106 protein-coding genes, 3 pseudogenes and 1 riboswitch (1 of these 110 only partly in view) are annotated in these 112,162 nt (G+C 67.5%); of the genes and pseudogenes, 51 read left to right on the top strand and 58 right to left on the bottom strand.

What is annotated here, in order from left to right:
• Positions 1–77 precede the first annotated feature (77 nt).
• The 5 genes from QE385_RS15285 to QE385_RS15265 all read right to left on the bottom strand — a co-directional run bounded on the left by QE385_RS15285 (position 78) and on the right by QE385_RS15265 (position 5,556).
• Positions 78–527 (bottom strand): MaoC family dehydratase, encoded by a 450-nt coding sequence (locus QE385_RS15285; RefSeq protein ID WP_307103266.1) that lies wholly within the window; start codon positions 525–527, stop codon positions 78–80.
• On the bottom strand, positions 524–2,374 hold the full coding sequence (locus QE385_RS15280; RefSeq protein ID WP_307103264.1) for an acetyl/propionyl/methylcrotonyl-CoA carboxylase subunit alpha: 1,851 nt from the start codon (positions 2,372–2,374) through the stop codon (positions 524–526). The genes QE385_RS15285 and QE385_RS15280 overlap by 4 nt, the downstream gene beginning before the upstream one ends.
• Positions 2,375–2,376: 2 nt before the next feature.
• Entirely contained in the window at positions 2,377–2,649 is a 273-nt protein-coding gene (locus QE385_RS15275) for a barstar family protein (protein ID WP_307103262.1), read from the bottom strand.
• A 5-nt stretch (positions 2,650–2,654) separates the two neighbouring features.
• A complete protein-coding gene (locus tag QE385_RS15270; protein WP_373424683.1) occupies positions 2,655–4,253 on the bottom strand; it encodes a carboxyl transferase domain-containing protein in 1,599 nt (532 codons plus the stop codon).
• A 136-nt stretch (positions 4,254–4,389) separates the two neighbouring features.
• Positions 4,390–5,556 carry an acyl-CoA dehydrogenase family protein gene (locus tag QE385_RS15265; protein WP_307103258.1) on the bottom strand — a complete coding sequence of 389 codons (1,167 nt, stop codon included), beginning with the start codon at positions 5,554–5,556 and terminating at the stop codon, positions 4,390–4,392.
• 180 nt (positions 5,557–5,736) lie between these two features.
• On the opposite strand from QE385_RS15265, the gene QE385_RS15260 reads away from it, so the two are divergent.
• Positions 5,737–7,890 carry a histidine kinase dimerization/phosphoacceptor domain -containing protein gene (locus QE385_RS15260; protein ID WP_307103257.1) on the top strand — a complete coding sequence of 718 codons (2,154 nt, stop codon included), beginning with the start codon at positions 5,737–5,739 and terminating at the stop codon, positions 7,888–7,890.
• Between the two features lie 174 nt (positions 7,891–8,064).
• Here the strand turns inward: QE385_RS15260 and QE385_RS15255 are convergent, their stop codons facing one another.
• From QE385_RS15255 to rpiA, 7 genes are all read right to left on the bottom strand, one after another.
• Positions 8,065–8,457, bottom strand: coding sequence for a biliverdin-producing heme oxygenase (locus tag QE385_RS15255; RefSeq protein WP_307103255.1), 393 nt, complete (start codon positions 8,455–8,457; stop codon positions 8,065–8,067).
• A 113-nt stretch (positions 8,458–8,570) separates the two neighbouring features.
• Positions 8,571–9,317 carry an HAD-IIB family hydrolase gene (locus QE385_RS15250; protein ID WP_307103253.1) on the bottom strand — a complete coding sequence of 249 codons (747 nt, stop codon included), beginning with the start codon at positions 9,315–9,317 and terminating at the stop codon, positions 8,571–8,573.
• Entirely contained in the window at positions 9,314–10,135 is an 822-nt protein-coding gene (locus QE385_RS15245) for a Cof-type HAD-IIB family hydrolase (protein WP_307103251.1), read from the bottom strand. The genes QE385_RS15250 and QE385_RS15245 overlap by 4 nt, the downstream gene beginning before the upstream one ends.
• A complete protein-coding gene (gene gnd / locus QE385_RS15240) occupies positions 10,132–11,115 on the bottom strand; it encodes a phosphogluconate dehydrogenase (NAD(+)-dependent, decarboxylating) (RefSeq protein WP_307103249.1) in 984 nt (327 codons plus the stop codon). Before gnd ends, QE385_RS15245 begins: the two co-directional genes overlap by 4 nt.
• Before the next feature lie 76 nt (positions 11,116–11,191).
• Positions 11,192–12,316 carry a transaldolase gene (gene tal, locus QE385_RS15235; RefSeq protein ID WP_307103247.1) on the bottom strand — a complete coding sequence of 375 codons (1,125 nt, stop codon included), beginning with the start codon at positions 12,314–12,316 and terminating at the stop codon, positions 11,192–11,194.
• Positions 12,316–14,403 (bottom strand): transketolase, encoded by a 2,088-nt coding sequence (tkt, locus tag QE385_RS15230; protein ID WP_307103246.1) that lies wholly within the window; start codon positions 14,401–14,403, stop codon positions 12,316–12,318. The genes tal and tkt overlap by 1 nt, the downstream gene beginning before the upstream one ends.
• 75 nt (positions 14,404–14,478) lie before the next feature.
• Complete coding sequence (gene rpiA, locus QE385_RS15225) at positions 14,479–15,150, bottom strand: ribose-5-phosphate isomerase RpiA (RefSeq protein WP_307103243.1); 672 nt, start codon at positions 15,148–15,150, stop codon at positions 14,479–14,481.
• Between the two features lie 251 nt (positions 15,151–15,401).
• On the opposite strand from rpiA, the gene QE385_RS15220 reads away from it, so the two are divergent.
• From QE385_RS15220 to QE385_RS15210, 3 genes are read left to right on the top strand one after another with little or no spacing between them, the layout of a single operon-like run.
• Entirely contained in the window at positions 15,402–16,604 is a 1,203-nt protein-coding gene (locus tag QE385_RS15220) for an efflux RND transporter periplasmic adaptor subunit (RefSeq protein ID WP_307103241.1), read from the top strand.
• 7 nt (positions 16,605–16,611) lie between these two features.
• The gene (locus tag QE385_RS15215; RefSeq protein WP_307103239.1) at positions 16,612–19,839 is read left to right on the top strand and encodes an efflux RND transporter permease subunit; all 3,228 of its coding nucleotides are present in this window, start codon (positions 16,612–16,614) and stop codon (positions 19,837–19,839) included.
• Complete coding sequence (locus QE385_RS15210; protein ID WP_307103238.1) at positions 19,839–21,410, top strand: efflux transporter outer membrane subunit; 1,572 nt, start codon at positions 19,839–19,841, stop codon at positions 21,408–21,410. Before QE385_RS15215 ends, QE385_RS15210 begins: the two co-directional genes overlap by 1 nt.
• 289 nt (positions 21,411–21,699) lie before the next feature.
• On the opposite strand, the gene QE385_RS15205 is transcribed toward QE385_RS15210, so the two are convergent.
• The 6 genes from QE385_RS15205 to QE385_RS15180 form a co-directional block, all read right to left on the bottom strand.
• A complete protein-coding gene (locus tag QE385_RS15205; RefSeq protein WP_307103235.1) occupies positions 21,700–22,059 on the bottom strand; it encodes a phasin family protein in 360 nt (119 codons plus the stop codon).
• A 77-nt stretch (positions 22,060–22,136) separates the two neighbouring features.
• Complete coding sequence (locus QE385_RS15200) at positions 22,137–22,595, bottom strand: hypothetical protein (protein ID WP_307103233.1); 459 nt, start codon at positions 22,593–22,595, stop codon at positions 22,137–22,139.
• A complete protein-coding gene (locus QE385_RS15195; RefSeq protein ID WP_307103231.1) occupies positions 22,585–23,055 on the bottom strand; it encodes a hypothetical protein in 471 nt (156 codons plus the stop codon). The genes QE385_RS15200 and QE385_RS15195 overlap by 11 nt, the downstream gene beginning before the upstream one ends.
• A 50-nt stretch (positions 23,056–23,105) precedes the next feature.
• Positions 23,106–23,453: a hypothetical protein gene (locus QE385_RS15190; protein WP_307103229.1), complete on the bottom strand. Its 348-nt coding sequence runs from the start codon at positions 23,451–23,453 to the stop codon at positions 23,106–23,108.
• 53 nt (positions 23,454–23,506) lie between these two features.
• Positions 23,507–24,052 (bottom strand): helix-turn-helix transcriptional regulator, encoded by a 546-nt coding sequence (locus QE385_RS15185; RefSeq protein ID WP_307103226.1) that lies wholly within the window; start codon positions 24,050–24,052, stop codon positions 23,507–23,509.
• Positions 24,053–24,204: 152 nt separating this feature from the next.
• On the bottom strand, positions 24,205–24,402 hold the full coding sequence (locus QE385_RS15180; protein ID WP_307103224.1) for a hypothetical protein: 198 nt from the start codon (positions 24,400–24,402) through the stop codon (positions 24,205–24,207).
• Positions 24,403–24,795: 393 nt separating this feature from the next.
• Between QE385_RS15180 and acnA the strand changes: the two genes are divergently transcribed.
• Positions 24,796–27,483, top strand: coding sequence for an aconitate hydratase AcnA (gene acnA / locus QE385_RS15175; protein ID WP_307103222.1), 2,688 nt, complete (start codon positions 24,796–24,798; stop codon positions 27,481–27,483).
• A 350-nt stretch (positions 27,484–27,833) separates the two neighbouring features.
• On the opposite strand, the gene QE385_RS15170 is transcribed toward acnA, so the two are convergent.
• The gene (locus QE385_RS15170) at positions 27,834–28,508 is read right to left on the bottom strand and encodes a hypothetical protein (protein WP_307103220.1); all 675 of its coding nucleotides are present in this window, start codon (positions 28,506–28,508) and stop codon (positions 27,834–27,836) included.
• Positions 28,505–29,719: a TIGR04063 family PEP-CTERM/XrtA system glycosyltransferase gene (locus QE385_RS15165; protein ID WP_307103218.1), complete on the bottom strand. Its 1,215-nt coding sequence runs from the start codon at positions 29,717–29,719 to the stop codon at positions 28,505–28,507. The genes QE385_RS15170 and QE385_RS15165 overlap by 4 nt, the downstream gene beginning before the upstream one ends.
• A gap of 95 nt (positions 29,720–29,814) precedes the next feature.
• Between QE385_RS15165 and QE385_RS15160 the strand changes: the two genes are divergently transcribed.
• Both QE385_RS15160 and QE385_RS15155 read left to right on the top strand, forming a co-directional pair.
• Entirely contained in the window at positions 29,815–29,967 is a 153-nt protein-coding gene (locus tag QE385_RS15160; protein WP_307103216.1) for a hypothetical protein, read from the top strand.
• Positions 29,960–31,318, top strand: a complete 1,359-nt coding sequence (locus QE385_RS15155; protein ID WP_307103214.1) for a putative O-glycosylation ligase, exosortase A system-associated — start codon at positions 29,960–29,962, stop codon at positions 31,316–31,318. The genes QE385_RS15160 and QE385_RS15155 overlap by 8 nt, the downstream gene beginning before the upstream one ends.
• Here QE385_RS15155 and QE385_RS15150 read toward each other — a convergent pair.
• Together QE385_RS15150 and QE385_RS15145 are read right to left on the bottom strand one after the other, a co-directional pair.
• Positions 31,293–32,219 (bottom strand): right-handed parallel beta-helix repeat-containing protein, encoded by a 927-nt coding sequence (locus QE385_RS15150; protein ID WP_307103212.1) that lies wholly within the window; start codon positions 32,217–32,219, stop codon positions 31,293–31,295. The two genes, QE385_RS15155 and QE385_RS15150, sit on opposite strands and share 26 nt — an antisense overlap.
• 227 nt (positions 32,220–32,446) lie before the next feature.
• Entirely contained in the window at positions 32,447–33,019 is a 573-nt protein-coding gene (locus tag QE385_RS15145) for a type 1 glutamine amidotransferase domain-containing protein (protein WP_294234857.1), read from the bottom strand.
• 121 nt (positions 33,020–33,140) lie between these two features.
• On the opposite strand from QE385_RS15145, the gene QE385_RS15140 reads away from it, so the two are divergent.
• Positions 33,141–34,142 carry a DNA topoisomerase IB gene (locus tag QE385_RS15140; protein ID WP_307103210.1) on the top strand — a complete coding sequence of 334 codons (1,002 nt, stop codon included), beginning with the start codon at positions 33,141–33,143 and terminating at the stop codon, positions 34,140–34,142.
• Positions 34,143–34,167: 25 nt separating this feature from the next.
• Positions 34,168–35,334 carry a mechanosensitive ion channel family protein gene (locus QE385_RS15135; protein WP_307103207.1) on the top strand — a complete coding sequence of 389 codons (1,167 nt, stop codon included), beginning with the start codon at positions 34,168–34,170 and terminating at the stop codon, positions 35,332–35,334.
• A 124-nt stretch (positions 35,335–35,458) separates the two neighbouring features.
• On the opposite strand, the gene QE385_RS15130 is transcribed toward QE385_RS15135, so the two are convergent.
• The gene (locus QE385_RS15130; protein ID WP_373424726.1) at positions 35,459–38,389 is read right to left on the bottom strand and encodes an L-glutamate gamma-semialdehyde dehydrogenase; all 2,931 of its coding nucleotides are present in this window, start codon (positions 38,387–38,389) and stop codon (positions 35,459–35,461) included.
• A 582-nt stretch (positions 38,390–38,971) separates the two neighbouring features.
• On the opposite strand from QE385_RS15130, the gene QE385_RS15125 reads away from it, so the two are divergent.
• The gene (locus tag QE385_RS15125; RefSeq protein ID WP_307103203.1) at positions 38,972–39,451 is read left to right on the top strand and encodes a pyridoxamine 5'-phosphate oxidase family protein; all 480 of its coding nucleotides are present in this window, start codon (positions 38,972–38,974) and stop codon (positions 39,449–39,451) included.
• Between the two features lie 198 nt (positions 39,452–39,649).
• On the opposite strand, the gene QE385_RS15120 is transcribed toward QE385_RS15125, so the two are convergent.
• The gene (locus QE385_RS15120) at positions 39,650–40,867 is read right to left on the bottom strand and encodes a polyhydroxyalkanoate depolymerase (protein ID WP_307103201.1); all 1,218 of its coding nucleotides are present in this window, start codon (positions 40,865–40,867) and stop codon (positions 39,650–39,652) included.
• A 228-nt stretch (positions 40,868–41,095) separates the two neighbouring features.
• On the opposite strand from QE385_RS15120, the gene QE385_RS15115 reads away from it, so the two are divergent.
• Positions 41,096–42,883: an ABC transporter transmembrane domain-containing protein gene (locus QE385_RS15115; RefSeq protein ID WP_307103199.1), complete on the top strand. Its 1,788-nt coding sequence runs from the start codon at positions 41,096–41,098 to the stop codon at positions 42,881–42,883.
• Between the two features lie 247 nt (positions 42,884–43,130).
• The gene (locus tag QE385_RS15110) at positions 43,131–45,080 is read left to right on the top strand and encodes a beta-N-acetylglucosaminidase domain-containing protein (RefSeq protein ID WP_307103197.1); all 1,950 of its coding nucleotides are present in this window, start codon (positions 43,131–43,133) and stop codon (positions 45,078–45,080) included.
• A gap of 19 nt (positions 45,081–45,099) precedes the next feature.
• Here the strand turns inward: QE385_RS15110 and QE385_RS15105 are convergent, their stop codons facing one another.
• From QE385_RS15105 to QE385_RS15095, 3 genes and pseudogenes are all read right to left on the bottom strand, one after another.
• Positions 45,100–45,504 (bottom strand): chitobiase/beta-hexosaminidase C-terminal domain-containing protein, encoded by a 405-nt coding sequence (locus QE385_RS15105; RefSeq protein ID WP_307104752.1) that lies wholly within the window; start codon positions 45,502–45,504, stop codon positions 45,100–45,102.
• 6 nt (positions 45,505–45,510) lie between these two features.
• Positions 45,511–45,591, bottom strand: a pseudogene (locus QE385_RS15100) (hypothetical protein); the annotation flags it as partial.
• Positions 45,592–45,760: 169 nt separating this feature from the next.
• Positions 45,761–47,518: pseudogene (locus tag QE385_RS15095) on the bottom strand (family 20 glycosylhydrolase); the annotation flags it as partial.
• Positions 47,519–47,741: 223 nt separating this feature from the next.
• Here QE385_RS15095 and rnr point away from each other — a divergent pair.
• Both rnr and QE385_RS15085 read left to right on the top strand, forming a co-directional pair.
• Positions 47,742–49,940 (top strand): ribonuclease R, encoded by a 2,199-nt coding sequence (rnr, locus tag QE385_RS15090; protein WP_307103195.1) that lies wholly within the window; start codon positions 47,742–47,744, stop codon positions 49,938–49,940.
• A gap of 73 nt (positions 49,941–50,013) precedes the next feature.
• On the top strand, positions 50,014–50,982 hold the full coding sequence (locus QE385_RS15085; protein ID WP_307103193.1) for a glutathione S-transferase family protein: 969 nt from the start codon (positions 50,014–50,016) through the stop codon (positions 50,980–50,982).
• Positions 50,983–51,106: 124 nt separating this feature from the next.
• On the opposite strand, the gene proS is transcribed toward QE385_RS15085, so the two are convergent.
• Both proS and QE385_RS15075 read right to left on the bottom strand, forming a co-directional pair.
• The gene (gene proS, locus QE385_RS15080) at positions 51,107–52,639 is read right to left on the bottom strand and encodes a proline--tRNA ligase (RefSeq protein WP_307103192.1); all 1,533 of its coding nucleotides are present in this window, start codon (positions 52,637–52,639) and stop codon (positions 51,107–51,109) included.
• 64 nt (positions 52,640–52,703) lie between these two features.
• Entirely contained in the window at positions 52,704–52,907 is a 204-nt protein-coding gene (locus QE385_RS15075) for a hypothetical protein (RefSeq protein ID WP_307103191.1), read from the bottom strand.
• Positions 52,908–52,954: 47 nt separating this feature from the next.
• On the opposite strand from QE385_RS15075, the gene QE385_RS15070 reads away from it, so the two are divergent.
• Entirely contained in the window at positions 52,955–54,148 is a 1,194-nt protein-coding gene (locus QE385_RS15070; protein WP_307103189.1) for a helix-turn-helix transcriptional regulator, read from the top strand.
• Positions 54,149–54,220: 72 nt separating this feature from the next.
• Positions 54,221–55,117 carry a DMT family transporter gene (locus QE385_RS15065; RefSeq protein ID WP_307103186.1) on the top strand — a complete coding sequence of 299 codons (897 nt, stop codon included), beginning with the start codon at positions 54,221–54,223 and terminating at the stop codon, positions 55,115–55,117.
• A gap of 127 nt (positions 55,118–55,244) precedes the next feature.
• Here QE385_RS15065 and bluB read toward each other — a convergent pair whose 3' ends face one another.
• The gene (gene bluB / locus QE385_RS15060; RefSeq protein WP_307103184.1) at positions 55,245–55,868 is read right to left on the bottom strand and encodes a 5,6-dimethylbenzimidazole synthase; all 624 of its coding nucleotides are present in this window, start codon (positions 55,866–55,868) and stop codon (positions 55,245–55,247) included.
• A 118-nt stretch (positions 55,869–55,986) separates the two neighbouring features.
• Between bluB and QE385_RS15055 the strand changes: the two genes are divergently transcribed.
• Complete coding sequence (locus tag QE385_RS15055) at positions 55,987–56,226, top strand: SemiSWEET family transporter (protein WP_042484722.1); 240 nt, start codon at positions 55,987–55,989, stop codon at positions 56,224–56,226.
• A 124-nt stretch (positions 56,227–56,350) separates the two neighbouring features.
• Here the strand turns inward: QE385_RS15055 and gcvPB are convergent, their stop codons facing one another.
• From gcvPB to QE385_RS15030, 5 genes are all read right to left on the bottom strand, one after another.
• Entirely contained in the window at positions 56,351–57,907 is a 1,557-nt protein-coding gene (gene gcvPB, locus QE385_RS15050; protein WP_307103182.1) for an aminomethyl-transferring glycine dehydrogenase subunit GcvPB, read from the bottom strand.
• On the bottom strand, positions 57,904–59,262 hold the full coding sequence (gene gcvPA, locus QE385_RS15045) for an aminomethyl-transferring glycine dehydrogenase subunit GcvPA (protein ID WP_307103180.1): 1,359 nt from the start codon (positions 59,260–59,262) through the stop codon (positions 57,904–57,906). Before gcvPA ends, gcvPB begins: the two co-directional genes overlap by 4 nt.
• 186 nt (positions 59,263–59,448) lie before the next feature.
• The gene (gene gcvH / locus QE385_RS15040; RefSeq protein WP_307103178.1) at positions 59,449–59,820 is read right to left on the bottom strand and encodes a glycine cleavage system protein GcvH; all 372 of its coding nucleotides are present in this window, start codon (positions 59,818–59,820) and stop codon (positions 59,449–59,451) included.
• 2 nt (positions 59,821–59,822) lie between these two features.
• Positions 59,823–60,998 carry a glycine cleavage system aminomethyltransferase GcvT gene (gene gcvT / locus QE385_RS15035; protein WP_307103176.1) on the bottom strand — a complete coding sequence of 392 codons (1,176 nt, stop codon included), beginning with the start codon at positions 60,996–60,998 and terminating at the stop codon, positions 59,823–59,825.
• Positions 60,999–61,159: 161 nt separating this feature from the next.
• Positions 61,160–61,267: riboswitch (glycine riboswitch) on the bottom strand.
• Between the two features lie 250 nt (positions 61,268–61,517).
• Complete coding sequence (locus QE385_RS15030; RefSeq protein WP_307103174.1) at positions 61,518–62,141, bottom strand: hypothetical protein; 624 nt, start codon at positions 62,139–62,141, stop codon at positions 61,518–61,520.
• Positions 62,142–62,269: 128 nt separating this feature from the next.
• Between QE385_RS15030 and ispH the strand changes: the two genes are divergently transcribed.
• The 3 genes from ispH to rnhA are packed head-to-tail and all read left to right on the top strand — an operon-like array spanning position 62,270 to position 64,617.
• Positions 62,270–63,226, top strand: coding sequence for a 4-hydroxy-3-methylbut-2-enyl diphosphate reductase (gene ispH, locus QE385_RS15025; RefSeq protein ID WP_307103172.1), 957 nt, complete (start codon positions 62,270–62,272; stop codon positions 63,224–63,226).
• A gap of 3 nt (positions 63,227–63,229) precedes the next feature.
• Positions 63,230–64,183, top strand: a complete 954-nt coding sequence (gene thrB / locus QE385_RS15020) for a homoserine kinase (protein ID WP_307103171.1) — start codon at positions 63,230–63,232, stop codon at positions 64,181–64,183.
• Entirely contained in the window at positions 64,180–64,617 is a 438-nt protein-coding gene (gene rnhA / locus QE385_RS15015) for a ribonuclease HI (protein ID WP_307103169.1), read from the top strand. Before thrB ends, rnhA begins: the two co-directional genes overlap by 4 nt.
• A gap of 21 nt (positions 64,618–64,638) precedes the next feature.
• Here rnhA and QE385_RS15010 read toward each other — a convergent pair whose 3' ends face one another.
• Both QE385_RS15010 and QE385_RS15005 read right to left on the bottom strand, forming a co-directional pair.
• Positions 64,639–65,718, bottom strand: a complete 1,080-nt coding sequence (locus QE385_RS15010; RefSeq protein WP_307103167.1) for an FAD-binding oxidoreductase — start codon at positions 65,716–65,718, stop codon at positions 64,639–64,641.
• Positions 65,715–66,650 (bottom strand): alpha/beta fold hydrolase, encoded by a 936-nt coding sequence (locus QE385_RS15005; protein ID WP_307103165.1) that lies wholly within the window; start codon positions 66,648–66,650, stop codon positions 65,715–65,717. The genes QE385_RS15010 and QE385_RS15005 overlap by 4 nt, the downstream gene beginning before the upstream one ends.
• 50 nt (positions 66,651–66,700) lie before the next feature.
• On the opposite strand from QE385_RS15005, the gene QE385_RS15000 reads away from it, so the two are divergent.
• The 8 genes from QE385_RS15000 to QE385_RS14965 all read left to right on the top strand — a co-directional run bounded on the left by QE385_RS15000 (position 66,701) and on the right by QE385_RS14965 (position 74,150).
• On the top strand, positions 66,701–67,153 hold the full coding sequence (locus QE385_RS15000; RefSeq protein ID WP_373424680.1) for a prepilin peptidase: 453 nt from the start codon (positions 66,701–66,703) through the stop codon (positions 67,151–67,153).
• 96 nt (positions 67,154–67,249) lie between these two features.
• Positions 67,250–68,251 carry a Flp pilus assembly protein CpaB gene (gene cpaB / locus QE385_RS14995; protein ID WP_307103162.1) on the top strand — a complete coding sequence of 334 codons (1,002 nt, stop codon included), beginning with the start codon at positions 67,250–67,252 and terminating at the stop codon, positions 68,249–68,251.
• Between the two features lie 2 nt (positions 68,252–68,253).
• A complete protein-coding gene (locus tag QE385_RS14990; RefSeq protein WP_307103159.1) occupies positions 68,254–69,783 on the top strand; it encodes a type II and III secretion system protein family protein in 1,530 nt (509 codons plus the stop codon).
• Between the two features lie 26 nt (positions 69,784–69,809).
• The gene (locus tag QE385_RS14985; protein ID WP_307103157.1) at positions 69,810–70,478 is read left to right on the top strand and encodes a CpaD family pilus assembly lipoprotein; all 669 of its coding nucleotides are present in this window, start codon (positions 69,810–69,812) and stop codon (positions 70,476–70,478) included.
• Positions 70,475–71,737: a pilus assembly protein CpaE gene (locus QE385_RS14980; protein WP_307103155.1), complete on the top strand. Its 1,263-nt coding sequence runs from the start codon at positions 70,475–70,477 to the stop codon at positions 71,735–71,737. Before QE385_RS14985 ends, QE385_RS14980 begins: the two co-directional genes overlap by 4 nt.
• A gap of 4 nt (positions 71,738–71,741) precedes the next feature.
• A complete protein-coding gene (locus tag QE385_RS14975; RefSeq protein ID WP_307103153.1) occupies positions 71,742–72,719 on the top strand; it encodes a type II secretion system F family protein in 978 nt (325 codons plus the stop codon).
• Positions 72,720–73,724, top strand: a complete 1,005-nt coding sequence (locus QE385_RS14970; RefSeq protein ID WP_307103151.1) for a type II secretion system F family protein — start codon at positions 72,720–72,722, stop codon at positions 73,722–73,724.
• 63 nt (positions 73,725–73,787) lie between these two features.
• Positions 73,788–74,150: a hypothetical protein gene (locus QE385_RS14965; protein WP_307103149.1), complete on the top strand. Its 363-nt coding sequence runs from the start codon at positions 73,788–73,790 to the stop codon at positions 74,148–74,150.
• A gap of 228 nt (positions 74,151–74,378) precedes the next feature.
• Here QE385_RS14965 and ppdK read toward each other — a convergent pair whose 3' ends face one another.
• The 3 genes from ppdK to QE385_RS14950 form a co-directional block, all read right to left on the bottom strand.
• A complete protein-coding gene (gene ppdK / locus QE385_RS14960) occupies positions 74,379–77,039 on the bottom strand; it encodes a pyruvate, phosphate dikinase (protein ID WP_307103147.1) in 2,661 nt (886 codons plus the stop codon).
• Positions 77,040–77,165: 126 nt separating this feature from the next.
• Positions 77,166–79,340 carry a glycine--tRNA ligase subunit beta gene (gene glyS / locus QE385_RS14955; protein ID WP_307103145.1) on the bottom strand — a complete coding sequence of 725 codons (2,175 nt, stop codon included), beginning with the start codon at positions 79,338–79,340 and terminating at the stop codon, positions 77,166–77,168.
• 160 nt (positions 79,341–79,500) lie between these two features.
• Positions 79,501–80,340, bottom strand: coding sequence for a glycine--tRNA ligase subunit alpha (locus QE385_RS14950; RefSeq protein WP_307103143.1), 840 nt, complete (start codon positions 80,338–80,340; stop codon positions 79,501–79,503).
• Positions 80,341–80,586: 246 nt separating this feature from the next.
• On the opposite strand from QE385_RS14950, the gene QE385_RS14945 reads away from it, so the two are divergent.
• From QE385_RS14945 to QE385_RS14925, 5 genes are all read left to right on the top strand, one after another.
• Positions 80,587–80,790, top strand: coding sequence for a helix-turn-helix transcriptional regulator (locus tag QE385_RS14945; protein WP_261269196.1), 204 nt, complete (start codon positions 80,587–80,589; stop codon positions 80,788–80,790).
• Between the two features lie 81 nt (positions 80,791–80,871).
• Complete coding sequence (locus QE385_RS14940; RefSeq protein ID WP_307103140.1) at positions 80,872–81,051, top strand: hypothetical protein; 180 nt, start codon at positions 80,872–80,874, stop codon at positions 81,049–81,051.
• Positions 81,048–81,482: a hypothetical protein gene (locus QE385_RS14935; RefSeq protein ID WP_307103138.1), complete on the top strand. Its 435-nt coding sequence runs from the start codon at positions 81,048–81,050 to the stop codon at positions 81,480–81,482. Before QE385_RS14940 ends, QE385_RS14935 begins: the two co-directional genes overlap by 4 nt.
• 41 nt (positions 81,483–81,523) lie before the next feature.
• Positions 81,524–82,411: a TraB/GumN family protein gene (locus QE385_RS14930; protein ID WP_373424677.1), complete on the top strand. Its 888-nt coding sequence runs from the start codon at positions 81,524–81,526 to the stop codon at positions 82,409–82,411.
• Positions 82,412–82,533: 122 nt separating this feature from the next.
• Positions 82,534–83,139, top strand: coding sequence for a 50S ribosomal protein L25/general stress protein Ctc (locus QE385_RS14925; protein ID WP_307103134.1), 606 nt, complete (start codon positions 82,534–82,536; stop codon positions 83,137–83,139).
• 299 nt (positions 83,140–83,438) lie between these two features.
• Here the strand turns inward: QE385_RS14925 and QE385_RS14920 are convergent, their stop codons facing one another.
• Complete coding sequence (locus QE385_RS14920; protein WP_307103132.1) at positions 83,439–83,897, bottom strand: EF-hand domain-containing protein; 459 nt, start codon at positions 83,895–83,897, stop codon at positions 83,439–83,441.
• Between the two features lie 215 nt (positions 83,898–84,112).
• Here QE385_RS14920 and purB point away from each other — a divergent pair, with 215 nt between their 5' ends.
• Positions 84,113–85,426: an adenylosuccinate lyase gene (gene purB / locus QE385_RS14915; RefSeq protein ID WP_307103129.1), complete on the top strand. Its 1,314-nt coding sequence runs from the start codon at positions 84,113–84,115 to the stop codon at positions 85,424–85,426.
• Between the two features lie 231 nt (positions 85,427–85,657).
• Here the strand turns inward: purB and QE385_RS14910 are convergent, their stop codons facing one another.
• From QE385_RS14910 to dnaK, 4 genes are all read right to left on the bottom strand, one after another.
• On the bottom strand, positions 85,658–86,170 hold the full coding sequence (locus tag QE385_RS14910) for a thioredoxin family protein (protein WP_307103127.1): 513 nt from the start codon (positions 86,168–86,170) through the stop codon (positions 85,658–85,660).
• 85 nt (positions 86,171–86,255) lie between these two features.
• A complete protein-coding gene (locus tag QE385_RS14905; RefSeq protein WP_307103125.1) occupies positions 86,256–87,038 on the bottom strand; it encodes a hypothetical protein in 783 nt (260 codons plus the stop codon).
• Positions 87,039–87,206: 168 nt separating this feature from the next.
• Positions 87,207–88,340 carry a molecular chaperone DnaJ gene (gene dnaJ, locus QE385_RS14900; RefSeq protein ID WP_307103123.1) on the bottom strand — a complete coding sequence of 378 codons (1,134 nt, stop codon included), beginning with the start codon at positions 88,338–88,340 and terminating at the stop codon, positions 87,207–87,209.
• Between the two features lie 165 nt (positions 88,341–88,505).
• Entirely contained in the window at positions 88,506–90,404 is a 1,899-nt protein-coding gene (gene dnaK / locus QE385_RS14895; protein ID WP_307103121.1) for a molecular chaperone DnaK, read from the bottom strand.
• 179 nt (positions 90,405–90,583) lie between these two features.
• Here dnaK and QE385_RS14890 point away from each other — a divergent pair, with 179 nt between their 5' ends.
• The 3 genes from QE385_RS14890 (at position 90,584) to QE385_RS14880 (ending at position 94,046) form a co-directional block, all read left to right on the top strand.
• Positions 90,584–91,015, top strand: a complete 432-nt coding sequence (locus QE385_RS14890; protein ID WP_307103119.1) for a copper chaperone PCu(A)C — start codon at positions 90,584–90,586, stop codon at positions 91,013–91,015.
• 420 nt (positions 91,016–91,435) lie between these two features.
• Positions 91,436–93,517 carry a LamG-like jellyroll fold domain-containing protein gene (locus QE385_RS14885; RefSeq protein WP_307103117.1) on the top strand — a complete coding sequence of 694 codons (2,082 nt, stop codon included), beginning with the start codon at positions 91,436–91,438 and terminating at the stop codon, positions 93,515–93,517.
• A 70-nt stretch (positions 93,518–93,587) separates the two neighbouring features.
• On the top strand, positions 93,588–94,046 hold the full coding sequence (locus tag QE385_RS14880; protein ID WP_307103116.1) for a vgr related protein: 459 nt from the start codon (positions 93,588–93,590) through the stop codon (positions 94,044–94,046).
• A gap of 222 nt (positions 94,047–94,268) precedes the next feature.
• Here QE385_RS14880 and grpE read toward each other — a convergent pair whose 3' ends face one another.
• Positions 94,269–94,814 carry a nucleotide exchange factor GrpE gene (gene grpE / locus QE385_RS14875; RefSeq protein WP_307103114.1) on the bottom strand — a complete coding sequence of 182 codons (546 nt, stop codon included), beginning with the start codon at positions 94,812–94,814 and terminating at the stop codon, positions 94,269–94,271.
• Between the two features lie 12 nt (positions 94,815–94,826).
• Positions 94,827–95,867 carry a heat-inducible transcriptional repressor HrcA gene (gene hrcA, locus QE385_RS14870; protein ID WP_307103112.1) on the bottom strand — a complete coding sequence of 347 codons (1,041 nt, stop codon included), beginning with the start codon at positions 95,865–95,867 and terminating at the stop codon, positions 94,827–94,829.
• Between the two features lie 289 nt (positions 95,868–96,156).
• Here hrcA and rph point away from each other — a divergent pair, with 289 nt between their 5' ends.
• Positions 96,157–96,873, top strand: coding sequence for a ribonuclease PH (gene rph / locus QE385_RS14865; RefSeq protein WP_307103110.1), 717 nt, complete (start codon positions 96,157–96,159; stop codon positions 96,871–96,873).
• On the top strand, positions 96,870–97,496 hold the full coding sequence (gene rdgB / locus QE385_RS14860) for an RdgB/HAM1 family non-canonical purine NTP pyrophosphatase (RefSeq protein ID WP_307103108.1): 627 nt from the start codon (positions 96,870–96,872) through the stop codon (positions 97,494–97,496). Before rph ends, rdgB begins: the two co-directional genes overlap by 4 nt.
• Before the next feature lie 132 nt (positions 97,497–97,628).
• Here the strand turns inward: rdgB and QE385_RS14855 are convergent, their stop codons facing one another.
• The gene (locus QE385_RS14855) at positions 97,629–98,015 is read right to left on the bottom strand and encodes a hypothetical protein (protein WP_307103107.1); all 387 of its coding nucleotides are present in this window, start codon (positions 98,013–98,015) and stop codon (positions 97,629–97,631) included.
• Positions 98,016–98,045: 30 nt separating this feature from the next.
• Positions 98,046–98,669, bottom strand: coding sequence for a CAP domain-containing protein (locus QE385_RS14850; protein ID WP_373424676.1), 624 nt, complete (start codon positions 98,667–98,669; stop codon positions 98,046–98,048).
• Here QE385_RS14850 and hemW point away from each other — a divergent pair.
• Positions 98,668–99,841, top strand: a pseudogene (gene hemW / locus QE385_RS14845) (radical SAM family heme chaperone HemW). The gene QE385_RS14850 and the pseudogene hemW overlap by 2 nt on opposite strands.
• Here the strand turns inward: hemW and cutA are convergent.
• Both cutA and QE385_RS14835 read right to left on the bottom strand, forming a co-directional pair.
• Positions 99,838–100,155, bottom strand: coding sequence for a divalent-cation tolerance protein CutA (gene cutA, locus QE385_RS14840; RefSeq protein ID WP_307103105.1), 318 nt, complete (start codon positions 100,153–100,155; stop codon positions 99,838–99,840). The pseudogene hemW and the gene cutA overlap by 4 nt on opposite strands.
• The gene (locus tag QE385_RS14835; protein ID WP_373424675.1) at positions 100,152–101,384 is read right to left on the bottom strand and encodes a penicillin-binding protein activator; all 1,233 of its coding nucleotides are present in this window, start codon (positions 101,382–101,384) and stop codon (positions 100,152–100,154) included. The genes cutA and QE385_RS14835 overlap by 4 nt, the downstream gene beginning before the upstream one ends.
• Here QE385_RS14835 and rsmI point away from each other — a divergent pair.
• The 7 genes from rsmI (at position 101,383) to gmk (ending at position 105,384) form a co-directional block, all read left to right on the top strand.
• On the top strand, positions 101,383–102,252 hold the full coding sequence (gene rsmI / locus QE385_RS14830; RefSeq protein ID WP_307103103.1) for a 16S rRNA (cytidine(1402)-2'-O)-methyltransferase: 870 nt from the start codon (positions 101,383–101,385) through the stop codon (positions 102,250–102,252). The two genes, QE385_RS14835 and rsmI, sit on opposite strands and share 2 nt — an antisense overlap.
• 63 nt (positions 102,253–102,315) lie before the next feature.
• Positions 102,316–102,684 (top strand): STAS/SEC14 domain-containing protein, encoded by a 369-nt coding sequence (locus QE385_RS14825; protein WP_307103101.1) that lies wholly within the window; start codon positions 102,316–102,318, stop codon positions 102,682–102,684.
• A 28-nt stretch (positions 102,685–102,712) separates the two neighbouring features.
• Positions 102,713–103,090, top strand: a complete 378-nt coding sequence (locus QE385_RS14820) for a YraN family protein (protein WP_307103098.1) — start codon at positions 102,713–102,715, stop codon at positions 103,088–103,090.
• An 87-nt stretch (positions 103,091–103,177) separates the two neighbouring features.
• Positions 103,178–104,140, top strand: a complete 963-nt coding sequence (gene gshB, locus QE385_RS14815) for a glutathione synthase (RefSeq protein ID WP_307103096.1) — start codon at positions 103,178–103,180, stop codon at positions 104,138–104,140.
• Between the two features lie 89 nt (positions 104,141–104,229).
• Positions 104,230–104,439, top strand: a complete 210-nt coding sequence (locus QE385_RS14810) for a hypothetical protein (RefSeq protein WP_307103094.1) — start codon at positions 104,230–104,232, stop codon at positions 104,437–104,439.
• Positions 104,436–104,645: a hypothetical protein gene (locus tag QE385_RS14805; protein WP_307103092.1), complete on the top strand. Its 210-nt coding sequence runs from the start codon at positions 104,436–104,438 to the stop codon at positions 104,643–104,645. Before QE385_RS14810 ends, QE385_RS14805 begins: the two co-directional genes overlap by 4 nt.
• Before the next feature lie 79 nt (positions 104,646–104,724).
• Entirely contained in the window at positions 104,725–105,384 is a 660-nt protein-coding gene (gene gmk, locus QE385_RS14800) for a guanylate kinase (RefSeq protein ID WP_307103088.1), read from the top strand.
• 521 nt (positions 105,385–105,905) lie between these two features.
• Here gmk and QE385_RS14795 read toward each other — a convergent pair.
• Genes QE385_RS14795 through QE385_RS14785 form a run of 3 tightly spaced genes read right to left on the bottom strand, consistent with a single transcriptional unit; the run spans position 105,906 to position 107,463 of the window.
• Positions 105,906–106,589 carry an ATP12 family chaperone protein gene (locus tag QE385_RS14795; RefSeq protein WP_307103087.1) on the bottom strand — a complete coding sequence of 228 codons (684 nt, stop codon included), beginning with the start codon at positions 106,587–106,589 and terminating at the stop codon, positions 105,906–105,908.
• Positions 106,586–106,801: a hypothetical protein gene (locus QE385_RS14790; RefSeq protein WP_307103085.1), complete on the bottom strand. Its 216-nt coding sequence runs from the start codon at positions 106,799–106,801 to the stop codon at positions 106,586–106,588. The genes QE385_RS14795 and QE385_RS14790 overlap by 4 nt, the downstream gene beginning before the upstream one ends.
• A complete protein-coding gene (locus tag QE385_RS14785) occupies positions 106,798–107,463 on the bottom strand; it encodes an HAD-IA family hydrolase (RefSeq protein WP_307103083.1) in 666 nt (221 codons plus the stop codon). The genes QE385_RS14790 and QE385_RS14785 overlap by 4 nt, the downstream gene beginning before the upstream one ends.
• Positions 107,464–107,627: 164 nt before the next feature.
• Between QE385_RS14785 and QE385_RS14780 the strand changes: the two genes are divergently transcribed.
• The 3 genes from QE385_RS14780 to QE385_RS14770 all read left to right on the top strand — a co-directional run bounded on the left by QE385_RS14780 (position 107,628) and on the right by QE385_RS14770 (position 109,057).
• On the top strand, positions 107,628–108,020 hold the full coding sequence (locus tag QE385_RS14780) for a glycine zipper 2TM domain-containing protein (protein ID WP_307103081.1): 393 nt from the start codon (positions 107,628–107,630) through the stop codon (positions 108,018–108,020).
• A 123-nt stretch (positions 108,021–108,143) separates the two neighbouring features.
• Positions 108,144–108,488, top strand: a complete 345-nt coding sequence (locus tag QE385_RS14775) for a PadR family transcriptional regulator (RefSeq protein ID WP_307103079.1) — start codon at positions 108,144–108,146, stop codon at positions 108,486–108,488.
• Complete coding sequence (locus tag QE385_RS14770) at positions 108,485–109,057, top strand: hypothetical protein (RefSeq protein WP_307103077.1); 573 nt, start codon at positions 108,485–108,487, stop codon at positions 109,055–109,057. The genes QE385_RS14775 and QE385_RS14770 overlap by 4 nt, the downstream gene beginning before the upstream one ends.
• 6 nt (positions 109,058–109,063) lie before the next feature.
• Here QE385_RS14770 and QE385_RS14765 read toward each other — a convergent pair whose 3' ends face one another.
• Genes QE385_RS14765 through QE385_RS14755 form a run of 3 tightly spaced genes read right to left on the bottom strand, consistent with a single transcriptional unit; the run spans position 109,064 to position 111,316 of the window.
• Positions 109,064–110,158 (bottom strand): RluA family pseudouridine synthase, encoded by a 1,095-nt coding sequence (locus QE385_RS14765; protein ID WP_307103075.1) that lies wholly within the window; start codon positions 110,156–110,158, stop codon positions 109,064–109,066.
• Entirely contained in the window at positions 110,155–110,529 is a 375-nt protein-coding gene (gene crcB / locus QE385_RS14760; RefSeq protein ID WP_307103073.1) for a fluoride efflux transporter CrcB, read from the bottom strand. The genes QE385_RS14765 and crcB overlap by 4 nt, the downstream gene beginning before the upstream one ends.
• A 49-nt stretch (positions 110,530–110,578) precedes the next feature.
• A complete protein-coding gene (locus QE385_RS14755; protein WP_307103071.1) occupies positions 110,579–111,316 on the bottom strand; it encodes a hypothetical protein in 738 nt (245 codons plus the stop codon).
• 96 nt (positions 111,317–111,412) lie between these two features.
• On the opposite strand from QE385_RS14755, the gene QE385_RS14750 reads away from it, so the two are divergent.
• Positions 111,413–111,658: a hypothetical protein gene (locus tag QE385_RS14750; protein ID WP_307103069.1), complete on the top strand. Its 246-nt coding sequence runs from the start codon at positions 111,413–111,415 to the stop codon at positions 111,656–111,658.
• 58 nt (positions 111,659–111,716) lie between these two features.
• Here the strand turns inward: QE385_RS14750 and QE385_RS14745 are convergent, their stop codons facing one another.
• Positions 111,717–112,162 carry the 3' portion of a glycine zipper 2TM domain-containing protein gene (locus tag QE385_RS14745; protein WP_307103067.1) on the bottom strand. The gene runs 118 nt beyond the window's last position, so the window shows 446 of its 564 coding nt (coding positions 119–564); its start codon lies off the right edge, out of view; the stop codon is at positions 111,717–111,719.

Below are 112,162 nucleotides of genomic sequence, written 5' to 3'. Positions count from 1 at the left end.
CTTCGACTTCGCTCAGGCTGAACGGAGGGTGGTACTGAACCCCGTTCGCCCTGAGCGAAGTCGAAGGGCCTTCGCCCCTATCCCCGCTTCCTCACCAGCGCCGTCCGCAGGCACCGGCATACCACCTCGCCCCGCTGGTTCAGCGCCTCGTGCCGGAACGTCACCAGCCCCGCCCCCGGCCGCGACTTGCTCTCGCGCAGGGCCGTCACCTCGCTCGTCGCGCGCAGCGTGTCGCCCAGAAAGACCGGCGCGGGCATGACCAGTTCGTCATAGCCGAGATTGGCGACCAGTGTGCCCAGCGTCGTCTCCCCCACCGACAGCCCGACCATCAGCGAGAATGTGAAAGTGCCGTTGACGAGGATCTGCCCGAACTCGCTGGCCCGCGCGGCTTCTGCATCGATGTGCAGCGGTTGCGGATTGTGCGTCATGGTCGAGAAGAGGAGATTGTCCGTCTCGGTCACCGTGCGGCGGATTGGATGGTCGATCCGGTCGCCGATGGTCCAGTCCTCGAAGAAGCGCCCGCTCATGCCGCATCCTCCGCGACGATGCGGACCAGCGCAATGCCCTCCGCCACCTGCCCGCCGGTCCGGGCCTTCAGGTCGGTGACGATGCCGTCGAAGGGCGCGGTCAGGACATGCTCCATCTTCATCGCCTCCAGCGTGACGAGCGGCTGGCCCACGCCGACCCTCTGTCCCTCGGTCACGGCGACCGCAATGATCCGGCCGGGCATGGGCGACAGGATCGCCCCATCCCCCGCCCCGCCCGCCGCCAGCCCATCGGCGCGCCAGCGGGTGAAGGACCAGCTTTGCCCGCCCTCCGAGATCAGCACCTGGTCGGTCGGTGCCGGGGGCACATCGCCCGCTTCGCTGAAATCGACGGTGATCGGCCGCCCGTCGAGCAGGAAGCGCGCGCTCCGCCTTGGCGCGGCATTGAGGCGGAAGCCGGTCAGTTCGTCCTGCCCGATCAGCGCGGCGGCGGCTTCGGCCAGCGCTTCCTCGGACGGCTCGGGCGGCGGCATCAGCGCCTCGCCCTCGCGCGCGATCAGGCCGGTATCGACCCGGCCACCCGCGAAATCGACATGGTCGAGCGTCTGGACCAGAAAGCCCGCATTGGTGCGCACCGGCCAGATCACCGCCTCGTCCAGCGCATCGGCCAGCGCCTCGCGCGCCTCCTCGCGGGTGTCCCCATGGGCGATAACCTTGGCGATCATCGGGTCGTACCACGGGGTGATCTCCGCGCCTTCCTCGACCCCGGTGTCGATGCGGATCGCGGGGTCGTCGCCCAGGTCGAACACCTCCAGCGTGCCGATCGCGGGCAGGAATCCCTTGGCCGGGTCCTCGGCATAGAGCCGGGCTTCGATGGCATGACCCTGGATCGACAGGTCGCCTTGCGTCATCGGCAAGGGCTCGCCCGCCGCGACGCGCAGCTGCCATTCGACCAGATCGACGCCGGTGATCGCCTCGGTCACGGGATGCTCGACCTGGAGCCGCGTGTTCATCTCCATGAACCATACGCGGTCGGCGCGCAGCCCTTCGGAGGCGTCGGCGATGAACTCGATCGTGCCCGCCCCCACATAGTCCACCGCCTGCGCGGCGCGGACGGCGGCGGCGCAGACCGCTTTCCGGGTGGCCTCGTCCATGCCGGGCGCGGGGGCTTCCTCGATCACCTTCTGGTGGCGGCGTTGCAGCGAACAGTCGCGCTCGAACAGATGGACGACCTGCCCGTGGCGGTCGCCAAAGACCTGCACCTCGATATGGCGCGGCGAGAGGATATATTTCTCGATCAGCACCCGGTCGTCGCCGAACGACGATGCCGCCTCGCGACGGCAGGAGGCCAGCGCCTCGGCAAAGGCAGCGGGGTCGTCGACCCGGCGCATCCCCTTGCCGCCGCCGCCCGCCACCGCCTTGATGAGCACCGGATAGCCGATCGCGTCCGCCTCGGCGGCGAGGCGGTCGGGGTTCTGGTCCTCCCCCAGATAGCCGGGGGTGACCGGCACCCCGGCGGCGATCATCCGCGCCTTGGCGGCGTCCTTCAGGCCCATGGCGCGGATGCTGTCGGGATCGGGGCCGACCCAGACCAGGCCGGCGGCAATCACCTTCTCGGCGAACTCGGCATTTTCGGACAGGAAGCCGTAACCCGGATGGATCGCCTCCGCCCCGCTCTCGCGCGCGGCGGCAAGGATGCGGTCGGCGTCCAGATAGCTTTCGCGCGCCGGGGCCGGGCCGATGGCGATGGCTTCATCGGCAAGCCGGACGTGCAGCGCCCGCGCATCCGCTTCCGAATAGACCGCGATGGTGCGCAGACCCATGTCGCGCGCCGTGCGGATGATGCGGCAAGCGATCTCGCCGCGATTGGCGATGAGGAGGCTGTTCATCGTCAGGATTCCAGCTTGAACATGATGGCACCCGGACGTTCGGCGATGGCGTCGAAGATCACGGTCAGGATGCGATCGAAACGCTCGCCGACCACCTTTCGCGCGGCGGCGGCGTTGGTGATAGACAAGCTGATCGGCGGATCGACGACCGCGACCAGCAGGTCGAACAGCGCGTCCAGGTTACCGCCATACCATGTGACGCCCGATGCCTCGCGGATGCGGGCATGAAAATCGGCCTCGTCCCCAAGGGTCGCGCCATCGATGGCCAGGTCCATCGGCATCACATCCGGAACACCCCGAAGCGGGGTGCCTCCGCGATCGGCGCGTTCAGGCACACCTCCAGCGCCAGTCCCAGCACATCGCGCGTCTGCGCCGGATCGATGATCCCGTCATCCCACAGCCGCGCGGTCGCGTACCAGGGATTGCCTTCGTCCTCGTAACGCTGGCGGATGGGGGCCTTGAACGCCTCCGCCTCGTCCGGCGTCCAGCTTTCGGCATCGCGGTGGACCGTCGCCAGCACGCTCGCCGCCTGTTCGCCGCCCATCACGCTGATCCGCGCGTTGGGCCAGGTGAACAGGAAGCGCGGGGAATAGGCACGCCCGCACATGCCGTAATTGCCCGCGCCGAAGCTGCCGCCGATCAGCACGGTGATCTTGGGCACCTGCGCGGTCGCCACCGCCGTCACCAGCTTGGCGCCATGCTTGGCGATTCCTTCCGCCTCGTAACGGCCGCCGACCATGAAGCCGGAGATATTCTGTAGAAACAGCAAGGGGATACGCCGCTGGCATGCCAGCTCGATGAAATGCGCGCCCTTCTGCGCACTCTCCGAGAACAGAACGCCGTTATTCGCCAGGATCGCAACCGGCTTGCCATGGATATGCGCGAAGCCGCAGACCAGGCTCGCGCCGTACAGCGCCTTGAATTCTTGGAAGCGCGATCCGTCGACCAGCCGGGCGATCACCTCATGCACGTCATAAGGTGCGCGAACGTCCTGTGGGATCAGGCCGTATAGCTCGTCCGCCGGATAGAGCGGCGCATCCGGCTCAGCCAGGTTGACCTCCGGCAGCATCGGCGGCGGCAGCGTCGCGACGATGTCGCGGACGATCGACAGGGCATGGTCGTCATCCTGCGCGACATGGTCGACCACGCCCGACTTGCGGCCATGGGTGTCCGCGCCGCCCAGTTCCTCGGCCGAGATGACCTCGCCCGTCGCCGCCTTCACCAGCGGGGGGCCCGCCAGGAAGATCGTCCCCTGCCCACGCACGATCACGGTCTCGTCCGACATGGCGGGGACATAGGCGCCGCCCGCCGTACAGCTGCCCATGACGCAGGCGATCTGAGGGATGCCCGCCGCCGACATCTGCGCCTGGTTGAAGAAGATGCGGCCGAAATGATCGCGGTCGGGAAACACCTCGGCCTGGTGCGGCAGGTTCGCGCCGCCGCTGTCGACCAGATAGATGCAGGGCAGCCGGTTCTCGAGCGCGATCTCCTGCGCGCGGAGGTGCTTCTTGACCGTCAGCGGATAATAGGTGCCGCCCTTCACCGTCGCGTCGTTGGCGACGATCATCACCTGGCGGCCATGGACCCGGCCGATGCCCGCGATCACGCCTGCGCCGGGCACCGCGTCGTCATACAGGCCGTTGGCGGCGAGCTGGCCGATTTCCAAGAAGGGCGCGCCCGCGTCGAGGAGTTGCTCCACCCGGTCGCGGGGCAGCAGCTTGCCGCGCGCGACATGGCGTTCGCGGGCGGTTTCACTTCCGCCAAGAGCAGCCTTGGCCACATCGGCGCGGAGACGCTCGGCCAGCGCGCGGTTATGGTCGGCATTGGCGCGGAACGCCGCATCGTCACGGGCGACGCGTGTCGAAAGAATAGCCCCCATCACATCCTCCCCATCTTCGATGGGGAGGGGGACCGCCGCGAAGCGGTGGTGGAGGGGCGAGGGGCTTGCCCCTCCACCACGCTCTGCGAGCGCGGTCCCCCTCCCCAAGCAAGCTTGGGGAGGAATGCGTCGGCCGTCATTGCGCCACCTTTTCGAGCTTGCCGATCAGTTCGCGGCCGATCAGCATCCGGCGGATTTCGTTGGTCCCCGCCCCGATGTCGAGCAGCTTGGCATCGCGCGCGAAGCGTTCGACCGGCCAGTCCTTGGTATAGCCTGCCCCGCCCAGCGCCTGGATCGCCTCCATCGCCACCTTCACCGCGTTTTCACTCGCCAGCAGGATCGCGCCCGCCGCGTCGAACCGCGTCGTCCGTCCGGCATCGCAACTCCGCGCCACCGCATAGACATAGGCCCGCGCCGAGTTGAGCGCGACATACATGTCGGCGACCTTGGCCTGGATCAGCTGGAACTCGCCGATCGCACGGCCGAACTGCCGCCGCTCGCGGACATAGGGGACGACCACATCGAGGCACGCCTGCATGATGCCCAGCTGAATCCCCGCCAGAACCGCGCGTTCATAGTCGAGCCCGCTCATCAGCACGCCGACGCCGCCATTCACCGGCCCCATCACCTGCGCGTCCGACACGAAACAGTCGCTGAAGACCAGTTCGGCGGTCGGGCTTCCGCGCATGCCCATCTTGTCGATCTTCTGCCCGATCGCGAAGCCGGGCATGGCCTTTTCGATCAGGAAGGCGGTGATCCCCCGGCTGCCCTCGCCCGTCTTGGCATAGACGACCAAGGTATCGGCATAGGGCGCGTTGGTGATCCAGAATTTGGTGCCGTTCAGCACCCAGCCGCCATCGGCCTTCACGGCCCGCAGCTTCATCGAGACGACGTCCGACCCGGCCGACACTTCCGACATGGCCAGGCTGCCGACATGCTCGCCAGAGATCAGGCCGGGCAGGTATTTCGCCTTCTGCTCGGGGCTGCCCCAGCGGCGGATCTGGTTGATGCACAGATTGGAATGCGCGCCATAGGACAGGCCGAGCGAGGCCGAGGCGCGCGACACTTCCTCGATCGCGACGACATGCTCCAGATAGCCCAGCCCCAGCCCGCCATCGGCTTCGTCGACGGTGATGCCGTGCAGACCCAGCGCACCCATTTCGGGCCAGACGTCGCGCGGGAACCAGTCCTCCGCGTCCATGCGCGCGGCCAGCGGGGCGATCCGGTCGGTGGCGAAGCGGCGCGTCGCCTCACGAATCATGTCCGCGCTCTCGCCGAGCGCGAAGTCGAAATCGTCGATCATGTCCTCTCCAGCGGATCTGATGTCCGTTGCGTGGCTTTAACCGGATATTACCCGACCGCGCAATGATTGTTCCAAAACGAGATTAGGTGTCGCGATAAGGGATCGATTGTCGTGTTCGACCATTTGCAAAGGGGTCAGTAACCCGGCATGTGGCAGGGAAGAGAGGAAAGCCCGACCCTGATGGCCACCCGTACCATCGCAACCGACCCTGGCCAGGATATCACGGCTTGCGATCGGGAACCCATTCACATTCCAGGCGCCATCCAACCCCACGGCCTGTTGCTGGTCGTGGCGGCCGACACGCTGTGCGTCGTCGCCGGAGCCGGTGCGATCGAGGAGCGGCTGGCGCCCGACTGGCTCGGCCAGCCGATCGCCGCGCTGGTCGGGGACGAAGTGGCGCAGATCGTCGGCGCGATGCCCTCCGTCATGGGATCGGTGTCGGCGGTGCGCCCGGTCCATGGCCTTTCCGAGATCTTCACCGCGGTCGTCCATCGCACGCCCGACCATCTGCTGCTGGTCGAACTGGAGCCGGGGATCGCCGACACCCCCTGGGGCGGCGGCAGTCCGCTGAACTGGCTGGACGCGGCGGCGACCAGTTTTGAGCGGGCGGGCGACCTGCCGATGCTTTACGAGCGGGCGGCGGCGCTTTTCCGCACGCTGACCGGGTTCGACCGGGTCATGCTCTATCGCTTCATGGACGAGGATTCGGGGCAGGTCGTGGCGGAGTCCCGCACGCCCGAGCTTCATTCCTTCCTGAACCACCACTTCCCCGCCTCGGACATCCCCAGGCAGGCGCGTGCGCTGTATATCCGCAACCGGACGCGCAGCATCCCCGATGTGGATTATGTCCCCGCCCCGCTGCGCCCCGCCGGGTTCGAGACGGTGGACCTCAGCGATGTCGGCCTGCGCAGCGTGTCGCCCATCCATGTCCGCTATCTGAGGAATATGGGGGTCGCGGCCTCCGCCTCGATCTCGATCGTCAAGGACGGGCTGTTATGGGGGATGATCGCCTGCCACCATCATAGCCCGCGTCGCCTGTCCTGCGAGCTGCGCGCCGCGGCCGCCGCGCTGGCGGGTGGACTGGCGCGCCAGATCCGCGCGCGGGAAGAGGCCGAGCTTTATCGTGAGCGGCTGCGCCTGCGCGCGGACGAAGATGCGATCCTGCCGCGCATCACCGGATTGGGCGAGATTTCGACCGCCGTCGCGCGGATGATGCCCGAACTGATGGCGATGCTGGGCGCGACCGGCTTTGCCATGGTCGAGGGCGGCAAGGTGCAGTGCCATGGCGTCTGCCCGCCGTCGCTGGCGACGATCGAGCTGGCGCTCTGGGCGACCGCGCGCACCGGCGGCGAGCTCTATGCGACGCATGAGCTGGGCAGCGTGTCGCCCGACGCCAAGGCGCTCGCCGCGACGGCCAGCGGGATGCTGGTGCTGCCGCTGGTCGATGGCGGCGTGACCCTGTTGTGGTTCCGTCCCGAACAGGTCGAGGAGATCGAATGGGCGGGCAATCCGCACAAGTCGGTCGGCCTGTCGCCCGACGAGACGCTGACCCCGCGCGCCTCCTTCGCCAGCTGGAGCGAGACGGTGTGCGGCCGCTCGCGCCGCTGGACGCTGGAGGAGATGGAGGCGGCGCATCGCCTGCGCCGGGCGCTGCACGATGCCTTTCAGAACAACCGGCTACGCGGGCTGAACGCCGCGCTCCAGCGGACGATGGACGACAAGGACGCGCTTCTGCTCCAGAAGGACGTGCTGATGAAGGAGGTGGACCACCGCGTCCAGAACAGCCTTCAGCTCGTCTCGTCCTTCCTGGCGCTCCAGGCGCGGTCGACCAACGACCCGCAGGTCCGCGAGCAGTTGACCGAGGCGCAGGCCCGGCTCTCGGCGGTCGCGCTGGTCCACCGCAGGCTCTACCGCGACGACCAGATCCAGACGGTCGATCTGGCGCGCTATCTGGAGGAGCTGGTCGGCGACATGAAACAGTCGCTGGGGGCGGAATGGGCCTCGATGATGCGTCTCGACCTGGCCCCCGCGCTGATGCCGACCGACCGGGCGGTCAATCTGGGGCTGGTGACGACCGAGCTGATCATCAACGCGACCAAATATGCCTATGGCGGCGCGGCGGGTCCGGTGACGATCACGCTGGAGCAATATGGCAACCGCCTGCGCCTGGTCGTCGCGGACGAAGGGCGCGGACGCAGCCAGGACGACGATGACGGGCGCGGCTTCGGCAGCCGGATGATGACGGCGATGATGCAGCGGCTGTCGGGCACGATCGAATATGCCAACAACCAGCCGGGCCTGCGCGCCATCGTGATCGCCCCGATCGCGGATTGAGGGGGGCAATAATGCCAGCCCCCACCCGTTCAGCCTGAGCGAAGTCGAAGGCTAAGGGAATCCACCCCGCCGAGCAGAGCGAGGCGATGGAAGGGCGTGGCCTTCGACTTCGCTCAGGCTGAACGGAGTTAGGGGATTCAACAGGAGCGAAGGGAACGGCGCGCCGCCAGCCCCCTAGGCCGCGCGTCGATACAGACCGAACACCTGCTCCGCCGCCGCCACGGCGCGGTCGATCCACGCGGGGTCCACCGCCGCATCGTCCAGCGCATGCCGAAAGGCCCGCCACTCGCCCGAACCGAACCCCGATTCGAGATAGGCGCGGGGCAAGTCCTCCCCCACCTGGCGGGCCAGCATCACGCCGCCCAGCCGTGAGCCCTCGGTGACATAGAGCGCGCCCCAGCGGGTCGCCTCGTCCTCGGACAGATCGAATGGCAGCGGCTCGGGCATCTCGTGCCCCAGCGCCGCAAGGTCGGCCGCCAGCGCCTCGCGCCGCGACCGCCAAGGGAACGCCACATCCTGCCCCTGCAACCACGCCTCGACCGCCGGCAAGGCGCGGGCATGGGCCATCAGAAAGGCCGCATAACTGTCCCGATCGTCCAGCCGATACGCGCCATAAGCCGTATCGACCGCATCATGCGCGGAGGCGGTGCGCGTGCGCAGCGCCTCCGACGCGGTCGTGCTTACTTCAGACAGGCGACGATCCCCGCGATCACCGCCAGCGTCTCTTCGGGATCGCGCACGCGGACGGTATCGAGGCCCAGTTCCTTGGCCGGATAGTCGTTGCCGCCAGGGAAGATCGCGTCGCCGATGAACATCATCGTATCGAGCGGAATCCCGCTGGCATCGCGCAGCTTCTTGAGGCCATAGGCCTTGTCGACACCCTCACGGGTGATGTCGATCGAGGTCGCCCCGCCCATGTTGATCGACAGGCCGGGCAGGCGCTGCTTCAGATCGGCCTGGATGACCTTGCGCTTCTCGAACTTGGGGTCCCAATGTTCCTTGGCGTCGATCGGCGCCTGCTGGCCGAGCGCCGAGAAGGTGATCTGGCTACCGCGATCCTCGATCCGCTCGCCCCAGGTCTGCTCGGGCACGAAGCCGGTCGCCTCCAGCGAGGCGTCGAACGCCTCCAGGATCTTCGCCTTGGTCGCATCGTCGAACAGTTCGGCATAGACCGGGGTCCAGCCGCCGTCCTGATAGGTATAGAGCTTGGTGCCCGTGGTCGGCATCAGCCACAGCTTGGTGCGGTCGGCGCGCTCGGGCAGTCGGCTCGCCACCTGCTTGTCGAATTGCGGCCAGTCCCCGCCCGAGATCACCGCGACATGCGCGACGTCGAGCAGGTCGGCCAGCGCCTCCCCCATCGGCTCGCCCAGGGGCTGTTTGCTTTCGGCCAGCGTACCGTCGAGGTCGAACGCAACCAGTTGCTTCATGAAGACACTCCGATTCTGGGCATGATGAAGGTATCGATGGCATAGGCCACGCCGTCGTCCGCGTTGGAACGGGTGTGTACCGATATCTGTTCCTTAACAGCGTCGGGCGCATTGGCCATCACGATCGGCAACCCGGCGCGTGTCAACATGGGAAGATCATTGGCCTGATCGCCCAATACTGCGACCTGTTCGAGGGGAACTCCAAAGGCCTTGGCGAGTGTCGCCACGCCGTCGCCCTTGTTCGCGGCCAGTGCCGTCACGTCGAGATAATAGGTCTGCGACTGGGCAATGGTCGCCTCGGCCCCATGCGCCGCATTCGCCTTTTCGTGGAGGCCGCGCAGCAGATCAGCGTCGTCGCTGACCAGCGTGATCTTGTCGACCTTGTCGACCAGCGCGGCAAAGTCCTGCGTGATCACCGGCTCCTGCGACGAAGCCTTTCGCTCATGTTCGACATGGGTGCCTTCATCGCTGCTGGCATACCAGCGATCATCGGCGAAGACCCAGATGGCGACGGGATTGTCCGCCGCCATCGCCAGCACGTCGTTCACGACCGCGACCGGCACCCGGAACTGCGCATCGACCGAGCCGTCGCGGCGGAACACCGTCCCGCCGTTGAACGCGCCGATCGGCGCGTCGATCGCCAGCTCGTCGGCCAGCCATCCCAGCCCCGAACGCGGCCGGGCGCTGATGATGGTGAAACCGACGCCCGCCGCCTCCAGCCGCTTGACGGCGGCGATGGTGGCGGCGCGCAGTTTCTTGTCGGGGTCGACGAGCGTGCCGTCGACATCCGACACGACAAGCCGGATGGCCCGGCTCATTGCGGGATTTCGGTATGGCCGCCAAAGCCGAAGCGCATCGCCGACAGCACCTTGTCGCCGTAAGTATGATCGACCCGGCTGCGATAGCGCGCGAAGAGCGAGGCGGTCAGGACGTTGGCCGGGACCTTCTCCTCCATCGCGGCGTCGATCGTCCACTGGCCCTCGCCCGAATCGGCGACATGGCCCGAGAACTGCTCGAGCATCTCGTCCTTGGCCAGCGCGATCGCGGTCAGGTCGAGCAGCCAGGACGAGATCACGCTGCCGCGACGCCACACTTCGGCGATGTCGGTCAGGTTCAGGTCGAACCGCTCGTCCTCGGGCAGCTTGTCGCTGTTCTTCGACTTCAGGATGTCGAAGCCCTCGGCATAGGCCTGCATCAGCCCATACTCGATGCCGTTGTGGATCATCTTGACGAAGTGACCGGCACCGGCGGGACCGGCATGGATATAGCCCTTCTCGGCGCGCTGATCGACCTTCTCGGCGATGCGGCCCGGCGTGCGGACGATATCGCCCAGCCCCGGCGCCAACGCGTCGAAGATCGGGTCGAGATGGTCGACCGTTTCCTTGTCGCCGCCGATCATCATGCAATAGCCGCGCTCCAGGCCCCAGACGCCGCCCGAGGTCCCGACATCGACATAATGGATGCCCTGTTCGGCCAGCGACTTGGCGCGGCGGATATCGTCCTTGTAGAAGCTGTTGCCGCCGTCGATCACGACGTCGCCGTCCTTGGCCAGCTTGGCGATTTCCGCGATCGTGTCCTCGGTCGGGCCGCCTGCGGGCAGCATCACCCACCAGATCGCCTTGTCGGCGAGCTTGGTGGCCATGTCCTCCAGCCCCGTGGCCGCCTCGGCGCCGTCCTTGGCGAGCGTCTGCACCGCCTCTTCGCTGCGATCCCAGGCCACCACCTGATGCCCAGCCTGCATCAGGCGGCGTGCGATATTGCCACCCATGCGGCCAAGGCCGACCAGACCGATCTTCATGCGGAACTCCATTATGTTCTTGATGTCGTAGAAAGTGAAAGGCCCCCTTCCCGCCCTGGGAAGGGGGCCTGTCGGATCAGGCCGTCGCGGGCTGCTTCTGCCCGATCGCGCCGAGCAGATCGTCGAACGCCTTGACGAAGGAGGCCACCCCCTCCGCGACCAGCGTGCCGGTCACGCCGTCCAGGTCCAGGCCCAGCCGCTCGGCCTCGGCGAGAACATGCTTGGCCTCGTCGACATCGGCGGTCAGCGTCTCGGCCACCGTGCCATGGTCGCGGAAGGCGTCCATCGTCTTGGGCGGCATGGTGTTGACCGTGTCCGGCCCGATCAGCGTGTCGATATAGAGCGTGTCGGGAAAGGACGGGTCCTTGGTCCCGGTCGAGGCCCAGAGCAGCCGCTGCGGCTGCGCGCCCTTGGCGGCCAGCGCCTGCCAGCGGTCGGACTTCAGGAAGTCGAGATACCACTGATACGCCAGCTTGGCATTGGCGATGGCAACCTTGCCGCGCACGGCCTTCAGCGCCTCGGCTTCCGCGTCACCGGCGGCGACGCGCTCGTCGATCTTCTTGTCGATCGCCGAGTCGATGCGGCTGATGAAGAAGCTGGCGACGCTGGCGATCCGGTCGATCGGCTGCCCGGCCTTGACCCGCTCTTCCAGCCCGGCCGCATAGGCCTCGGCCACCTTGATATAGGCGGCCTGCGAGAAGAGCAGCGTGACGTTGACGTTGATCCCCTTGGCGATGGTCGCCGAGATGGCGGGCGCGCCGGCGTCGGTGCCGGGGATCTTGATCATCAGGTTCGGGCGGTCGACCGCGTGCCACAGCTTCTCGGCCTCGGCGATGGTCGCATCGGTGTCGTCGGCGATATAGGGCGACACTTCCAGGCTGACATAGCCGTCCTTGGCGTCGAGACGGTCATAGACGGGCTTCAGCGTTTCCGCCGCCGCCTTGATGTCCTGAATCGCCAGATGCTCGTAACGGTCGATGGTCGCCGCGCCGGGGTTCTCCTTGTCGAACGCCGCCAGCGTGCCGTCATAGGCGTCGCCATGCCCCATCGCCTTCTCGAAGATCGACGGGTTGGAGGTGACGCCGGTCAGCCCGTCCTCGGCGACGAGCTTCTCCAAGCCCTTCGCCTCCAGGAACTTGCGATCGACGAAATCGAGCCAGGGGGCGCAGCCCTTGGCGCCCAGTTCCGACAGCTTGCTCATCACTTGGTCTCCAGCATTTCGCGGGCCACCTTCACGACATTGTCGTGGGTGAAGCCGTACTTGTCCTGCAACTTGGCGAGCGGTGCGGAAGCACCGAAGGTCGACATGGTGATCGTGCGGCCTTCGAACCCGACATAGCGGTCCCAGCCGATCGATCCGGCCTGCTCGACCGCCAGACGCTTGGTCACGCCCTTCGGCAAGACGCTTTCCTTGTACGCCGCATCTTGCAGCTCGAAACGATACCAGCTCGGCAGCGAGACGACGCGCGCCTTGATGCCATCAGCCTTCAGCGTCTCATAGGCGTCCGTCACCAGCGACAGTTCCGACCCCGTTGCGATAAGGATGATGTCGGGTGTGCCGTCGCAATCCGCAAGGACGTAACCGCCCTTCTTCACGCCCGAGGCAGGCGCGTACTTGCCGCGATCGAGCGTCGGCAGCGCCTGACGCGAGAAGATCAGCGCGGTCGGGTGGCTGGCCGACTCGACGGCGCAGCGCCACGCCTCGGCAACCTCGTTCGCATCGCCGGGGCGGATGGTGTCGAGGCCGGGGATCGCACGCAGTGTCGCCAGATGCTCGATCGGCTGGTGGGTCGGACCATCCTCGCCCACGCCGATCGAGTCGTGCGTGAAGACGAACACCGCACCGATCTCCATGATCGCGGCGAGCCGGATCGGCGCGCGCATATAGTCGGAGAAGACCAGGAAGGTCGCGCCATAGGAGCGCAGGTGCGACAGCGCCATGCCGTCGACGATCGCGCCCATCGAATGCTCGCGCACGCCGAAGTGGAAATTGCGCCCCTCATAGCTGCCCGGCTGGAACGAACCGCCGTCCTTGATCAGCGTCTTGGTCGACGGCGCGAGGTCGGCCGAGCCGCCGATCAGCCACGGCACCTTGGCGGCGATGGCGTTCTGCACCTTGCCGCCCGAGTCGCGGCTGGCAATGCCCTTGGCATCCGCCTCGAACACCGGGATATCGCTGTCCCAGCCCTCGGGGAGCTTGTCGGCGAGCATCGCGTCGAGTTCGGCGGCGAGTTCGGGATATGCGGCACGGTAGCGATCGGTCATCGCCACCCATTCGTCGCGCAGCGGCTTGCCACGCGCCTCGATCGCGCCCTGGAAGGCTTCGCGCACGCCGTCGGGGACCAGGAACTTGGCGTCCTCGGGCCAGCCATAGGCCTTCTTGGTGGCGCGGATCGCATCCTCGCCCAGCGGCTCGCCATGCGCCTTCTCGCTGCCCGCCTTGGGGCTGCCATAGCCGATCACCGACTTCACGACGATGAAGGTCGGCTTGTCGGTGGTCGCCTTGAAGGTGTCGAGCGCGGCGGTCAGCGCGGCGACGTCGTTCGCGTCGTCGACATGCAGCACGTTCCAGCCATAGGCCTCGAACCGCTTGCCCACATCCTCGTTGAACGCGATGTCGGTGCCGCCCTCGATCGAAATCTGGTTCGAATCGTAGATCCAGCACAGGTTGGACAGCTTGAGATGCCCGGCGGTCGAGGCCGCCTCGGACGCCACACCCTCCATCATGTCGCCGTCGCCGCACACGACATAGACGTCATGGTCGAAGACGGGGAAACCCTCGCGGTTGAAATGCGCGGCCAGCCAGCGCTCGGCGATCGCCATGCCGACCGAGTTGCCGCAGCCCGCGCCGAGCGGGCCGGTCGTGGTCTCGACGCCGGTGGTGTGGCGATATTCGGGATGGCCCGGCGTCCTGGAGTTGAGCTGGCGGAAGCCCTTCAGGTCCTCCAGGCTTAGCGCGGGCCTGCCCGACTTGTTGCCGTCCGCGTCGATCTCCTCGATCCCCGCGAGGTGGATCAGCGAGTAGAGCAACATCGAGGCATGGCCGACCGACAGCACGAAACGGTCGCGATTGGGCCAGTCGGCATGGGCGGGGTCATAGCGCAGGAATTTGGACCAGATGGTATGTCCGACCGGGGCCAGCGCCATCGGCGTGCCGGGGTGGCCCGAATTGGCCTGCTGCACCGCGTCCATCGACAGGGTACGGATCGTGTCGATGGTCAGGCGCTCGATCGACCCATCTTCGTGCAGATGGGTGTCGGCCACGGCGTTGGTGGTGGCATCGGTCATGGAATCTGGCCTCATCCTTCGTATATGTGACCGCACGCGGGCGCGAACGATCCTGGTTGCCATGCGTCACCGGCCTTAGCGCGGGTTCCGCCCCCGTTCCAGCCGGGTAACGATTCCGTCGTCGGCAATATAGGCGGCATCGATTTCGCTGAGGAACAGGCCATGCCCGACGACGCCGGGGATCGCCATCAGCGCGTCCGCCAACGCACGCGGGGCCGCATCGTCCCAGCCATGGCCGTCGATGACGATATTGCCATTGTCGGTCCGGTAATCCTGTCGCTCGACGCAGCGGACGAACAGTTGCGCCAGCCGCGACGCCGCAAAGGCCGCCGCGAAGGGCAGTATCTCGACCGGCAGCGCCGCGCCGCCCAGACGCGCCACGCGTTTTGACCCATCAGCGATCACGATCATCCGGCCGGCGGACGCCGCCACGACCTTCTCGCGCAGCATAGCGCCACCCGCGCCCTTGACCGCACGCAGCCGCGCATCGATCGCATCCGCCCCGTCGATCGCCAGGTCGACGCGCGAGACCGTGGCGAAATCGCGTACCCGGATTCCCAGCGACGTCGCCAGCGCGGCGCTTGCCTCGGACGTGGCGACGGCGTCGATCCTCAGCTTTCGGGCGGCCAGCGCGGCGATGGCATGGGCGGCCGTCGATCCCGTTCCCAGTCCGACGAGCATGTTGTCGCAAACCTCATCGACCGCTGCGGCAGCGGCCAGGCGCTTATCGGCATCGCGATCGGTCATATCGTTTGAAAATGCTTGAGAAACGCAAAGGCTCCCCACCCGGCGCGGTTTTGCCGCAGCGCGACAATTTGCGACAATTAAGGCAGGAGGATTAGGCCATCATCACTTGCCTTTTCGGACCCGCCGCGTGCAATTTGTTGGTGCTCAGCAACGTTTCGTCCCGGTCGCGCATTTTCGCGCATGCCGGGCGCGCGGCCGGACTTTTCAGGCAGGTGGACGAATTGAACTTTGCAGGTTTTCGCGGGCACGGCATGCTCGCCGGTACGGCCATGGCCGTCGCACTGCTGACGCTGTCGGGATGCGGCGGGAAGGAAGCGGGTGGCGCCGCCAAGGGACGCAATGGCACGCAGGCGACGCCGACCGTCGGCTTCGTGACCGTGCAGCCGACCGACGCCCCGATCGTGACCGAGCTGGCCGCGCGGACCAGCGCCTTTGAAAGCTCCGACGTCCGGCCGCAGGTGACCGGCATCATCCGCCGCCGCCTGTTCACCGAGGGCGCGCTCGTCAAGCGCGGCCAGCCGCTCTACGAGATCGATCCGCGCCTCTATCGCGCCGCCGCCAACCAGGCCGCCGCGAACCTGCAAAGCGCGCAGGCCAATGCCGAAGCGACGCGGATCCAGGCCGAACGCTATCGCCCGCTGGCGCAGATCGAGGCGATCTCGAAGCAGGACTATACCAACGCCCAGGCCAGCGCCCGCCAGGCCGCGGCCCAGGTCGCGCAGACCCGCGCCGCGCTGGAGACGGCGCGGGTGAACCTGCAATTCACCACCGTCCCCGCGCCGATCAGCGGGCGGATCGGCCGCTCGCTGTTCACCGTCGGCGCGCTGGTCAGCTCGAACCAGACCGATCCGCTGGCGCAGATCCAGCGGCTCGATCCGATCTTCGTCGATATCCAGCAATCGGCGAGCGACCTGTTGTCGCTGCGGCGCAGCCTGTCGGCGCGCGACGGCCTGATCCCCGCCAGCGCGCAGGTCCGGCTGCGGCTGGAGGACGGCACCGATTACGGGCAGGTCGGCACGGTCGAATTCGCCGAGGCGGTGGTCGATCCGCAGACCGGCACCGTGACGCTGCGCGCGCGCTTCCCCAATCCGCAGGGGCTGCTGCTGCCCGGCATGTTCGTTCGCGCGCGGTTCGCGCAGGCGATCGACACCAGCGCCTATCTGGTCCCCCAGCAGGCGGTATCGCGCGACGCGAAGGGCAATGCGACGCTGTTCGTCGTCGGGCCGAACGACAAGGTGCAGCAGAGGACGGTGAAGGCCGAACGCACGCAGGGCAGCTTCTGGGTGGTCACCGACGGGCTGAAGCCGGGCGATCGCATCATCACCCAGGGCCTGTCCAACCTGCGCGACGGCCAGAGCGTGCGCGCGGTGCCCGCCAACAGCCCGCAAAAGGTCCAGCCCCCCTCGCCCGAACAGATGAAGACGATGCAGGCCGCCAAGGGCAAGGCGGGCTGACCGGACCATGCTCAGCCGTGTCTTCATCGATCGTCCCATCTTCGCCTGGGTCCTTGCCATCATCGTCATGCTGGCGGGCGTCGGCGCGATCATGGGCCTGCCCATCGCGCAATATCCCGACGTCGCCCCGCCCCAGGTGTCGATCCGCGCCACCTTCCCCGGCGCCTCGGCGCAGACGCTGCAAAACTCGGTCACCCAGGTCATCGAACAGCAGCTGACCGGCATTGACGGGCTTCTCTATTTCCAGTCCTCCTCGTCCAGCCGCGGCTCGGTGTCGATCACCGCCACCTTCGCCAAGGGCACCGACCCCGACATCGCGCAGGTCCAGGTCCAGAACCAGGTCCAGCAGGCGGTCGCGCGCCTGCCGCAACAGGTGCAGCAACAGGGCCTGGTCGTCCGCAAGTCGAACCCCGACTTCCTGTTGATCGCGGGCGTCTATGACGAGACGAACCGGATGACGAATCAGGACGTCTCCGACTATCTCGTCTCCAATCTCCAGGACCCGCTGGGCCGTATCCAGGGCGTCGGCGACACCAACGTGTTCGGATCGCAATATGCGATGCGCATCTGGCTGAACCCGGAAAAGCTGGCCTCGTACCAGCTGATGCCCTCGGACGTGACCACCGCGATCCAGAACCAGAATACCGAGGTCGCGGCGGGCGAGGTCGGCGGCACGCCGTCCGCCTCGACCCAGATGCTCAACGCCACCGTGACCTCGCAGTCGCGCCTCCAGACGCCCGAGCAGTTCCGAGAGATCATCGTCAAGACGCTGAACAACGGCGCGACCGTCAAGCTGTCCGACGTGGCGCGGATCGAGCTGGGCGCGGAAAGCTATGCCGCGGTCAGCCGGATCAACCAGCATCCGGGCGCCGGTATCGCCGTGCTGATGGCGCCGGGCGCCGACGCGCTGAAGACCGCCGAGCTGGTCAAGGCCGAGATCACCCGCGTCGCCAAGGGCTTTCCGCCGGGCCTGAAGGTCGCCTATGCCAACGACACCACCGCCTTCATCAAGCTGTCGATCGACGAGGTGGTCAAGACGCTGATCGAGGCGATCATCCTCGTCGTCATTGTCATGTTCGTCTTCCTGCAAAGCTGGCGCGCGACCCTGGTCCCGACGATCGCGGTGCCGGTGGTGCTGCTGGGCACCTTTGCCATCTTCTACATGGCGGGCTTCTCGATCAACACGCTGACCCTGTTCGGGCTGGTGCTGGCGATCGGTCTGCTGGTCGACGACGCGATCGTGGTCGTGGAGAATGTCGAGCGTCTGCTCGAGGAAAATCCGGATATGACCCCGCGCGAGGCGACGATCGAGTCGATGCGCGAGATCACCGTAGCGCTGGTCGCCATCGCGCTGGTCCTGTCGGCGGTGTTCCTGCCGATGGCGTTCTTCGGCGGGTCGACCGGCGTCATCTATCGCCAGTTCTCGATCACCATCGTCTCGGCGATGATCCTGTCGGTGGCGGTCGCGATCATCCTGTCGCCCGCGCTGACCGCGACGCTGCTCAAGCAGAAGGCGAAGGAGGGCGAGGACGGCGCCTGGCTCGACCGCAAATTCCCGCGCGTGGCGCATGGGCTCCAGCGCGCGAAGGACGGGTTCAACCGCCGCTTCGACTGGACGGTCGAGAAATATGTCTCGGCCGTGCGCACCGTGGTCGACCGCAAATGGCTGTTCCTGCTGATCTATGTCGGCGTCGTCGCGCTGCTGGCGATCCTGTTCCTGCGCCTGCCCACCGGCTTCCTGCCGACCGAGGACCAGGGCGCGGCCATCGTCCAGTTCCGCCTGCCCGCCGGTGCGACGCAGAACCGCACCATGGAGATCCAGCGCCGCGTCGAGCAATATTTCGCGCAGCATGAGGGCAAGAACGTCCAGGTGCTGTTCTCGGTCGCGGGCGGCGGTGGTGGCGGCACCAGCGGCCAGAATACCGGCCAGGGCTTCATCAACTTCGTCGACTGGGCCGATCGCAAGGGCAAGGAAAACAGCGCCGATGCGATTACCGGCCGCGCCTCCGCCGCGTTCCGGGGCTTGCGCGACGCGCAGGTCTTCGCGCTGGTCCCTCCCGCCGTGCGCGGCCTGGGCCAGTCGGACGGCTTCACCATGGAGTTGCAGAACACCTCCGGCATGCCGCTGGAGAAGTTCGAGGCGGTGCGCGACGAATTACTCGCCAAGGCCAATGCCGATCCCAAGCTGGCCTCGGTCCGCCTGACCGAGCTGCCCGACATCGCCACGCTGCGCGTCGACCTCGACCAGCAGAAGCTGTCCGCGCTCGGCCTGTCGCAGCAACAGGTGAACAGCACGCTGTCCACCGCCTGGGGCGGGCAATATGTCAACGACTTCATCGACCGGGGCCGCGTGAAGCGCGTCTATGTCCAGGGCGACGCGCCGTACCGCGCCGAGCCCGAGGACCTGAAGCAATGGTTCGTCCGCGGGTCGAGCGGGCAGATGGCGCCCTTCTCGTCCTTCTCGACGATCAACTGGGGCGTGGCGCCGACCACCCTGTCGCGGTTCAACGGCATCCCGTCCTATGAATTCCAGGGATCGGCCGCGCCGGGCTACAGTTCGGGCGACGCGATGCAGCGGATGACCGAACTGGCGGCGGACATCCCCGGCACCTCGGTCGCCTGGGCGGGGCTGTCCTATCAGGAACGGCTGTCGGGCGGGCAGGCGCCAATCCTGTACGGGCTGTCGATCCTGGTCGTCTTCCTGTGCCTGGCGGCGCTCTATGAAAGCTGGTCGATCCCGTTCGCGGTGCTGCTGGTCATCCCGCTGGGCCTGATCGGCGCGGTCGCCTTCGTGACGCTGCGCGGGCTGACCAACGACGTCTATCTCCAGATCGGCCTGCTGACGACGATGGGGCTGGCGGCCAAGAACGCCATCCTGATGATCGAGTTCGCCGAGCAGGCGGAGAAACAGGGCAAGCGGATCATCGACGCCGCGCTGGAGGCGGCCAAGATCCGCCTGCGGCCGATCCTGATGACCAGCTTCGCCTTCATCTTCGGCGTGCTGCCGCTCGCCATCTCGACTGGCGCGGGCGCGAACAGCCGGATCGCGATCGGCACGGCGGTGATCGGGGGCATGCTGACCGCGACCGTGCTCGCGATCTTCTATATCCCGCTCTTCTTCGTGCTGGTCCGCCGGTCGGTGCGCAACGGCCTGGCCCGTCTGCGTGGGCGTCCGACTAGCGAGCATGGCGCGGGGCATAGTCCCGCCGCCACCGAAGGCGCGGAGAAGGCCTGATGCGTATTCCATTCCCCCTGCCCGCGATCCTGCTGGCCGCCACCGCCCTGTCGGGCTGTTCGATGGCGCCCAAATATGTCCAGCCCGCCTTGCCGGTGCCGGCCTCCTGGCCGGTCGGCGATGCCTATCTCCGCCAGTCGGAGGCGGCGCTGCCCAGCGTGCGCTACAGCGACATCTTCCGCGACGCACGGCTGCAACGGCTGATCGCGCAGGCGCTGGCGAACAATCGCGACCTGCGCGTGGCGGCCGCCAACATCGCCGCGACGCGCGCGCAATATCGCATCCAGCGCGCCAGCCTGTTGCCGCAAGTCGATGCGACCGGCCGCTACAGCTATACCGATCGCGGATCGGGCGGCGCGGCGAGCCAGGCGGTCGGCAATGGCGGCACCGGAACCGGAACCGGCGGGACGGGCACGGGCGGTGTCGGCACCGGCGGAACCGGGACGGGTGTGGGAACCGGGGGCACCGGCGGCTCGATCGTCACCGGCTCGGGCGGCAATGGCAGCGCCTGGTCGGTCAATCTGGGCACCACCGCGTTCGAGCTGGACCTGTTCGGGCGCGTGCGGTCGCTGACCGGCGCGGCGCTCGACCGCTATTTCGCGACCGAGGCGGGGGCGCGGGCGACCCGGCTGACGCTGGTCGGCGACATCGCCGATGCCTGGCTGAACTATGGCGCGGACCAGAGCCTGCTCGCCATCGCGCAGCAGACCGCCGCCAGTGCCGAGCGCAGCGTCACGCTGACCCGCGCCCGGCTGGAGGGCGGCATCGCGCCGCGCACCGACCTGCGCCAGGCCGAACAGGTGCTCGCCACCGCGCAGGCCGATCTCGCGCAGCAGAAGACCGCCGTGGCGCAGGACGTCAACGCGCTGCAACTGCTGGTCGGCGCGCCGATCGAGGCCAGTCTGCTGCCCGCGTCGATCGAGGAGGCCGCCCCCACCATCGCCACCCTGCCCGCCGGGCTCGATTCGGGCATCCTGCTGCGCCGCCCCGATGTGGTGCAGGCCGAATATCAGCTGCGCGCGACCAATGGCCAGATCGGCGCGGCGCGCGCGGCGCTGTTCCCGCGTATCTCGCTGACCGGGCTGGTCGGCTTTGCCAGCACCGCGCTGTCCTCGCTCTTCTCGGGCGGCAGCTTCAACTATTCGGTCGCGCCGTCGGTCAGCTATCCGATCTTCCAGGCGGGCGCGGGCGTCGCCGGGGTCCGCTATTCTGAGGCGCAGCGCGATGCCGCGCTGGCGACCTATGAAAAGACGATCCAGACCGCGTTCCAGGAAACCGCCGATGCGCTGGCCCGGCAGGGGACGATCGCCGACCAGCTGGGGGCCAATCGCCGCTTCCTGACGGCGGCGGCGGATACCTATCGCCTGACCGAAGCCAGCTATCGCGGCGGGATCACGCCCTTCTTGAACACGCTGGACGCGCAGCGCTCGCTCTATTCAGCGCAGCGCACGGTGATCGCGACCCAGCTGACGGCGGCGAGCAACCGCGTCACCCTCTACCGCGTGCTGGGCGGCGACTCGCTGCTGGAGGCGACGGCCAACGGCCCGGTGCCGGTCAGCCCCGCCGGCTGAGGCGATCCCGCCCGGCCGCCTCTCGCGCCGGGCGGGATGCCGTCAGTATTGCGTCTTCTTCCCTCTCCCCCTGGACAGGGGAGAGGGTTAGCGATGCTTGCCAGCCTGCTGGCTAGCGCAGCTTGGGTAAGAGGTTGAGCGAGCCCAAAGGCTCGCGCGCTCGCTTCGCGAGCCCACCCCTCACCCAGCTCCGACTAGGCCTTTGCTTTCGCAAAGACCAAGTCTGCGCAACCCTCTCCCCTCTACGAGGGGCGAGGGAAGGAAGGGCATCGCTGACTGTCGATATGCCCTAATTGCCGGACCCGCGCGCCGCGCCGACGGCGTCGCGACCGAACTGGACGATCAACTCGCCGATCTCGCGCGCCTGCGCCATCGAGCGATTGCCCTGTTCGCGCAGGAACTCGGTCTGGATGCGCATCACGTCGCCCAGATCCTTGGCCGAGGCCGCCGAGCGCATCGCGGCGAAAGCCTCGCGCGTGTTGGTTTCGGCCTGTTCCAGCATCTTGAGCGTGACCTGCGATCCGCCCTCGGCCATCTTCTGGCCGGTCGCCTGCATCGCCTCGCCCGCGCCCTTCACCCGGTCGGCAAAGGCGCCGGTGCCCATATCGCCACCGATCGCACCCGCGCCGCCGCCATTATCCTCGGCCATCTCGTCCGTCTCCTTGCCTTTGCCCGTATCCCTTGAACCCTTGGCCGCGTCAGGAGTTTCACCCCGCCCGATCGCGCTCAGAACCCCGCGAAGTACCGGGTCAGCATCGCCTCGGCGGGCGCGCCCAGTGTCAATCCGTCCTCGTGGCGCTCGACCCAGCCGCGCTGGACGAGCAGCGCGATCCAGCGGGGGCCGGTCAGACCCTCCGGCGGCAGGCCGATGGCGTCCAGCAGCGCCTCGTCGGACAGCGGCTCGCCCGCCTCGAACAGCGCGATGATGATCTCCCAGGCGGGATCGCCGAACATGTCGGCACAGGGCCCCGCGATCCGGCGCAGCTCGATCCGCTGGTTCAGGATCATCCGCGCGCATTCCTGCGGGGTCGGCACGCGCGGCGCACGCGGCACCGGCACACCGCCGCCGGGCGTCCCCGAAATGGCCGCGATACGGGTCTGCACGTCCGCCATGACCTCTACGAAATGCTGGAAGCTCGCGCGATCCGCCTCAGGCCAGTGCAGCAGGCGAAATTCAGGCTCCATGCCGTTCGCCGCCCCGCCATGGCAGGGTCCAGTCGGGATCGGTGCCATAGCGCGCCAGCCGGATGCGATGGCGCAGCACCCCCATCCCCAGCAGGACGAGCATGGGATAGGCCAGCTTGCCGCCCGCCGCCGCATACATCCACGGCATCAGCGCCGGGTCGAAGCCCTTAACCCCGTGAATCCCCACCGCCAGCAGGTGGAACGCGGCCAGCCATAGCGGCCAGAACCGGTTGGCCAGCAACGCCACGCCGGTCAGCCCCATCATCAACGCCAGGTCGATGCCCAGCTCCAGCGCCTCGACGCGGTGAAAGCTGGTCGACGGATCGAAGGGCAGGACCACCGTCGCGACCGAGGCGCACAGCAGGATCACGGCGGTGGTGCGCTCGGGCCATCCCCCCAGCGTCAGCGCATAGAGGCAGACCAGCCCTTGCAGGAAGTTGAAGACATAGACGTGAGTCACGGCGTGCCCCGCTGCCTGGATGATGGGTCGGACACGCCGTGCCTGTCGGATCAGGCCGCGGCGCGCAGCGGCATCGGCGACACCGTGCCGGTGACTTCGGGCGGCTTGGGACGGTTGTCGCCATATTCGTCGGCGTCGAAGCCGATCGTCTTGCCGACCTTTTCGAGGATGCGGTGGCTCTGCACCGTATGGCCGCGCGCCTGGCCGATCGCCATCATCGCCTGGCCCAGCATCTCGAAGGCGTGCTGGCCGACCACCGCCGACAGCTTCGCTTCGGCCCGTGCCCGCGGCAGGGCCATCGCCAATGCGCCCGCCGTCGCGAAGGCCGCGTCGAGATCGTTTTCCAGCTTCCACAGCAGCTCGGTCACCTGAAGTGCCGATTCATGTTCGGTCATCATCGCTTGCCCCCGATTTCTACCATGCCCGCTCCCTGCGGCATGGCACATTGCCGTCAGCCAAGGTGCGACAGCCGCCCGATGACCCGGGTCATCACATCGAGTCCCGTCGCCAGCATGCCGAAGCCGATGGCGAGCGCGACGGCGATCGTGGGGATCCACAGCAGCCTTTCGGCCATGGTCATGTCGTTGCGGGCCTGGCCCTGACGCCGGACCGGGAGAGACAAGCGGGGCGATGCGTGGACATGGCCGCCCTGCACCGCCCCGCCGACCGTACTCCCATCCGGTGCCATCGGAAGTGGCATGGGCGTCGGTTCGGAAACTAGCCCCGCAGAATCGGGTATGATTTTATGCGGGGTAGGTTCTGCTTCGATTTCAGGGACTTGGCCATTTTCATGGGCCTCAAAATCGGCCAGTGCGATGGCCGCGTCGCGACGATTGCGTGCGCCCAGCAGGCGAACGGCCTCGGTCAGATAGCTGTCGACGGTGGATTTCCCGAGCCCCAGCTCGGCAGCGATTTCCTTGGACCCTTTCAAGGCCTTCACCCCGCGCAGACATTCGCGATGGCGGCGGGTCAACAGGGCGAAACGTTCGGGGGTCATCACTTTTTCCGACCACGCCGGGCGGATCGCCCGCGTGCGTTCCACGCCCTAGCCGCGAGAGTGGTGCCTCGCCAAGACACTCCTTGTCCGATTTGGCGACCGATTTGGCCAGGACACGAATTTTCAAGGATTTGGTTGGACCTCCGTCGGCCTTACTCGCGCCGGGTCGAGGACGCGATTCCCTCGATCGAGTCGAGCGCCTTCAACAGATCGTCAAACGCCGTGTCCTCCTGGACCGGGAAGGATCGTCGGAAACCCGACCCCAGCACGTCGAGGTCGCGCTGGGTGAGCAGGCCGACCGCGACGATCGGGTCGGGTCGGCGGGGCGATTGGGGCGTGTCCTTCGCCATCACCGCCATCCACCATCGGTACGCGCGTCGCGGCGCATCGCGGACAATGGCGAACGCGCCGTTACCGCTTCGTGCCCCGTAGCCGATGCGGGGAATCGTGAAACGATCAGGCCGTGCATTATCCGAACTCCATCCATGACGGCTCAACCCGTCATTCGGCACAGCTGTTCCACGGATTTTCCACGACAGGACCGCCGGTTGCGATCGTTGCGGGAAAGGGCATCGCGGGAAAGGACGGGACGACGGCGTTTCCGCAACTTGACACCCTTCCCTGTCGGCCCCGCCATTGCTAAGGCCGCTGGCGTCTACCGGATTTATTCCCGGCGCGCCTGCTCGCGGCTGCATGCTGCCGTGTCCCCCGGGCGTGCTCGGCTCGACCAAGAAGGGACGCCCATGACTGCGATAGGCCAGGACAGCCTGAAGACCCGCTCGACGCTGAACGTCGACGGCAAGACCTATGATTATTTCAGCCTCGCCAAGGCATCCGAGCAGCTCGGCGACATCAGCCGCCTGCCCTTCTCGATGAAGGTGCTGCTGGAGAATCTGCTGCGCTTCGAGGACGGCACGACCGTCACGCGCGAGGATATCCAGGCGATCGTCGACTGGCAGAAGACCCAGCGTTCGGACCGCGAGATCCAGTATCGCCCGGCCCGCGTGCTGATGCAGGACTTCACCGGCGTGCCCTGCGTGGTCGACCTCGCCGCGATGCGCGACGCGATCACCAAGCTGGGCGGCGACGCGGCCAAGATCAATCCGCAGGTCCCCGTCCACCTCGTCATCGACCACTCGGTCATGGTGGACGAGTTCGGCACGCCCCAGGCGTTCGAGGACAATGTCGACCTCGAGTACCAGCGCAACATGGAACGCTATGAGTTCCTGAAGTGGGGCTCGAAGGCGCTCGACAATTTCTCGGTGGTCCCGCCGGGCACCGGCATCTGCCACCAGGTGAACCTGGAATATATCGGCCAGGCGATCTGGTCCTCGACCGAAACCGGCGAGCATGCGACCGGCTCGTCCGCGATCGCGTACCCGGACACGCTGGTCGGCACCGACAGCCACACCACGATGATCAACGGCCTGGGCGTGCTCGGCTGGGGCGTCGGCGGGATCGAGGCGGAAGCCGCGATGCTCGGCCAGCCCGTGTCGATGCTGATCCCCGAAGTCGTCGGCTTCAAGCTGACCGGCAAGCTCCAGGAAGGCATCACCGCCACCGACCTGGTGCTGACCATCACCCAGATGCTCCGCGCCAAGGGCGTGGTCGGCCGCTTCGTCGAATTCTACGGCCCTGGCCTGTCGTCGATGACGCTCGCCGACCGTGCGACGATCGCCAACATGGCGCCCGAGTACGGCGCGACCTGCGGCTTCTTCCCGGTCGACGACAAGACGCTCGACTATATGCGCCTGACCGCGCGTTCGGACGAGAATGTCGCGCTGGTCGAGGCTTATGCCAAGGCGAACGGCTTCTGGCGTCATGACGATGCCGCCGACCCCGTCTTCACCGACACGCTGGAACTGGACATGTCGACGGTCGTGCCGTCGCTGGCCGGTCCGAAGCGTCCGCAGGACAAGGTCGTCCTCACCGAAGTCGACGACGTGTTCAACGCCGACCTCGCCAAGGTGTACAAGAAGGACGAGGCCAAGCGCGTCGCGGTCGACGATCGTGGCCACGACATCGGCGACGGCGACGTCGTGATCGCCGCGATCACCAGCTGCACCAACACCTCGAACCCGAGCGTGCTGGTCGCCGCCGGCCTGGTCGCCCGCAAGGCGAACGCGCTGGGCCTGAAGCCCAAGCCCTGGGTCAAGACCTCGCTCGCCCCCGGTAGCCAGGTCGTCACCGATTATCTCGACAAGGCGGGCCTGACCGCCGATCTCGACGCGATCGGCTTCAACCTGGTCGGCTATGGCTGCACCACCTGCATCGGCAATTCGGGTCCGCTCGCCGAGCCGATCTCGAAGGCGATCAACGGCAACGACATCGTCGCCGCCTCGGTCCTGTCGGGCAACCGCAACTTCGAGGGCCGCGTGTCGCCCGACGTGCGCGCCAACTTCCTCGCCTCGCCGCCGCTCGTGGTGGCCTATGCGCTGAAGGGCACCGTCACGCAGGACATGCGTGAGACGCCGATCGGCCAGGGCAAGGACGGCCAGGACGTCTACCTGAAGGACATCTGGCCCTCGAACGACGAAGTCCGCAGCCTGATGGATGCGAACATCGACGACGAGATGTTCCGTTCGCGCTACGGCAACGTCTATGCGGGCGACGCCAAGTGGTCGGCGATCGAGGTGACCGGCTCGGACACCTATAGCTGGCCCGCCGCTTCGACCTATGTCGCCAACCCGCCCTATTTCGAGGGCATGGAGATGACGCCGAAGCCCGTCACCGACATCATCGAGGCCAAGCCGCTCGCCATCCTGGGCGACTCGATCACCACCGACCACATCAGCCCGGCCGGTTCGATCAAGGCCGACAGCCCGGCAGGTATCTTCCTGCAGGAGCATCAGGTCGCCAAGAAGGACTTCAACTCCTATGGCGCGCGTCGTGGCAACCATGACGTGATGATGCGCGGCACCTTCGCCAATATCCGCATCAAGAACGAGATGGTGCCGGGCGTCGAAGGCGGCATGACCCAGTATGACGGCGAAGTGATGCCGATCTATGACGCCGCGATGCGTCACAAGGCCGACGGCACGCCGCTCGTCATCATCGCGGGCAAGGAATATGGCACCGGCTCGTCGCGCGACTGGGCGGCGAAGGGCACCAACCTGCTCGGCGTGCGCGCGGTCATCACCGAGAGCTTCGAGCGTATCCACCGTTCGAACCTGGTCGGCATGGGCGTCCTGCCGCTTCAGTTCGCCGAGGGCGTGACCCGCGAGACGCTGAAGCTGGACGGCACCGAGAGCTTCACCATCCAGAACGTGGCGGCGATCCGTCCGCGTCAGGATGTCGAGGTGATCCTGACCCGCAAGGACGGCTCGACCGAGACCTTCCTGACCAAGTGCCGCATCGATACCGTCAACGAGCTGGAATATTTCCTGAACGGCGGCATCCTGCAGTACGTTCTGCGCAAGCTGGCGGCCTAATCTGCCCGTCGGGGGCGGGCCGGTGGCCCGCTCCCCTTGCCGATGGCATCAGACGCCCGTCCGGATTCGTCCGGGCGGGCGTTTGCTTGTTCGCGGTGGCCGGGTCCGCGCTTTGCCCGTCATCCGTTCGCGTGAACGTTGCGCGCCGTGGGGGGAGCCTCAAGGCAAAATGGGGTTCGCGCAGAGGTGCGGAGGACGCAGAGGTGTCGCCGCCCGGGGACGCGTTGCTCCTCTCACCTCGTGGAGAAAGGCGCGATTTTCCGAGATCCTGTCTCTGCGTCCTCCGCGCCTCTGCGCGAACCAAATACTCTTCAGGCCGGAGCTCCCGGTTCGACTCGGCCCGAAGCGCCTTATCCCTGCCGGTGCGCCTTGCGCAGCGCGGTTTCGCGCTCCAGCCGTTCCAGCATCGCCTCGATCGACTCGTCCCCGCGAAGCGGCAGCGCGCCGCCGCGTTCCTCGGCAATGGGTTCGCGCATGGCGGGGATCGGCATGGGTTCGGGTTCGGTGCGGACCGGTTCGCGCGGGACGGCGCGGATCGCGTCCGGATCGAACGCGGCCAGCGGCATGTCGAGATCGGCGGGAAGCGTCCGCTCTATGTCGGGCATGTCCTCGTCCTCCGGCGGGGGCGGCGGTGCGCCCAGTTCGGCGGCGAGCAGCGGGCGACGCGGCGGCGCATCGGGGTGGCGGTCGGAGCGGCGGACGCTGGGGACATAATCCTCGTCCTCCGCATCCTCGGCCTTGGCGCACCGGGCCAGCAGCCCGCCCGGACCCCAGAGCAGATAGGTCGCGGCCCACAGGACGGCTCCACCGCCCGCGCCGATCCCGAACGCCAGCAACAGCCGCGCCTTGACGCCCAAGGGCGGTTGCGCGGCGGAGAAAATGTCGGCCAGCCCCAGCTGCGCGACCAGCATTTCCAGGCGCCAGACCGGTGCGACCAGCAGGATGAAGGCGAGCAGCACGCCGAACGCCCCGCCGACCAGCGCGGGCACGAAGCGATAGGGGGAAGGCGTCGCGGTGAAGGTCATGATCCGATCGGCGCCTTGCCTAGCAGGTTTCGGTAAACAGGTTCGTAACGGCGGATATTCGAGGCCCAATCGCGTTCGGTTTCAACAAAATATCGGCCCGCATCGCGCCGCGCCTCCCATATCCCGCGATTCGACAGCAGGTCCGCCAGCGCATCGGCCAGCGCGACCGGATCGTCGGGCGGGAACAGCGTCCCCGTCTCGCCGTCGCGGATCAGCTCGCGATGCCCGCCGACATCGGACGCCGCGACCAGCCGCCGCTGCGCCATGGCCTCCAGCGGTTTCAGCGGCGTGACAAGATCGGTCAGCCGCATCTTCTTGCGCGGATAGGCGAGGATATCGACCAGCCCGTAATAGCGCTCGACCGACTGATGCGGCACGCGCCCGATGAAGCGGATCGCCGACGCCACCGGCGAGGCCTGCGCCTGTGCGCGCAAGGCCGCCTCCATCGGACCGCCGCCGACCAGCAGCAGCCGCGCGCGGGGCCGTGCCGCGACCAGACGGGGCATGGCGGCGATCAGGTCGTCCAGCCCCTCATAATCATAGAAGCTGCCGATGAAGCCGATGACCTCCGCATCGTCCAGCCCCAGCTCGCGCGCCAATGCGTCGTCGCGCGCGGGCGGGCGGCCGAACAGGGTCAGGTCGACGCCATTGGGCGAGACGATGATCTTGTCCGCCGCGATTCCCCGCGCAATCAGGTCGCCGCGCAGTCCTTCGCAGATGACCGCGACCGCATCGGCCCGCGCACAGGCCCAGCCTTCCAGCGCACGAGTCGCGCGGTAGCGGCGGCTGCCCTCGACACCCGTGCCGTTGCTGACCGCCGCATCCTCCCAGAAGGCGCGAATTTCGTAAACCAGCGGCAATTTGCGCCGCCGTGCCACGACCCAGGCGGCCAGCGCATCGAGCACGGGCGAATGGGCATGGAGGATATCGGGCCGGAACGCGTCGACCGCCGCCCCGATCGCCCGGACATGCGCGGCCATCCCCCTCGCCTCGCCGACCAGCCCGTCGGGCGTGCCGGTCGCGCTGGGGGTGCGGTAGAAGGTCAGCCCGTCGAGCATCTCGACCCCGCCTTCGCCCTTGCCCTGACGCGGCCCGGTGACCGCCGCCACCTCATGCCCCTGGGCGACCTGTGCCTTCAGGATCGCGCGCGTCCGGAACGTGTATCCGCTTTGCAGCGGCAGACCGTGGTCGAGGATATGCAGGATACGCATGGCGTTACACCTGTCATGCCACCCCTTAACGCCGCGTCAACCGTGGGTTTATAAGCGTGGCCGACCGCGCCGTTTTGGAATGGGAAGGAGGGGCGATGATCGACAGTTTCGCCCTGCTGCTGACCCATGGCCTGATGCTGCTGGCGGCGTGGCGCCTGCTGACCCGCCGCGATCTGGACCAGGAGGGCGAGGTCGAGCGTCCGTCGCGAATCAAACGCCCCGGCGAACGGCCACGCGGCGATGCGTGACCTGTTCCTGATCGGCTTTCTGGTCAGCCTGTTCGGCATGGGCCTGCGCCGCCCGTTCCTGCTGGTGCTGACCTATATCTATATCGACATCGTCTCGCCCCAGCGGCTGACCTATTATCTGCTGAACACGGTGCCGATCTCGCTGATCGCGGTGGTCGCGGCGGTCGGGGCCTGGGCGCTGGTCGACGACAAGCGCGACAGCCGGTTCACCGCGCGGCAGGCGGGCATCCTGATGCTGCTGATCTATTGCGGGATCACCACCTATTTCGGGGCCGATTTCCCGATCGAGGCGGCGGACAAATGGGGATGGGTGTGGAAGGCGCTGGCCTTTGCCGTCTTCCTGCCGCTGACCCTGCGCACCCGGCTGCGGATCGAGGCGCTGCTGCTGTTCATGGTCCTGTCGCTGGCGTCGATCGTTATCGTCGGCGGGGTCAAGACGCTGGTCAGCGGCGGCGGTTACGGCGAACTCAACCTGATGGTGAACAACAATACCGGGCTGTACGAGGGCAGCATCATCTCGGCGGTCGCCATCTCGGTCATTCCGACCATATTGTGGCTGATGCGGCACGGCACGATCTTCCCACCCGACTGGCGGGTGCGGGTGTTCGGGCTGGGGCTGATCTTCGCCTGTCTGCTGATCCCGGTCGGGACCTCGGCGCGGACCGGGCTGTTGTGCATCGGGCTGCTGGCGATCCTGATGCTGCGCGACGTCAAGCGGCGGCTGCTCTATATCGGCGCGCTGGCGGTCGCCGGGGTGGCGGTCGTGCCGCTGCTGCCCTCCTCCTATACACAGCGGATGAACACCATCCGCACCTATCAGGGGGACGAGTCCGCCTCGACCCGGCTGGCGGTGTGGAAATGGACGCTCGACTATGCGACCTCCAACCCGTTCGGCGGCGGGTTCGAGGCCTATCTGCAGAATTCGGTGCGGTTCGACCTGACTTCGGTCGAGGGCTCGGCGCACGACTCGAAGGTGGAGAAGCGCGTAACCACCGACCGCGCCCGCGCCTATCACTCCAGCTATTTCGAGATGCTGGGCGAACAGGGCTGGCCGGGGCTGTTCCTGTGGCTGGGGATCAATGTGGCGGGCATCCTGCGGATGGAGGCGCTGCGCCGCCGTTACCGGGCCGCCAGCGATCCGCTGCACTGGGGCGGGCAACTGGCGGGCGCGCTCCAGCACGGGCACCTGATCTATCTGCTGGGCGGGGCGTTCGTCGGGATCGCGTTCAACCCCTTCCTCTATCAGCTGATGGCCGCGCAGATCGGGCTCGACACCTATCTGACCCGCAAGACGCGCGAGGCGCGGCAGAAGCCGCTGTTCCGCCCTACCACTTTCGCGCCGTCGACGTGATGCCGGGGCCCAGGACGTTGCCGCGGATCACCAAAGGCTCGCCCGCCCAGTTGCCGACGAACACCGGATTGAAGCCCGCGCCGGGTGCCAGCCGCGCGCGGTTGTTCTCGACCGCCAGCCCCGACGAGTCGTTCTTCGCCCCCTCCGGCGCGACGGTGATCAGCGTCGAGTGATTGTCCTTGTCGCGGCCGAACACGAACTCGTTGCCCGCGATCCGCCCCTTCGCCCCGTTGGACAGGTCGATCATATAGTTGGTCATATGGCCCTGGCTGTCGTCGAAGCTGCTGTCCAGCACCTCGACGTAAGGCGCGCGCGTCTTGACATAATGGCCGCCCTGCCCGCGCTCGAACCGGCAGGCGGTGACGCGCAGCGATCGGTAGCGGCCCATATAGATGCCATGCGCGCCGGTGCCGGTCGGGTCATGGCCCAGCCCCGAAAAGGTCGAATGGTCGACGCTGACCGTGCCGTTGGGATCGTCGGCGGACAGGATGCCCGACTGGCTGTCGAGGAACATCGCGTTGCTGACCGACAGCGGCCCCTTCTCGATGCGGATGCCCGCGCCATTGCCGTCGCCGACCTCGATATGGCTGAACACGATGCCCTGCACCTGCGCGCCGCGCCCGCGTAGGACCAGCGCCGCCTTCCCCTCGCAGGCGATGCGGGTGAAGATCGTCTTGCCCGGATCGGCGGCGACATAGGCGATCCGCCCCGCCGTCTGCACCGCGCATTCGCGGTACGTACCCGGCGCGATCCGGATGGTCCCGTCGCCATCGCCGATCGCCGTCACCGCCTCCTGCAACGTGCCGAAGCCTCGCCCGCCGACCGTGAAGGGCGCAGCACTGCCCTGCGCGAGGGCGGCGGCCGACGTCATGCCGAGGAATAGGAGCGGAACCAGGCGCATGGAGGACATCCTGAAAAAGCGAACGGGCGCCGTATCCTGCCATGCATGGGCAAAGGATGCGACGCCCGCGATCGTCCCGCGAAGGGATGATGCCTATCCTCCCTGAGCTTGCTCGGGGAGGGGGACCACCGCGAAGCGGTGGTGGAGGGGCGACGGACCAGCCATGCCCCTCCACCACGCCCTGCGGGCGCGGTCCCCCTCCCCATCTGCGATGGGGAGGATTGAGTTTACGCCTCTTCGGTTTCTTCCTCGTCGGCCAGTTCGTCTTCCAGCGCGGTCAGGATCGCCTGGTTGAAGGCGGGGATGTCATCCGGCTTGCGGCTGGTGATCAGATTGCCGTCGACCACGACCTCCTCGTCCACCACATCGGCGCCCGCATTGGACAGGTCGGTGCGGATCGAGGGATAGCTGGTCAGGCGACGCCCATCGATCACATCCGCCTCGGCGAGCAGCCAGGGGCCGTGGCAGATGGCGGCGACGATCTTGTCGTCCTCCATAAATTCGGTGACGATCTCGACCGCGCGCTCGTTCAGGCGCAGCTTGTCGGGGTTGCAGGTGCCGCCGGGGATGACGAGCGCATCGTAATCGTCGGTATCGACCTCGTCGACGGTCAGATCGGGGGTCGCGGTCTCCGCCTTGTTGATGTCGCCTTCCATGCCCTGGATCGGGTCGGACTTGAGCGAGGCGAGCGTCACCTTCGCGCCCGCTTCCTCCAGCGCCTGGCGCGGCTTGAACAGCTCGACGGTCTCGAAACCGTCGGCGGCGAGCATCAGGACGCGTGCCTGGGAAAGATCGGCCATGATGAAAACTCCTGTCGGGAATGCCTGGGGGGATCGGCCAAGTCAGAACCCGCGACCGCATCGGCCGTTCCGGAACGAAGCGACCAGCGACGCATTTGCAAGGACGACCCGAGAGAGAGCGATGGCCACCCGATTAGTCTTTTGCGACGACAGCAAGCCCGGCATCACCCGGACCAAGGTCCGCGGGCATTGGGCCTATTGGAGCCCGAAGGGCGAGCGGATCACCGATCGCGACGAAATCGACCGGCTGAACCGCATCGGCCTGCCCCCCGCCTATCGGGACGCCTGGTTCTGCCCGCGCGCCAACGGCCATATCCAGGCGGTCGGCTGGGACGAGAAGGGGCGCAAGCAATATCGCTATCACACCGATTTCCGCGAGGCGCAGGAAGCGGCGAAATATGAACGCTGCGCCGCGTTCGGCCATGCCCTGCCCCGGCTCCGCAAGCGGGTGGAGGCGGACCTGAAGAAGCGCGGCCTGTGCAAGGATCGCGCGGTCGCCGCCGTCGTCCGGCTGCTCGACAACGGCCATATCCGCGTCGGCAACGAGGCCTATGCCGCCACCAACAAGAGTTTCGGCGCGACGACGCTGCGCAAGCGTCACGGGCAGGTGAAGGGCACCACGTTGCGCCTGCGTTACCGGGGAAAGTCGGGCAAGATGCGCGACATGACCCTGACCGACCGCTCGCTCGCCAGTTTCGTGAAGCGGTGCCAGGATCTGGACGAACAGCATCTGTTCGCCTGGGTGGACGAGGATGGCGAGGCCAACCCGGTCACCTCGTCGGACGTGAATGGCTATATCCGCGAGGCCACGGGCTGCGACTTCACCGCCAAGCATTTCCGCACCTGGGCCGCCAGCGTGGCGGCGTTCGAGGCGCTGGCGCTGGCCGAGGCGGACCTCAGCCTGAAGGCGATGCTGGAGCCCGTGGTCGCAAAGCTGGGCAACACCCCCGCCATCGCGCGCAAATCCTATGTCCACCCCTCGCTGATCGCGCTCGTCAAAGAGGGCCAAGCAGCGTTTCGCAAGACCCTGCGCCTGCCGCGTGCGCGCGCGGGGCTGTCCCGCGTCGAGTGCGGGCTGATCGCATTTCTGGAGGCCGGAACCCCGGCCAGCAAGGCGGCCTGACCGCCCCCGTATTCAAGGAGTCCCCATGGCGAAATCCTCGCCCAAGGCGCCGATCTTCGACGGCTCCCGCATCCCCGACCAGGTCAGGGGCATCGTCAACGCGACCTATCAATGGGTGCAGGATTACTGGCTCAAGGTGCTGATCGCGATCGGCATAGGTGCCGTTATCGTACTGGCGCTGCTCTGGGTCCGCAGGCTGGGCGACAAGCTGTGCAGCCGCCCCGGTTTCGCAGGGGGCTGGGGCATAATCCTGGGCCACGCCATCGCGCGGACGAACATGTTCTTCATCGTCACGCTCGCCGCGCAACTGGTCGCGGGCTATGCGGGCGCGCCGGGTGAAGTCGCCAAGACGATCAGCTTCTTCTTCACCATCGCCAGCGCGTTCCAGGCCGCGATCTGGGCACGCGAACTGATCCTCGGCACGATCGAGCACCGCACCCAGTCCGAACATTATTCGGGCGAGGCGCTGCTCTCGGCGATGGGGCTGATCCGGCTGCTGGTCACGGCGGTGCTGTTCGCCGTCGCGCTGGTCGTGGTGCTCGACAATCTGGGGGTGAACGTCACCGGCCTGGTCGCGGGTCTGGGCGTCGGCGGCATCGCCATCGGTCTGGCGGCGCAAGGGATTTTCGGCGACCTGTTCGCCGCGCTCGCCATCATCTTCGACCGCCCGTTCCGGCGCGGCGACAAGATCAGTTACGACAATACGAACGGCGTGATCGAGGCGATCGGCCTGAAATCCACCCGCATCCGCGCCTTTACCGGCGAGTTGCGCATCATCTCGAACCGCCAGTTGCTCGACAAGGAAATCCAGAATACCACGGTGCGCGACCATGTCCGGCTGTCGTTCATGATCGGCGTTGCCTATGAAACCCCGCCCGAGACGCTGGCGCGCATCCCCGCCCTGCTGACCGAGATCGTTGAGGGTGAAGGCGGCAAGGTCGCCCGCGCCGGGTTCGAGAGCTTCGGCGCGTCGAGCCTGGACTTCGCATTGCAGTTCGACGTGCCCGGCGACGACTGGGCCACCGCGCACGACCTGCGTAATCGGATGCTCGTCACGCTGATGAAGCGGTTCGCGGCGGAGGGGATTTCCATCCCCTATCCCACCCAGACCACCTACACCGCCGCGCCGGACGGGACGCTGGTCATGCCCTATCCGCAAGTCCAGCCGGTCGAGGTGCATCGGGCAAATTAATCCTCCCCTGCAAGGGGAGGTGGCAGTCCGAAGGACTGACGGAGGGGTGTCACGGCCAGCGGCGACACCCCTCCACCATGCTTCGCATGGTCCCCCTCCCCTTGCAGGGGAGGAACAGGTCGGATCAGATCCCGCCTTCATCCAGCGACAACAGCGTGGCATTCCCGCCCGCCGAGGTCGTGTCGACCGACACCGCCCGCTCCGCGCAGAAGCGGTACAGGTAATGCGGCCCGCCCGCCTTGGGCCCGGTGCCCGACAGCCCCTCGCCACCAAAGGGCTGGCTGCCCACCACCGCGCCGATCATCGAGCGGTTGATATAGAGGTTGCCGACCGCCGCCTCGCTCTCGGCAACCTCGCTGGCGCGGGCGATGCGGCTGTGCAGGCCCATGGTCAGGCCATAGCCCTTGGCATTCACCTTCGCGATCGTCTCGGACAGCGTGCCCGCTTCCCAGGTCGCGACGTGCAGGATCGGGCCGAACCATTCCTGGGTCAGGTCTTCCACCCGGTCGAGCCGGATCAGCGTCGGCGGCACGAACAGCCCGTCGGCGGGCGCGTCCAGCGTCTTGATCGTGCGCGCCGTCATGGCCGCGCGATAGGCCATCAGCTTGTCATAGGCGGCGCGGTCGATCACCGGCCCGACATCGGTCGCCGGCTGGCCCGTGGGGCCGAGCACCAGCGTCTCCATCGCGCCCTTGAGCATCTCGATGACATTGTCCGCGACATCCGCCTGCACCAGCAGCAGCCGCAGCGCCGAGCAACGCTGCCCCGCCGAGCGGAAGGACGAGGTGATGACGTCCGCGACCACCTGTTCGGGCAGCGCGGTCGAATCGACGATCATCGCGTTGATGCCGCCGGTCTCGGCGATCAGCGGCACGATCGGGCGGTCGTCATCGGCCACCAGGGTCCGCGCGATCCGCTTGGCGGTGGCGGTCGATCCGGTGAACGCCACGCCCGCGATCCGGTGATCCTCGGTTAGCGCCTGGCCGACCTCCGGCCCGCCGACCGCCAACAGCAGCGCGTCGCGGGGCACGCCCGCCCGGTACGCCAGTTCGACCGCGGCTTGCGCGATGGCGGGCGTCTGCGGCGCGGGCTTCGCGACGACGGTGTTGCCGGTGACGAGCGCCGCGACCGTCTGGCCCAGGAAGATCGCCAGCGGGAAGTTCCACGGCGCGACCGTCGCCCAGACGCCGCGCCCTTCGAGGTGCAGCGTGTTGCGCTCGCCCGTCGGCCCAGGCAGCTCGACCGAGCTGAGCCGTGCCCGCGCCTGCTGCGCATAGTAACGGCAGAAATCAGCGGCCTCGCGGACCTCGCCGATCGCGTCGGGGATGGTCTTGAACGCCTCCTGCACCAGGATCGCCATCAACCGCTCGCGATCCTGCTCCAGCAGGTCGGCCAGCTTTTCCAGCACCGAAGCGCGGGTGTCGAGCGGCGTTGCGTTCCAGACCGGGAAGGCCGCATGGGCGCGCGCGACCAGCGCGGCGACGTCGGCGGTGGCGACGACCGGCGTCACGGCAGGCGCGTTGACGGCCTTCACCGTGGCGTCGAGCGTCGCGATGTCGCTCAGGTCGATGCCGGTCGAGTTGCGATGCCCCGGCGCGAACAGATCGACGGGCAGCGGGATGCTCGGGTGCCGCGCGCCACCCACGGCCGCGATCTTGGCGACCGGATCGGCCAGGATCTCCGCCTCGGTCAGCCGCGCATCGGCGAGCTGGTGGACGAAGCTGGAGTTCGCGCCATTTTCCAGCAGGCGGCGGACCAGATAGGCCAGCAGGTCGCGATGCCCGCCGACCGGTGCATAGATGCGGCACTTATGACCATGTTCGCGCACCAGCCGCTCATACAGGCCGTCGCCCATGCCGTGCAGCCGCTGGAACTCGAAGTCGTGGCTGTTGCCCGCCCATTCCAAAATGGTCGCGACGGTCAGCGCATTGTGGCTGGCAAAGGCGGGGCGGATATTTTCCGCCGCCAGCATGTCCTTGGCGACCGCCAGATAGGACACGTCGGTCGCCGCCTTGCGGGTGAAGAGCGGATAGTCGGCGAGCCCCTCGACCTGGGTGCGCTTGATCTCGCTGTCCCAGTAGGCGCCCTTGACCAGCCGCACATTCATGATCCGGTCGAGGCCATTGGCCCAGGCAATGACCGCGCGCGCGCGCTTGCCATAAGCCTGCACCGCCATGCCGAAGCCGTCCCAACCCTTCAGCGCCGGGAGCGCCGCCACGCCGCCGATGATGTCGAGGCTCATCTCCAGCCGCTCGGACTCCTCGGCATCGACGGTCAGCGCGATGCCCTTGTCCGCCGCCTGCCGCGCCAGCTGCGCCAGCATGTCGGTCAGCGCGGGCACGCATTCATAGGCGCGCGGCAGCTCGTAACGCGGGTGGAGCGCCGACAGCTTGACCGACACCGAATGCCCCGCCGCCGGGTCGGAGCCGACCGCGTCGATCGCCTTCACATAGGCCTGGAAATAACGCTCGGCATCCTCATGCGTCCGCGCCGCCTCGCCCAGCATGTCGAAGCTGGCCGTAAAGCCCTTATTCTCGGGCTTCTTCATGCGGCGCATCGCCTCTTCGATGGTGCGGCCCATCACGAAGATCTCGCCCATCATCCGCATCGCGGCGCCGACCGCCTGCCGCACGAACGGCTCGCCCGCGCGCGACAGCAGCCGCTTGAGCGGCCCCGCCTCACCCTCGCCCACCAGCGCGCGGCCGACGACCAGGCCCCAGGTGGCCGAGTTGACCAGCTTCGACGCCGACCGCCCGGTATGCGCGCGCCAGTCCGCCTCGCCCAGCTTGTCGGCGATCAGCAGGTCGGCGGTCTCGGGATCGGGGACGCGCAGGAACGCCTCGGCGAGACTCAGCAGCGCCACGCCCTCGGACGAGTTGAGGCGATATTCCTGGAGGAACTGGTTCACCCAGCCGCGATTCTGCGCGGCGCGCAGGTCCGCGAGGAGCCCTGAGGCATGGCCCATGATCCGCTCGCGCATCTCCGGCGTCGCGGCGGCGCGGTCGAGCAGCGGCTTCAGGACATCGGGTTCGGGGGCGCGGTACAGCGATTTCATGGTCTTGCGCGCATCGGCGGTAACGGCAGAGGTCATAGGTCTTCAGGTCCGGTCGAGCGGCCCGGCGCGCGGTAGGGCACTGGCGGGTCGCATGGCTATGCTGTGATGGACCAGCGCTTAGCGGGAAATGCGGGGAATGGGTATCGTTTGATACGACCATCTCGCCCGAGATCGGCCCGTGTCCAAAATTGAATTTTGAACGGATTCCGGGCTATATGATTCGCAGGCGAGGACATCCGCCTTTCTGTAGAGCCCCGGTCGCGGCTACGGCCGGGGCTCAAATCCTTTGGGGCTCGGGCGGCTACCCGAGCCCCGCCGGGCACCTTACCTGTTGCGAACATCCACGATCTTCACGACCAAGGTCGCGAAGGCGATGATGACGCCCAGGATCAGGCACAGATCGGCAACGGACATCCGTGGTCCTTTCTGTGAGTGACGGCGGAAGTGCCGTCAGAGGCTTTGTGGCACATCCTGTTGAACGGCGTCAGGGGGAAGTCTTGTAGAGAGGCTCTCTACAAGACGCGCAACCATCCCCGCCCCCGCATCGTTCTCCCGTCAAACCCCAAGAACAGGAGAGCCATGATGGCCGATGACAGCCCCCAGGAAATCGCCGCCAAGTTCCTCGACAAGCTGAAGGACAGCCCGTTCGTCATGATCGGCCTGACCGACGGTCAGCATTCCGAACCGATGACTGCACAGATCGACGACGATCAGCCCAACACGCTGTTCTTCTTCGCGGGCCGCGACAACCGCATCGCGGGTGGTGGCGAGGCGATGGCGCAGTTCGTGGGCAAGGGGCATGACTTCTTCGCCTGCCTCGCGGGCCATGTGTCGAAGGACGATGACCGGGCGCAGATCGACAAGCTGTGGAATAATCAGGTCGAGGCCTGGTTCCCGCAGGGCAAGTCGGACCCCAATCTGACCCTGCTGCGCTTCGACATCAGCTCGGCCGAACTGTGGGAAACCGATATCTCGCTGTCGGGCCGGGTGAAGATGCTGTTCGGCGGCACGATCCGTTCGGACGAGTCGTCCAGCCATGCGGTGGTCGGCTCGGTCGCCTAATTCGCGATCGCTGGATTGCGAGACGCCCGGAGGCCATGGCTTCCGGGCGTTTTCTATTCCCTGGCCTCGTCCGGCCCCCGCCCCGTTCAGCCTGAGCGAAGTCGAAGGCCACGCGATGCCCTCAGCCAGAAGCGTGTGGCCAAGGTAAGCCCTTGGCCTTCGACTTCGCTCAGGCTGAACGGAGGTGGTGGATGCCCCTCACCCGTTCGCCTTGATCCATTCCTCCACCACCGGCGCGATGCGGTTGCGCCATTTGGAGCCGTTGAAGATGCCGTAATGGCCGACCTGCTCGGCCATGTAATAGCGCTTCTTCTCGTCCGGCAGGTTCGTCGCCAGCGTCAGTGCGGCGCGGGTCTGGCCCAGGCCGGAGATATCGTCGCGCTCGCCCTCGATCGCCAGGATGCCGATATCGGTGATCGCGCCCGGATCGACGCGCTTGCCATGGTGCAGCATCTCGCCCTTGGGCAGCGCGTGCCTCTGGAACACCAGTTCGACCGTCTGGAGATAGAATTCCGACGTCATGTCGCACACCGCGCGATATTCGTCGTAGAAGCGCTTGGTCGCCTCGGCGCTCTCGTCGTCGCCCTGGACCAAATGCTTGAACATCTCCCAGTGCGAGATCATGTGGTTGCCCAGGTTCATCGACATGAACCCGGCCAGCTGCAGGAACCCCGGATAGACCCGCCGCCCCGCGCCCGGATAGGTCATCGGCACGGTCGCGATCGCATTCTGCTCGAACCAGGCATGCGGCCGTTCGGTCGCCAGCAGGTTGACGGCGGTCGGCGCCTCGCGCGTGTCGACCGGGCCGCCCATCAGGGTCAGCGTGCGCGGGGTGCAGGGATGCTTGTCCGCGCTCATCACCGAGGCCGCCACATAGGACGGCACCGAAGGCTGGCACACCGCCAGCATATGGGCGCCCGGCCCGATCTCGGTGAGGAAGTCGATCAGATAGTCGACATAATCGTCGAAATCGAACCGCCCGTCCGACAGCGGCACCAGCTTCGCGTCGCGCCAGTCGGTGATATAGACCTCGCAGGTCGGCAGCATCCGCTGGACGGTGCCGCGCAGCAGCGTCGCATAATGGCCCGACATCGGCGCGACGATCAGCAGCTTGGGGCTGCCCTCCACGCCCTCGCGGCGGAAGCGCTTCAGCTGGCCGAAGGGCTTGCGCAGCACGATCTCCTCATGGACCGCGACCTCGCGCCCGTCGATCTCGGTCTTGGTCAGGCCGAAGGCGGGCTTGCCGCGCGGCGCGGCGGCATGGGCGAACACTTCCAGCGCCGACCCCATGATCGCGCCGCCGCCCAGATAGGCGAAGGGATTGGCCGGGTTCTGGAGCAGGCCCGCGCCGAAATTGGCCAGCGCACTCGCACCCGCCAGCATCGAACGCTGCATTTCATAGGCGTCGTACAACATCGTCGATTCCCCTGCGCTCCCCAGCGGGAGCCCTGATTGCCATCGGTCTAGCACGAAACCGTTTGCGCGAGATGACCATAATATGGCCGATCGGTCATGGTGCCGGGTCGATGACAGGATCATGTTCACGATTACATGCCCCTGAACGCTCCAAAGCGGCCAAACGATGCCAGGGGGTCGACACCCGGCGTTGAGCCGCCGCCTCCGCGCTGCTAGGCCGCAGCGATCATGGCCAAACCCGCCGCCCCCCGCGATTCCGCCCCCGTTCCGGCCAGCCGCCGCATCAGCAATCTGAAGATGGTCTGGCGGTTCACGCTGCGCTACCCCGCGCATCTTGCCGCCGCCGCGCTGTCGCTGCTGGTCGCGGCCAGCGCGACTTTGTTCATCCCGCGCACCTTCCAGAAGGTGATCGACCACGGCTTCGGCAATCTGACCAAGGGGGAGGATATCACCCCCTATTTCCAGGGGCTGCTGGCGGTCGTCGTGGTGCTGGCGCTGGCGACGGCGTTCCGCTTCTATTTCGTGTCCTGGCTGGGCGAGCGGACGGTCGCGGACATCCGCGTCGCGGTGCAGGCCAATCTGCTCCGACTGGCGCCCCGCTATTTCGAGGAGAATCGCCCCTCCGAAATCGCCAGTCGCCTGACCGCCGACACCGCGATCATCGAACAGGTGGTCGGATCGACCATCTCGATCGCGCTGCGCAATGTCGTGATCGGGATCGGCGGCACCATCTATCTGTTCGCGCTGTCGCCCAAGCTGACCCTGTCGCTGCTGGTCTGTATCCCGCTCGTCGTGCTGCCCATCGTCCTGCTGGGCAAGAAGGTGCGCAGCTATTCGCGCGACAGCCAGGACCGGCTGGCCGATATCGGCGCGATCGCGGTCGAGACGCTGGGCGCGATGAAGGTCGTGCAGGCGTTCGGCCAGGAGCGGCGCGAGGCCGAGCGGTTCGAACATGCCGTCAGCAACGGCTTCGCCACCTCGCGCAAGCGCTTCCTGCTGCGCGCGGTGATGACCGCGATGGTGATCGGGCTGTTCTTCGGCGGGCTGACCCTGCTGCTCTGGGAAGCGGTCGCCGACGTCGCCAGCGGGCGGCTGTCGGGCGGGTCGCTGACCGCCTTCGTCGTGACGGGCATGCTGGTCGCGGGTTCGTTCCAGGCGCTGACCGAGGTGTGGGGCGACATTTTGCGCGCGTCGGGCGCGGCGCAGCGCCTGGCCGAGCTGCTCGCCGAACAGCCGGAAATCGCCCCGCCCCCCGCCCCCGCCGTCCTGCCGGTCGTGCCGATGGGCGCGTTGCGGTTCGAGCATGTCGTGTTCCATTATCCGACCCGGCCCGAGGTCGCCGCACTGAACGACTTCTCGCTCGATATCCGGCCCGGCGAGACGGTGGCGGTGGTCGGCCCCTCGGGCGCGGGCAAGTCGACGCTGTTCCAGCTGGCCGAGCGTTTCTACGACCCGCAGGGCGGCCATATCTCGCTCGATGGCGTGTCGCTGCGCGATGCCGACCCGGCCGCGATCCGCGCGCGGATCGCGATGGTGCCGCAGGAGACGGTGATCTTCGGCGCCTCGGCGCGCGACAATCTGCGCTATGGCCGGTGGGATGCCGGCGACGACGCGCTTTGGGCCGCCGCAGAGGCCGCCAACGCCGCCGACTTCCTGCGCGCGCTGCCGCAGGGGCTCGACACCTTCCTGGGCGAAGGCGGTGCGCGCCTGTCCGGGGGGCAGCGCCAGCGGATCACCATCGCCCGCGCGCTGCTCCGCGATGCGCCGATCCTGTTGCTGGACGAAGCGACCAGCGCGCTTGACGCCGAGAGCGAGCAGCTGGTGCAACAGGCGCTGGAACGGTTGATGGCGGACCGGACCACGCTGGTCATCGCGCACCGGCTGGCGACGGTCCGGGCGGCCGAGCGGATCGTGGTGATGGACGGCGGCCGGATCGTCGAGCAGGGCCATCATGCCGAACTGATCGCGCATGGCGGGCTTTATGCGCGGCTGGCCAGCCTGCAATTCCACGACTGATAGGGCCGGTTTAGTACCAGTTTCTTCTGGAGGGGCGTGGCCTTCGACTACGCTCAGGCGGAACGGCGGTGGGGAGTGGGCTGAATCCTCATACTCCGTTCAGCCTGAGCGCAGTCGAAGGCCACGCCCCGCCGCCCCGACAAAATCCCGAAAACTCAAACCATTACCCCATGACCTAAACCCGCTTGCGGCCCACGCCCCTCTCCCCTAGTCTCCGACAATACCATTTCAATACCGGAGAACGAGGATGACGCGGCGGGCAAACAGGTGGAACGGCGGCGTCATCGCGGCGGTCGCATTCGCGAGCCTCTCGGCCGCCTCGGCGCAGGCCGCCACCGCCACCCTTCCCGCCATCTTCCCCGCGCCGACCGCGATGACGCTAGGCGACGGGGCAATCGCGCTGGGCCGCCCGGTCACGCTGATCGTCGCGCCCGGCACCGAGCCCGCGACCGCCGCGCTGGTCCGCACGCTTCTCGCCAAGGCGGGGATCAGCGAGGTCGCGACCGCCAGCCGCCTGCCCACCACTCCCGACCGCCCGACGATCGTGATCGGTCCCGACAGCGCCGCGATCGTCCGCGAGGCACTCGTGCGCAGCGGCGCGGCCGCCGACGACCGGACCGAAGGCTATACGCTGGCGACCCGCAGCACGGGCGCGGGGCTGATCACGCTGGCGGGGCATGATGCCGACGGCCTGTTCCATGCGGTGCAGACGCTGCGCCAGCTGCTCGCCCGGCCGACCATCCCCGCGCTGACCATCCGCGATCATCCCGCCATGCCGATCCGCGGCACGATCGAGGGCTTTTACGGCAAGCCCTGGTCGATGACCGACCGCACCAGGCATCTGGACTTCCTGGGGGAGATGAAGGCCAACACCTATGTCTACAGCCCCAAGGACGACCCCTTCGCGCGCGACAAGTGGCGCGAGGCCTATCCGGCGGCCACGCTGAGCGAGCTCGGCACGCTGGTCGCGCGGGCGCGGGCGAACCATGTCGATTTCGTCTATGCCATCTCGCCGGGGCCGAGCATCTGCTTCTCCAACCCGGCGGACGAACAGGCGCTGCTGCGCAAATTCGCGGCGCTGCGCGGGATCGGCGTGCACAGCTTCTATGTCGCGCTGGACGACATCGAATATCAGAAGTGGAATTGCGACGCCGACAAGGCGGCGTTCGGCCCCTCGGGCGCGGAGGCGGCGGGGGTCGCCCAGTCCAGGCTGCTCAACGCGGTACAGGCCGACCTGCTGCGCCAGGACCCCGCATCGCGTCCGCTGATCATGGTGCCGACCGAATATTACGACGCCAAGGAAAGCCCCTACAAGGCCGCGCTGCGTGCCCATCTGAACCCGCGCATCGTCGTGCAATGGACCGGCACCGATGTCGTGCCCCCCGCCATCTCCATCCCCGATGCCAAGGCGGCGACCAAGGCGTTCGGTCGCAAGACGCTGCTATGGGACAATTATCCGGTCAACGACTATGCCAGCTCGGCCGGACGGCTGCTGCTCGCCCCCTATGCCAAGCGCGAGGCGGGGCTGTCGTCCGAGCTGACCGGCATCCTGTCCAACCCGATGAACCAGGAAGCGCCCAGCCGGGTCGCGGTGACGGGCGTGCTGGCCTTTGGCTGGAACGACAAGGGCTATGACGCGGATCGCACCTGGCATTATGCCGCGCGCGATCTGGCGGGGAATGACGCGCGCGCGACGGCCGCGCTGCTGGAACTGTTCGATACCCAGCATCTGGCCCCCACCTTCGGCAGCCAGCCCTGGCAGGAACAGGCGCCGAAGCTGAAGGCGCTGCTCGACCATGTCCGCGAGGCGCTGGCCAATGGCGACGAGGCCGAGCGGCGCGCGGCGATCGCGGCGCTCGGCCACAAGGCCGATGCGCTGGCCGATGCGCCCGACACGATCCGCGCGGGCGTGGCCGATCCGGGCTTTGCCGAACAGGCCGCCCCCTGGCTCGATGCGATGCAGCTCTGGGGCCGCGCGCTGCAACAGACCGCCGCCGGGCTCGACGCCGCCGACCGGGGCAATCCGGCCGCGACGCGCTATTTCGCCGATGCCAAGCGGATCGCCGCCCAGGCCGCCGCGGTGCAGACCATCCCCGGCGCCACCCGCTTCGGCGGGCCGGTCAAGATCGCGGACGGCGTACTCGATACGTTCGTCGCGGACGCGCCGAGTCTGATCGCGGTTACGGCGAGACCGTAACCGAAGGGCCTGATCGCGGTTACGGCGAAACCGTAACCGTCCGGCTGGCGCGGCGGCCATCGGGGGTGCGGGTGCGAAGCTCGACCGCCCCCGTCACCGCCACCGGCCCGTCATAGCGCCGCCACGCGGTGGCGCCGCCCATGCGATACTCGATTGGGGTGCCGGGAAACTCGGTGTTCGCCTCCAGCCGACCGCCCGCGATCCGCGCACCCGGCGGGGCGAGGCGATAGGTCACGCCCGCCCGGTCGAGCATCCGCATCTGCACGCCCATCCGCCCGGCAAAGTCGCGCCAGCCCGCCAGCAGCTTCGCCCGGTCCACCCGCGCATCGCCGGGTTCATAGCCCGCCCCCGCGACATAGGCGGGCTCCCAGTCCGGCTTGCGCCACGCCCGCTCGGCCAGCGCCAGCAGGCGCGGGAACAGCATATAGTCGACCTGGCTGTCGCGGCGGACCGTCTCGCTCCACAATTGCGCCTGGATACCGGCGATCTCGCGACCGGGCTGGAGCGGCACGCGTGTCGGCGATGGACTTGGGCTGGGCGAGGATATTGGGGATCAGCGCGGCATTGGCGGCCAGATTGCCCGGCATGAAGCCGAACACCTGGAAACTGTCCACCCCGCGCGACGCCCAGTCATAGCCCGTCTCGTCCGGATCGGCGGCATAGGGCATGTCGAAATAGCCGAGATCGGGGATCGACAGCACGGTCTTCCACCCGTGATTGGCCTGTCCATGCGCCTCGGCGACGCCGCCTGCGTGCAGGTTGCTCCAGATATTGGTCTGGACCTTCGCGGGCATCCTTGCGGGGTCGGTATGGCCCAGGCCGTCGCTCCACCCCGCGACCGCGATGCCGCGCCTGGCGAGATCGGCCGAGATCCGCTCGATGAAATAGGCGCCCAGCTGCTTGGGTTGCAGACCTGTCCTGGCCATCATCACCTTGCAGGCGGGCGACTGGGTCCAGGCACCCGCCGTCTCGTCCGCGCCGATATGATAGGTGGTCAGTGGCACCCCCGCCGCCTTGTGCAGGCCCGCGATGGCGTCGATCACCGTGTCAATGAAGCGATAGGTGCTGTCGATACAGACGTTCAGCGTGTTGTCGTCATAATGCTGGACGCTGGAATAGCGGGTGGTGTCGCCCGGCTCGACCAGCCGGTAGCGCTCGGCCCCGGCGCGGTCGCCCTTCGCCAGCAGCCGCTGATAGCGCACCTCCATCGACCGGATCGCCGCGCGCGAATGGCCCGGCATGTCGAAGGAGGGGATGACCGCGATCTGCCGCGCGGCGGCGGCGCGCAGGATGTCGGTATAATCGGCGGCGGTCAGATAGCCGTTGCTCGGCGCATCGCGCGCCGGGTCCGCACCGAGCTGGGGCGAGAGACAGGTCTTCTCGCTGAGGTCCTCGCAGCGATAGGCGCCGATTTCGGTCAGTTCGGGCAGCGCCGCGATCTGGAGGCGCCAGCCCTCGTCATCGCCCAGATGCAGGTGCAGCGTGTTGAGCTTGTACGCCGCCATCTGCTCGATCAGCTTGAGGATCTCGGCCTTGCTGTGGAAATTGCGCGCCAGGTCGATGTGCAGCCCGCGAAAGCCGTAGCGCGGCGCGTCCTCGACGATCAGCGGACGCAGGCGCGGGCCCTCCGCCGCCATCTGCTGCGCCAGCGACCGCAGGGCATAGGACGCCCCCGCCGCATCCGCCGCCGCGATGGTCACGCCGCCCTGGCCGATGGTCAGGCGATAGCCCTCCGCCGCCAGCCCCGTCGTCTTGCGGATGGTCAGCGGCACACGGCCCACCGGCAATCCGGCCAGCGCGGGCGCAATGGCGGCGCGAGCGATGCCGTCCGTGGTCACGCGAAGCCCCCCGGACAGATCGACCGGCGCACCGGCGGGCCGCGTGACCGTCATCGGCCTGGGCAGGATCGCCACATCGACCGGGCTCGCCGCCCCCCGCTCGGCATAGAGCGCAAAGGCACGCTCGGGCGTCCGCCACAGCGTCTGGTCGTCGGGCGCGCTGCGGGCGAGCGCGGCCTCGTCGGTCATCGGCGCGACGAAGGGCAAGGTCTCCAGCCCCGTCTCCGCATCGGTCCCCGTCCGGGTCGCCGCGATCACGCGCGGCGCGAGACCGGCGGCGGCCAGCGTGGCGTTGGGCATCATGTGATTGCGCGAGAAGAATGCGCCAAGCCCGGTCAGCTTCACATGATAGACCTGTCCCGGCGTCAGGCTCCGGCCGGGTTTCAGCGTCAGGACGTTCAGGTCGCCATTGATCGTCCGATTGTCGAACAGGTCGCTTTCGACCTTCAGCACCGGGTTGACCAGGCTGTAGCGGATCTCGACCGGCAGGCTGGGCGCGTCCCTGGGCACGGCGATGGCGATATCCGCCTCGAAACAGCGCGGAATGCCGGTGGGACAGGATGCCGGACGGTTGGTCAGGATGGTGTAGCGATAGCCCATCGTCGCGGCCAGCCGGTCCAGATCGGCCTGCGCCGGAGCCACCGCCAGCATCGCGGCCGAAGCCCATAAAGTCATCATCATCTGCCCGTCCCGCTACGCCGTACTGGTATTACATTGGATCATGACAAGGCTGGACGCGCAAGCCAAACACATTCCTTCCCTGCAAGGGGAGGAATGGAATGCCGGGGGTGACGTCGCCCGCCCCACCGCCTATCTCCATCCCATGAAAAAACCCCAGCCGGGTCTGCCGACCCGTGAGCAAATCCTCGCCTTCATCGAACAGTCGGACCAGCCGGCGGGCAAGCGCGAGATCGCACGCGCCTTTGGCCTGTCCGCGCAGGAGAAGATCGGGCTGAAGGCGCTGCTCAAGGACATGGCCGACGAAGGGCTGATCGACAGCGCGCCGGGCCGCGCCTTCCACAAGATGGGCGGCTTGCCCAAGGTGACGGTGCTGCGCGTCGTCGATGTCGATGACGGCGGCAATGTCTGGGGCCAGCCGGAACGCTGGGAAGCGGACGGCGTGCCCATCCCCCGGCTGCGCATCCGCGAACGCAAGCGTGGGCAACTCGGTATCGGCCAGCGGGTGCTGGCGCGCACCGAGGAAGCGGGCGGTGGCTGGATCGCGCATGTCATGAAGACAATCGCGCCCGCCTCCGAACAGGTGCTGGGCGTGCTGCGCGAGGAAGCGGGGCGCTTCTGGCTGACATCCGTCGACAAGAAGGACCGGCGCGAGATGATGGTGTCGGACACCGGCGGCGCGGAAGCGGGCGACCTGGTGCTGGCCGAGAAGGCGGGCCGTCCGCCGCGCATCACCGCGAAGGTGGTCGAGCGGCTGGGCGATCCCTTCGCCCCGCGCAGCTTCTCGCTGATCGCGATCCACAAGTTCGAGATTCCCGACCGCTTCCAGCCCGAAACGCTGGAGGAGGCCGAATGCATCGCGCGCCAGCCACTGGGCGACGACCGCGAGGACTTGCGCGACCTGCCGATCGTCGCGATCGACCCGGTCGACGCACGCGACCATGACGATGCGGTCTGGGCCGCGCCCGACGACGATCCCGCCAACCCGGAAGGCTGGCGCGCCATCGTCGCGATCGCGGACGTCAGCTTCTATGTCCGTCCCGGCTCGGCGATCGACAAGGATGCGCGGCGGCGGGGTAATTCGGTCTATTTCCCCGACCGCGTCGTGCCGATGCTGCCCGAAATCCTGTCGGCGGATGTCTGTTCGCTGAAGGAAGGCGAGGACCGCGCCGCGCTCGCCTGTCACTTGCAGGTGACGAAGGACGGCAAGCTCAAGGGCTTCCGCTTCACCCGCGCGGTGGTGCGGCTGGCAGCGAACATCGCCTATGAAGACGCGCAGGCCGCGATCGACGGCGAGCTGTCGCATCCGCTGACCGAGACGGCGCTGCGGCCGCTCTGGGACTGCTGGGCCGCGCTCGCCAAGGCGCGGGATGCGCGCGAGCCGCTCGACCTCGACCTGCCCGAGCGGCGGGTGGTGCTCGACCAGAATGGCCGCATCCTGTCGGTCGCGCCGCGCGCGCGGCTGGATGCGCATCGGCTGATCGAGGATTACATGATCGCCGCCAACGTCGCCGCCGCCAAGGCGCTGGAGGCGAAGAAGGCGCCCGTCATGTACCGCGTCCATGAGGTGCCCAGCCGCACCAAGCTGGTCGCGCTGAAGGAGTATCTCGAAACCTTCGACATCCCCTTCGCCATGGGCCAGGTGATCCGCCCCGCGACCTTCAACCGCATCATCGACAAGATCGGCGACGCCGACTTCCGCCCGCAGGTGATGGAGCAGATCCTCCGCTCGCAGACGCAAGCCTATTATGCGCCGGTCAATCAGGGGCATTTCGGCCTCTCACTCGGCTCCTATGCGCATTTCACCTCGCCGATCCGGCGCTATGCCGACCTCGTCGTCCACCGGGCGCTGGTGGGGGCGTACAAGCTGGGCGATGGCGGGTTGCTGCCCGAGGGCGAGGAGATGGAGCGGCTGGGCACGTCGATCAGCCAATATGAGCGCCGCGCGATGGAGGCGGAGCGCGAGACGATCGACCGCTATGTCGCGGCGTACCTCGCCGAGCATGTCGGCGAGGTGGTCGAGACGCGGATCACCGGCGTCACCAATTTCGGCTTCTTCGCGACCGTCGATGGCGTAGGCGGCGACGGCTTGATGCCGATCCGCGACCTGGGCGGCGATTACTTCCACTATGACGAAGGCTCGCAGCAACTGCTGGGCGAGAAGACCCGCGAAATCTACAAGCTGGGCCAGCGCCTGCCGCTGCGTCTGGCGGAGGCCAACCCGGTGTCGGGCGCGCTGCGCTTCGAACTCCCCGACGGCAAGGGCGCCAAGCCCGAACCGCGCCGCGTGCTGAAACGGCGCGGTAGGCCCGCGAACATCCGCCACAACGGCAAACGGCGGTAAATCCTCCCCGGCACGGGGAGGATTGGATCGCTCCCCCGCCCCCATGCGTACCCTCCCCATAGGAGACACGCGCATGGGCAATATGGTGGACGGCGTCTGGCACGCCGACGGGCTGTTCAAGTCGGACGAGAAGGGCAGCTTCAAGCGCCCGGACTCCGGCTTCCGCGACTGGGTGACGGCGTATGGAGGCCCGGGCCCCGACGGCCAGCCCGGCCACCGGGCCGAGCCGGGGCGCTATCACCTCTATGTCTCCTATGCCTGTCCCTGGGCGCACCGGACGCTGATCCTGCGCGCGCTGAAGGGGCTGGAGTCGATGATCGACGTGTCGGTCGTCGATCCGCTGATGCGCGAGAATGGCTGGACCTTCGCGACGACACGGGGCGGGACCGGCGACACGCTGCACGGCGCGGACTATCTGTGGCAACTCTATGCCCGCGCGCGCGACGGCTATAGCGGCAAGGTGACGGTGCCCGTCCTGTGGGACAAGGACCGCGACACGATCGTCAGCAACGAGTCTGCCGAGATCATCCGCATGCTGAACGGCGCGTTCGACGGGCTGGGCGCGCTGGAGGGTGACTATTACCCGCCCGAGTTGCGCGGCGAGATCGATGCGATCAATGAAACCGTCTATGACCGGGTCAACAACGGCGTCTACAAATGCGGCTTTGCCAAGAGCCAGGAGGCGTATGACGCGGCGGTCGCCCCGCTATTCGCCGAACTCGATACGCTGGAAGAACGGCTGACAGGGCGCGACTGGCTGGTCGGCGACCGGATGACCGAGGCGGATATCCGGCTGTTCACCACGCTCGTCCGCTTCGATGCGGTCTATCACGGCCATTTCAAATGCAATGTCCGCCGGGTGCAGGACTATCCGGCGCTGGAGGGCCTGCTGGAGCGGATGCTGGCCATTCCGGCGATCGCGGAGACGGTGCATCTGGATCACATCAAGACGCATTATTACGCCAGCCATCTGGAGCTGAACCCGACCGGCATCGTGCCCGCCGGGCCGGACCTGCCCTGGGCGGGATCGGTGCGAGGCTAGCCCCTCTTCTTAAGCCCCTCCCGCAGGCGGGAGGGGTTGGGGAGGGCAGGGAATCTCATAGAGACCATCGCCTGGGGCCCTCCCTCCCCCATCCCCTCCCGCTTGCGGGAGGGGCGTGCCAGGATCAATACGCCCGGCCGATCAGCACCCGCTCCACGCCCGCGCGGCCGGTGAAGATGCAGGGGCCGTCGTCACAACCCGTCTGGCCCATCGGCGCGTTGCGGATGGTCAGCTTCAAGCCCTTCAGCTTCTCGACCACCTGCTCCAGTTCCTCGCCGGTCGGCTTGGCCCAGCGGACATCGACCCAGCCGGGGTTCTTTACGCCGTCGGCGAAATGCGCCTCGACGCCCGCCCAGTCGTCCACGGGGACGATCTGTGCTTTCAGCCGCTCGGCCGACTGGCGATGGAGTTCGCCCTGGATGTCGGTGAGCAGCGCCTCGATCCCCGACACGAAGTCACCGCGCGGGCTTACGACCGAGTCCAGCTTGCCGTCCTCGCGGTACAGCCGGTCGCGGCGGATCACCGAGACGTTACCGCCCGCCATGTCGCGGCCGCCGACCTCGATGATGACCGGCGCGCCCTTCTTGACCCATCCCCAGCGCTTGTTGGCAGCTTTTTGCGCGCGCGCATCGACCATGGCGCGGATCGGCTCGCCAAGCGCCGACTGGCCCACGAGTTCCTTCTGCAGATCACGGCAATAGGCGAGCAGCGCCTCGTCCTCGGGCTGGTCGCGCAGCATCGGCACGATCACCACCTGCCACGGCGCGACCTTGGGTGGCACGCGCATCCCGTCATCGTCGCCGTGGACCATGATCATCGCGCCGATCGTGCGCGTGGTCATGCCCCAGCTGGTGGTCTGAGCATAATCCAGTCCGCCTTCGGCATTCTGGAAGCGGATATTCTGCGCCTTGGCGAAATTATCGCCCAGGAAGTGGCTGGTCGCGGTCTGAAGCGCCTTGCCGTCCTGCATCATCGCCTCGATCGAATAGGTCGAGACCGCGCCGGGAAAGCGCTCATTCTCGGGCTTCTCGCCCGCGATCACATGGACGCCCAGGCAGTCCTCGGCGAAGCTGCGATAGACTTCCAGCATCTGGATCGTCTCGGCGCGCGCCTCGTCCACCGTGGCATGGGCGGTATGCCCCTCCTGCCACAGGAATTCGGCGGTGCGCAGGAACATGCGGGTGCGCATTTCCCAGCGGACGACATTGGCCCACTGGTTGATCAGCACCGGCAGGTCGCGCCACGACTGCACCCAGCGGGCAAAGGCGGTGCCGATCACAGTCTCGGACGTCGGGCGCACGACCAAAGGCTCTTCCAGCTTGGCCTCGGGATCGGGGACCAGCCCGCCATTGCCGTCCGCGATCAGCCGGTGATGCGTGACGACCGCCATCTCCTTGGCGAAGCCGTCGACATGCTCGGCTTCCTTTTCGAAATAGGACAGCGGGATGAAGAGCGGGAAATAGCAATTCTCATGCCCCGTCGCCTTGATGCGATCATCGAGCAGCCGCTGGATCCGCTCCCAGATGCCATAGCCCCAGGGGCGAATGACCATGCAGCCCCGGACACCCGATTCCTCGGCCAGATCGCCCTCGGCGATGACGGACTGATACCAGGCGGAGAAATCCGCGTCGCGGGTGACGGACAGAGCGTGCTTCATGCCCGCCCGATAGCGGCAAAGACCCGGTTTCGCCAAGCCGCTACGCACCGCAGGGCATCGACAATCAGAAAAGCAGGAAAATCCAGGACCAGGACAGGGTCGCAATGAACAGGATGACCAAAAGGGCCATTCTCGGCTTCATCCGCCCGTTGTCGCGCACGACTTCATCAGTCTTTTTCGATAGATGCGAACCATATTCGCCATCCCTTCCTTGCGAACGCGCCGACAAGTCGTGAATGTCCACGCGCCCTTCATGCTGATCGATCATATCCCCCGCCGCTCATCTCTGGTATGAAAACAAGGATGTATGGCATAATGGCCATATGTCATCGCCGTCATCATAAGCGGCCGGATATTGCGTTTACATCATCCATTTGTGGTATGTCGCGTAAAGGAATTTCCGATAGCGACCGCTTCATGGTCGACCCAAGGCTTCTGGACGAAATATATGCGACGGTTGCCGATCCCAATCGCTGGCCGCAACTTCTCGAAAATCTCTCGAGACACTTCGGTGCTCGCTGCGCCTGCCTGTTTGCCACTTCGGAATGGCAGAATTTATTCATCATGTCATTGAGACATGATGATTTCTTCCAACGCTATATCGATCAGGGGTGGATGGAGCCCAATGTCAGAGCCGCGCCGCTCGTCGCCGAACACGCGCCCCGGTTCCGTACCGACAGCGACCTGCATCATCCGGACATGATGGCCACTCTCCCGGTCTATCGCGACTTTCTGATCCCCGAGGGATATGCGATCGGCGCCGGGACCGTCATCCAGGGCGTGGCGGACAAGATGATCACCGTCACGCTGGAGGGTTTTGCCAGCGAAGCCAGTGCCCGCGCCGCCCTGCCTCAGCTGGATCGGCTGCGCCCTCACCTGGCGCGCGCAGCCAGCCTTTCGATGCAGATGAACCAGGTCGCCGCCCAGGCGACGGTCGATGCGCTCGACCTGCTCAACACCCCCGCCGCCGTCATCGAACGCAGCGGACGGCTGCGCGCCCATAACCGACAATTCGAGGTCGGGATGGGCGATCGTATCACGACGTTCCAGGGGCGGATTCGCTTTCGGAACACCGCCATCGATGCCAAGATCCGAAGGGCATTGGCCGCCAGCCGTACCGATGCGGTGGTCAGCGCGACGATCCTGCTGGACGCCCATGCCATGATGCCGCCCTGTGCCCTCCATTTCATCCCGCTGCGCCAAATGGCCAGGTCGCGTTTCGACGCCGACGGCTTCATCATCATAGCTGCCGACCCTGCCAACCGGTCCGTCCCGAAGGCGGGGCTGCTCAAACTGCTGTTCGACCTGACCCCGGCGGAAGCGATGCTGGCGGTCGAACTGGCGGCCGGTCGATCGCTGCAGGAGGCGGCGATCATCCGCGGCATCAGCTATGCGACCGCGCGCACGCATTTGCGCTCCATATTCGGCAAGATCGGTTGCACCCGCCAAAGCGAACTGGTTGCCATGCTCTGCCACCCCGCCCTGTCGGTGGGCCAGGCCACGCCATAGCCCGGTCATAGGGCGGCCCCAGACCGGCCTCGCCCATTGCCGTTTATGAAATGCTCTTCTAAGCGCAGGGTCATGACCGGCGACCGCGTGCTCAAAGGCATCGGCCTGCGCCTGATCGCCATCTTCTTCCTGTCGACCATGTCGGCGCTCGTGAAGCTGGCCGAGTCGCGTGGGGCGACCTTGTCCGAAACCATGTTCTTCCGACAGCTTTGCGCGCTGCCGGTCGTGCTCGCCTTCGTCATGGCGGGGCCGGGGCTGGCGTCGCTGCGCACCACCCGGCTGAAGGGTCATGCCAAGCGGGCGATGGTCGGGCTGGTCGGCATGGTCTTCACCTTTGGGGCGGTCATGCTGCTGCCGCTGGCCGAGGCGACGACCTTCCAGTTCACCGTGCCGATCTTCGCCACCTTGCTCGGCGCGCTGGTGCTGGGGGAGAAGACCGGGTTGCAACGGTGGAGCGCGGTGCTGGTCGGCTTTGCGGGGGTGCTGCTCGTCGTGCGACCGGGGGCGAGCGACATGTCGATGTTCGGGGCGGGCGTCGGGCTGATGGCGGCGATGTTCGTGGCGATCGTCGCGATCGTGCTGCGCCAGTTGCGCGACGAGCCCGCGACCACGACCGTCTTCTACTTCACCATCCTGACCCTGCCCTTCATCGCCCTGCCCTATGCCTTCCACCTGAAGATGCATGATCCGCTGACCTGGGTGGTGCTCGTCTCGATCGGGCTGGCGGGCGGCATGGGGCAGCTGGCGCTGACCGGCGCATCGCGGCTGGCCCCCGTCGCCGCCGTCGTGCCGATGGACTATTCGGGCCTGATCTGGGCGACCGTCTATGGCTGGCTCATCTTCGGGGCCTTGCCCACGGCCGGAACCTGGCTGGGCGCCCCGGTCATCATCGCCAGCGGATTGTTCATCGTCTGGCGCGAGCAGCGGCTGGGCAAGCAACAGACGATTTCCGCCGCCGCGGAAGATTGACGTTATTCCTCCCCTGCAAGGGGAGGTGGCAGGCCGAAGGCCTGACGGAGGGGTGTCCCGCCATCGACAGGGCGACACCCCTCCGACGCGCTGCGCGCGCCACCTCCCCTTGCAGGGGAGGAATTGTTCACCGCACCTCCCACCGCGTGGGCGCATTTTCCTGCCACCCCGCGCGGTGGAGCAGCGGGGTATCGTCGTCCCACTCGGCATGACCCAGGCACAGATAGGCGGTAAAGCTCCAGTCCTCCGGCACCTCGAAGATCCGCTCCATGGCGGCGGGGTCGAGGATCGAGACCATTCCCATGCCCAGATTGGCCGCCCGCGCCGCCAGCCAGAGCGTGTGGATCGCCATCGCGGTCGACTGACGCAGCGTTTCGGGCATGGTGCGGCGACCCAGACCATGCCCCTCCGCCGGATCGACATGGGTGAAGACCGCCAGTTGCACCGGCGCGGCGTCCAGGCCCGCCAGTTTCAGCGCGCGATACGCCGCAGCCTGTTCGTCGGCATAATCGGCCGCCGCCTCTTCGTCGCAGCGTTGGAAATCGGCGCGGACGGCGGCGCGCAATGCGGGGTCCTCGACGCGGATCACCCGCCATGGCCGGGCATTGCCGACCGAGGGGGCCAGCGCCATCGCCTCGGCCAGCCGCGCCAGCACCGCCTCGTCGATCGGATCGGTGCGAAAATGGCGGACGTCGCGGCGCCAGCGCAGGATCGTCTCCAGCGTCGTCGCGTCGCTTGTCTCAAAGCGCATGCTCGTCCCTTTTCCGCCCCGGAGCATCCTGCCCCGCTTGCGCGTTGCAGCACCAGGCTTCAATCGATTTATCTGTCATGAACAAGGAGACCAAACGGCTGTGAGCGAACGGAAATTGATGCTGCTCGGCTGGATCGCGACCGCCACGGCGGTGGCCATGTATCTGTCCTATATCGACCAGATCCAACTCAATCTGGCGGGCCAGAAGGGTTCGGTGATTCAGCCGCTGGCGACGATGGTGAACTGCTCGCTCTGGGTCGCCTATGGGTTTTTGCGCGAGAAGCGGGATTGGCCGATCGTCTTCGCCAATGCGCCCGGCGTGATCCTGGGCGGGATTTGCCTGTTCACGGCGCTCTAGCGATGTCGCCCCAGCGAAGGCTGGGGCCTTTGGCGACGGAAGCTGACGATCGCCAGAGATCCCGGCCTGCACCGGGATGACGATGCCCCCGCGCCACCGCTCGGGCGGCGCGGGGAACAGCCGATCAGGCCGCCTTGTCCTTCCACACCAGCACGGGCTTGCGCGCGGCGAGCGTCTCGTCGAGGCGCGCGCGCGGCGCGAAGTGCGGTGCGGTCTTGAGCGACTGGTCGCCCGCCTTGGCGCGTTCGGCCACCGACGCCAGCGCGCCGATGAACTGATCGAGCGCGGCCTTGGATTCGGTCTCGGTCGGCTCGACCAGCATCGCGCCGTGGACGACCAGCGGGAAATACATGGTCATCGGGTGGAAGCCCTCGTCGATCAGCGCCTTGGCGACGTCGATCGTCGAGAAGCCCTCGGCCAGCCCCTCGTCCGAGAAGATGGCTTCGTGCATGCACGGGCCGCTCTTGGCGAAGGGGGCGTCGAGCGTGCTCTCCAGCGAGCGCAGGACATAATTGGCGTTGAGCACCGCATCCTCGGCGACCTGGCGCAGGCCGTCGGCGCCGTGGCTGAGGATATAGGTCAGCGCGCGGGTGAACATGCCCATCTGGCCGTGGAAGGCGACCATGCGGCCGAAGCTGTGGGCATGATGGTCCTCGGCATTTTCTTCCTCGACCAGCCGGAAGCCCTCGGCCGTCTTCTCGACGAAGGGCAAAGGCGCGAACGGCGTCAGCGCTTCCGAGAACACCACCGGCCCCGAACCCGGCCCGCCGCCGCCATGCGGGGTCGAGAAGGTCTTGTGCAGGTTGATGTGCATCGCATCGACGCCCAGATCGCCCGGACGCACGCGCCCGACGATGGCGTTGAAGTTTGCGCCGTCGCAATAGACATAGCCGCCCGCCGCATGGACCGCGTCGGAAATGTCCTTCAGATCACGCTCGAACAGGCCGCAGGTGTTCGGGTTGGTGATCATCACGCCCGCCACGTCCGGTCCCAGCCGCGCCTTCAGCGCATCGGTATCGACGCGGCCATCGGCGGTCGCGGGAATGTCCTCGACCGAGAAGCCCGCGAATGCCGCCGTCGCCGGGTTGGTGCCGTGTGCAGATTCGGGGACCAGGATCACCTTGCGATGGCCCTCGCCGCGCTTCTCCAGCGCCGCCTTGATCGCCAGAATGCCGCACAGCTCGCCATGCGCGCCCGCCTTGGGGCTCATCGCGACCGAGGTCATGCCGGTCAGCGTGACCAGCCAGTGCGCCAGCTGGTGAATGACCTCCAGCGCGCCCTGCACCGTGTCGACGGGCTGGAGCGGGTGAACGTCGCTGAAACCGGGCAGGCGGGCCATCTTCTCGTTCAGGCGCGGATTGTGCTTCATCGTGCACGAACCCAGCGGGAACAGCCCCAGGTCGATCGCGTAATTCTGACGCGACAGACGGGTGTAGTGGCGGACCGTCTCCGGCTCCGACAGGCCGGGCAGGCCGATCGGCGCCTTGCGGCTCAGATCACCCAGACGCGAACCCGCGACATCGCCCTCGGCGAAGTCGACGCCGGTGGTCTCGGCATCGCCAATCTCGAAGATCAGCTTTTCCTCGAGCATCAGCGCGCGGTTGCCGGTGAAGGTCGCCTGCGCTTCGCCGTCCTTGGCCTCGGGGCTCGTGGGCTTCCAGCCGCTCTGGTTGATCGTCATGCCAGCACCTCCTCAAGCGCTTGGGCAAGCGTCTCGATATCCTCCGCCGTCACCGTTTCGGTGACCGCCACCACCAGTCCATTCGCGAGTGCATCCTCGCCCGGATAGAGCCGCCCGAGCGACACGCCCGCCAGCACGCCGCGTTCGGCCAGCGTCCGCACGATCGGACGTGCCTCGCGGCCCAGGTCCAGCGTGAACTCGTTGAAGAACACGTCGTTGACCAGCTTGACGCCGGGCACCTTGGCCAGACGGTCCGCCGCGCGGCAGGCATTGGCATGGTTGATCCCCGCCATCCGGCGCAGACCCGCTTCGCCCAGCAGCGTCATGTGGATCGAGAAGGCGAGCGCACACAGCCCCGAATTGGTGCAGATGTTCGACGTCGCCTTTTCGCGGCGGATATGCTGCTCGCGGGTCGACAGCGTCAGCACGAAGCCGCGCTTGCCGTCCGCGTCCACCGTCTCGCCACAGAAGCGGCCGGGCATCTGGCGGATATACTTATCCTTGCAGCCCATCAGGCCCACGTAAGGACCACCGAACTGAAGCCCGACGCCCAGCGACTGGCCTTCGCCGACGACGATGTCGGCGTCCATCTCGCCCGGCGAGCGGATCGCACCCAGCGCGACCGGCTCGGTCACGACGGCGATCAGCAGCGCCTTCTTGGCGTGGCAGGCCTCGGCCAGCGGGGTCAGGTCGGCGATGCGGCCGAGAATGTCCGGATACTGGACGACGACGCAGGACGTGTCGCCGTCGATCGCCGCGATCATCTGGTCGATATCGGTATCGGCGGTCAGGACGGGTGTGCCGGTTTCCAGCGTGTCGCCGGTATACTTCGCCATGGTCTTGGCGACCGAGACGTAATGGGGGTGCAGGCCCGAGGACAGGATCGCCTTGGACTTCTTGGTGATGCGCCGCGCCATGCCGATCGCTTCCCAGCAGGCGGTCGAGCCGTCATACATGGAGGCGTTGGCGACATCGGTGCCGAGCAGACGCGCGACCTGCGTCTGGAACTCGAACAGCATCTGCAACGTGCCCTGCGCGATTTCCGGCTGATAGGGCGTATAAGCAGTCAGGAACTCGCCGCGCTGGATCAGGTGATCGACGCTGGCGGGGACATGATGGCGGTACGCGCCGCAGCCCAGGAAGAAGGGCACGTCGCCCGCCACGGTGTTCTTGCGCGCGAGCGCGGTCATGTGCCGTTCGACCGCCAGTTCGGACGCGTGGTTGGGCAGCCCCTCGATGGGGCCGGACAGGCGGGCGGATTCGGGCACGTCGACGAACAGGTCGTCGACCGATCCCGCGCCGATGACCGAGAGCATCTCGGCCCGGTCGGAAGAGGTAAGGGGCAGGTAGCGCATGCGTTCCATTTCTCCGCCCCTCACCCCGAAAACCTCGCGGATCGAGGGGTCATTGCCCTTCCCTTCTTCTCCCCTCCGCAGGCGGAGGGGTCGGGGGAGGGCAGTCGGCTTCAACAAGCCTGATGATCGGGGGAGAGCGAGTCCCCTCCCCCAGCCCCTCCCGCCTGCGGGAGGGGAGTAGGAAGGTTAGAGCTTCGCGACGAACGCGGCGTAGGCGGTTTCGTCCATCAGGCCGTCCAGCTCCGACGCGTCCGACAGGGTGATCTTGAAGAACCAGCCCTCGCCTTCGGGATCGGTGTTGACCAGCGCGGGCTCGTCGGACAGCTGGGCATTGCCCTCGATCACGGTGCCCGAGACGGGCGCATAGACGTCCGAGGCGGCCTTGACCGACTCGACCACGGCGGCCTCGTCACCCTTGGACAGCTCGCGGCCTTCCTCGGGAACGTCGACGAACACGATGTCGCCCAGCGCGCCCTGCGCGTAATCGGAGATGCCGACCGTGCCGACATCACCGTCGACGTCGATCCACTCATGATCTTCGGTGAAATAGCGGCTCATGGTCACTTGGCTCCTGAACGAACGTAACGATGGGGGACGAACGGCATCGCCGTGACGGTGGCGTCATGGGTCTTGCCGCGCTGAAGCAGTTTGAGGGCCGTGCCGGGCGTCGCCAGCTCGGTCGGCACATAGGCCATGGCGATCGGCGCGCCCATCGACGGGGCGAAGCCGCCGCTCGTCACGCGGCCGATGACCGATCCGTCCTCGGCGACCACCGACGCGCCCTCGCGCACCGGCTGGCGGCCCGCGACGGTCAGGCCGACACGCTTGACGGCGGGACCGTTCTCGCGCTCGGCGAGGATGCGCTCCGCACCCAGAAAGTCCGCCGCCTCGCGGCGCTTCTTGGCGAGCGCGAAGCCCAGATCCGCCATCACCGGCGTCGTCTCGGGGTCGAGGTCATGGCCGTAGAGCGGCAACCCCGCCTCCAGACGCAGCGAGTCGCGCGCGCCCAGGCCGATCGGCTTCACCTCCGCCTGCTCGCACAGCAGGTCGGCGAATGCGGCGGCATGCTCGGCGGGGATCGAGATTTCGTAACCGTCCTCACCGGTATAGCCCGAGCGGCTGATCCACAGCGGCACGTCGTTCCACACGAAGTCGGCGGCGGTCATGAACACCAGAGCCTCGACGCCCGGCACGATCCGCGCCAACGCATCGACCGCCTTGGGCCCCTGGAGCGCCAGCAGCGCCTGCTCGTCGAGCAGGTTCAGCGTCGCATCGTCGGGAATGAAGTCGAGCAGATAGGCGATGTCGTCATACTTCGTCGCGCCGTTGACGACCATGTACAGCTCTTCCGCACCATCGAGGGTGCGCTTCGTCACCATCAAGTCGTCGAGGATGCCGCCCTCTTCGTTCAGCAGCAGCGAATAGCGATTTTTGCGATCGCCGAGCCCAGCGATGTCGCCCGGCAGGACCTTTTCCAGCGCGGTGATGACCGGGGCCAGACCATTGTCGCCGTTGAAGACCACCTGCCCCATATGGCTGACGTCGAACAGCCCGGCCGACTCGCGGGTCCACAGATGCTCGGCCATGATGCCTTCATACTGGACCGGCATCTCATAGCCCGCGAACGGGACCATCCGGCCGCCGCGCGCGCGGTGCCAGGCGTCCAGCGGCAGCGTCTGGATGATCTCCTGACCCTCGGGGGCGTCTTCTACGTTAAGGTCGGTTGCGTCGCTCACGGGGCCGGTCTCCGTCAAAAGGGTGTCGGCTAGGGACGCGTGTCTCCTACCCGATCCGATCCCCCTCTGTCACGGAACCTGAGAGCTTTCGCCGGAAATTCCGGCTTACCCCTTCGGTGGCGCCGCGACCGGGGTCGAGGCGCGCTTTCCAGAGTGTCGATGGCGATCGCGCGGTCCCATTTGCCTGAGAGATTCCGGGGTGGTTGCTCCTTCGGCGGCCGGGTCTTGCCATCTGAAAGATGCACCCGGCGCTCTCCCGCGCGCGCCTATGTCGGACATGTCCGACATCGACGCCGCGCCCTCTGCCGACAGGGGGTGCCCAAGTCAATCGGGGAACGGTGGCGGATGCGATCAATCTTGTGGATTGTATCCCCTATTCCTCCCCTGCAAGGGGAGGTGGCAGGCCGAAGGACTGACGGAGGGGTGTACCCGCCGCGACGGCATCCTGCACGCGCAAGCGGCGACACCCCTCCACCAGCTTCGCTGGTCCCCCTCCCCTTGCAGGGGAGGAATACGACGTTAGCGCGTCGCGTTATACTTCAGCTGCGCCTCGGTCAGCTGGAACCCGACCAGCGCCTCGAAGCTGGCGCTCGCCACCGCCTGGCGGATCTCGGGCTGGCTCAGCGGATCGACCGCCGCGTCCTCGTCGCCCGCCTTGCGGCGACGGGTCAGCTTTTCGCGGACCTCGTCGGGCAGGGTCGCGGCGGCGCGCGCGATGGTGGTGGAGGCCTCGCCCGCCACCTGGCCGCGCGCCTGGCCCGCGTCGAAATGGACCGACACGCGGCTCACCCGCTTGGCGACGACATTGGTCCCGCCGCGCACGATCGCGATATAATAGGGCAGCGTCACGTCGCGCGCCGCCGCCGTGTCGGTGCGCCGCGCCTCGACGTTGAAGGTCACGGTGGTGACGATGTCGCTGCCCACATCGGCGCAGGTCGAGCGGACATCGGTCATATTGGCGACCAGATCGATCGCCCCCTCGTCGGTCGCGCCCGGCGTCTTGAACAGCGTCACGTCGCCGGTGCCCGCCGCCACGCCCACCACCGGGCAAGCCGAGCGGACGGCGGTGATCCCGCCCGAGGCATCGATCTCACCGGTGCGGGCGCAGCCCCCCAGCACGAGCGCAAGGGCAACGGGCGCCAAGACGGAAACGGGGAGCGATGCTTTCACAGGTCGAAACGCCTATTCTGGATGCCGAAGCAGGATGCCGGTTTGGCCGCCAGCATAGGAACCGGGTTGGACGCGCGCAAGCAATGGCGTAGAGCCGCAGCATGACCGATGCCCTGAAGCCGCCGCTCGACCTGTTGATCGCCGCCCCGCGCGGCTTCTGTGCGGGCGTCGACCGCGCCATCCGCATCGTCGAGCTGGCGCTCGAAAAACATGGCGCGCCCGTCTATGTCCGGCACGAGATCGTCCACAACAAGTTCGTCGTCGACAGCCTGAAGGCCAAGGGCGCGATCTTCGTCGAGGAACTGGACGAGGTGCCGCCGCATGCGCATGTCGTCTTCTCCGCGCACGGGGTGCCCAAGTCGGTGCCCGCCGATGCCGAGAGCCGGGGCCTCGATTATCTCGACGCCACCTGCCCGCTGGTGTCCAAGGTCCATCGCCAGGCCGAGCGGCTGGTCGAGATGGGTCGTCACATCGTCTTCATCGGCCATGCGGGCCACCCCGAGGTCATCGGCACCTTCGGCCAGGTGCCGCCGGGCTCGATGTCGCTGGTCGAGACGGTCGCCGATGTCGAAGCCTTCGCCCCCGCCGATCCCGACAATCTGGCGTTCCTGACCCAGACCACCCTGTCGGTCGACGACACCGCCGCGACGATCGAGGCGCTCCAGCGCCGCTTCCCCAGCATCCAGGCGCCGCGTGGCGAGGATATCTGCTACGCCACCTCCAACCGCCAGGCCGCGGTCAAGGCGATCGCCGCCGAATGCGACGCGGTGCTGGTGATCGGTGCGCCCAATTCGTCCAACTCGCTGCGACTCGTCGAGGTCGCCGAGCGGGCGGGCAAGCGCGCCCAGTTGATCCAGCGCGCCGCCGATCTCGACTGGGCGTTCCTCGACGGGGTCAGGACGCTGGGCCTGACCGCCGGGGCCTCCGCGCCCGAGCTGCTGGTCCGCGAGCTGGTCGACCGGCTGTCGGAACGCTTCACCGTCACCGAACGCGAGGAAGAGACGACGCGCGAGACGATCGCGTTCAAGCTGCCGCGCGGCCTGGAAGCGGCCGCCTGAACCATGGCCGTCTATACGCAGGTTTCGGCCGAGGCGCTGTCGGCGTTTCTGGCACGCTATGACGTGGGCGAGCTGATCTCCGCCAAGGGGATCGCCGAGGGCGTCGAGAACAGCAACTATCTGGTCGACACCACGACCGCGCGCTTCATCCTGACCCTGTACGAAAAGCGCGTGGCGGCGGGCGATTTGCCCTTCTTCCTCGCGCTGCTCGACCATCTGGCGGCCAAGGGCCTGGCCGTGCCGCCCGCGATCAAGGACCGGCAGGGCGTCGAGATCCAGGAACTGGCGGGCCGCCCCGCCTGCCTGATCCAGTTCCTGACCGGCGTGTCGCTGTCGCACCCGACCCCGGCGCAGGCGCTGGCGGCGGCGGACGCGATGGGCGCGATGCACCGGGCGGTGGCGGACTTCCCGCAAAGCCGCGCCAATTCGATGGGCCATGCCAGCTGGCACCCGCTGTTCGAACAATGCGGCCGCGACCTCGACCGGATCGAACCGGGCCTGCACGACGCGATGGGCGAAGCGCTCGACACGGTGCTGGACGGCTGGGAGAGCCAGGCGCTCGACGCCTGCGTCATCCATGCCGACCTGTTCCCCGACAATGTGCTGGTGCTGGGCGATCAGGTCACCGGCCTGATCGACTTCTATTTCGCCTGCACCGACTACCGCGTCTATGACCTCGCCGTCATGCACTCGGCCTGGAGCTTCGACGCGGCCGGTAAGACCTATGCACCCGAAATCGGCGCGGCGCTGATCGAAGGATATGAGCGCCACTTCCCGCTGTCCGACACCGAGCGCGCGGCCTTCGCGAAGCTGGCGATGGGCGCGTGCCTCCGCTTCGCGCTGTCGCGGGCCTGGGACTGGCTGAACACCCCGGCCGATGCGCTGGTGACGCGCAAGGATCCGCTCGCCTATTGGCGGCGCTATATCGCCTATCGCGACGGAAAGGCCGGACTGTGACCCCCGTGGAGATCGCCACCGACGGCGCGTGCAAGGGCAATCCCGGCCCCGGCGGCTGGGGCGCGCTGATCCGGTCGGGCGCGCATGAGAAGGAATTGTCGGGCGGCGAGCCGCTGACCACCAACAACCGCATGGAGCTGATGGCGGCGATCGAGGCGCTGAACGCGCTCAAGCGCCCCTGCGCGGTGACGCTGTCGACCGACAGCCGCTATGTGATGGACGGCCTGACCAAGTGGATCCATGGCTGGAAGCGCAATGGCTGGCGCACGGCGGACAAGAAGCCGGTCAAGAATGCCGAACTCTGGCAGGCGCTGGTCGCGGCGGCGGAGCGGCACCAGATCGAGTGGAAATGGGTGAAGGGCCATGCCGGCCACCCCGACAATGAACGCGCCGACAAGCTGGCGAGCGATGCGGCGGAGACGTTTCGCAAATAGCCGCTTCCGGGCGGCGCGGGTCTATCGCGAGAACCGCGCCGCCGCATAGCGCGCCGCATCCACGCCGCCCGGCATATCCCCCTCGCCCAGCAGCAGCGCCGCCGCCATGCGCGATGCGGCAGGCGCGGTCTGGATGCCGAAGCCGCCCTGCCCCGCGCACCAGAAGAAGCCCGGCACCTTGGCGTCGAAGCCATAGACCGGCGCACGGTCGGGGGCGAAGCTGCGCAGCCCCGCCCAGCGGCGCTCGACCGCCGCGACGCGCCAGTCGACCACCTTTTCCAGCCGGTCGATGGCGACCGCCACGTCCCATTCCTCGGGCGCGATGTCGCAGGGGATGCTGGGCGTCTCGTCATGCGGGGTCAGCCACAGCCGCCCGCCCGCCTCGGGCTTGAAATAGAATCGGCCGTTGATGTCGATGACATGCGGCAGGCCGGACGGCGCGGGCGGATCGGTGCGCAGCTGCATCATCGTCCGGCGATAGGGCGTGATGCCGACCGGGGCGGCCCCCGCGATCCGCGCGACCTCGTCCGCCCAGGCCCCCGCTGCGTCGACCAATATCTGCGCCTCGACCGGCCCGGCGCGCGTCTCCAGATGCCATAGCCCGTCGCGGCGTTCGGCGGCGACCAGCGCGGCATCGGTCCTCAGCACCGCCCCCGCGCCCTTCGCCGCCGCCAGGAAATCGGCGTGGAGCGCGGCCACGTCGATATAGGCGCAGCTCGGCTCCCAGATGCCCTGCACCCATTCGGGGCGAAGGCCGGGGATGCGCGTGGCGGGATCGACCGGCGACAGGTCCACCCCGCTGCCCGCGAAATCGCCGAGCAACCGCTCGATCTGCGCCGAATCCTCCGCGCGGCCGACGTGAAGCGAGCCGAGCGGGGTCAGATACCCGCCGTCGCGCAGCGGCGCGCCGGAGGCGGTGGTCAGCGGCTGGACCGCCGGGCCGCCATAGGTTTCCGACCAGAAGGCCGCCGAGCGCCCGGTCGCATGGCGTCCGGGCATGTCCTCCGCCTCGAGCAGGATGACGCGCGCACGCGATCCGATCGCTGCCGCCAGGCTCGCCCCCGCCATGCCCGCGCCGACGATCGCGATGTCATGGCTCATGCGGCGACCCCGGCCAGGAACGCATCGATCGCCTCCAGCGCGCGCAGCCGCACCGGGTCCGCCTCGCGCAGCAGCTCATGCGCCGCCTCGTCGCCGAAGCGGACCGTGCGCGCACCGATCCGGGCGGCGACCCGCGCCGCGACGCGCGAATCGACCAGCCGGTCGGCCTCGGCGATCAGCATCAGCGTCGGCAGGCCCAGCCGGTCGAGCCGGGGATCGCGCGACAGCCCCCGGATCGAGCGCGATGCCTCCGCCAGCCATCCCCAGCTCGGCGGCCCCAGCGCCAGCTCGGGCATCCGCGCGTACCAAAAGGCCTCGTCCTCGTAACGCGTGACGTCATGGGTCAGGTTGCGCTGGCGGGTATGGCGGCCCGCCCCGTCATCGGCGCGCCAGATCGCACGCTCGCCCCGGCCGAGCGCCGCCATCGCACGGATAAGGATCGCCCCCAGCAGCGCGCCGGTCGGCAGGCGAAGCCCCAGCATCGGCGAGACCAGCACCAGGGCATCGGGATCGACCGCCCCCTCGACCGAGGCGCGCAACGCCAGATGCCCGCCCATCGAATGGCCGAGCAGGACATGGCGAAGCCTCGCGCCGTCCTCGCCCCGCCATTGCCGCCAGAAGCTGTGCAGGTCCGCGACATAGACCGAGAAATCGGCGCCATGCCCGACATGCCGGTCGGCGAGCAGGCGTCCCGATCCCCCCTGCCCGCGCCAGTCGAACGCGGTGACGCTCCAGCCGCGTGACACCAGATGCGCGAAGACCTCCAGATATTTCTCGATCATGTCGGCGCGTCCCGTCTGGAACAGCAACCGGCCGACCGGCCGCGCCGCCACCCAGTCGAACCGGCGATGCGCCCAGCCGTCGGGCGCGGTCCAGTGCGACAGCTGCGCATCCGCGGGGAAGGATCGGCGAAGGGCAAAGGCGTCGGTCATCCGCCTCCCGGTTACGGTTTAGAAAGCCCTGCCGTCTAGGTGGTTCTACGATGGAATGGACCATTGTCCGTATCGCGCTGATCGGTGCGCTGACCCTGTTGCTGGTGGCGGCGGGGATCGAGGATGCGCGCACTCGCGAGATCGCCGACCGCAAGAACGCCGCCATCGCGCTGCTCGCGCCGCTCTGGTGGTGGGCGTCGGGACTGTCGGTCTGGCCCGATATCGTGGTGCAGCTGGCGGTCGCGGGCCTGGTCTTCCTGCTGTTCGCGCAGGCGTTTCGGGTCGGCATGATGGGCGGCGGCGACGTGAAGATGATCGCCGCGCTGGCGCTATGGCTGCCGCTGCAACCGCTGTTCCGGATGCTGCTGATCATGTCGATCGCGGGCGGCGTGGTGACCTTCGCCATGATTCTCGACCATCGGTTGCGGCGTCGGCGCCAGGGCGCGGGGCGGCGCGGCCGATCGAGGTTCCCTATGGCGTGGCGATCGCGGTGGCGGGGCTGATGATCCTGCGGGAACCGATATTTAACCCATTCAATCATACCTGATTTTCCTGAACAGGCCGGGCAGAGGGCTCGGCGACGAGGCCAAGAGCGCGGGATGGACAGTCGCAAATTGTTACTGGTGTTGGGCGCGTTGGTGGTCGCGGGGATGACCGCGCTGTTCGCCCGGACCATCACGTCGGGCAGCAGCGCGCCGCAGGCCGCCGCCGCCGTCATCGTCGCGCCCGCCGAATCGGGCCCCGAGGTGCTGGTCGCGACCCGCACCCTGCCGGTCGGCACGATCATCGACCCGACCGCGCTGAAATTCCAGCCCTGGCCCAAGGACATGGTCCAGGGTGCCTATTATGTGAAGGGCCAGGCCGATCCCACCAAGCTGCAGGGCACGGTGCTGCGCTATGCGATCACCGCCGGGCAGCCGCTGACCCAGGGGTCGGTGGTGCCGCCGGGCGACCGTGGCTTCCTGGCTGCGGCACTCACGCCGGGCATGCGCGCGGTGACGGTGCCGGTATCGGCGCAGACGGCGGTGGCGGGCTTCGTCTTTCCCGGCGACCGCATCGACATGGTGCTGACCCAGGATGTCGCGGGCGGCGGCGACGGCCCCCCGCTGAAGGTGTCGGAGACGATCATGCGCAACGTCCGCGTGCTCGCCACCGACCAGAGCACCGACCATCAGGCGGGCTCGGACGGCAAGACGGCGGTCCACCCCTTCACCACCGTCACCGTCGAGACGACGCCGAAAATGGCCGAACAGCTCGCCGTGGCGCAGACGGTCGGCACGCTGTCGCTGTCGCTGCGCGCACTGGCCGACCAGCCCGACCGAAGCGCAGGCGCGAGCCAGCCGATGATCGACCGCGCCTCCTATGTCACCGGCGGCGACGTGTCGCGCTATCAGCGCCGGACGGTGCCCGGACGCCAGGCCAATGCCGGGCCCGATCACGGCACGATCCCGATGCCCGGCGGCGCGATGCCCGTGGCGGGCAGCGCGGGTGCGGGCGCGATCACGGGCATGGGCGCCCCGGTTCGCGAAGGCGGCGTGCAGGTCACGCGCGGCCATGGTTCGGGCGATTCGGGTCCGTCCACAGCTGGAAGGATGAATTGAACATGGCGTCCCGGTCCATCCTGGCGGGCTCGGCACGCGCCGCCGCCCATATGCTGATCCTCTCGCCGCTGCTCCTCGCCCCCGCGCCATCCGCCGCCGCCGATCCGGAAGGCTCCACGGTCGTCAGCGACGGGTCGGGCGCGATGGAGATCAACACCGGGCGGGCGCGCCTCATCACCCTGCGCCGTCCGATGACCGATCTGTTCGTCGCCGACGACAGCATCGCCGACGTCCAGGTCCGCTCGCCCACCCAGCTCTATATCTATGGCAAGAAGCCGGGCGAAACGACCATCTCGGCCACCGGGCGCGGCGGGGCGGTCGTCTATTCGGCGACGGTGCGGGTCGGCAACAACACCGATTCGATCGGCCGGATGCTGCGGCTGGCCATGCCGGAGGCCAAGATCGCCGCCACGCCGATCAACGGCATGATCCTGCTGACCGGCACCGTCGCCTCCCCCGACGATGTCGCCGAGGCGGAGCGGCTGGTCCAGGCCTATGTCGGCAAGGACACCCGGATCATCAGCCGGCTGAAGACCGCGACCCCGCTTCAGGTGAACCTCCAGGTCCGCATCGCCGAGGTCAGTCGCAGCTTCGTCAAGACGATCGGCGTCAACCTGCTGAGCCGCGACAATAGCGGCGGCTTCCTGTTCGGCGTCGCGTCGGGCCGCAATGCCGGGACGATCAGCGACGTCACCGATCCGACCACGGGGCAGATCATCGGCACCCGCTATGGCTTCACCTCGGGCGACGCGCGGACGTCGGTGGGGCTGGCCGGACGGGTGCTGGGGATGAACCTGCTCGCCGCGATCGATCTGGGCGAGACGCTGGGCCAGGTCTCGACGCTGGCCAATCCCAACCTGACCGCGCTGTCGGGCGAGACCGCGACCTTCCTGGCGGGGGGCGAGATCCCCATTCCGCTGACCAGCGGCTTCGGCGCGGTGTCGGTCGACTATAAGCAATATGGCGTCAGCCTGTCCTACACGCCGACGGTGCTGTCCGACTGCCGGATCTCGCTGCGCGTCCGGCCCGAAGTCTCGCAAATCTCGTCGGTCGGGTCGGTCCGGATCAACGGCACCTCGATCCCCGCTCTGTCCACCCGCCGCGCCGAGACGACGCTGGAGCTGGGGTCGGGGCAGAGCATGATGATCGGCGGGCTGTTGTCCAACACCCATGACAACAGCATCGAAAAGGCGCCGTGGCTGGGCGACCTGCCGCTGATCGGCTCGCTGTTCCGGTCCAACGCGTTCAAGCGCAACGAGACCGAGCTGGTCATCATCATCACCCCCTATCTGGTCAAGCCGGTCGATTCCCCCTCGGACATCGCCCTGCCGACGGACGGCCAGCGCCCGCCCAACGATGCCGAGCGCGTCCTGCTGGGACGGGTCGCCGCCGGGTCCGGAGAGCCGCGTCCCGTCCCCACCATGGCCCCGCCGGTCCAGGGTCGCCCCGTATCCGGCGCCGCCGCGCCGGTCGGAGCCGCGCCCGCCGCCCGGCCCGGCAAGGCCGTTCCCATGCCGGGCTTTTCCGAATGATCGCCCGCCCAAGGATGCCCCGCCCCATGCGCCGCGCCCCGCTTTGCCTGACGTCCCTCGGCCTGCTGCTGTCCGCCTGTAACGCCGGCGGCCAGCACGGGCTGGAAACCGCGCATCAGCCGGTCGTGTCGCAGACCGACTATGCGCTCGACCTCGCCGTGTCGCGCGGGCAACTGGCGACCGACGAGGATCACCGCCTCGACGGCTGGGCGCGCAACCTGCGGCTGGGTTATGGCGACCGCGTGACTGTCGAGGACCCGGCGGGCGAGGCCCCCGGCGCCTATCGCCAGGTCGCGGCGGTGATCGGCGCCTATGGCCTGCTGCTCGGCCCGTCCTCGCCCATCGCGCAGAGCCCGGTCGCGCCCGCGACGATCCGCGTGATCGTGACCCGCGCCCGCGCGACGGTGCCCGGCTGCCCCGACTGGCGCAGCGATCTGGCCCCCGACTGGAGCGGCGACACCTCGTCCAACCATGGCTGCGCGATCAACCGTAATCTGGCGGCGATGGTCGCCGATCCTCGGGAACTGGTCCGCGGCACCGACGGCCCCGCCACCGCCGACCCGCGCTCCGCCACCCGCGCGATCGTCGCGATGCGGCGGGCGGGCACAACGGGCACGGGCGGCACCACGCTGCGCGATCCCAACGCGACCGCAAGCAGCGGCCCCGCGCCGACCAGCAGCGGAGAGCCCCAGTGAACGCCCCCTGGAATCCCCAACGCGCGCTGAAGCGCGACCCGTTCCAGGCCTATGTCTGCGACGACTGGGCGGCCGAGGCGATCCGCCCGATCGCCGACGAACAGGGATGGTCGCCGGACAAGGTCTTCAAGACCGGCATGCGCGGTGCGATCCAGTCGCTGGCGGTGTCGGCCAGCCCGCAGATCCTGCTGGTCGACCTGAGCGACACCGACGATGCGGTGGGGGAGATCAACAATCTGGCCGAGGTGTGCGAACCCGGCACGATCGTCATCGCGATCGGGCAGGTCAACGACGTGCGCCTGTATCGCACGCTGATGAACAGCGGCATCCATGATTATCTGCTCAAGCCGCTGAGCGCCGATCAGCTTCGCGACACGCTCGAACAGGCGCGTGCGATCCTGCACGCCCCCCGCCCCGCCGACCAGACGCCCGAGCGGGCGCATTGCGGCGTCGCGGTGATCGGCGTGCGCGGCGGCATCGGCGCCTCGACCATCGCCACCTCGCTCGGCTGGCTGATGGCGGAGCGGCTGGGGCGTTCGACCGCGCTGCTCGACCTGGACGTGCATTTCGGCACCGCCGCGCTCTCGCTCGACCTGGAGCCGGGACGCGGACTGGTCGACGCGATCGACAATCCCAGCCGGATCGACGGGCTGTTCCTGGAACGCGCCATGGTCAAGGCGTCGGAGCGGCTGGCCATCCTGTCCGCCGAGGCGCCGATCAGCGCGCCGATCCTGACCGACGGCATCGCCTTCGCCCAGTTGCAGGAGGAGATGCGGCTGACCTTCGAGACGACGCTGGTCGACCTGCCGCGCGACATGGCCCTGCAACAGCCGATGCTGCTGAACACCGCCCAGACCGTGGTGCTGGTGACCGAACTCACCTTGGCCGCCGCGCGCGACACGATCCGCATGCTCGCCTGGCTGAAGCTCAACGCGCCGCAGGCCGCCGTCCTGCTCGTCGCCAACCGGGTCCAGCCCGCCGCGCTCTGCGAGATCGCGCAAAGCGATTTCGAGGGGTCGATCGAGCGCCCCGTCGATGTCCTCATCCCCTATGACCAGAAACTGGTCGTGCAGGCCGCCAAGCTGGGCAAGCCGATCGCCGAACTGGGCAAGTCCTCGCGCACCGTCGCGCCGATGATCGCCATGGTCCAGCGCATCTGCGCCTCCACGGAGGACGGCGCCGCCGCCCCGGCGCGGCGCGGGCTGTTCGACCGGTTCGACTTCAAGGCGCTGCTGTCGAAGCGCGCCGGGACGGCCTGACCGGGTGAGCATCCTGGCGACCCTGATCCTGGCGATCGGCGTCTTCGCGACGCTGATGCTGGTGATGGCCGCATTGTCGGCCCCGTCGACGCCGCGCGCGCAGTCGCGGCGGCTGGCGGGCCTGCGCACGCGGGTCGCGCTCGATCTCGACAAGCCCGCCGTGGCGACCGCGTCGCGCGGGATCGCGTTCGCCACCGATACCCGCATGGACAAGGCGTTCGGCCGGTTGCTGCCCAACCCGGCGAAGCTGGCCAGGCGGCTGGACCGGGCGGGGCGCGGCTGGACGTTGGGCCAATATGGCCTGGGCTGCGCCGCCGTCGCGCTCGTCACGCTGATGCTGGGCCTGATGATCGGGCTGTCCTTCGTCCTGGCGCTGCTGCTCGGGATTGGGATCGGGCTGTGGTTGCCGCATGTCTTCCTGTCGATGACGATCGGCCGCCGGATCGCGAAGTTCACCGCCCGCTTTCCCGACGCGATCGAGCTGCTGGTCCGCGGGCTGCGCTCGGGCCTGCCCATCGCCGAGACGATGGCGGTCGTCGGCCAGGAGGTGCCCGGCCCGGTCGGCGAGGAGTTCCGCGCGGTCTATGACCGGATGAGGATCGGCCGGACGATGGATGCCGCGCTCCAGGACGTCGCCGACCGGCTGGAGACGCCCGAATTCCAGTTCTTCGTCATCGCCATCGCCATTCAGCGCGAAACCGGCGGCAACCTGGCCGAGACGCTGTCCAACTTGGCCGATGTGCTGCGCAAGCGTGCGCAGATGAAGCTGAAGATCAAGGCGATGTCGTCCGAATCCAAGGCGTCGGCCTATATCATCGGCGTCCTGCCCTTTGCCGTGTTCGCCATGATCTGGATGATCAACCAGCCCTATATGGCGCGCTTCTTCATCGATCCGCGCCTGATGCTGGTCGGCGGCGTCGGCATCCTGTGGATGGGGCTGGGCGCGTTCATCATGTCCCGCATGATCAATTTCGAGATCTGAATGCGCAGCCCCGCCCCCTCTTCCGCGACCGGCCCGTTCGGCCTCGACGCCGCCTCCACCGCCACGCTGCTATGGGGCGTCTGCATCCTGGCGCTGCTGTTCGTCGGCTATCTGCTGATCGGCAGCCGCGATCCGATGAAGGCGCGGGTGCGCACCCTCAACGCGCGCCGCGAACAGCTCAAGGCCGGGACCGCTGCCCCGCCCCCGTCACGCGCGCGGCTGATCGACCGCGACACGATGCTGAACCGGATGCATGCCATCCTCGATTCGCTGAAGATGTTGCAGGACGAACAGGTCCGCGCGGTCCAGACCAAGCTGCTCCAGGCGGGTATCCGGTCCAAGGAGATGGCGGTCGCGGTGATCTTCGGCCGCCTCGCGCTGCCGATCGTGCTGGGCGGGCTGATCGCCTTGTGGGTGTACGGCACCGACGGTTTCGCCACCTGGAGCCCGTTCAGCCGCAACATCCTGGTCGCAGGCACGCTGCTGCTGGCGTACAAGGCCCCCGATCTGGCGTTGAAGAACCAGATCACCAAGCGCAGCCAGGCGATCCGCAAAGGCCTGCCCGATGCGCTCGACCTGCTGGTCATCTGCGCCGAAGCCGGGTTGACCATCGACGCAGCCTTCATGCGCGTGGCGCGCGAATTGCGCCGCGCCTATCCCGAGCTGGGCGACGAGTTCCAGCTGACCTCGGTCGAGCTGGGTTTCCTGACCGACCGGCGCCAGGCGCTGGAGAATCTGGCGATGCGCGTCGATCTCGATTCGGTGCGCGGGGTCGTCACGACGATGATCCAGACCGAGAAATACGGCACCCCGCTCGCCAGTGCGCTGCGCGTCCTGTCGGCCGAGTTCCGCAACGAACGCATGATGCGCGCCGAGGAAAAGGCCGCGCGCCTGCCCGCGATCATGACGGTGCCGCTGATCCTGTTCATCCTGCCGACGCTGTTCGTGGTGATCCTGGGCCCCGCCGCCTGCTCGATCAAGGATACGCTCGTCACCGGCCAGTAACGCCCGCGCAACCACCGACGCGTCCGGTCGTTGTCCGGACGTAACAGGCAGGGATCGACCGCGATGCTGTTCACTTCGACGACACAATTCGCCGTGCTGGGGCTGGTCCTCATCGCAGGGTGGCTCTTCGGCTTGGCGAGCCATCCGGGCGGCCGCAAATGGCGCACCCGCTATTCGACCGAGCGCGACGCCCATGCCGCGCAGGTGAAGGATACCGAGACCAAATTGTCCGCCGCACAGGCCCGCATCGCCGAGCTGGAGCGCGAGAACCAGCGGCTGGCCAGTGCGCAACCCGTGGCGGCGGCCCCCGTGACGGAGCGGGCGCCGTACCGCCCGGTCGCCGCCACCGCCGCGCGTCCGGCCTATCCGGCGGGTGAGCGTCGGGGCTGGTTCGATTTCGGGAATCGGGTTTCGACGCGGGGGTAACCGGGTTTCATCGGGTGTGGGCTCGGTGAGACACCCTGCCCTCCCCCCGGCCCCTCCCGCCTGCGGGAGGGGAGGGACTTGGGGCGCATTCAGCCCCAAATCACCGATTGTACCGTGCAACGCGATCGAGATGTACGCTGCCCGCGCCCCTAGGCACGCCCCTCCCGCAGGCGGGAGGGGATGGGGGAGGGAAGGCGCCCAGCGAACCGCTCCCCTCCCCGTGGACGATTACCGCGCCTTCAACGCCGCCTGCGCCGCCGCGAGCCGGGCGATCGGAACCCGGTACGGGCTGGCCGAGACATAATCCAACCCGACCTGCTCGCAGAAAGCGATCGACGCCGGATCGCCGCCATGCTCGCCGCAGATGCCCAGCTTGATGCCGGGGCGCGTCGCGCGGCCGCGCTCGGCGGCCAGGCTGACCAGTTCGCCGACGCCATCGACATCCAGGCTGACGAACGGATCCTTGGCGTAGATGCCCTTCTCGACATAGGCGCCCAGGAAGCGCGCCGCATCGTCGCGGCTGACGCCCAGCGTCGTCTGGGTCAGGTCGTTGGTGCCGAAGGAGAAGAACTCGCCCACCTCGGCGATTTCCCCGGCCTTCAGCGCGGCGCGCGGCAGCTCGATCATGGTGCCGACCAGATATTCGACCGTCTTGCCCCGCTCGGCGAACACGGCCTGCGCGGCCTTGTCGACCACTGCCTTCATCAGCTCCAGCTCGCGCCGCGTGGCGACCAGCGGGATCATGACCTCGGGGATCGGGGCTTCACCCGACTTCTCCGCGACGTCCAGCGCCGCCTCGAAGATCGCCCGCGCCTGGATCTCGTAAATCTCCGGATAGGTCACGCCCAGGCGGCAACCGCGATGGCCGAGCATCGGGTTGAACTCGTGCAGTTCGCTCGCCCGGCGCTTCAGCGTATCCACATCCACGCCCGCCGCCGTCGCAACCTCGGCGAATTCGGCCTCCTGCTGCGGCAGGAATTCGTGCAGCGGCGGGTCGAGCAACCGCACCGTCACCGGCAGGCCCGCCATCACCTCGAAGATCGCGGTGAAGTCGGCGCGCTGTTCGGGCAGCAGCTTGTCGAGCGCGACGCGGCGGCCCTTTTCGTCCGAGGCCAGGATCATCTGGCGCACCGCCGTGATCCGCGCGGCGTCGAAGAACATATGCTCGGTCCGGCACAGGCCGACGCCCTCCGCGCCGAAATCGCGCGCGGTCTGGCAGTCGAGCGGGGTTTCCGCATTGGCGCGGACCTTCAGGCGGCGAACCTGATCGGCCCATTCCATCAGCGTGCCGAAATCGCCCGCCAGCTCGGGCTGGACGGTCGCCACCGCGCCGACCATCACCTCGCCGGTCGAACCGTCGAGCGTCAGGATGTCGCCCTCGCGCACCTCGCGCGAACCCACGCGTAGCAGCTTCGCCTTGTTGTCGATCGACAGGCTACCCGCGCCCGAGACGCAAGGACGACCCATGCCGCGCGCCACGACCGCCGCATGGCTGGTCATGCCGCCGCGCGCGGTCAGGATGCCCTTAGCCGCATGCATGCCGTGGATGTCTTCCGGGCTGGTTTCGACGCGGACCAGGATCACCGCCTCGCCCGCCGCCGCCGCGCGCTCGGCGGCATCGGCGTCGAACACCACCTTGCCCGAGGCCGCACCCGGCGAAGCGGGCAGGCCCTTGGTCAGCACGTCGCGCTTGGCATTCGGGTCGAGCGTCGGGTGGAGCAGCTGGTCGAGCGCCGCCGGATCGACCCGCGCGATCGCTTCCTCGCGGGTGATGAGGCCCTCATTCGCCATGTCGACCGCGATCTTCAGCGCCGCCTTGGCGGTGCGCTTGCCCGAGCGGGTCTGGAGCATCCAGAGCTTGGCCTGTTCGACCGTGAACTCGATGTCCTGCATGTCGCGGTAATGGTTTTCCAGCCGGTCGAAGACGGCGGCCAGCTCCGCATACACCTCGGGCATCGCCTCTTCCATCGAGGCGGGCTTGGCCTTCGCCTCCTCGCGCGCGGCCCTGGTCAGGTACTGCGGCGTGCGGATGCCCGCGACCACATCCTCGCCCTGCGCGTTGATCAGGAACTCGCCATAATAGGCTCGGTCGCCCTTGGAAGGGTCTCGCGTGAACGCCACGCCCGTCGCCGAGGTGTCGCCCATATTGCCGAACACCATCGCCTGCACATTGACGGCGGTGCCCCAGTCGGCAGGAATGTCGTTCAGGCGGCGATAGACCTTCGCGCGTTCCGACTGCCACGACCCGAACACCGCGCCGACCGCGCCCCAGAGCTGGTCCTGCACGTCCTGCGGGAAGGGCTTGCCCCACTGCTCCTCGACCAGCCCCTTATAGGTCGTGACCAGCGCCTTCCAGTCCGCGGCCGACATCTCGGTGTCGAGGGTAAAGCCATTATCCTCCTTGGCGATCTCCAGCGCTTCCTCGAACGCGCCGTGATCCAGCTCCAGCACCACATCGGCATACATCTGGATGAAGCGGCGATAGCTGTCCCAGGCGAAACGCTCGTCGCCCGCCTTCTTCGCCAGCCCCTCGACGGTCTGGTCGTTGAGGCCGAGGTTCAGCACCGTGTCCATCATGCCCGGCATCGACACCCGCGCGCCCGAGCGGACCGAGACGAGCAGCGGGTTTTCGGGATCGCCGAAGCGCTTTTCCGTCACCGCCTCGATATGCGCGATGCCATCGGCCACCTCGTCGCGCAGCTCCTGCGGAAACTGCTCGCCATCCTCGTAATAGCGGGTGCACATCGCGGTCGAGATGGTGAAGCCCGGCGGCACCGGCAGGCCGATCGACGCCATCTCGGCCAGGTTCGCGCCCTTGCCGCCGAGCAGGTTCTTGTCCCCCTTACCGCCGTCCGAAACGCCGCCGCCGAAGCGGTAAACATAGGTCATCGGTTCGATCCTTTACTGGTCGTATCGTCCGACGCCCTGGGGACACAGGCGTCGGTCTTAATAAGGCGGTTTTGCCGGAGGGGAAGACAGGAACGTCAGAATTGCTTTCCCGATCCGGCCGTTACCTCATCCCTCGATCCTCGAGAAATCCGCCACCGTATGCACCGCGGCCCGGACGCGGGCGAGCAGCGCGAGGCGCGCGACACGCTTGGCGGGGTCGGCGTCGTTGACGGTGACATCGTCGAAGAACCGGTCGATCGGCGCGCGAAGCGAGGCGAGCGCGGCCATGGCGGCCTCGAAATCCTCGGCCTTCACCGCCTCGGCCGCCTTGGGCTCGGCCGCGTCGAGCGCGGCGATCAGATCGGCCTCGGCGGGTTCGGGCGTGTAGGTCGGCGCGGTCCAGCCCTGGTCGCCCTCGACGCCTTCCTTCTTCAGGATGTTCGCGGCGCGCTTATAGCCTGCGAGCAGGTTGGTGCCGTCGTCGGTGGTGACGAAGGCTTGCAGCGCGCGGACGCGGGCGAGCAGGCGGACGAGGTCGTCCTCCCCGCCGAGAGCGAAGACCGCGTCGATCAGGTCGTGACGGACGCCTGCCTCACGTTGCTGGACCTTGAGGCGGTCGGCGAAGAAATCGAGGAGCTTTCCGAGTGTCGGCTCCTCCGTAAGATAGGTCTGCCCATACCGATTATTGGCCAGAACAATCTCAAACACGCGGCGAAGCCTGAATCGAAGGCCATTAGTGAGAATGAGCTGAAGGGTTCCAAGTGCTGCACGGCGAAGTGCAAACGGATCTTTTGATCCAGTCGGCTCAATCCCCGCTTCAAAAAATGCCGCAAGCGTATGAAGGCGCTCGGCCAGCGCCACGGCCACCGTCACCGGCGCGGTGGGGACATCATCGCCCTGACCGACCGGCTTATAGTGATCGCGAACCGCCTCGGCGACGCGCGGGTCCTCGCCCTGAGCGGCGGCGTAATAGCCACCCATAAGGCCCTGCAATTCGGGAAACTCGCCGACCATGCCGGTGACCAGATCGGCTTTCGCCAGATACGCGGCGCGCTCCGCCAGATCGGCAAGCTCGCCCCCCCCGTTCACGGGGGGGGATGGGGGGGGGACAGTTCCGCTGGCGACGTCGCCCGGGGCACGCCCCTCCCCTAGCCCCTCCCGCCTGCGGGAGGGGGACTCGGTGACGATCCCCTCTTCGACCAGCCAGCGGGCCAGCTTGGCCACCCGCTCCACCTTGTCGGCGACGGAGCCCAGCCTTTCGTGGAAGACGATCTTTTCCAGCTTGGGCCGCAGATCGTCGAGCTTGGTCTTCAGGTCCGTCTCGTAGAAGAAGCGCGCGTCGGACAGGCGGGCGGCGAGCACCTTGCCATTACCCTCGACGATCTTTGCCCCGCCATCACTCGCCTCAATATTGGCGGTGCAGACGAACGCGTTTGCCAGCTTGCCGTCGCCGGAGCGGCAGACGAAGTACTTCTGGTTCACCCGCGCAGTGAGCTGGATGACTTCCGGCGGCACGTCGAGATAGGCTTCGTCGAAGCGGCCGAGCAGCGGCACCGGCCATTCGGTCAGCCCGGCATTCTCGGCAACCAGCCCTTCGTCCTCGACCAGTTCCAGCCCTGCCTCGGCGGCCAGCGCCGACGCGCGCTCGCGGATGATCGCGGCACGCTCGTCCTGATCGACCAGCACCTTGGCGCCGCGCAGCTGCTCGACATAGGCGTCGGCTCCGGTCAGCACGATCTCGGCGGGCGCGTGGAAACGGTGACCGCGCGTGACATTGCCGCTGGTGATCCCGGCGATCTCGAACGGCACCACCTCAGCCCCGAACAGCGCGACGATGGCGTGCAGCGGGCGGACCCAGCGCATCGATTCGGTCGAAGCGGACTCCGCCCCCCAGCGCATCGACTTGGGCCAGGGGAAGGCGCGGACGATCGCGGGGATCGCCTCGGCCAATACCTCGGCGGTGGCGCGGCCAGGCCTTTCGGTGATCGCGAAGAGCACGCCGTCGCGCTCGGTCAGCTGCTCGCGCGTCAGCCCGGTCTTGCGGAGGAAGCCCTCCAGCGCCTGGGGCGGGGCGGAGGCACGCGGGCCCTTCACTTCCTCGGACACCGCCTCGGTCGCGGACGGAAGCCCCTTGGCGATCAGCGCCAGGCGGCGCGGGCCGGCATAGGTGACGATCTCACCCGCCGACAGACCGGCCTTGGCGAGTTCAGCGGCGAACAGCTTGGCGAGATTCTCCCGCGCGCCCGCCTGCATCCGGGCGGGGATTTCTTCGGAGCGGAGTTCGAGCAGAAAATCGGTCATGGTCACTCTCAATTCCTCCCCATCTCTGATGGGGAGGGGGACCGGCGCAGCCGGTGGAGGGGGCGGCGGGCATCCGCCGCTGAAGCGGCGGCCCCTCCACCATCACATTCGTGATGGTCCCCCTCCCCAAGCCCAGCTTGGGGAGGAATGGGGTGCGGGATCACGCCGCCCATCCGTTCTTTTCCATCCAGGCGCCGCACGCGCCCTTCGCCAGATCGCGGACGCGGCCCATATAGGCCTGGCGCTCCGCCACCGAGATCACGCCGCGCGCCTGCAGCAGGTTGAAGGTGTGGCTGGCCTTGATCGCCTGTTCATAGGCGGGGATGGGCAGCTTGGCCTCCAGACAGCGTTCGCACTCGGCCGCCGCCTTGCGGAAGGCGTCGAACAGCGTCTCGGTGTCGGCCACCTCGAAATTCCAGGTCGACATCTGCTTCTCGTTTTCGAGAAACACGTCGCCGTAGCTCACGCCCGCATCGTTGAAGCGCAGGTCATAGACGTTGTCGACGTCCTGGATGTACATGGCCAGACGCTCGAGCCCATAGGTCAGCTCGCCCGCGACCGGCTTCATGTCGTAACCGCCCATCTGCTGGAAATAGGTGAACTGGGTCACCTCCATCCCGTCGCACCAGACTTCCCAGCCCAGGCCCCAGGCGCCCAGGGTCGGGCTTTCCCAATCGTCCTCGACGAAGCGGATGTCGTGCTTGGCCATGTCCACGCCGATCGCGGCGAGGCTGCCCAGATACAGGTCCTGCAGGTCGGCGGGCGAGGGCTTCAGGATCACCTGATACTGGTAATAATGCTGGAGCCGGTTCGGGTTCTCGCCATAGCGGCCGTCGGTCGGGCGGCGGCAGGGCTGGACGAAGGCCGCGTTCCACGAATCCGGACCCAGCGCGCGCAGCGTGGTCGCGGGGTGAAAGGTGCCCGCCCCCATCTCCATGTCATAGGGTTGCAGGATCACGCATCCGCGCTCGCTCCAATAGTCATGGAGGGTGAGGATCATGCGCTGGAAGGAAAGTGGTCCTTCCGGGGGTCCGTTCCGGGTCAGCATAACGCGGCAGGCTTTGGCTCATGCCCCCTTCGCGGTCAAGGCGAGCCGCCGCACCCGCCATGCCGCCAGTCAACCAAGCATGATATTTTGTCAGGTCTTGTTGACATGGTCACGACTCACTGTCACTTTGTCATGGTCACCTGACATTCCGTCATGCACGGGTGACAAAGGGAGGTTGCCATGCAAGAGGAGGTGGACATGAAAAATCGCCTCAAGGTGCTGCGCGCCGAACGCAACTGGAGCCAGGCGGAACTCGCCGGGCGGCTGGACGTGTCGCGACAGGCCGTCAACGCCATCGAGACGGGGAAATACGACCCCTCGCTGCCGCTCGCCTTCCGCATCGGGCGCCTGTTCGACATGCCCATCGAGGAGATTTTCGATGACGAGCATCATGGTGAGTGAGTCGCCGGACTGCGATCCGCAGGAACCGGAACGGATGAAGCCCGGCGAAGTCCCAGCCTATCTGATCCGCCGGGTGCGGTCATGAGCCGCCGCCTGACCCACACGGTGATCGGGACCGGCATCGCGCTGTCGCTGCTCGGCTGGGGCGCCGGTCGCGTGGGCGGGATCGCGTTCGACACGTTCCGCCCGAAGATGCAGGCCGCCCCCAAGGCCGCGCTTCCGCATTTCTCCGTCCATCTTTCCATCGAGGTGCGGCCATGACCATGAATGCTTCGCGCATCGCCAAGGGACCGAGCGAACGCGCCAATCACCGCCTACTTGCCATATCCGGCGCCGTCGGCGGGATCGCCGGATTGTCGACCGCGCTGATCGTTTTACAACAGCCGCAGGGTGCAGCCCGCCCAGACCTGTGGTCCTCCCCACTGCCGCTCTGGTTCGCCGTGCTGATGGCGCTGATCTGGGGCGTGGTCATCCCCATCATCTCATGGCGCTGGCATCGGGTGGTCGACGAGCACGAACGCCAGGCTTACCGCGACGGTGCGGTCGCCAGCTTCTACACGGTCGGCCTGGGCGTGCCCGTCTGGTGGTTCCTGTGGCGCGGCGGGGTGCTGCCCCCGGTGCAGATCGAATGGGTGTACGGCGCGATGCTCGCGGTCGCCGGCCTGGTCTGGCTGTGGCGCAAGTACATTTGATCCCCTTCCCTTTCCGAAAGCCCGATCCCATGAAGACGATCATGAAGACCGCCCTCACCTCGCTCGCCCTCATGCTGGCGCTGCCCGCCTGCGCGCAGAGCAAGCCCGCCCAAGCCCCCAATGACGCGGACCCCGCCTTGTGGGTGGTCAAGGATGCCGACACCACCATCTATCTGTTCGGCACCATCCATGTGCTGAAGCCCGGCCTGACCTGGTTCGACGAGGCGGTGAAGACCGCCTTCGACAAATCCGACCAGCTGGTCCTGGAAATGGTCGAGCCCGACAAGGCGACGATGCAGCAGATCGTGCTGAAGAACGGCTTCTCGCCCACCGGCCCCACGCTGACCGAACAGCTGCCCGCCGACAAGCGCGGCGCCTATCTGAAGGCGATCGCCGATCTGGGGGCGCCGCCCCAGGCATTCGACCGGATGAAGCCATGGCTCGCCGCCGTCACCCTGTCGATCGCGCCGCTCCAGAAACAGGGGTACGATCCCGCCAACGGGCCGGAAAAGGTGCTGACCGAAGCCGCCAGGTCGGAGGGCAAGCCGGTCGAGGGGCTGGAGACCGCCGAGCAGCAGATCGGCTATTTCAACGGCCTGTCGCCCAAGGCGCAGATCGAGTTCCTGACCTCGACCGTGGACGAGCTGCCCAAGGCGGGCGAGGAAATGGCGAAGATGGTCGACGAATGGGCGCATGGCGACCCCGACGCGCTGGCCCGCGACATGAACGAGAGCCTGAAGGACTCGCCCGAGGTCGCCAAGACGCTGCTGACCGACCGCAACGGCCGCTGGGCGCGCTGGATCAAGCAGCGGCTGGCCAAGCCCGGCACGATCTTCATGGCGGTCGGCGCGGGCCATCTGGCCGGGGACGACAGCGTCCAGGCGCAACTCGCCAAGCAAGGGATCAAGGCGCAGCGCATCGCCTATTGAGGCGCGGCGGCCGACACCTTGCCTTTTGCCGCCTTTGCGGCTATGCGCCCCCGCTTCCGGTCATGGTCATCCCTGGAGGCGTGATCGGGAACCTATATCCCTTTTGTTTCGGAGTTACTGGAATGAGCGACACCCTTACGCTCGCCGCCGAGACGCGCGATCAGGTTGGCAAGGGAGCCTCCCGTTCGCTGCGTCGTGAAGGCCGCGTCCCCGCCGTGATCTATGGCCAGAACAAGGCCGCCGCGTCGATCCATCTCGAAGAGAAGGCGCTCGTCAAGGCGCTGATGACCGGTCATTTCTTCACCTCGGTCATCATGGTGGACGGCCAGCGCACGCTGGCGAAGGACGTCGCGTTCCATCCCGTCACCGACCGCCCGCTGCACGTCGACTTCCTGCGCATCGGCGAGCATGAGACCGTCACGGTTGCCGTTCCGGTCGTCTTCACCGACGAGGACGAGAGCGGCGTCAAGCAGGGCGGCGTGCTGAACATCACCCGCCACGAGATCGAGCTGGTCGTCGACGCCGCCAACATCCCGACCGAAATCAGCATCTCGCTGAAGGGTCTGGCCGTGGGCGACTCGATCCACATCTCGGACGTGAAGCTGCCCAAGGGCGCCGAGCCCGCCATCGACGACCGCGACTTCGCGATCGCCACCATCGTTCCGCCGACGGTTCCGACCGCCGCGGACGAAGCGGCCGATGCGTCGGAAGGTTCGGAAGAGGCCTGATCCGGCCTCGCTCTCTCTCACGAGCGAGCGAACGAAAATCAGGGCAGGTGGCGGCGACGCCCCTGCCCTTTTTCGTGCCCTATTCCTCTCCAAGCTCTGCTTGGGGAGGGGGACCATCGCGCCAGCGATGGTGGAGGGGTGGTGACGGACCGGCAACGCCCCTCCACCACGCCCTGCGGGCGCGGTCCCCCTCCCCATCAAAGATAGGGAGGAATGGGAAAGGGCCGCCGAACCTGATGGTCCGACGGCCCCGCTCATCCCCGCTCGGGGAATCGTAGGAACGGAGGGGGTGTTCCGGCTCAGCCCTGACCCTGGCTCAGAAAGCCGGTCAGCTCGGTCTTCGACACCTTCTTGCTCTTGTCGGTGTCGGCCTGGGCAAAGGCGGTGCCCACCCATTTCTTGGTCGCGGGCGACTCGGCCTTGGTCGACGGGTCGGTCTGCGCCTTCAGCGCAACCATCCACTGGGTGAACTCGGCCTTGTTCAGCTGGCCGTCACCGTCCTTGTCATAGGTCGGGAACTGGGTGTCGACGACCTGCGCGATCTGGCTGCCGGTCGCCTGGACCTGGCCCTCGGCGGGGGCCGCCTGGGCGGGCGCGGCGGGTTCCGCCGACGGCGTGGCGGCCTGCATCGGATCAGCCGTGGTTGTCGTCGCCGATTGCGGCGCCGCCGGCGTGGTCTGGGCGGGGGCGGGGGCAACCTGCGCAAGCACCGGAGCAGACGCCATCATGGCACCGGCAAGAAAAGCATATTTCATCATCTCGTCTCTCCCTTACTCTGGTCGATCGATGACTATGAAGACCGGAAACGCATCTTCGCCTTTAGTGATACGATCCCGTTCGGCATTTGACCATATGGGGTTTGCATCTTCGGATTTGAAGGCTCGGCTCGTCCCTGCTAACGGCACGGCACACCGTGATTCCGAGAGGGAGTGCACGGTAAGCCGTGCCGTTTCCACGACCTGAAGGTGCCCCGATGATTCCGCGCTATTCCCGTGCTCCCATGACCCGGATCTGGGATCCCCAGACCCGTTTCCGCATCTGGTTCGAGATCGAGGCGCACGCCACCGACGCGCTCGCCGAGCTGGGCGTCGTGCCGAAGGAAGCCGCCGCGCGCATCTGGGAAGCCGACAAGGCGGCGGGCGATTTCGATATCGCGCGCATCGATTCGATCGAGGCGGAGACCAAGCACGACGTTATCGCCTTCCTGACCCATGTCGCCGAGCGGACCGGGCCGGAGGCGCGCTTCCTGCACCAGGGCATGACCTCGTCCGACGTGCTCGACACCTGCCTGGCCGTGCAGCTGGCGCGCGCCTCCGACATTCTGATCGAGGATCTCGACGCGCTGCTCGCCGTCATCAAGCGCCGTGCCTATCAGCACAAGCTGACCCCGACCATCGGCCGCAGCCATGGCATCCATGCCGAGCCGGTCACCTTCGGCCTGAAGCTGGCGCAAGCCTATGCCGAGTTCGACCGCAACCGCGCGCGCCTGGTCGCGGCGCGCGCCGACATCGCCACCTGCGCGATCTCGGGCGCGGTCGGCACCTTCGCCAATATCGACCCGCGTGTCGAAGCCCATGTCGCCGAGAAGATGGGCCTGACGGTCGAGCCCGTTTCGACCCAGGTCATCCCGCGCGACCGCCATGCGATGTTCTTCGCGACGCTGGGCGTCATCGCCAGCTCGATCGAGCGGCTGGCGACCGAGGTCCGCCACCTCCAGCGCACCGAGGTCCTGGAGGCCGAGGAGTATTTCTCGCCCGGCCAGAAGGGCTCGTCGGCGATGCCGCACAAGCGCAACCCGGTGCTGACCGAGAATCTGACCGGCCTGGCCCGCATGGTGCGCGGCTATGTCACCCCGGCGCTGGAGAATGTCGCTTTGTGGCATGAGCGCGACATCAGCCATAGCTCGGTCGAGCGCTATATCGGCCCCGACGCGACCATCACCCTCGACTTCGCGCTCGCCCGCCTGACCGGCGTGATCGACAAGCTGGTCGTCTATCCGGCGCGGATGGAGAAGAACCTCAACAAGATGGGTGGCCTGGTCCATTCGCAGCGCGTCCTGCTGGCGCTGACCCAGGCGGGCGTGAGCCGCGAGGACAGCTATCGCCTCGTCCAGCGCAATGCGATGAAGGTATGGGAGTCCGACGGCGAACTGTCGCTGATGGAACTGCTCAAGGCCGATGCGGACGTGACGGCGGCGCTGTCGCCCGAGGAGATCGAGGCGCGGTTCGACCTCGATTACCATTACAAGAATGTCGACACGATCTTCGCGCGGGTGTTCGGCGCGTAATCGGTCGGGGGAGTCCTATTGGCGGCTTGTCCCGCCGAGACGGACTCCCCTCCCCCAACCCCTCCCGCCTGCGGGAGGGGAGTTGCCTGGGGAAGCGTTTACCCTCTTTCCTCTCCCCTCCCGCAAGCGGGAGGGGCTGGGGGAGGGAACCCGGGCAGCAAAGAAGGCAAACGGCCGTTGCGCCTCCCCGCCGTCAATCAGGCGGAATCAGGCAACCGGCCGTGAGCCCCCTCACCCCACCCACTGCGCCAGCCAGTCCGCCACCGCCTGCGGCGTCATCGCCCGCGCATCGGCCAGCGCGGTTTCTCGCCCGGCATTGACCAGCTTGTTGGTCTTCGGATCGACGATCAGCACCGCGGGCACGCCCGCCAGCCGCCCGGTGATGCCGTAAGAGGCCGGGACATCCATATTCTGGTCGAACCGACCCACATCGACCGTCACCACCTCGAAATGCCGGGCGACGAAGGGCCGCATCTTCGGCGACTCCATCACTCCTGCCAGTAGGCGGCAGTCGAGGCACCAGTTGCCGCCCAGATCGATCAGCACCCGCTTGTGCGCCTTGACCGCTCGCGCGCGGGCCGTCGCGATGGCCGCCTTGGCGTCGCCCGCATGATAGGGCAGCGGCAGGGGCTTGGGCAGCGCCTCAAAACTGGCGATCCCGACGCGCGGCGCGGCGACCGGCGCGGCGGCGGGGAGCAGCGCGCACGCAGCAAGAAGGGGCAAAGCGGCTTTCCACGGCGACATGACAATCTCCATCCTAATGGCTGCCATTGGAGCGCGACCGTCGCCGCAATGCAATATGGCTTTGCTTGGGGGCTGGACGCCGCGCCTATGCCCCACTGGCCGGGATCAGCGTCGGCACGTTCCGTGCGGCGAGCAGCCAGCGGTAAAAGGCATCGATCAGATACACCCGAAGCGTGGTCGGCTCGACGCTCAGCTTCTTCACCCCCTCCAGGCACTCGGGCGCATTGATGAGCATCGCCTGTTCCAGCCCCCGGACCAGATCGCTGCCCTGCGGCGCGTGGAATAGCCGGGTCGCGAGGACCGGCTGGGTCTGAACCAGGCAGGCGGCCACGACGAACCCCGATTTCTCCGGATTTTGCCGATAGCGATTATGGTCGGTTTCCACCTTGCGGAAGCGCGCGCGTACCACCGGATCGAAGGTCTGCGCGGCATCGAGCGACGCATCCGGCGCAAAGGCGCGCAACGTCCGCTCGAGCAGGATTCCGCGATGGAGGATGTCCTGTCCCGCCAGCGCGGGGTTCCACGGCGGGCTCGATCCCAGCGGCGGATAACATCCCCAGTTGGTGACGATGACCATGCCCTGCGCATATTCGGTGCTGGCCAGCGACGGGGGCCCTTCGACCGCCTTGCGCAGCCAGTCCCGGCTGGCCTTGTCGAAAGCACAGGCCAGGAACTGGTCCGCGCGCTCATAGGCGATGTTGACCTGCGTATTGTCGACCGGGGCCCAGCGGACATTGACCGGCAAGGCGTCGCGCGGAAGGCTGAGCGCCTGGACGATGATCTCGTCGGACGATCCCGCATCCGGCAGAATGATCTTTTCGACTTTCCGGGATGGAACAGCTTGCGCCGCGACAGGTGCCAACACCATCGCACCGAGGGCGATCAAGCATCCAGGCAGGTGACGCATCGCAGGACTTCCTTGTCAAAGTCGCGCGACAATCATGACTCCCGCCCTGCTCGGGAGTCAACAGGGCCGGGATGGATGATCATCCCGGCCCCGCACCGTCTGACAATGTCAATCGACGGAAAACCTTGCTTATTCGCCCGCGAAGACACTCTTCAACTTGGCGAAAAAGCCCTGGCTTTCAGGGCATTCGTCCCCGGTCTCGGTTTCGCGGAACAGTTCGAGTAATTCGCGCTGGCGGGTCGACAGCCGGGTCGGCGTCTCGACTTCGATCTGGATGACCAGATCGCCGGTGCCGCGCCCTTGCAGGACGGGCATGCCCGCCCCGCGCTGGCGGAGTTGCTTGCCCGATTGGATGCCCGCCGGAATCTTGATCTCGTGCATCCGCCCGTCGAGGCCGGGGATGGACAACGCCCCGCCGAGTGCCGCCGTGGTGAAGCTGATCGGCGCACGCGCGAACAGGGTCGTACCCTCCCGCTCGAAGATCGCGTGCCGCTTGACGTGGAGGAAGATATAGAGGTCGCCTGCAGGTGCACCGCGCGCGCCCGCCTCGCCTTCACCGGTCAGGCGGATGCGGGTGCCCTCGTCGACGCCCGCCGGGATGTTGACCGACAGCGTCTTGGTCTTTTCGATGCGGCCGTCGCCGCGACAATCGGGGCACGGATCGGCGATGATCTGGCCCGCGCCCTGACAGACCGGGCAGGTCCGCTCGACCACGAAGAAGCCCTGCTGCGCGCGGACCTTGCCATGGCCGCCGCAATGCTGGCAGGTCTTGGCGCTGGTGCCGGGCTTGGCGCCGGTGCCGTCGCAGGTGTCGCACGCGGCCGAGACGTCGATGGTGATCTCGGTCGACTTGCCATGGAACGCCTCTTCCAGCGAGATTTCCATGTCGTAGCGCAGATCCGCGCCGCGCCGGGGCTGTTGGCGCCCGCCGCCGCGTCCGCCGCCCATGAATTCGCCGAAGACGCTTTCGAAAATATCGGAGAAAGCGCCGAAATCCTGCCCGCCATGGCCGCCGCCACCGCCGCCCATGCCCTGCTGGAACGCGGCATGGCCATAGCGGTCATAGGCCGCGCGCTTCTGGGGGTCCTTCAGGCAGTCATAGGCTTCGCTGATCGCCTTGAACTTGGCCTCGGAGTCCTTGCAGCCCGCATTGCGGTCCGGATGGTACTGCATCGCCAGCTTGCGGTAGCGCGACTTGATCGTCGCATCGTCCGCGGTGCGCTCGCATTCGAGCAGTTCATAATAGTCGATCGTCGTGCTCATGCCCGGTCTCGCCCCGTCCGCCTGTGCGTGGCCCGCCGACCGACCGTGCCGTCAGGCCGGACGGAGCGGACGCCCAAGCGCTTCGCCACTTCATGCCCCGAAAGGCGGTATTCTCAACAGCAACCGAAGGCCCGGCCCGCCGACAGGCAGACCGGGCCGACAGCCTTACTTGGTCTCGTCGACTTCCGAGAATTCGGCGTCGACCACATCGTCCTGCTTGGCCGCACCGGCATCGGCGGAGGGCGAAGCCTCGGCCTGCTGCTGCTTCTCGTAGATCGCCTGGCCCAGCTTCATCGCGACCTGAGCGAGGGCCTGCGCCTTCTCGTTCATGGTGTCGGGGTTGCCACCCTCGACCGCCGTCTTGGTCTCGGCGATGGCCGCCTCGATTTCGGACTTCAGCGACGCGTCGACCTTGTCGCCATTGTCGGCCAGCTGACGCTCGGTGGTGTGGATGAGCGACTCGGCGTTGTTCTTGGCCTCGGCCTCGGCACGACGCTTCTTGTCCTCTTCCGCGAACTTCTCCGCGTCGCGGACCATCTGGTCGATGTCACTGTCCGACAGACCGCCCGAGGCCTGGATGCGGATCTGCTGCTCCTTGCCGGTGCCCTTGTCCTTGGCCGAGACGTTGACGATGCCGTTGGCGTCGATGTCGAACGTGACCTCGATCTGCGGCACGCCGCGCGGCGCCGGGGGAATGCCGACCAGGTCGAACTGACCCAGCAGCTTGTTGTCCTGCGCCATCTCGCGCTCGCCCTGGAAGACCCGGATCGTCACCGCATTCTGGTTGTCGTCGGCGGTCGAATAGACCTGGCTCTTCTTGGTCGGGATCGTCGTGTTGCGGTCGATCATCTTGGTCATGATGCCGCCCAGCGTCTCGATACCCAGCGACAGCGGGGTCACGTCGAGCAGCAGCACGTCCTTGACGTCGCCCTGCAGCACGCCCGCCTGGATCGCCGCGCCCATGGCGACGACTTCGTCGGGGTTCACGCCGGTGTGCGGGTCCTTGCCGAAGAAGTTCTTCACGACCTCACGGACGCGCGGCATGCGGGTCATGCCGCCCACCAGCACCACGTCGGCGATCTCGTCGGCCTTCATGCCCGCATCGGCCAGCGCCTTCTTGCACGGCTCCAGCGTGCGCTGGATCAGGTCCTCGACCAAACGCTCCAGATCGGCGCGGGTGATCGACTTGACCAGGTGCTTCGGGCCGTTCTGGTCGGCGGTGATGAAGGGCAGGTTGACCTCGGTCGACTGGGCCGAGGACAGCTCGATCTTCGCCTTCTCGGCCGCTTCCTTCAGACGCTGGAGCGCCAGCTTGTCCTTGGTGAGGTCGATGCCCTCTTCCTTCTGGAAGCCCGACGCCAGGAAGTCGACGATCTTGTTGTCGAAGTCCTCGCCGCCCAGGAAGGTGTCGCCGTTGGTCGCCTTCACCTCGAACACGCCGTCGCCGATCTCGAGGATCGAGATGTCGAACGTGCCGCCGCCAAGGTCATAGACCGCGATCGTCTTGCCGTCCTGCTTCTCCAGGCCGTAAGCCAGTGCCGCCGCGGTCGGCTCGTTGATGATGCGCAGCACTTCGAGGCCCGCGATCTGGCCGGCGTCCTTGGTCGCCTGGCGCTGCGCGTCGTTGAAGTAAGCCGGAACCGTGATGACCGCCTGGGTCACCGTCTCGCCGAGGTACGATTCGGCGGTTTCCTTCATCTTCTGGAGCGTGAAGGCGCTGATCTGCGACGGGCTGTAATCCTTGCCGCCCGCATTCACCCATGCGTCGCCGTTCGGACCGCGCGCGATGGCGTACGGGACCAGCTCGGTGTCCTTGCGGGTGACGGGATCGTCATAGCGGCGGCCGATCAGGCGCTTCACCGCGAAGATGGTGTTGTCGGGGTTGGTCACCGCCTGGCGCTTGGCGGGCTGGCCGATCAGGCGCTCGCCATCCTTGGCGAAGGCGACGATCGACGGCGTGGTGCGCGCGCCTTCCGCATTCTCGATGACCTTGGGCTTGCCGCCCTCCATGACAGCGACACAGCTGTTCGTGGTGCCGAGGTCGATGCCGATCACTTTTGCCATAAGTCTCTAAATGCCCCTCAAGAACATAGTCTGGAAGTCCAATGCCGGGGTTCGCCGGTCCCGAAAGCGGCAACCCGAAAACCCCGTTCACTGGCCGGATATAGGTGGGCGATCCGTTGCCGCAAGATTGGATGGAACCTAGTGTGGTCTCGGGATTTGCCGAAACGAGAGGGTTCATCATGCGTCGCGCCGTTTTTCTGGGCCTTTGTGCGCTCGCCGGGGCGACGCTGACGGGATGCGCGCAAAAGCCGGAACTCTACGCCGAGGAAGGCTGGGTCCGTCTGGCCGCCGTGCCCGGCCGCCCCGCCGCCGCCTATTTCATCGTCCATGGCGGCCCCAAGGCCGTCGACCTGATCTCGGTCAGCAGCGACGTCGCGATCACCAGCGAGATGCATGAAGGCGGGATGGCGATGAAGAAGGTCGACCGCGTCCCCATCCCCGCCGGAGGAACCGTCGCCTTCGCCCCCGGCGGACGGCATGTCATGCTGTACGACATGAACCCCGGCGTGAAGCCCGGACGCATCCTGTCGCTGCTCCTGTCCTTTGCGGACGGCACCCGGTTGCGCCAGGGGGCGCGGGTGATCGGGGCGGGCGATCCGGCGCCGGAATAAGCCAGGGCCGATCGACATTCAGCCATGCCTTTCCTTCCCTCGCCCCTCGCAGAGGGGAGAGGGTTGCGCAGACTTAGTCTTTGCGTAGCAAAGGCTTAGTCGGAGCTGGGTGAGGGGTAGGCGATCGCGAAGCGAGCGCGTGAGCCTTTGGGCTCGCTCAACCCCTCACCCAAGCTGCGCTGGCAAGCTCCGCTAACCCTCTCCCCTGTCCAGGGGAGAGGGAAAGAAGACGCAATCGTGAATGTCGATCGGCTCTGGGGACGACCCGCCTCCCCCCGATGACCAAAAAATGACGGCGGACTGATTTATTTTTCGAGCATCGACCTAAATCGGTAATGAAGCGGTCCTTCATGTGTCAAACAAGCGCCATACAGCGCGCCCCGCTGGCTCGAACGAGCCAGAAATGGGGGAATTTTGACCATGTCCGATACGAACGACACCCGGTTCAGCCTGCGGCGGATCGCCGACCGGCGGACGCTGCTGCGCGGCGCTGCGGGTCTGTCGATGCTGCCGCTGACGGGGGCGCTGGCGGGGTGCGACGACGATGCGCTTTTGAACGCCAGGCCGACCACGACCGCCGGAACGGCCGCCGCTACGCCGGTCGGCACCACCAGCTTCTCGATCGCGGTGCTGCCCGACACGCAATTCTATTCGCGCTATGCGACCAATGACGAGAACCGCCAGTTCCAGCGCAAATATGGCTCCGAGCCCTTCGCCGCGCAGACCCAGTGGATCGTCGACAACGCCAAATCCTATGCGATCCCCTTCGTCATCCATCTGGGCGACGTGGTGGATCAGGTGCGCAAGCCCGCGCAGTGGGCGGTGGCCGACGCCGCGATGAAGCGGCTGGAGACGGCGCGCATCCCCTATTCGATCCTGGCGGGCAATCACGACGTTCTTTACGACGTCGACTATCACATCCCCGCCGACCAGCAGAACGGCACCGACAGCCAGCGCACCCTGTCGGCCGAGCCCTATCTCAACTGGTTCCCGACCTCACGCGCGCAGGCCCAGACGACCTTCCGCGAGCGCGACCGCACCGGCTTCCACGAATATCACATCTTCGAGATGTACGGCGTGACGTTCATGGTGCTGTCGCTGTCCTGGCGCATCTCGGACGCCGGGATCCTGTGGGCGCGCGACGCGATCCGCCGCAACCCGACCCTGCCCGTGATCCTGGCCAACCACCAGCTGCTCAACATCGACAAGGACGGCAAGAGCCCGCTGGAGACCGATTACGGCCTGATGTTGTGGAACAACCTGATCCGCGACAACGATCAGATCTTCATGACGCTGAACGGCCATCACCACGGTGCCGCGCTGCTCACCAAGACCAACGACTTCGGCAATCCGGTCCATGAGATGGTCGTCGATTACCAGATGGCCTATCAGGGCGGCAACGCGATGATGCGGCTGTACGAGATCGACTTCTCGGCCAACAAGATCGACGTGATGAGCTTCTCGCCCTGGGTGGTCCAGAAGCCCAAGGCGACTCTCAACCAGTTCGACCGCGCGGTGCTGGACGATGCGAACAACCGCTTCACGATCAGCATGGACTTCAAGAAGCGCTTCGCCCGTTTCCTGCCGGGCTTTGCCTATACCGAGATGACGGCGGGCGTGCCGATCCTGCCGCGCGTCCGCTCGGCGCTGCTGAACGGCTATACCGAGCCCGCCGCCCCCGCCGAGGTGCTGCCGCGCGACGCCGACGACTATCCCAAGATCGCCGAGACCGCCGCGCACTGGCGCGTGGCGAGCGGCATCGTCGACGGCAAGATCGTCCAGGTCGGCGAGACGCTGCCCGACGTGACCGGCCGCAACCCCATGGCGCGCGTGCCGCTGTCGGGTCCGGCGATGGTCGAGGACGTGGTCTGGTCGACCGACCGCCACCGCCTGTCCTCGGCACTGGGCAGCGTCCGCTTCCGCAACACCGACAAGGTGACCGCGCGCAGCAGCGCCTTCGCGACCGCCACCACCGCGCCGATCAACGCCGCGACCTTCGGCGCGGGCTATACGGTCGAGGCGTTCATCAAGATCGACGCCAACTGGACGGTGACCAACCACCGCTGGGGCAATATCCTGACCCGCAACGGCAATCGCGGCAAGCTGCCGGGCTTTGCCGGGGGCGACCGGGAATCGCCGCCGGTACTGTTCGCCATCTCGTCGCTGCGCGAGATCCAGTGGGAGGTCGTGCCGTCCTCGAACACCAGCTATCCGCAGGCCAACTGGTCGGGCGAGGTGATGGTCGACACCTGGTACCACATCGCGATCGTCAACGATCCGGTGGCGAACGAGACGATCCTCTATGTCGACGGCGCCCCCGTCCTGCGCAACAGCGCGGGCCAGGTCGGCATCGCGACGCTGGCCGCCGACATGCCCTGGGTGCTGGGTGCCGCCTGGTGGGACGGCGCGCGCAAGGACGGCTATTTCGGCCATATCGGCGAGGTCCGCATCGTCGCCAAGCCGCTGACCAACAGCCAGTGGCTGACCGCGCGGCGGAGCTGATCGATCGGGGGCGGGCCGCGATGGTGGCCCGCCCCTTCCCTCTTCGCCAGACGTGCCCCATCTGGTCCCCATGACCAAGCGCATGCTCACCCCCGGCGAGGAACGACTGGCCCGGTCCGTCTTCGGCGATGCGATCGATTATGCGAAGGTGCGGCTGTCCCCGACCAAATGGGCCTTCTTCCAACCGCGCGACACGGTGATGGCGCCCACCGGCTGCATCCATTTCCACCCCAGGGGCGATTTGTGGCGCGAGGATTTCGGCGCCTGCCCGCTCCATGAGCAGGGGCTGTTCATCCATGAGATGGTGCATATCTGGCAGCACCAGCGGGGCATCTTCCTGCCGCTGAAGCGCCATCCCTTTTGCCGGTACGGCTATGCGCTGAAGCCGGGACAGGCCTTTGGTCGCTATGGCATCGAGCAGCAGGCGGAGATCGTCCGCCATGCCTTTCTGCTCAAGCGCGGCGCGGTGGTCGCGGGGGCGCCGCCATTGGCGCAGTATCAGACGCTGGTGCCGTTTCGGGGGGATTAGCGGGCGTTTGCCCTTGGGGCGGGGCCCTCCCCCATCCCCTCCCGCCTGCGGGAGGGGCGCGTTGCGTGGCCACGTCGGGTTAACCCCCGAAAGAATCGCTTGCGGTGACCGCGAGCACGCTCCTCCCGCGAGCGGAAGGGGATGGGGGAGGGATAGCCGCGAAACCCCCAACAAAAAAGGGCGGACCAACCGGCCCGCCCCTCGTCATTCCTCCGGAACCGATCAGTCCGGCTTCTTCGCCACCGCGACCAGCGCGGGGCGCAGCAGGCGGTCCTTGATCATATAGCCCGCCTGCATCTCCTGCACGATCGTGCCCGGCTCCTGGTCGGACGGCATTTCGATCATCGCCTGGTGCCGATTGGGGTCGAGCGGCTGGCCCATCGCCTCGATCTTGGTAATGCCGTGGCGGCCCAGCACGCTGTCCAGCTCGCGGCCGGTGGCGTCGAGGCCGGTCACGAGGCCCTTCCACTTGTCGTCGGTGCGCAGATCGGCCGGAATCGCCGCCAGCGCGCGCTGGAGATTGTCGGCGACCGACAGGACGTCGCGCGCGAATGCGGTCGCGGCGTAATTGCGTGCGTCGGCCGCTTCCTTCTCGGCACGACGACGGACATTCTGATTCTCGGCCTGGGCATAGAGATATTGCTGCTTGGCCTCGGCCAGCTGGTTCTCCAGCTCGGCCAGACGGTCCTGCCCCGCCACTTCGGGCGCGGCCTCGGCCGTTTCCTCACGCAGGTCGGTCTGGGGTGCGTTGGTCGTGTTCTCGCTCATCATAATCCCTGTTCAGCCCATCATGCGGGCGAGCGTTGCCGCCGTGAAATCCACCATGGGCACGACGCGGGCATAGTTCAACCGCGTGGGGCCAATTACGCCGACCACGCCGACCACTTGGCCGTCCAGCCCGCGAAACGGTCGCGCGATCACCGACGATCCCGACAGCGCGAACAATTTGTTCTCCGCGCCGATGAAGATGCGGGTCGAATCCCCCGCACGCGCCGAATCGAGCAGGCTGGCAATCTCCTGCTTGCCCTCCAGATCGTCGAGCAGGTCGCGCACCCGTTCCAGATCGGCGGCGGCGGCCGCATCGATCAGCCGCCCCTGCCCGCGCACGATCAGGATCGGGCGACGATTGCCGTCCTCGCTCCAGACCGCCAGCCCCTGTTCGACAAGCGCGCGCGCCGCCCCGTCCAGCGCCGCGCGCCCCGCCGCCAGTTCGCGCTCCAGCCGCTCGCGCGCCTGGCCCAGCGTCAGCCCGGCCAGCGTGGCGGACAGATAATTGCCCGCCTCGACCAGCGCCGACGGCGTCATGCCCGGCGGTAGCTCCAGCACCCGGTTCTCGACCGCGCCGTCCTCCGCGACCAGCACGGCCAGCGCCTGGGTCGGCGACAGCGGCACGAAGCCGATCGAGCGCAGCTTCATCTCGCGCTTGGGCACCATCACCAGCCCCGCACAGGCCGACAGGCCCGACAGCACCGCCGTCGTCGCCGCCAGCGCCTCCTCGACCGGGCCGGAGCGCGCGGCGCGTGCCTCGATCGCGGCGCGCTCCTCGATGCTGGGCTCCATCGCGTGCATCATGCCGTCGACGAACAGCCGCAGCCCGATATCGGTCGGCATCCGCCCCGCGCTGGTATGCGGCGCGGCCAGCAGCCCGCGCTCCTCCAGTTCCTGGAGCACGTTGCGGATCGAGGCCGGCGACAGGTTGATCCCCGACAGCGCAATGGTCTTCGACCCCACCGGCTGGCCGCTGGTGAGATAGCTGTCGACCACCACGCGAAAGATATCGCGCGCCCGGTCGGTCAGCTCGGTGATCGGTGGCGTGACCATGCCGGAAATGTAGGCATTCCCCGCACGCCGCTCAACCGCGATCGGGAGACACTCCCCTTCTTCTCCGCGCCCTCTGCGCCTCTGCGCGAAATTTTCTCACGCGGAGACGCGGAGATTGCTTGGTTCTTCCTCCGCGTCTCCGCGCCTCCGCGTGAACCATTCTTCTTTTTTGCGCGCAGAGGCGCAGAGGACGCAGAGAGAAGAGGAGTGTCTTCCGATCGACACCTTGGTCTCTGGCGCAAGTCGCGGGGGCCGGTTAGGGCTGGGGTCAAGGAACAAGGAGAAGACTATGCGCCCGTCCGGCCGGATGCCCGACCAGATGCGTCCCATCACCATCGAGCCGAATTTCACCCGCCACGCCGAAGGTTCGGTGCTGATCGGGTTCGGCGATACCAAGGTGCTCGTCACCGCCAGCGTCGAGGAGCGCGTGCCCCCCTTCCTGCGCGGCAAGGGCGAAGGCTGGGTCACGGCCGAATATGGCATGCTCCCCCGCGCCACCCATACGCGCGGCAGCCGCGAGGCGGCCAAGGGCAAGCAGTCGGGCCGTACCCAGGAGATCCAGCGGCTGATCGGCCGCTCCCTGCGCGCCGTCTGCGACCTGAAGGCGCTGGGCGAGCGGCAGATCACCATCGACTGCGACGTGATCCAGGCCGATGGCGGCACCCGCACCGCCGCCATTTCGGGCGCGTGGGTCGCGCTGCGCATGGCGGTGAACAAGCTGATGGCCGAGGGCAAGCTGACCAGCGACCCGATTCGCAACAAGGTCGCCGCCGTGTCGTGCGGCATCCATAAGGGCACCCCGGTCCTCGACCTCGACTATATCGAGGATTCAAACGCCGATGCCGATGCGAATTTCGTGCTGATCGAGAACGGCCATATCGCCGAGGTCCAGGCGACCGCCGAGCACGCCACCTATGACGAAGAGGCGCTGCTCCGCCTGCTCCGCCTGGCGCGCATGGGCTGCACCGAGATCTTCGCGGCGCAGGAACAGGCGATCCGCGCATGAGCGGCGAAGGAAACGGCCGCCAGGCGATCCGCAAGCTCGAACCCGGCAAGCTGGTCCTCGCCAGCCACAACAAGGGCAAGATCGTCGAATTCCGCGAACTGCTCGCGCCTTACGGCGTCGAGGTGATTGCGGCCGCCGACCTGGACCTGCCCGAGCCCGAGGAAACCGGCACCACCTTCGTCGCGAATGCCGAACTGAAGGCGCTGGCGGCGGCGGACCTGTCCGGCCTGCCCGCACTGTCCGACGACAGTGGGCTCTGCGTCGAGGCGCTGGGCGGCGATCCGGGGCTGTTCTCGGCGCGCTGGGCGGGGCCGGAAAAGGACTTTGCCATGGCGATGCGCGCGGTCGAGGATCGGCTGAACGAGGAACCGGACATGGCGCGCTCGGCACATTTCATCTGCGCGCTGGCAGTCGGCTGGCCCGACGGGCATGTCGAATGGTTCGAGGGCCGCGTCGACGGCGCCATCGTCTGGCCACCGCGCGGGGACAAGGGCCATGGTTACGACCCGATCTTCCAACCGATCGGCTATAGCGAGACCTTCGCCGAGATGGACCAAGACGAAAAGAACCGCATCAGCCACCGCGCCGACGCGTTCGGCCAGCTGGTGAAGGCGGTGTTCTGACCTTCTATTCCTCCCCTGCAAGGGGAGGTGGCAGCCCGAAGGGCTGACGGAGGGGTGTCGCGCTCTCGATAGGGTGACACCCCTCCACCATGCTGCGCATGGTCCCCCTCCCCTTGCAGGGGAGGAAATCGGCTACCCCTTGGCCAGCCGCTTCTGGTTCGCGGTCACCGCCTTGTGCACCGGCGCCATCGCCTGGACCGGCATCGATGCGCCGATCAGCATGGCGCGGGCCATCGACTCCCACGCATCGATGATCCCGCCGCGCGGATCGTGCCGCGACAGACGCGTCAGCGCGGCCTGATCGCGGTTCCAGACCTGCGCCGACTGGTCGAACGCCTTCACCTTCTCGCTGACCATCAGCGTCATCTCGGCGACCGAGGACGTGCCCGTCGCCATCGCCCCCATGCGGGTCGCGATCACGCTCTGCGCGCTCAGCATCGCCTCCCCGGCCATCACCGCGAAACGCGCGGGCGCGCTCCAGAAGGCGATCCACGCCATCGGATCATAGGGATTCGCCATTGCGCCGTTCCTTTTGCCGCGTCCGTCGAGTCAGAATGCCCGTTCGCCAAAGACGTTGCCCGTCGGGCTATAGCGGCAAACGAGGAAGTCGTCGCGTGCGTTGCTCGCCATCGCGCATCCGACCGCCGTGGAACGCGCCCAGACGATCTGGGTATAATGCGCCACGTCGCCGAACTGCCCGGTCCGGCTCGATTGCGGCACGGGCAGATTCACGAAGTCGCGCTTCTCCGCGACCCAATGCCCCATCATCTCGTCATAGCGATAGGCGCCGCGCGTGCCGGTCCACAGATTCTCACCCTGCCGGGTCGGCCCCTGCGGCTGTTCGGCATGCTGGAAGCGGCCGGTACGCGCCATCTCCTGCGCATAGGCCAGCGCGCTCGCCGCCAGCCGGTCGTCCCAGGCCAGGGGCGGCAACCCGATCTCCGCCCGCGCCGCGCGGTGCCCGGCCAGCATCGCCTGTCGCAACAATCCGGCCCCCCGCGGTGCGGGCGCATCGGAGGGGCGCGCCTCGACCACGCGCGCGGGCGGACTCTCCCCCGTCCCCGGCCGCGAGGACGGGACCATTTGGCCGCAGCCCGCCAGCAACAGGGCGAGGACGGGAATCGATAAGAGATGGCGAAGCGCACGCATCGCCGCCATATCGGGCCGCATCATGTCCTCCGCAATATCGCCGCCCCCCGCCCCGCTCGCGCTCTATGTCCATTGGCCCTTCTGCGTCTCCAAATGCCCTTATTGCGACTTCAACAGCCATGTCCGCGAGTCGGTGGACCAGGCGGCGTGGCAAAAGGCGCTGCTCGCCGATCTGGCGCATGAGGCAGAGGCGCTGCCCGATCGGCGGCTGACCTCGATCTTCTTCGGCGGCGGTACGCCCTCGCTGATGCCCCCCGCCACGGTCGCCTCGATCCTGGACGCAGCCGAGCGCCACTGGGGCTTTGCCGAGGGGATCGAGATCACGCTGGAGGCCAATCCTTCCTCGGTCGAGGCGGCGCGTTTCGCCGATCTGGCCGCCGCCGGGGTCAACCGCGCGTCGCTGGGCGTGCAGGCGCTCGATGACGAGGCGCTGCATTTCCTGGGCCGGGGCGCACGGCGTGGACGAGGCGCTGCGCGCGCTCCAGACCGCGCAAGGGGTGTTCGGGCGGGTCAGCTTCGACCTGATCTATGCCCGCCCCGGCCAGCCCCTGCCCGACTGGGAGGCCGAGCTGAGCCGCGCGATCGGCTATGGCACCGAGCATCTGTCGCTCTATCAGCTGACGATCGAGCCGGGCACGCGCTTCCACACCGAGGCGGCGGCGGGACGGCTGACCATCCCCGACGGCGACGCCGCCGCCGACCTGTTCGAGGCGACCCGCCAGCGCACCGCCGCCGCCGGGCTGCCCGCCTATGAGACGTCCAACCATGCGAGGCCGGGGGCGGAGAGCCGCCACAACCTGACCTATTGGCGTTACGGCGACTATGTCGGGATAGGCCCCGGCGCGCATGGCCGCCGCGAGGGCGTGGCGACGGTGCGCCGCAAGAAGCCCGAAAACTGGATGGCGGCGGTCGATCGCAACGGTCACGGCATCGAAACCGAGGAAACGCTCGATCCCGTCACCCGCGCGACCGAAGCGCTGGTCATGGGCCTGCGCCTGCGCGAAGGCGTCGACCTGACCCGCATCACCGCGCTGGCCGGGGGGCGGGAGATGGTGAACCATGCCACGCTCGACACTATGTCGCGACAGGGACTGATACGCCTGGAGGGCAACCGGCTGATCGTCACCGAGGCGGGGGCGCTTCTTCTGGACGCGGTGCTGCGGGAAGTGGTCGTGACGGACGGGGCTCCGGGCTAACCGACCGCGTCGCGCATCCAGTCCAGATAGCGCGGCGAGACGTCGGTGACGGGCAGCGCGAGGATCTCGGGCACGTCATAGCTGTGCAACGCCTCGATCGCTTCGCACAGGGCGGCGAAGCGGGATTTCACCGTCTTGATATGCAGCATCACTTCGGAGTCGTTCTGCACCGCCCCGTCCCAGCGATACCAGCTTTCGATCGGCATCGCCTGGACGCACGCGGCCAATCGGTTCTCGACGAGCATCCTCGCAATGGCGGCGGCCTCGTCACGCCCGCCCACCGTGCACATGACGACGATCGGTTCCGGGTTCACTCCCCAAACCCGGTCGGGGCGGGGGATACGGTGATCGTGGTGCCGTCGCGGATTTCCTGTACCTCCAGCGCGCGTTCGGCCACGCCGTCGCGGCCGAAGCGGAAGGCGCCGTCGATCCCGGAAAAACCATCCGACGCGCGCAGCCGGGTCTCGGGGAACGGCGCGTTCATCTTCCAGTCGCGGGCGATCCGCACGGTCAGCAGGACCGCGTCATAGCCCAGGCTCGACAGGCGATAGGGCGCGGTCCTGAACCGGGCGCGGTATTTGGTCGCATATTGCCGGTAGAGCGTGTTCGACACGCTGGCGAACCAGGCCCCGTTCAGCGGCGCGCGCGCGGCGATCCCCGATTCGGAGTTCCACAGCTCGGTCCCCAGCAGATGCGTGTTCGCCCCCGACCCGCGCTTCAGGATCGGGGCCGCCGCCGCCGCCGCCGCGCCGCCATCGGCGACCAGCACCGCGTCATAGGGTGCCTTGGCGTTCAGCCGCTGCGCCGCCGCCGCGATCCCGCCCGCGACCCGGCCATAGGGCTGGAGCGAGACGACCTGCCCCCCCGCCCCCTCGACCGCGCGGAGAAAGGCGGTCGAGGCGCGCTCGCCATACAGGCCGTTGGGGACGAGGCCCGCAAAGGTCGTGACGCCGCGCTCATGCGCGAAATCCACCACCCGGTCGATCGACTGGGCGGGCGTATAGCCCATCAGATAGGTGCCGCCGCCCGCGACCCCGGCATCGTTGGAAAAGCTGATGACCGGCACCCGCGCCGCCCGCGCGACCGGCGCGACCGCGCGGACGTCCTCGGACAGCAGCGGCCCCAGGATCAGCTGCGCGCCCTCGGCGATCGCCTTCTGCGCCGCCGCCGCCGCGCCGTTCGCGGTGTCGTAATTGGTGATTCGGATCGTGTCCGCCTGCGCATCGAGCAACGCCATCATCGTGGCGTTGGCGATCGACTGGCCCACGCCCGCATTGGCGCCCGACAGCGGCACCAGCAACGCGACGCGGTGGCGCGCGGTGTCGCGCGGCAGGCCGTGCTCGACCTCGGTCGACGGGCGCGGCGTCGTGGGCACGGGCCGGGTCTGGGGCTGTTCGACGGGCCCGCGCGGGACGATCGTCTGGCACGCTCCCAGGAACAGCGTCGTCGCCAGCGCCAGGCCGCGCCCGATCCGCCAGCCGTGAAATTGCGAGCCGCCCGAATCTGCGGCCCCCGGTTGTACGAACAGCCCTGCCTCTGTCATGACGATCCCCGTGACCCAATCCGAACACACTCTCGAACCCGGGCTGTACATCGTCGCGACCCCGATCGGCAATCTCGGCGATCTGTCGCCGCGCGCCGCCAACATATTGACAAACGCCGATGTCATCGCCGTCGAGGACAGCCGTGTGACCGCCGGTCTGCTCCGCCATATCGGGGTCAAGCGGCCCATGCAGCCCTATCACGACCACAATGCCGAGCATGTCCGCCCCGGCCTGATCGCGCGCATGGCGACCCAGGCGGTGGCGCTGGTGTCCGATGCCGGGACACCGTTGATCTCGGACCCGGGTTACAAGCTGGTGCGCGATGCGCGCGCGGCGGGGCATGCGGTGGTGACGATCCCCGGCCCCTGCGCCGCCATCGCCGCGCTGACCCTGGCAGGGCTGCCGACCGACCGGTTCCTGTTCGCGGGCTTCCTGCCGCCCAAGGAAAAGGCGCGCGCCGATGCGATCGCCGAGATCGCCGGGATCCGCGCGACCCTGGTCCTCTACGAATCGGGGCCGCGCCTCGCCGCGACGCTGACCGCGCTGGCGGAAGGGCTGGGCGACCGCGAGGCGGCGGTGACGCGCGAGATCACCAAGAAGTTCGAGGAGGCGGTGACCGGCACCCTCTCCACCCTCGCCGCGCGCTATGCCGAGGGCGGGCCGAAGGGCGAGATCGCGATCGTCGTCGCGCCGCCGGGCGAGGCCCCGCCCGCCACCGAGCAGGATGCCGACGCCGCGCTGGCCGAGGCGCTGACCCGCCTGCCCGTCGGCCGCGCGGCGAGCGAGGTGGCCAAGGCGCTGGGCCTCGACCGCAAGGCGCTCTACGCCCGTGCCCTGGCGCTGAAGAGCGGGGATTCAAGCGATTAGGATGCGGCGTTAGGGAATTTCTAAGGGACGCAGGCGCATGGCGGGGCCAGGAGCCGCTCCCTCATGTACGCCTTCGATTTTCATCACGACATCAACCTGCTGGACATACGCTGGACAGGGCTGTTCACGCCCGAGATCGCGGCGCGCTATGCCCATGAGCTGACGGACGCTTTCTGGCGCAGCGGCTTCGTGCCCGGCTATCTCCTGCGCGTCGATATGAGCGTCATCCGCGTCCAGCCGTCCGATTCCGTCATGGTCGTGCACAACAATATGCGCAATTTCCCGCGCGCCCGTCGCATCGGCATGGTGACCAACAGCGCGATCGCACGGCAGCAGATCCTGCGCCTGATGAAGCAACCCTATCTGCGCATCTTCGAAACGTCCGAATCCGCCCTGGAATGGCTGGTATCGCCGGAGGAAAGCCTCGCCTGACCACCGGGTCATGGGTTAGCAGGGGCGCATGTCGCTCGTTCCGCCTCGCCCCCGCCGGAACCGCCGTGCCGCCGAAGAGTCGGGCCGACGCGGCGAGCGCCTGGCCGCATGGTGGCTGCGGCTGAAGGGCTGGACCATTCTCGACCGCCGGGTCCGCACGCCTGCGGGGGAGGTCGACCTGATCGCGCGGCGCGGATCGCTGGTCGCCTTTGTCGAGGTCAAGACGCGCAAGACCGCCGCGGAATTGGACTTCGCGATCGACGAACGGCGGCTGGCGCGGGTCGCGGCGGCGGCGGAAATCCTGATGGCGACCTATGCGGGACCGAGCGACGATATCCGCGTCGACGTCATCCTGCTCGCGCCGGGTACGCGGCCGCGTCACATCGAAAATGCCTGGTGCGGGTGACGCGCGGGTGACAGGGGCGGGTGACAGGGGCGGGGCGAAGGATTACCTCCCCTGCCAAAGACCCGTTCGAAGGAAGGAACGCTCCCCATGTCCAAGCCGCTGACCGTCGCTGTCCAGATGGACCCGATGGACCAGATCAATATCGCCGGGGACTCGAGCTTCGCGCTGATGCTGTCGGCGCAGGCACGGGGACACAAGCTGTTCCATTATGATGCGGGCGACCTCAACTGGTCGGACGGGCATCTCTGGACCAAGGCGCATCCCGTCACCGTGCAACGGGTCGCGGGCGATCATTATAGCTTCGGCGAGCCGGTGAAGCTGGACCTGGGCGACGAGGCCGATGTCGTGCTGATGCGCCAGGACCCGCCCTTCGACCTGGGCTATATCACCGCCACCCATTTGCTGGAGCGGGTCGCCGAGAAGACGCTGGTCGTCAACAATCCGCGCAGCGTGCGCAACGCGCCGGAAAAGGTCTTCGTCCTCGACTATCCGCAATTCATGCCGCCGACGCTCGTCACCCGTTCGCTGGACGAGGCGCGGGCGTTCCTGGCCCAGCATGGCGAGATCGTCATCAAGCCGTTGCACGGCAATGGCGGCAAGGCGATCTTCAAGGTCGGGCGCGACGGCGCGAACCTGTCCGCGCTGATCGAGGTGTTCAACACCGCATATCGCGAACCGCATATGGTGCAGGCGTTCCTTCCGGCGGTAGCGAAGGGCGACAAGCGGATCGTCCTGATCGACGGCGAGGTCGCGGGCGCGATCAACCGCCTGCCGGGCGAGGGTGAGATCCGCTCCAACCTGGCGGTCGGCGGCTCGGCGGAGAAGACCGAGCTGACGGCGCGCGAACGCGAGATCTGCTCGGTGCTGGGGCCGGAGCTGAAGCGGCGCGGGCTGTTGTTCGTCGGGATCGACGTGATCGGCGGCGAATGGCTGACCGAGATCAACGTCACCTCCCCCACCGGCATCGTCGCGATCGAGAAATTCGACGGCACCGATGTCGCCGCCATGATCTGGGATGCGATCGAGGCCAAGGTCGCGGCCAAGGGCTGAGGATCACGTCGCGCGCAGGACCGCCGATGCGCACGGAACCCATCGCCCCTCCCGCGCTTTTCCTGCCTTGAGCAATGAGGGGCAGAGCAATGGGTGCAACCACTATCGGCGCGCTGGTCGGTTCCGCGATCGACGGTCTGTCGGGCGACGATGGCGTCGCCGACGGCGCGATCATCGGCGCGGTGACCGCCAATGTCCTGAAGGTCGTGCTGCCGCTGGCCATCACCTACGCGGTGGGCTGGGCGGTGCTGCGCGGCGCGGGCGAGCTCAAGGACCGGGTTTTTGGAGAGGTGCAATGATCGGACGAATCATCGGTGCGCTGGTCGGGCGTGAAGTCAGCCGTCGCGAAGGCAATGACGGGCTGAAGGGTGCCGCGCTAGGTGCGCTGGCGGTGGGCGGCATGCGGCGGCTGGGCCCGCTCGGCCTGCTGCTCGGCGGCGGCTATGCGGCCAAGAAGGCCTATGACCGCCACAAGGCCAGCAAGGCGACCACCACGCGCTATTGACGCGCCCGATCGCCTTCGACCTGTCGCAGCGCGTCAGCCATGGCTTGACGCGCTGCGGTGGCGTGCGTCAAAGGCAGCCATGCCCAATTCGCCCGCCAATCCCGACGATCCCCACAAGTTGAAGCGCCGCGGCATGTTGTTCGTGCTGTCCTCTCCCTCGGGCGCGGGCAAGTCGACCATCGCGCGTAAGCTGCTGGCAGACGATGCGGGCCTTCAGATGTCAGTGTCGGCGACGACCCGTCCGATCCGTCCCGGCGAAGAGGACGGCAAGGACTATCACTTCGTCGACCTCGAGCAATTTCGCCACATGGTGGCGAATGACGAGTTCCTGGAATGGGCGCATGTCTTCGACAATCGCTACGGCACGCCGCGCGCGCAGGTCGAGGCGATGCTGGCGGCCGGCAAGGACGTGCTGTTCGACATCGACTGGCAGGGCGCGCAGCAGCTGTTCCAGATTGCGGGCGGCGACGTGGTCCGCGTCTTCATCTTCCCCCCCTCGATGGAGGAACTGCGCCAGCGACTCGAGCGCCGCGCGACCGACTCGGTGGCGGTGATCGACGCGCGCATGGCCCGTGCGACCAATGAGGTCAGCCACTGGGACGGCTATGACTATGTCCTGGTCAATGACGATGTGGAACAGTGTTTCCAGGGGGTGAAGACCATCCTCCAGGCCGAACGACTGAAGCGTTCGCGCCAGACCGGGCTGATCGGATTCATCCGGAAGCTGACCACGAAGTAACTACGGGATGGGTGCCGGGCGCGCCCTTCGCCTTCGCGCCGTGCGAACGGCGGGGGTGGCGTGCCAGCAGAGAGCTTCTCCTCACCCCCCACCTCCGTTCAGGCTGAGCGAAGTCGAAGCCCAAGGGAAAGCCGGGCCGCAAACGAGTCCCGCGCACTTCGACTTCGCTCAGTGCGAACGGAAGGCGGGCGTGCCAGCAGAAAGCCTCTCCTCGCGCCCCACCCCCCGTTCAGGCTGAGCGAAGTCGAAGCCCAAGCGAAAGCCTCGCCGCAGACGAATCCCGTGCACTTCGACTTCGCTCAGTGCGAACGGCGGGCATGGCGTACCAGCAGAAAGCCTCTCCTCACGCCCCACCTCCGTTCAGGCTGAGCTAAGTAGAAGCCCAAGCGAAAGCCTGGCCGCAAACGAATCCCGTGCACTTCGACTTTGCTCAGTGCGAACGGAGGGCGTGGCTTGCCAGTAGAAATCCCCGCCTCACGCCCCACCCCCGTTCGGGCTGAGCGAAGTCGAAGCCCACGCCCCTACCCCAGCGCCGCCAGAAACCGCACGGCCGCGTCGAACTCGCGTCTTTTGCCTTCGCGCGCCTCGATGGCGAGATAGTCCTCGCCCCATATCTCGGCCTGAAAATCCTCGTCGACATGCGCGGCGATCCACACCGCATCGGGCTCCGCCGCGCCCTCCAGCAGCGCCAGCGCCAGGACCAGCGAGCCGGTGATCGTCACCACCGGCGACAGCGCCGCCAGCCGGAAGGCATCGAGCGCCGCCACCGCCTGCGCCAGCCGATCGACCGTCGCATCGGGCTGGGGCCGGTGCATGATCCCGCTCACCAGCGTGAAATGCACGTCGTAGCGATCGCGCGCCCAGTCGAGCAGCGGGTTCCACACCCGGTCCTGCCGCTCGACCAGTTCGGGCGGCGAGTCGGCGCGGTAGCAGAGCAGGTCGGTTTCGGCATAGCGCGCCAGCCCCTGCGCAAAGGGCGCCGGGTCCGGGCCGATCCGGTCGATCGCGGCATTGGCCAGCCCGGTCAGCGGCATGGCGCGCGGGTCCACCGTCTCCTCGACCGCGCGCCATTCCCCCGCCACCGCCTCGGCCAGCGCGGGCGTCGGCAAGGCCAGCGGCGCACGGCCCGGCGTGCGCACCGGCCGATCGTCCAGCCGGACCACCCGATCGGCATCGACGCCGACATTCGTCCAGAACCGCTTCATTCCGCACCACTCCGCCAGCGATGCGCCAGCCCGGCGGGCACGACCGCGATCATCGCCAAGGCCGACAGGACAATGGCGACGCCCAGCGCCTTTTGCGGCCAGGCCAACCCGCGCGAGGCCAGCACGATGCCGAACAGCGCCCCCGCCACGCCGACCAGGCGGACGCCTGTGATGATGAACCAGTGCCGCCGCGCGCGGCTATCCGCGCTCATGCCCGCACCAGCAGCGCAGGCAGATCGGCCACGTCCTGCGCGACGACCTGCGCGCCCGCATTCACCAGTTCGTGCACGTCATGATATCCCCAGGCCACGCCGACCGCGAAGGCGCCCGCCGCCTTGCCCATCGCCATGTCGAAACTCGTATCGCCGATCATCGCCACGTCCGCCGCGGCCACCCCCGTCTCGGCCATGGCGGCAAAGACCATCGCGGGATCGGGTTTTGAGGGGTGCCGGTCGGCGGTCTGCAACGTGACGAAATGATGCGCCAGGCCATGTTCGGCCAGCACGCGGGCAAGCCCCCGGTCCGACTTGCCGGTCGCCACGCCCATCAGCCAGCCCTCCCCCGCCAGATGGTCGAGCAGCGCGGGGATACCGTCGAACAGCGGCTCGGGCGCCATCGCGCCTTCGGTGCGCAGGCGGAAGAACGCCGCCTTGTAATCGCTGGCCAGCCGGTGATGCGCCTCGTCGGGCTGGTCGGGGGCGAGCACGCGCATCGCCTCGACCAGGCTCAGCCCGACGATCCGGCGAATTGCCGGTGCGGGCGGTGGGGTGAGGCCGGACAGGGCGAACGCCTTGACGGCGGCAAGGCAGATATTGGCTTGGCTGTCGACAAGGGTGCCGTCGCAATCGAACAGGGCAAGGCGCGGGCGCGTCATCGGCCCGTCCTATCGGCAAGGTCGCGGCGGGGGAAGCGCCCTCGTACATGAACGATAGCTAACAAACGCATTCAGCATCGCATCATGGCGAATCGGGCAGAAGAGCATCAACGACGACGGGATTGGTCCCTTCGCCGCCGGATTGAAGATCAAGGGAGAAGACGATGTTCAAGAAGCTCTCGCTCGCAGCCGCTGCCCTTGCCGTCGGCGCGACGGCGATGGTTCCGACCGCCGCCTCGGCGCAGCGTTATTATGGCGACCGCTATGAGCGCGCCTATGGCGATGCCTATTATGACGGCTACAACCGTGGCCCGCGCTATGACCGTGGCTATTACGACCGTCGCGGCGGCTATGACCGCGGCTATTACAACCGTGGTCCGCAGCGCTGCAACAGCGGCACCACCGGCACCATCGTCGGCGCGATCGCGGGCGGCCTGCTGGGCCGGACGATCGACACGCGCGGCGACCGGACGCTCGGCACGATCCTGGGCGGCGGCGCGGGTGCACTGGCCGGTCACGCGATCGAAAAGTCGAACAATCCCGGCTATTGCCGTTAATCGCGAAGGCGCAGAGCAAGCGCCCTCCGCTATGACCAGGAAGAGCCCCGTCGACCCTGGGTCGGCGGGGCTCTTGCCATATCGTCACAATGTACCTTGCATAGCAAGGCATATTGCAACATCATGCGCCTCATGGACATGGCAAGCTGGCAGTCGCAATTGCGCAAGGGAGCGGCGGAACTGGTTCTGCTGACCGTCCTGTCGCGGGGCGAGGCTTATGGCTTGGAGATTCTCGCGCGTATCCGGTCGGCCGGTGAGTTGGTCAGCGAAGGCAGTCTCTACCCCCTGCTCAATCGGCTGGAGAAGGCCGGGCGAATCATCGGCCGCTGGGATTTGCCCGCCGAGGGCGGCAATCCGCGCAAATATTATCGCCTGACCGACGAAGGCGCCGCGCTGGCCGAAGCGATGCGCGCAGCCTGGATTGATTTTCGCACCACCATCACGACTCTCGTGGAGGATCAGCCATGACCGAGCCTGCCCGTATCATCGCCGACTATGTGCGCCGCCTGCGCTGGTCGCTCCAGGCGATCCCTTGCGAGGATCGCGAAGGAATCGTGCGCGAGATCGAAAGCCACCTGGCCGAAAGCCTGGCCGCCAGCCCGGAGCGCCTCGACGCCAGCATCGCCGCGCTTGGTACACCGCATGCGCTCGCGGCGCGCTTCGTCCAGGAATATCGGCTGGCGGGGGCCTTGGGCGAAGATCGCCCGGCTCCGCTGATCGCGGCGATGCTGGTCCGGTCGGGGCGGAGCGCGGCAGCGTTTGGCGCCATGCTGGTGGCCATGCTGCTCTATCTGATTGCGCTGAGCTTCGCGGCGGTCGCAATCGTCAAGCCGCTCTTCCCCAGCCATGTCGGCCTATGGTCGCTGCCTCAGGGACCGGCATTCGGCATCCTGGCGGATACGCCCGCCACACCGGAAATGATCGGATTCTGGGTGCTGCCGATCGGAATTGCGGGCGCACTGGCCTGTTATGCGCTGGCCACCCTCATATTGCGGGGGACGGGGCGGCATCTGCTCCGCCGCGCCCCCGCCTTCTGATCCTAATCAGCGCGAACCCCGCCCGCGCCGTTCGCCGCGGCGTTCCTTGCGATATTGCTTGGCGTGCGCCTTGGCGCGCTGCTTCAGCACGTCCTTGGGCGGGGGGCCGCGATCCTCGTCCTGGGGCAGGACGTCGCCGCGAATCTCGTCGAAGCCCAGCTGGTTCATCGATTCGGCGAAGTGGCTGGGCAGTTCGGCGGTCTGGTCGATGCGGCCGCCATCGGGATGGTCGACCCGGATGCGCCGGGCGTGCAGGTGCATCTTGCGGCTGATCCCGCCGGTCAGGAACGCCGCCGCGCCGCCATATTTGCCGTCGCCGACGATCGGATGCCCGATCGCCGCCATGTGCACGCGCAGCTGGTGGGTGCGGCCGGTGAACGGTTGCAACTCGACCCAGCAGCAGCGATTGCCCGCCCGCTCGATCACCCGGTAGCGCGAGCGCGCCGCCTGGCCATTCTCCTCGTCGACATGCATCTTCTCGCCGCCGGTGCCCGGCTGCTTGGCGATGGGCAGTTCGATCGTGCCGTCCTCGATCGAGGGGACGCCGACGACCAGCGCCCAGTAGATCTTCTTGGCGGTCCGCCCCGAAAACGCCTTGGCGAAGAACGCCGCCGCGCGGGCATTGCGCGCGACGAGCAGCGCGCCCGAGGTATCCTTGTCGAGCCGGTGGACCAGCTTGGGCCGCCCCTCCGCCTCGAATTGCAGCGCGTCGAGCAGGCCGTCGACATGGGTGGTCGTCTTGGTCCCCCCTTGCGTCGCCAGACCCGGCGGCTTGTTCAGGACCAGCGCGTCGCGATCCTTGTGGATCACCATCTCGCGCGCGAACGACTCCTCGTCCTCGGACAGCACGTTGCGCGGCCGCATCGTCGGCTTGCTGCTTTCGGCGGGGGCAGGCTCGGCGGGCGGGACACGCAGGACCTGACCCGCGACGATCCGGTCGCCGGGCGTGGCGCGCGCGCCGTCGACGCGCAGCTGGCCGGTGCGGGCCCATTTGGCGACGGTGGTGAAGCTGGTGTCGGGCAGATGCCGCTTGAACCAGCGATCCAGCCGGATGCCGTCATCGTCATAGCCGACCGTGAATTGGCGGACAAAGTCCGTCATGCGAAAATCCTCGTCATCCATAGCCCCGCCCACAGCGCGGCCAGCGAACCCAATAATGACAGCGCGACATAACCCAGCGCCATCGCCCCCTGCCCCCGCTCGATCAGCGTGATGGTATCCAGCGAAAAGGCCGAGAAGGTCGTATAGCCCCCCAGCACCCCGACGCCCAGAAACAGCCGCCAGCCTTCGCTGCCCCCCATGCGCGCCAGCACCCCGGCCAGCACGCCCATGGCGAGACATCCGATCCAGTTGACCGCCAGCGTGCCGAACGGAAAACCGGGGCCGAGTGCATCGGTCAGCACCCGCCCCGTCAAATACCGTCCCCCCGAGCCCAGCGCGCCGCCCAGCATCACGAGAAGAAGCGGTGACATAATCCGCTTTCCCTAGCGCAACCCCGCGCGATGCGCAAAGGACAAGCGATCAGCCGCCCTTGACCACCAGATCGACATCGCTGCCGCCCTCCGCACGGGGGGTCGCATAGAGGATATAGGCTGCCTCGCCGCGCGTGCCGCCCAGGACATGCTGTGTCCCGTCCATCTTGTGCTCGGCAGTATAGCCCGCCTGGACGGCGCGGGTGTAATAATAGTCGACGACCTTGCCCACCCCGCCCCCGGCGCGGAAGCTGACGATACGCAAGCCGCAGCCAGGGGCGTCGTTGCCCGCCGCCTCCGCCAGCCGGCTGCCCGGATAGGGTGCGAAGGCCCCCGGCAATCGCCCGGCCCAGCCCGCCGCATAACGCAGGCCCGACAGGCATCCGGCATTGCGCGCCTGTTGGCCCGCCAGCGCGGCCAGCGTGTAGGCCTTGGTCGAGGCACGGCATTCGGGGCAGTCGGGCGTCGGCGCGGGCGCGGCCTTCAGGGTCCGCGCATCGACCGGATCGGCGGGCGGCGGCATCGCGGGAAGCTGGTCGGTGACGGGGCGATTCGGCGGGCGGACCGCATTGGCGTTGGCGCTCTGGGTCAGGCCGGGATCGACCATGATCTGCCCCGCCAGCGCCTCGCGAAGCTGCGGATCGCGCGCCGGGCTGCCGTCGTTCATCGCGGCCAGTTCGTTGTCGAGCGCGTTCAGCTGCGCATCGTCGTCGGACGCGCCGCCACCACAGCCGGCAAGTAGGAGACAAACCAGCGGGATCAGGATTCGCGGCGACACGGCAATCATGGCTCCGTCCCTAGCATGACGATGCCAGCCGGTCGTTAACGCGCCCGCCGCCGCCGTCCCGTGACGGGATGAGCTTCGCTGCGACTTGTGAATCGCATGGCCGGTCTCCATCTTGATTCCATGCTGAACCTGTTCTCGATCGTCATCGGCCTCGTCGCACTTCTGCTCGGGATCGTGCCGTTCCTGCCCTTCTTCGCCTGGGGCTATTGGTTCGTCATTCCTATCGCGATCGTCGGCGCGGCGATCGGCGCGCTGTCGTCGCGCAGCAGCGGGCGGAACCTCAACCTGATCCTGATCCTGATCTTCGGTCTGCGCCTGATGCTGGGCGGCGGCCTGATCTGAAGGCAAAACGGCCCGGCGGGTGTCCCCGCCGGGCCGTCCTGACGTCCGGGCCGCCCGATCAGCGGCAGCGGACCTGACCGCGGTCGATCTGCCGCCCCAGCAGCGCGCCGCCGCCCGCACCGATCACCGTGCCCAACAGCCGCGAACCGCCGCCCGCGATCACATTGCCCAGCGCGCCGCCCGCCAGGCCGCCGATCACCAGACCCGTGGTACCATCGTTGCGGCGGCAATAATAACGCCCGTTCATGCCGCGATAGATGCGGTCGTTGCGACCGAGCGTACGCGGCTGATAGAAGCGGCCGTCGCGATAATAGCGCTCGGGATAATAGCCGCGTTGGCCCGGCTCGAACCGGTTATAGTCGTAGTTGCGCCAGCGGACGTTGCGCATGTCGCGGCGATAATCCTTGCGCGCATCGCGCACATCTTCGCGATATTCGCGGCGGGCATCCCGAATATCCCGGCGCGAATTGGCGTTGCGGACGTCGCGATTATAGTCCCGGCGCG

The organism is Sphingomonas sp. SORGH_AS_0950 (genome assembly GCF_030818415.1).
In the GTDB taxonomy this organism is placed as follows: Bacteria; Pseudomonadota; Alphaproteobacteria; order Sphingomonadales; family Sphingomonadaceae; genus Sphingomonas.
This window is presented reverse-complemented; position numbering and strand designations above follow the sequence as displayed.

Excerpts from the sequence above, each read along its gene's own strand:
- QE385_RS15285 (WP_307103266.1), bottom strand. The coding sequence starts at position 527 with ATGAGCGGGCGCTTCTTCGAGGACTGGACCATCGGCGACCGGATCGAC.
- QE385_RS15280 (WP_307103264.1), bottom strand. The coding sequence starts at position 2,374 with ATGAACAGCCTCCTCATCGCCAATCGCGGCGAGATCGCTTGCCGCATC.
- QE385_RS15275 (WP_307103262.1), bottom strand. The coding sequence starts at position 2,649 with ATGGACCTGGCCATCGATGGCGCGACCCTTGGGGACGAGGCCGATTTT.
- QE385_RS15270 (WP_373424683.1), bottom strand. The coding sequence starts at position 4,253 with ATGGGGGCTATTCTTTCGACACGCGTCGCCCGTGACGATGCGGCGTTC.
- QE385_RS15265 (WP_307103258.1), bottom strand. The coding sequence starts at position 5,556 with ATGATCGACGATTTCGACTTCGCGCTCGGCGAGAGCGCGGACATGATT.
- QE385_RS15260 (WP_307103257.1), top strand. The coding sequence starts at position 5,737 with ATGGCCACCCGTACCATCGCAACCGACCCTGGCCAGGATATCACGGCT.
- QE385_RS15255 (WP_307103255.1), bottom strand. The coding sequence starts at position 8,457 with ATGGCCCATGCCCGCGCCTTGCCGGCGGTCGAGGCGTGGTTGCAGGGG.
- QE385_RS15250 (WP_307103253.1), bottom strand. The coding sequence starts at position 9,317 with ATGAAGCAACTGGTTGCGTTCGACCTCGACGGTACGCTGGCCGAAAGC.
- QE385_RS15245 (WP_307103251.1), bottom strand. The coding sequence starts at position 10,135 with ATGAGCCGGGCCATCCGGCTTGTCGTGTCGGATGTCGACGGCACGCTC.
- gnd (WP_307103249.1), bottom strand. The coding sequence starts at position 11,115 with ATGAAGATCGGTCTGGTCGGCCTTGGCCGCATGGGTGGCAATATCGCA.
- tal (WP_307103247.1), bottom strand. The coding sequence starts at position 12,316 with ATGAGCAAGCTGTCGGAACTGGGCGCCAAGGGCTGCGCCCCCTGGCTC.
- tkt (WP_307103246.1), bottom strand. The coding sequence starts at position 14,403 with ATGACCGATGCCACCACCAACGCCGTGGCCGACACCCATCTGCACGAA.
- rpiA (WP_307103243.1), bottom strand. The coding sequence starts at position 15,150 with ATGACCGATCGCGATGCCGATAAGCGCCTGGCCGCTGCCGCAGCGGTC.
- QE385_RS15220 (WP_307103241.1), top strand. The coding sequence starts at position 15,402 with ATGCTCGCCGGTACGGCCATGGCCGTCGCACTGCTGACGCTGTCGGGA.
- QE385_RS15215 (WP_307103239.1), top strand. The coding sequence starts at position 16,612 with ATGCTCAGCCGTGTCTTCATCGATCGTCCCATCTTCGCCTGGGTCCTT.
- QE385_RS15210 (WP_307103238.1), top strand. The coding sequence starts at position 19,839 with ATGCGTATTCCATTCCCCCTGCCCGCGATCCTGCTGGCCGCCACCGCC.
- QE385_RS15205 (WP_307103235.1), bottom strand. The coding sequence starts at position 22,059 with ATGGCCGAGGATAATGGCGGCGGCGCGGGTGCGATCGGTGGCGATATG.
- QE385_RS15200 (WP_307103233.1), bottom strand. The coding sequence starts at position 22,595 with ATGGAGCCTGAATTTCGCCTGCTGCACTGGCCTGAGGCGGATCGCGCG.
- QE385_RS15190 (WP_307103229.1), bottom strand. The coding sequence starts at position 23,453 with ATGATGACCGAACATGAATCGGCACTTCAGGTGACCGAGCTGCTGTGG.
- QE385_RS15185 (WP_307103226.1), bottom strand. The coding sequence starts at position 24,052 with ATGACCCCCGAACGTTTCGCCCTGTTGACCCGCCGCCATCGCGAATGT.
- QE385_RS15180 (WP_307103224.1), bottom strand. The coding sequence starts at position 24,402 with ATGGCGAAGGACACGCCCCAATCGCCCCGCCGACCCGACCCGATCGTC.
- acnA (WP_307103222.1), top strand. The coding sequence starts at position 24,796 with ATGACTGCGATAGGCCAGGACAGCCTGAAGACCCGCTCGACGCTGAAC.
- QE385_RS15170 (WP_307103220.1), bottom strand. The coding sequence starts at position 28,508 with ATGACCTTCACCGCGACGCCTTCCCCCTATCGCTTCGTGCCCGCGCTG.
- QE385_RS15165 (WP_307103218.1), bottom strand. The coding sequence starts at position 29,719 with ATGCGTATCCTGCATATCCTCGACCACGGTCTGCCGCTGCAAAGCGGA.
- QE385_RS15160 (WP_307103216.1), top strand. The coding sequence starts at position 29,815 with ATGATCGACAGTTTCGCCCTGCTGCTGACCCATGGCCTGATGCTGCTG.
- QE385_RS15155 (WP_307103214.1), top strand. The coding sequence starts at position 29,960 with ATGCGTGACCTGTTCCTGATCGGCTTTCTGGTCAGCCTGTTCGGCATG.
- QE385_RS15150 (WP_307103212.1), bottom strand. The coding sequence starts at position 32,219 with ATGCGCCTGGTTCCGCTCCTATTCCTCGGCATGACGTCGGCCGCCGCC.
- QE385_RS15145 (WP_294234857.1), bottom strand. The coding sequence starts at position 33,019 with ATGGCCGATCTTTCCCAGGCACGCGTCCTGATGCTCGCCGCCGACGGT.
- QE385_RS15140 (WP_307103210.1), top strand. The coding sequence starts at position 33,141 with ATGGCCACCCGATTAGTCTTTTGCGACGACAGCAAGCCCGGCATCACC.
- QE385_RS15135 (WP_307103207.1), top strand. The coding sequence starts at position 34,168 with ATGGCGAAATCCTCGCCCAAGGCGCCGATCTTCGACGGCTCCCGCATC.
- QE385_RS15130 (WP_373424726.1), bottom strand. The coding sequence starts at position 38,389 with ATGAAATCGCTGTACCGCGCCCCCGAACCCGATGTCCTGAAGCCGCTG.
- QE385_RS15125 (WP_307103203.1), top strand. The coding sequence starts at position 38,972 with ATGGCCGATGACAGCCCCCAGGAAATCGCCGCCAAGTTCCTCGACAAG.
- QE385_RS15120 (WP_307103201.1), bottom strand. The coding sequence starts at position 40,867 with ATGTTGTACGACGCCTATGAAATGCAGCGTTCGATGCTGGCGGGTGCG.
- QE385_RS15115 (WP_307103199.1), top strand. The coding sequence starts at position 41,096 with ATGGCCAAACCCGCCGCCCCCCGCGATTCCGCCCCCGTTCCGGCCAGC.
- QE385_RS15110 (WP_307103197.1), top strand. The coding sequence starts at position 43,131 with ATGACGCGGCGGGCAAACAGGTGGAACGGCGGCGTCATCGCGGCGGTC.
- QE385_RS15105 (WP_307104752.1), bottom strand. The coding sequence starts at position 45,504 with ATGCTGTTCCCGCGCCTGCTGGCGCTGGCCGAGCGGGCGTGGCGCAAG.
- rnr (WP_307103195.1), top strand. The coding sequence starts at position 47,742 with ATGAAAAAACCCCAGCCGGGTCTGCCGACCCGTGAGCAAATCCTCGCC.
- QE385_RS15085 (WP_307103193.1), top strand. The coding sequence starts at position 50,014 with ATGGGCAATATGGTGGACGGCGTCTGGCACGCCGACGGGCTGTTCAAG.
- proS (WP_307103192.1), bottom strand. The coding sequence starts at position 52,639 with ATGAAGCACGCTCTGTCCGTCACCCGCGACGCGGATTTCTCCGCCTGG.
- QE385_RS15075 (WP_307103191.1), bottom strand. The coding sequence starts at position 52,907 with ATGATCGATCAGCATGAAGGGCGCGTGGACATTCACGACTTGTCGGCG.
- QE385_RS15070 (WP_307103189.1), top strand. The coding sequence starts at position 52,955 with ATGGCCATATGTCATCGCCGTCATCATAAGCGGCCGGATATTGCGTTT.
- QE385_RS15065 (WP_307103186.1), top strand. The coding sequence starts at position 54,221 with ATGACCGGCGACCGCGTGCTCAAAGGCATCGGCCTGCGCCTGATCGCC.
- bluB (WP_307103184.1), bottom strand. The coding sequence starts at position 55,868 with ATGCGCTTTGAGACAAGCGACGCGACGACGCTGGAGACGATCCTGCGC.
- QE385_RS15055 (WP_042484722.1), top strand. The coding sequence starts at position 55,987 with ATGCTGCTCGGCTGGATCGCGACCGCCACGGCGGTGGCCATGTATCTG.
- gcvPB (WP_307103182.1), bottom strand. The coding sequence starts at position 57,907 with ATGACGATCAACCAGAGCGGCTGGAAGCCCACGAGCCCCGAGGCCAAG.
- gcvPA (WP_307103180.1), bottom strand. The coding sequence starts at position 59,262 with ATGCGCTACCTGCCCCTTACCTCTTCCGACCGGGCCGAGATGCTCTCG.
- gcvH (WP_307103178.1), bottom strand. The coding sequence starts at position 59,820 with ATGAGCCGCTATTTCACCGAAGATCATGAGTGGATCGACGTCGACGGT.
- ispH (WP_307103172.1), top strand. The coding sequence starts at position 62,270 with ATGACCGATGCCCTGAAGCCGCCGCTCGACCTGTTGATCGCCGCCCCG.
- thrB (WP_307103171.1), top strand. The coding sequence starts at position 63,230 with ATGGCCGTCTATACGCAGGTTTCGGCCGAGGCGCTGTCGGCGTTTCTG.
- QE385_RS15010 (WP_307103167.1), bottom strand. The coding sequence starts at position 65,718 with ATGAGCCATGACATCGCGATCGTCGGCGCGGGCATGGCGGGGGCGAGC.
- QE385_RS15005 (WP_307103165.1), bottom strand. The coding sequence starts at position 66,650 with ATGACCGACGCCTTTGCCCTTCGCCGATCCTTCCCCGCGGATGCGCAG.
- QE385_RS15000 (WP_373424680.1), top strand. The coding sequence starts at position 66,701 with ATGGAATGGACCATTGTCCGTATCGCGCTGATCGGTGCGCTGACCCTG.
- cpaB (WP_307103162.1), top strand. The coding sequence starts at position 67,250 with ATGGACAGTCGCAAATTGTTACTGGTGTTGGGCGCGTTGGTGGTCGCG.
- QE385_RS14990 (WP_307103159.1), top strand. The coding sequence starts at position 68,254 with ATGGCGTCCCGGTCCATCCTGGCGGGCTCGGCACGCGCCGCCGCCCAT.
- QE385_RS14985 (WP_307103157.1), top strand. The coding sequence starts at position 69,810 with ATGCGCCGCGCCCCGCTTTGCCTGACGTCCCTCGGCCTGCTGCTGTCC.
- QE385_RS14970 (WP_307103151.1), top strand. The coding sequence starts at position 72,720 with ATGCGCAGCCCCGCCCCCTCTTCCGCGACCGGCCCGTTCGGCCTCGAC.
- QE385_RS14965 (WP_307103149.1), top strand. The coding sequence starts at position 73,788 with ATGCTGTTCACTTCGACGACACAATTCGCCGTGCTGGGGCTGGTCCTC.
- ppdK (WP_307103147.1), bottom strand. The coding sequence starts at position 77,039 with ATGACCTATGTTTACCGCTTCGGCGGCGGCGTTTCGGACGGCGGTAAG.
- glyS (WP_307103145.1), bottom strand. The coding sequence starts at position 79,340 with ATGACCGATTTTCTGCTCGAACTCCGCTCCGAAGAAATCCCCGCCCGG.
- QE385_RS14950 (WP_307103143.1), bottom strand. The coding sequence starts at position 80,340 with ATGATCCTCACCCTCCATGACTATTGGAGCGAGCGCGGATGCGTGATC.
- QE385_RS14945 (WP_261269196.1), top strand. The coding sequence starts at position 80,587 with ATGAAAAATCGCCTCAAGGTGCTGCGCGCCGAACGCAACTGGAGCCAG.
- QE385_RS14940 (WP_307103140.1), top strand. The coding sequence starts at position 80,872 with ATGAGCCGCCGCCTGACCCACACGGTGATCGGGACCGGCATCGCGCTG.
- QE385_RS14935 (WP_307103138.1), top strand. The coding sequence starts at position 81,048 with ATGACCATGAATGCTTCGCGCATCGCCAAGGGACCGAGCGAACGCGCC.
- QE385_RS14930 (WP_373424677.1), top strand. The coding sequence starts at position 81,524 with ATGAAGACCGCCCTCACCTCGCTCGCCCTCATGCTGGCGCTGCCCGCC.
- QE385_RS14925 (WP_307103134.1), top strand. The coding sequence starts at position 82,534 with ATGAGCGACACCCTTACGCTCGCCGCCGAGACGCGCGATCAGGTTGGC.
- QE385_RS14920 (WP_307103132.1), bottom strand. The coding sequence starts at position 83,897 with ATGATGAAATATGCTTTTCTTGCCGGTGCCATGATGGCGTCTGCTCCG.
- purB (WP_307103129.1), top strand. The coding sequence starts at position 84,113 with ATGATTCCGCGCTATTCCCGTGCTCCCATGACCCGGATCTGGGATCCC.
- QE385_RS14910 (WP_307103127.1), bottom strand. The coding sequence starts at position 86,170 with ATGTCGCCGTGGAAAGCCGCTTTGCCCCTTCTTGCTGCGTGCGCGCTG.
- QE385_RS14905 (WP_307103125.1), bottom strand. The coding sequence starts at position 87,038 with ATGGTGTTGGCACCTGTCGCGGCGCAAGCTGTTCCATCCCGGAAAGTC.
- dnaJ (WP_307103123.1), bottom strand. The coding sequence starts at position 88,340 with ATGAGCACGACGATCGACTATTATGAACTGCTCGAATGCGAGCGCACC.
- dnaK (WP_307103121.1), bottom strand. The coding sequence starts at position 90,404 with ATGGCAAAAGTGATCGGCATCGACCTCGGCACCACGAACAGCTGTGTC.
- QE385_RS14890 (WP_307103119.1), top strand. The coding sequence starts at position 90,584 with ATGCGTCGCGCCGTTTTTCTGGGCCTTTGTGCGCTCGCCGGGGCGACG.
- QE385_RS14885 (WP_307103117.1), top strand. The coding sequence starts at position 91,436 with ATGTCCGATACGAACGACACCCGGTTCAGCCTGCGGCGGATCGCCGAC.
- QE385_RS14880 (WP_307103116.1), top strand. The coding sequence starts at position 93,588 with ATGACCAAGCGCATGCTCACCCCCGGCGAGGAACGACTGGCCCGGTCC.
- grpE (WP_307103114.1), bottom strand. The coding sequence starts at position 94,814 with ATGAGCGAGAACACGACCAACGCACCCCAGACCGACCTGCGTGAGGAA.
- hrcA (WP_307103112.1), bottom strand. The coding sequence starts at position 95,867 with ATGGTCACGCCACCGATCACCGAGCTGACCGACCGGGCGCGCGATATC.
- rph (WP_307103110.1), top strand. The coding sequence starts at position 96,157 with ATGCGCCCGTCCGGCCGGATGCCCGACCAGATGCGTCCCATCACCATC.
- rdgB (WP_307103108.1), top strand. The coding sequence starts at position 96,870 with ATGAGCGGCGAAGGAAACGGCCGCCAGGCGATCCGCAAGCTCGAACCC.
- QE385_RS14855 (WP_307103107.1), bottom strand. The coding sequence starts at position 98,015 with ATGGCGAATCCCTATGATCCGATGGCGTGGATCGCCTTCTGGAGCGCG.
- QE385_RS14850 (WP_373424676.1), bottom strand. The coding sequence starts at position 98,669 with ATGATGCGGCCCGATATGGCGGCGATGCGTGCGCTTCGCCATCTCTTA.
- rsmI (WP_307103103.1), top strand. The coding sequence starts at position 101,383 with ATGACGATCCCCGTGACCCAATCCGAACACACTCTCGAACCCGGGCTG.
- QE385_RS14835 (WP_373424675.1), bottom strand. The coding sequence starts at position 101,384 with ATGACAGAGGCAGGGCTGTTCGTACAACCGGGGGCCGCAGATTCGGGC.
- QE385_RS14825 (WP_307103101.1), top strand. The coding sequence starts at position 102,316 with ATGTACGCCTTCGATTTTCATCACGACATCAACCTGCTGGACATACGC.
- QE385_RS14820 (WP_307103098.1), top strand. The coding sequence starts at position 102,713 with ATGTCGCTCGTTCCGCCTCGCCCCCGCCGGAACCGCCGTGCCGCCGAA.
- gshB (WP_307103096.1), top strand. The coding sequence starts at position 103,178 with ATGTCCAAGCCGCTGACCGTCGCTGTCCAGATGGACCCGATGGACCAG.
- QE385_RS14810 (WP_307103094.1), top strand. The coding sequence starts at position 104,230 with ATGGGTGCAACCACTATCGGCGCGCTGGTCGGTTCCGCGATCGACGGT.
- QE385_RS14805 (WP_307103092.1), top strand. The coding sequence starts at position 104,436 with ATGATCGGACGAATCATCGGTGCGCTGGTCGGGCGTGAAGTCAGCCGT.
- gmk (WP_307103088.1), top strand. The coding sequence starts at position 104,725 with ATGCCCAATTCGCCCGCCAATCCCGACGATCCCCACAAGTTGAAGCGC.
- QE385_RS14795 (WP_307103087.1), bottom strand. The coding sequence starts at position 106,589 with ATGAAGCGGTTCTGGACGAATGTCGGCGTCGATGCCGATCGGGTGGTC.
- QE385_RS14790 (WP_307103085.1), bottom strand. The coding sequence starts at position 106,801 with ATGAGCGCGGATAGCCGCGCGCGGCGGCACTGGTTCATCATCACAGGC.
- QE385_RS14785 (WP_307103083.1), bottom strand. The coding sequence starts at position 107,463 with ATGACGCGCCCGCGCCTTGCCCTGTTCGATTGCGACGGCACCCTTGTC.
- QE385_RS14780 (WP_307103081.1), top strand. The coding sequence starts at position 107,628 with ATGTTCAAGAAGCTCTCGCTCGCAGCCGCTGCCCTTGCCGTCGGCGCG.
- QE385_RS14775 (WP_307103079.1), top strand. The coding sequence starts at position 108,144 with ATGCGCCTCATGGACATGGCAAGCTGGCAGTCGCAATTGCGCAAGGGA.
- QE385_RS14770 (WP_307103077.1), top strand. The coding sequence starts at position 108,485 with ATGACCGAGCCTGCCCGTATCATCGCCGACTATGTGCGCCGCCTGCGC.
- QE385_RS14765 (WP_307103075.1), bottom strand. The coding sequence starts at position 110,158 with ATGACGGACTTTGTCCGCCAATTCACGGTCGGCTATGACGATGACGGC.
- crcB (WP_307103073.1), bottom strand. The coding sequence starts at position 110,529 with ATGTCACCGCTTCTTCTCGTGATGCTGGGCGGCGCGCTGGGCTCGGGG.
- QE385_RS14755 (WP_307103071.1), bottom strand. The coding sequence starts at position 111,316 with ATGATTGCCGTGTCGCCGCGAATCCTGATCCCGCTGGTTTGTCTCCTA.
- QE385_RS14750 (WP_307103069.1), top strand. The coding sequence starts at position 111,413 with ATGGCCGGTCTCCATCTTGATTCCATGCTGAACCTGTTCTCGATCGTC.